Genomic DNA, 90,687 nt, shown 5'->3' with positions numbered 1-90,687 from the left:
CCTCCGGGCCCGAGCCGGGCTCTGGTCTCGCGCCCGTCTCTGGTCTCGCGGCTGCTTCCGGGCCGGGCTCCGCGCCCTCGCACGCGTCTGCTTCCCGGCCTACGCCCGCCTCTGGACCTGCGTCCGGCTCCGGGCTTGCGCCCGGCTCTGGGCCTGCGCCTGCCTCTGGGCCTGCGCCTGCCTCTGGGCCCGAGCCCGGCTCTGGACCTGCGCCCGGCTCTGGACCTGCGCCTGCCTCCCGGCCCGAGCCTGCCTCCGGGCCCGAGCCGGGCTCTGGTCTCGCGCCCGTCTCTGGTCTCGCGGCTGCTTCCGGGCCGGGCTCCGCGCCCTCGCACGCGTCTGCTTCCGGGCCTACGCCCGCCTCTGGACCTGCGTCCGGCTCCGGGCCCGCGCCCGGCTCTGGGCCTGCGCCTGCCTCCCGGCCCGAGCCTGCCTCCCGGCCCGAGCCTGCCTCTGGTCTCGCGCCTGCTTCCGGGCCGGCGTCCGCGCCCTCGCACGCGTCTGCTCCCGGGCTCGCGCCTGCCTCTGGTCTCGCGGCTGCTTCCGGGCCGGCGCCCGAGCCCGCCACTGGGCTCGCCCCAGTCTCCCGGCACGAGCCCGTCCACGAGGCCGCCCCCGGGCCGGCGGTCCCGGGCCCGACCGTCCCGGGCGCATCGGCCGCCGTTTCCTCCGAGCCGACCGCCGCGGACCCGGTCACCACAGGTCCGGCGGCCCCGGGCCCCGCCGTCTCGCCTCCCACCGTCCCCGTCCTGCGTTCCTCCGGTGCCGTCGCGCCCGGGCGGCGGCGTCTGCTGAAGGTGCTGGCCTCGGGAGCGGTGGCGGCCGGGGGCGTGGGCGCCGGTGGGTGGCTGTGGTTGCGGGTGAACCACAAGAACGACAACGACAAGAAGGCCATGGAGGGCAGGTTCCGCCCGTCCGTCACCTCCACCCCCGCGGCGGTCGCCGACGGCACCGGCCGTTCCGCGGTGCTGCGCTGGCAGTACGACGTCGGCGGACTGGGCGGTCTGGACGGTCCCTGCTGCGCGCTGTCCCCGGACGGCTCGGTCGTCTACGCCGGCACCTCCGACGGCGTCCTGCACGCGATCTCCCGGGACGGCTCCAAGCGCTGGAAGGTCCGGCTCGGCGACGACGTCTCCACCCCCGTGGCCACCCGCGACGGCGTGTACTGCGTGGTGGGCTTCCATGCCGACAAAGTGCGCAGGCTGACCGCCGTCGCCCCCTCGGGCAGCCCGAAGTGGACCCGCGAGCTCGGCGGCCAGGGATATGCCCTCCCCGTCCTGCTCGGCGAGGACGTTCTCGTCTCCTTCGGCGGCACGGACGCCGGCGGGCTGCGCCGCTACGCCGCCGACGGCAGCGTCCGGTGGACGGCCACGACGCCCGGCGGCCCGACCGGCGTGCCCCTGGTGTCGGGCGGCGTGGTCTACACGGGCAGCTACGGCGATGTCCTGCTGGCGCTGGACGCGCGGGACGGCTCCCGGAAGTGGTCGGTGCGCGCGGGCGCCGACGTGACGGCCACCGCCCTGGCCGGCACCACGCTCTTCACCGACTCCGCCGCCGCACGCCAGGGCTTCCGCATCAAGGACGGCCGACGGCTGTGGCGCACCGAGGACTCTTCCGGCGGGGCGATGACCGGGGGTGGCCGTTCGCTGGCCGTCGGCACGGAGCAGGGCACCGTCTACGCGATCGGGGCGGCCGACGGCTCCCGGGCCTGGGCCCATGACGTCGAGAGCGGCGAGGTCGACCCCCGCGCCGCGGTGGCCGGCGACACGGTGTACGTCCGCTCCGCCGACCGGGTGTGGGCCCTGGACCTGAACGGCCACGAACGCTGGAGCGCGGCCCTGGGCCACGCCGCGGGCGACGACCAGCACACCCCGGTCGTCCGCGGCGGCCGCCTCTACATCCCCTCGGGCACGGGTGTCGCGGCTGTGGACCTGAGCGCCTAGTTGTCCAGCCCGATCGCGAACGCCGCCTCCAGGTCGTGCTGGGAGTAGGTGCGGAACGCGACGTGCGTGTCGGTGCCCTCGACGCCGGGGATCCTGCTGATCCGGCCGGGGATGACCTCGGCGAGGTCCTCGTGCTGCCGTACCCGGACCATGGCGATCAGGTCGTAGGTGCCGGTGACCGAGAAGACCTCGCTGACGCTCTCCAGCGCGGCGATCTGCTCCGCGATCTCGGGGATCCGGTCCACACTGGTCTTGATCAGGACGATCGCGGTGATCACGACTGGTTCTCTCCCTCGGGTGCCGGAGCGGCTGCGGACTTCACTCTAGTCGCCCACCCGTCCGCCACCACCGCCCGTCCGGGGCCGCCCGTCGGGCCCTTCCTCCTGCGGTAACGCACCCATGCGTAGCCGAAGCCCACGCCGAAGCCGACCAGGTGGGCGAGGTAGGCCACCCCGGGTCCCTCCCCGGAGCGGCCGGCCGCCAGCCACTGCAGGGCGGCCCAGAACGGCAGCACGACCCAGGCCGGGAAGCGCATCGGCAGGAAGAACAGAAAGGGGAGGAGACTGGTCACACGGGCGCGGGGGAACAGGTAGAGGAACGCTCCGAGGACCGCCGAGATCGCCCCGGAGGCGCCCACCAGCGACTGCTCGGAGGCGGCGTTGGCGGCCGCGTAGCCCAGCAGGGCCAGGTAACCGCAGCCGACGTAGAACAGGGTGAACTCCACCCGGCCCATCCGTTCCTCGGTCATGATCCCGAAGACGAAGAGGAAGAGCATGTTGCCGAGCAGATGCACCCAGCTGCCGTGCACGAACAGGGCGGTGGCGGGGGAGAGCACCTCCCGGGCCGGCCCGTCGAACAGTTCGCCCGGGACCACACCCCAGCGCCGGAAGTACGCGCGCTGTGCGGCGAGCAGGGCGTCGCCGGAGCCGTAGGCCCCCGTGAGCCCGGAGGCCGGGCCCAGCACGAAGATCACCGAGCACAGGGCCATGAGGGCGTAGGTCATCGGCGCGGAGGCGCCCCGGACCGCCCTGAGCGTTCTGCCGGCCGCCGTGTTCCACGTGGTGATCATGACTACAGAGCATGACGTAACGGACGGAAGCTGACAGACCGCCTCGCCGCCGTGGACGGACGGGCGGCGAGTACCCGCCAGGCCGTAGGGTTACGAGCCACACGCGTCGAGTAGCGGCGCTGACCGATCCGAGAAGGAAGCGAACAGGCACGATGACGGTTCCCCTGCCGACCGCCACGACGCGATGGCGCTGCACCCTCTGCGGCAACCTCACCCGCTTCGACGTGACCCGCTCGTCGAAGGTCGTCGAGTACGTCCACCTCGACCTGGCGGGCGAGCCGACCGTGGAGGAGCGCGAGGTGGTCAGTGAGACCATCGAGTCGGTCCGCTGCCGCTGGTGCAACGCGGTGGACCAGGTGGAACTCGTGGACAGGCCGGGCGCCGGCTCCTGAGCGGAGCGGGCCCCGTACGGATATTGGGGTGTGACGGATGGTGGAGACCGCAGGCGGGGGGCCGGGCGACGGCACCGCTGAGGTGCTTGACCGTCCGCTGCCCGACGGCGTGCGCCGGCGGGTCGTGCAGATCGTCTCGGAGGGCTTCGGCGGCCTGACCGTGGTGGAACTGCCCGCCCAGCTGCGGCAGTACGCCCGATTCACCCCGAATCGACGGGCCAAGTTCGCGGGCAACGCGATGGCGGCCGCGCTGGAGACCGATCCGCTGTTCCGGCAGCGGATCGGGGAGAAGTTCAGAGAGGCGCAGCCGGAACTCTCCGGCGCCCTCGACTCCGGCTCGCCGCCCCCGGCCGCGGACCCGCTCGACGTGGCGGCCGCGGCCTACGTACTGCGCCCGGCGGGCTGGGTGAAGCTGGTCACCGCGGCCGGCGAGGAGGCCCAGCGCGCGGACGCCGAGCGGGCCGACGAGGAGAGCCGGGCCGAGCTGGAGCGGCTGCGCGAGGAGCTGGCCCAGGCCCGGGAGCAGATCCGGACCGAGACCGAACGGCTGCGCGGGGAGCTGGAGTCGGCGAAGAGGGAGACGGAGTCGCTGCACCGCAAGCTCCGTGCCGCCCTCAGCGACGTCAAGCGCGGGGAGGCCGCGCTGCGCAAGGCCCAGGGCGAGATGGAGACCGTGCGCGCCGAGGGGCAGGCGCACGTGTCGGCCGTGGAGAGCGAGTCCCGGCGGCTCAAGGCCCGCCTGGGCGAGGCCGAGGCCGCCGTGGAGGCCACCCGCCGGGCGGCCCGCGAGGGGCGCAGCGTCGAGGACATGCGCGTACGTCTGCTGCTGGACACCTTGCTGGACGCTACCCAGGGGCTGCGGCGCGAACTCGCCCTGCCGCCGGTCTCCGTGCGCCCGGCGGAGACCGTGGACGCGGTCGAACCGGGACGAATGACCCCGAAGGACATCGCGGCCCGCGCCCTGTCCGAGCACGACCCCGCCATCCTCGACCAGTTGCTCGCGCTGCCGCAGGCGCATCTGGTGGTCGACGGCTACAACGTCACCAAGACCGGCTATCCGCAGATGCCGCTGGAGAAGCAGCGGCTGCGGCTCCTCGGCCAGCTCTCGGCGCTCGCCGCGCAGACCGGGGCCGAGGTGACGTGCGTCTTCGACGGCGCCGAACTGGCCGCGCCGGTGCTGCTCGCGCCACCGCGCGGAGTGCGAGTGCTGTTCTCCAAGCCGGGGGTCACGGCCGACGAGCTGATCCGCCAACTCGTGCGCGCGGAGCCGCCCGGCCGTCCGGTGATCGTCGCCTCGACCGACCGGGAGGTGGCCGACGGGGTCGCCAGGGCGGGTGCCCGACCGGTCGCCTCTGCGGTACTTCTGAAGCGACTGTCCTGAAGGTGCAACGCGCATATGCAATGCCCGAATTGACCGAACCGTCACGCAACGTAGCGTCAATCGCGCATCACCGCACGTGAGTTATGTGCAAAGAATGCATTGCGTGACGAGGTTTTTTGGCGCGAGGATTTGATCTGATCACAACCGGGTCACTAGGGTCTGGGCTCGAACCTCCGAACGGGTGATCACTCACAAGAAGGAGTTCGTCCTCCGTGGCGTCCCATCGTCGACCCAAGCAGCCGAGCCGCACGCGTGTCACCGTGCTGACCACCGCAGCCGCCGCTGCCGTCGCGCTGAGCGCGAACGCCGCCAATGCCGCGCCGAGCGAGAAGCTCAGCAAGGACCAGGTGAAGGCGAAGGTCGACAAGCTCTACGAGCAGGCGGAGCAGGCCACCGAGAAGTACAACGGGGCCAAGGAGAAGCAGCAGAAGCTGCAGAAGGAAATCTCCACCATCCAGGACAACGTCGCCCGCGGGCAGCAGGAGCTCAACAAGCTCCGGGACGGCCTGGGTTCGCTGGCCACCGCCCAGTACCGCTCCGGCGGCATAGACCCCTCGGTCCAGCTCTTCCTGTCGTCCAACCCGGACGACTACCTCGACAAGGCGTCCACGCTCGACCAGTTGAGCAGCCAGCAGGTCGAGTCCCTGAAGAAGATTCAGGACAAACAGCGCGAACTCGCCCAGGAGCGGGCAGAGGCCACCGAGAAGCTCAAGGACCTCGCCGCCACCCGCACCGAGCTGGGCAACAAGAAGAAGGAAGTCCAGGGCAAGCTCGCCGAGGCGCAGAAGCTGCTCAACACCCTGACGGCCAAGGAGAAGGCGGCACTCGCGGCCGAGCAGGCGCGCGCCAACCGCTCCTCCACCGAGCGCGTGGACCTCGGCGACGCCCCGCCCGCCTCCGGCCGGGCCTCCGCGGCCTTCTCCGCCGCCCAGAGCAAGATCGGCTCGCCCTACGTCTACGGCGCCGCCGGCCCCTCCTCGTTCGACTGCTCGGGCCTGACCTCCTGGGCCTACGCCCAGGCCGGCGTCTCGATACCGCGCACCTCCGAGGCCCAGGCCAACGCCGGGACGCGGATCTACAACCAGTCCGACCTGAAGGTCGGGGACCTGGTCATCTTCTACGGCGACGCGCACCACGTCGGTCTCTACGCCGGCAACGGCCAGGTGCTGCACGCCCCGCACACCGGTGCCGTGGTCCGCTACGAGTCGATCGGCAACATGCCGTTCCAGTTCGGCGTCCGGATCTGACCCCCGCGACACCGACCCGGGGGCGCCCGAACGGGCGAATCCCGTGAACCCGAACTGACCGCGCGCCCCGCCGGTGACCTGCGTCACCGGCGGGGCGTCAGTGTGTGTTGACGCCCGGGTCTTTGGCCGCGGCCCGTTCGCACGGCTACTGTCTGGCGCGTTTCCCCGCCGCCGGGGTCTCCCCGTCCCCGGCGCCGGGGAAACGGTCTCTGTCCGCCAGCAGAAGGACTGCCGTGGGGTCCCATCGCCGTCTTGCACCGTCCGGGTTCGACCGGGGCGCCGGCGCCGCCCTGTCCGTGATGTCGGCGTTGTCGGCCGCGGCCGCCGCACTGGGCGCCGTACCGGCCGACGCGGCGCCGCACGGAGGCACCCGTGCCGAGGTGGACCGCCTCTACGAGGAGGCCGAGAAGGCGACCCAGGCGTACGACAGCGCCGCGGAGCGGGCCGGGGTGCTGCGCCGGGAGGTCAGGGACGCCCAGGACCACATCGCCCGGCAGCAGCAGCGCATCAACTCCATGCGCGAACGGCTCGGTTCGCTGGCCGGCGCCCAGTACCGCTCCGGCGGCATCGACCCGGCCGTCGCCCTGCTCTTCGCCGACGACCCCGACGACTATCTCGACAAGGCGACCACCCTGGACCGCATCGGTGCCCACCAGGCGGGAGAGCTGCGCGAACTGCGGTCCGCGATGCGCGAACTCGCCCAGGAACGCGCCGAGGCCGCGGGCAAGCTCGTCGCCCTGGAGCAGAGCCGCAAGGCGGTCGCCGCGCACAAGCGGACCGTGGAGAAGAAGCTCGCCAGGGCCCGGCGGCTGCTCAACTCCCTGTCCGCCGCGGAACGCGCCGCCTACGACCGGGCCTCCCGCGCCGGCCGCGGCGGCCTGCCCGGCCTCTACGACCTGTCCGGCGCCGTCGCCCCCGACGCCCGCACGGCGGCCGCCCTGGCCGCGGCCCGCTCCGCCCTTGGCCGCCCCTACGTGTGGGGCGCGAGCGGCCCCTCCGGCTTCGACTGCTCGGGCCTGATGCAGTGGTCGTACGCGCACGCCGGGATCCAGCTGCCGCGTACCTCGCAGGAGCAGCGGTACGCCGGCCGGCGGGTTCCGCTCTCCCAGGCGCGCCCCGGAGACCTGGTCGTCTACCGCTCCGACGCCAGCCATGTGGCGATGTACGTCGGCAACGGCCGGGTGATCCACGCGCCCTACCCGGGAGCGCCGGTGCGCTACGACCCGGTCGGCATGATGCCCGTCTCCTCGGTCACCCGTCCCTGACGGCCCTCTCGGCGCCGTACGATCGGGAAATGGCTGATGGCAGAGGGGCGCGGCGGGCCCGGCGGGTGTGGCGCACCGCCGCGGCGGCCCTCTGCCTGCTGTTCGTCCCGCCCCTTTCGGGATGCGGCGCGCGGACGGCGGCCGACCCGGCGAAGGCCGAGGTGCAGCGGGTGCTCGACCGGCGGTCGGCGGCCCTGCTCGGGCACGACGAGACGGCGTACGGCACGACCGGCACCCGGGCCGAGTACGTCCGCCTGCGCGCGCTGCCCCTGGCCTCCTGGGCCTACCGGGTGACCGCCCTGCGCAGGAGCGGCCCGGGCGCCACCGCCGACGCCGAACTGCGCTACCGGATCACCGGCTACGACAGGGCCCCGGTCAGCGTCCACCGCGTTATCGGCCTGCGCCGCACCGCCGACGGCAGGTGGTACGTCACCGCCGACGAACCCGCGCGCAGGACCGGGCAGCAGCTGTGGGACCAGGGCGCGGTGAGCGCCGTGAAGGGTGCGCACAGCCTGGTCCTCGGGACCGGCCGTAGCGACGGCGAGCTGCGGGAGTACGCCCGGCTGGCGGACCGCGCGGTCCCGGCCGTCTCCGCGGAGTGGGGCACGGGCTGGACGCGCCGGGTCGTCGTCCTCGTCCCGCGCACCCTGGACGGCATGGCGGCCCTGCTGGGCTCGCCCGCCTCCAGCTACCGGGGCATCGCCGCGGTGACCACCGGCGAGGCGGGCGGCGCGGGCAAGGCGCCGGCGGACCGGGTGGTCGTCAACCCGGAGGCGTACACCCTGCTCGGCAGCGTCGGCAAGCAGGTCGTGCTCACCCACGAGACCACGCACGTGGCCACCCGCGCGCACACCGACGCCGCCACCCCGCTGTGGCTCTCCGAGGGGTACGCCGACTGGATCGGCTACCTCGGCACCGGCCGCACGCCCGCAGAGGCCGCCCCGGAACTCGCCCGCGCGGTCCAGGACGGCCATGTCCCCTCGGCCCTTCCCGCCGACGAGGACTTCGGCTTCGACAGCGACCCCACCCACCTCGCGCAGGCCTACGAGGGCGGCTGGCTGGCCTGCCGGATGATCGCCGACCGCTGGGGCGAGGCGCGGCTCGGAGCCTTCTACCGGGCGGTCGGCGCTCATGAGAAGCGGGCGGGCGCGGTCGAGGAGGCGCTGAGGAAGGTGCTCGGCACCACGCCCGGAGCGTTCACCGCCGACTGGCGCGGGTATGTGCGCGGCCAGCTGACCTGAGCGCGCGGGCTCAGCCCGGCCGGCCGAGCAGCTCGACGGCCTCCCGCAGCCATGCCCGCTCGGCCTTGCCGGTGGCCCGGGCGACCCGCAGCATGCCCTGCCGGAACAGGTCGTCGGCCTCCTCCGCGCGCACCGGCTCACCGTCCCGGTAGAAGAAGCTGGCCGGGGTCTCCAGGAAGTCCAGGCGGCGGCGCAGTACGGCGGCCTGTTCGGCGGGCTCGGGCAGGTGGCGCAGGAAGGCCAGGACCGTGTTGAAGCGGACCTGGTCGGTGATCTCGGCCTGCTTGGGGTGGCGCAGCCGTTCCAGCAGATCCGCGCGGCCCTTCCCGGTCAGGGACAGCACCCGGCGCGGGGCCGCGCTCGCGCCCTCCTCGGTGTGCTGGTCGAGCAGCCCGGCGGCGACGAGCCGGTTGATGGCCGGGTAGAGGGCGCCGTCGCTGACCGGGCGGACATGGCCGCTCAGTGCCTTGATGCGCTCCTTCAGCTCGTAGCCGTGCAGGGCTTCCTCGGCGAGGAAGCCCAGGATCGAAAGCTCCAGCACGCGAACTCCTCCTTGCGACGGGCGTGCGGACCATGCTAGCTCTTATCGAGCTACCTCGAAACGAGATAGCTCGATAAGAGGGGGATCCCGTGAACGCTCACCGCAGGCAACTCGTCTCGCTCGCCCGCCCCGTCTACATCTCGCTCCTCGCCTCGGTCGCGTCCGGGATCATCAACACCGTCTGGGTCTCCCGGCTCGGCGGCGCGGCCGTCGCCGCCGTCGCCGCCGCGACCAACACCGAGAACGTGCTGCTCGGTGTCGCGCTGGTCTTCGCCTCCGGCACGACCGTGCTGGTCGCGCACGCCGGGGGAGCCCGCGATCCCGGAGCCCTGCGGGCCGCGGTGCGTGGCGGCTTGGCGCTCTGCGCGGTGGTCACACCGGTGGTCGTGACGGGCGGGTTCCTGCTGCGCGAGCCGCTGGCCCGGCTGATCCTGGGCGGCCACGACCCGGCGGCCCCGCGCCTCGCGGCCGCCTACTTCGCGATCTCCCTGCCCGGCACGGCCGTCTTCTTCGCCCAGCAACTCGTCGACGGCATCCTCAAGGGCACCGGCGACACCCGCACCCCGATGCGGCTCGCCCTGCTGGCCAACGGCCTGATCCTGCTCTGCGACCCGGTCCTGATCCACCTCTGCGGGGTCCCGGGCGCCGCCGCCTCGACCGTGCTGTGCCGCTGCGTGGCCCTGGCGGCGGGCCTGCGCGCCCTCGGCCGCAGCCGCCCGCTGCGGACGGCCGCGACGGCCCGTCCCGCCGCACCCGTCCCCGCCGCCCTGCGCCGCACCCTCACCACGGGGCTGCCCATGTCCGCCGACTTCACTGTGCGGCAGGGCGGGGCACTGGTGCTGATGGCGATCGTGGCGCGGCTCGGTGTCCCGGCGGTGGCCGCCTACGCGATCGCGTACAAGATCATGTACCTCGCCACCATGGCCTTCTACTCGGTACGGCAGGCCGCCGCGATCCACACCGCGCACACCCGGGGCGCCGGAGAGGACGCGCGCCGGGCCGTCGGCCGGCAGGCGACGCTCCTGTCCGGGGTGCTGGGCCTGACGGCGGCCGTCCTGTTCGCCGCCACCGCCCCCTGGCTCATGGCCGCCTTCGGCGCCGGACCCGAAGTCGCCCACCAGGGCGTGCTGTTCCTGCGCTGCGTCGGCCCCTATCTGCTGCTGATGGCCTGCTTCATCGCGGTCGGCGGGGTCTTCGAGGGCGGCGGGGGAGCCCCGGCGCTGCTCCGGGTCACGCTGCTCGGCACCACCGTCCAACTGCCCCTGGCGTACGCCCTCTGCGGCCTGGGCCTGCCCGGCGTCTGTCTGGCGCTGGGGCTCGCGATGGGCGTGCAGTGCGGGGCCGTCGCGGTGCTGCTGCGGCGGGCCCGGCGTCAGGAGGCCGAGGTCTCCTTCACCCGGGTCGCCTGAGGGGGCGGCGGGCTCACGGTGCCCGCCGGGACCGTGGACCGCCACAGCTCACGCGCCGCCATGAGCGCGGCGACGACCAGCAGGCCGTTGCGGAGCAGCAGCAGCGTGACGCCGTACGCGTCGCTCACCACCACGTGGGCGAAGCCGACCGGGAACTCCATGAGCGTCAGCAGGGCCGCCGCCAGGAGCAGCGCGACGGGCGCTCCCATGCGGCTCGCCCGGAAGCACAGGCACACCGCGGCCAGCCCGATCAGCCACACCAGGTACTGCGGGCTGATCACCCGGCTGGTGACCGTGAACAGCAGCACCGCCGTGAAGGCCGCGTCGGCGAGCGTGTGCGACGCGAACCGCGCGGCCCGCAGCCGCCACAGCACCAGCCAGCCGAAGGCGGCCCCGGTCAGCGCCATCGCGGCGCCGCTGACCAGCCCGACCCCGGGGCCGAGGAACTCGACCGACCCGTAGTTCAGCAGCACCCCGCCCGGCCAGCCGAAGTGCCGGGCCACATGGAAGACCAGGCCGCCCAGCGACTCCACCTCGGTGCCCCGGTCCCGCTGGAAGGCGAGGAAGTCGAAGGCGCCGGGCATGGTCGCCGCGAACAGCGCCGCGACCCCGCCCGCGGTCACCCCGGCCGACGCCCACGCCCGCGGCCGCCGGGCCCCCACCAGCAGCAGCGCCGGCCACACCTTGAGCAGCGCCCCGAGGCCCGCCAGCGCGCCCATCACCCGGGGGTGCCGCAGGCCCGCGAGGAGGGCCGCCACGGCCACCGCGGTCACCATCAGGTCGTAGCGGGCGTACACCGTCGGGCCGAGCAGTGGTACGCCCGCCACCCAGGTCCAGGCGCCGCGCGGCGACCGGCCGGGCCGCAGGCCCGTGTACAGCAGCAGGCAGAGCACGGCCAGGTCGGCGAGACACGCCAGGACGAAGAAGGCGTGCGCGTAGGACAGGAACGGCAGAGCGGCCGGGGAGAGGATCGGGAGGGCGGCGGCGGGCGGGTACTGCCAGGTCACGTCGCCCAGCGGGAAGGTGCCCCGGCGCAGCACCTCGTACCAGCCCTGGTAGATCACCGACACGTCGGTGGTGACGTCCACACCGGGCATGACGAGCGCCCCGAGGACGAAGAGCAGCAGCACCAGCCGGGTTGCACACCAGGCCGCGAGCGGTCCCGGCAGGGCCGCGCCCTTCCCGTTCACCGGCACCCCTCCTCCTCGGCCCGCCCGGTCCGGGCCCATGATTGCCCGCGGTCCTGTGCGAGGGCCATGAAGCGCGGCCGAGGACGCCACGGCGAACCGGACAACCCGGCCCGGTAGGGTCGGCGGCGATGCACAAGACCCTGATCGTCACCAACGACTTCCCGCCCCGGCCCGGCGGCATCCAGGCGTTCCTGCACAACATGGCCCTGCGCCTGGACCCGGACCGCCTGGTCGTCTACGCCTCCACCTGGAAGCGCGGCCGGGAGGGTGTGGAGGCCACGGCCGCCTTCGACGCGGAGCAGCCCTTCACCGTCGTGCGCGACCGTACGACCATGCTGCTGCCCACGCCCGGAGCGACCCGGCGAGCGGTCGGACTGCTGCGGGAGCACGGCTGCACCTCGGTGTGGTTCGGGGCGGCCGCGCCGCTCGGTCTGATGGCGCCCGCGCTCAGGAGGGCCGGCGCCGAGCGGCTGGTGGCCACCACCCACGGGCACGAGGCCGGCTGGGCGCAGCTGCCCGCCGCCCGGCAGCTGCTGGGCCGGATCGGGGAGTCCACGGACACGATCACCTATCTCGGCGAGTACACCCGCTCCCGGATAGCGGCCGCGCTCACCCCGGGGGCGGCCCGGCGGATGGTGCAGCTGCCGCCCGGGGTCGACGAGAAGACCTTCCACCCCGGCTCCGGCGGGGACGAGGTCCGGGCAGGGCTCGGCCTCACCGACCGGCCGGTCGTCGTCTGCGTCTCCCGGCTGGTGCCGCGCAAGGGGCAGGACACCCTCATCCGGGCCATGCCCCGCATCCTCGCCGCCGAGCCGGACGCCGTGCTGCTCGTCGTGGGCGGCGGACCCTACGAGCAGAACCTGCGCCGGCTGGCGCGCGAGACCGGTGTCGAGTCCTCGGTCCGCTTCACCGGTGCCGTGCCCTGGTCCGAGCTGCCCGCGCACTACGGCGCGGGGGACGTCTTCGCCATGCCGTGCCGCACCCGGCGCGGCGGCCTGGATGTCGAGGGCCTCGGGATCGTCTACCTGGAGGCATCCGCCACCGGTCTGCCGGTCGTCGCCGGCGACTCGGGCGGCGCGCCGGACGCCGTGCTCGACGGGGAGACCGGCTGGGTCGTGCGGGGCGACGAGCCGGCGGACGCCGCCGAGCGGATCGTCGCCCTCCTCGGGGACGCGGGGCTGCGCCGCCGCATGGGCGAGCGCGGACGGCGGTGGGTCGAGGAGAAGTGGCGCTGGGACCTGCTGGCGGAGAAGCTCAAGACCCTGCTGTGAAACCTTGCGGCGACTCTGGCCGGAACCGGAAAATCCGCACATGCTGCGCGCATGACAGCAAAACTGATGCAGCGTCAGCTGACCAGACGTCACATCCTCGGTATGGCCGCCCTGCAGACGGCGGCCCCCCTCGGCCTCACCCGCATCGGCCTCCAGTCCGCGCACGCGGCCGAGCCCGCGGCGGTCGAATCCGCCCCCGCCATCGTGGTCGGCTCGGGCTACGGCGGCGCCGTCGCCGCCCTGCGCCTCGGCCAGGCCGGCATTCGCACCCTCGTCCTGGAGATGGGCCGGCTCTGGAACACCGCGGGCGGCGACGGCAAGGTGTTCTGCTCCACCAGCGCCCCCGACCAGCGCTCGATGTGGTTCCGCACCCGCACGGAGGCCCCGCTGGCCACGTTCCTGTGGCTGGACCTCGTCAACAAGGACATCGCCGCCTACCCGGGCGTCCTGGACCGCGTCCACTACGACCACATGTCCGTCTACGTCGGCCGGGGCGTCGGCGGCGGCTCCCTGGTCAACGGCGGAATGGCGGTCACGCCCCTGCGGTCCTACTTCACCGAGCAGTTCCCGACCGTCGATGCCGACGACATGTACGGCACCCACTTCCCGCGCGCCCGCTCCATGCTCGGCGTCAACACCGTCGACCCGGCCTGGTTCGAGTCCACGGAGTGGTACAGATTCACCCGCACCTCCCGGAAGGCGGCCGCCAACGCGGGCCTGAGAACCACCTTCGTGCCGAACGTCTACGACTTCGGCTACATGCAGCGGGAAGCCGCCGGCACGGCCACCAGGTCGGCGCTCGCCGGAGAGGTCATCTACGGCAACAACTACGGCAAGCGCAGCCTGGACAGGACGTACCTGGCGGCGGCCCTCGGCACCGGCAACGTCACCATCCACACGCTGGAGAAGGTGAAGGCCATCAGCCGGGCGAGCGACGGTACGTACGTGCTGACCGCGGACCGGATCGACAACACGGGCGCGGTCGTCGAGACCAAGCAGTACGGCTGCACCTACCTCTTCCTCGGCGGCGGCAGCCTCGGCACCACCGAACTCCTCGTCCGCGCCCGGGACACCGGAACCCTGCCCGACCTGAACTCCGCGGTGGGCGCCGGCTGGGGCACCAACGGCAACACCATGCTCGGTCGCGCCAACCACGTCTGGGACACCGTCGGCGCCAACCAGGCGACCATGCCCGTCATGGGCATCGACGACTGGGCCAACGCCGACAACCCCGTCTTCGCCGAAATAGCCCCGCTGCCCATGGGGTTCGAGCACTGGATCAGCCTGTACCTGGCGATCACCAAGAACCCCGAGCGGGCGTCGTTCACGTACGACTCCTCGTCCGGCGCGGTGCGACTCGGCTGGACCCCCGCCCAGAGCGCCGTGTCGGTCGGCATGGCCAAGAGGCTCTTCGACCGGATCAACGCGGCCAACCTGACGATCTACCGGTACGACCTCTTCGGCTCGACCAGCAAGGTCTTCGCCGACGACTTCACCTACCATCCGCTCGGCGGCTGCGTGCTGGGCAGGGCCACCGACGACTACGGCCGGGTGAAGGGGTATTCACGGCTCTACGTCACCGACGGCTCGCTCGTGCCCGGCTCCATCGGCGTGAACCCCTTCGTCACCATCACCGCCCTCGCCGAACGCACGATGGCGCGGGTCCTCGCCGAGGACACCGCGCCATGACGCGCTTTCAGCGGGCGTGCTACTTCGCGTAGATCGCCTCGATCTCGTTCGCGTAGTCCTTCGCCACCACGTTCCGCTTGAGCTTCAGCGACGGGGTGAGGTGGCCCGACTCCTCCGTGAACTGGGAGGACAGAATGCGGAACTTCCGCACCGATTCCGCCTTCGACACCGCGGCGTTGCCGTCGTCGACCGCCGCCTGGATCGCCGCGTGCAGATCCGGGTCCTCGCGCAGCGACGCCGCGGTGGAGCCCGCCGGCTTGCCGTGGTCGGCGGCCCAATGGCCCAGGAACTCCTCGTCGACGGTGACCAGCGCGCCCACGAACGGCCGCCCGTCGCCCACCACCATGCACTCCGCGACCAGCGCGTGCGCCCGGATCCGGTCCTCGATCACGGCCGGGGCGACGTTCTTGCCGCCCGCGGTGACGATGATCTCCTTCTTCCGGCCGGTGATCCTCAGATAGCCGTCCTCGTCGAGGGTGCCGATGTCACCGGTGTGGAACCAGCCGTCGGCCAGCGCCTCGGCCGTCGCGCCCGGGTTGTTCCAGTACTCCTTGAACAGGTGCTCGCCGTGCAGCAGCACCTCGCCGTCGTCCGCTATCCGCACCACCGAGCCCGGCAGCGGCTGGCCGACCGTGCCGATCTTCTGCCGGTCCCAGGGATTGAACGCGGTCGCCGCGCAGGACTCGGTCAGGCCGTAGCCCTCCAGCACCGTGAAGCCGATGCCCCGGAAGAAGTGCCCGAGCCGCTCGCCCAGCGGGGCACCGCCGGAGATCGCGTACTCGCCCCGGCCGCCGAGGACCGCCCGCAGCTTGCTGTAGACCAGCCTGTCGAAGACCTTGTGCTTGATCTTCAGGCCGAGAGCCGGGCCCGAGGGGGTGCCCAGCGCCTTGCTGTAGGCGATCGCGGTGTCCGCGGCCTTGTCGAAGATCGCGCCCTTGCCGTCCGCCTGCGCCTTGGCGCGGGCCGAGTTGTACACCTTCTCGAAGACGCGCGGGACGCCGAGGACGAGCGTCGGCCGGAAGGCGGCCAGCTCGTCGGTGAGGTGCTTGATGTCCGGAACGCAGCCCAGCTTGATCGGCGCCATCATCGGCGCGATCTGCACGAGCCGCCCGAAGACGTGGGCGAGCGGGAGGAACAGCAGAACCGAACACTCACCGGTGCGGAACAGCGGGCGCAGCCGCTCCACGATGTTGCCGCACTCGGCGAAGAAGCTGCGGTGGGTGAGCACACAGCCCTTGGGCCGGCCGGTCGTACCGCTCGTGTAGACGATGGTCGCCGGGTCGTCGGCCTTGGCGAGCGAGCCGCGCTCCTCCACGGTCGCGTCCGCGACGTCCTGACCGAGCCGGCCGAGCTCCTCCACACCCCCGGCCTCGATCTGCCAGACGTGCTTCAGGGCGGGCAGCGAGTCGCGCACCGAGTCCACGGCGGCCGCGTGGCCGTCCAGCTCCACGATGCAGGCGGTCGCGCCCGAGTCGGACAGGATCCACTGCACCTGCTCCGGCGAGCTGGTCTCGTACACCGGCACGGTGACCGCGCCCGCGCTCCAGATCGCGAAGTCGAGCAGCGTCCACTCGTAGCGGGTCCGGGACATCAGGCCGACCCGGTCGCCCGGCTGCACACCGGCGGCGATGAGACCCTTGGCGGCGGCGTGCACCTCGGCCAGGAACTGCGTGGCCGTGACGTCCTGCCAGACGCCGCCCACCTTGCGGGCGATGACGGCGACATCGGGATGCTGCGCGGCGTTTCTGCGGACGATGTCGGTCAGATTGCCGTCCGCAGGGACCTCGTACAAAGCCGGAAGGCTGAACTCGCGCAAGACTGCTGCTCCTCATAGGGCGCCGGCGCCACGACACTGTGTGATGCGACGGTGCGGTCCAAGGCTCGGGCAGGTGCTCGGGAATTCAGATGTTGAAATCCAGAGCACGACTGGACTGCCCGGACGTTACCGGTCGGTATGGCTTCTACGACAGGGGGTTCCGGCGAGATGTTCGCTGCGTCACACGGGATGGCGTTCCTTCGCGCACAGTAGTCCACGGCTTCACCGACCGGCGAGTAACCGCAGGCCGGGCCGTCACTGTTCACGCACATCCCACACGCCTACGCTTGATCGCCATGGCACCCACACGCTCCGGCAACCGAAGGACACGCCTCCACGTGGTCAGTGACGTGCACGGCAACGTCCGTGACCTGGCGCGGGCCGGAGAAGGTGCGGACGCCCTGATCTGTCTCGGCGACCTCGTCCTCTTCCTCGACTACGCCGACCACTCGCGCGGGATCTTCCCGGACCTGTTCGGCAAGGAGAACGCCGACCGCATCGTCGAGCTGCGCACCGCCCGCCGCTTCGAGGAGGCGCGCGCCTTCGGCGCCCGGCTGTGGGCCGGGATCGGCTCCGACCGGGCCACCGCGATCGAGAAGGCCGTGCGCAAGCAGTACGCCGAGCTGTTCGCCGCGTTCCCGACCCCGACGTACGCAACCTACGGCAACGTCGACATGCCGCCGCTGTGGAGCGAGTACGCCGGACCCGGCACCACGGTGCTCGACGGCGAGCGGGTCGAGATCGGCGGCTGGACCTTCGGCTTCGTCGGCGGCGGCCTGCGCACCCCGATGCGCACGCCCTACGAGATCGGCGACGAGGAGTACGCGGCGAAGATCGAGGCGGTCGGCGAGGTGGACGTGCTGTGCACGCACATCCCGCCGGAGGTGCCCGAACTGGTCTACGACACCGTCGCGCGCCGCTTCGAGCGGGGCAGCCGCGCCCTGCTCGCCGCGATCCACCGCACCAGGCCGCGGTACGCCCTCTTCGGCCACGTCCACCAGCCGCTCGTCCGCCGGATGCGGATCGGCGCGACCGAGTGCGTGAACGTGGGGCACTTCGCCGGCACGGGCAGCCCCTGGGCGCTCGAATGGTGAGGACCGGCCGGACGAGGTGAAGGCGGTGGAGGTGCCAGGTCGGCGGCGCGGTAGCCTTCACGCTGCACAGACGTGCGCACCCCGCGCACGGAAGACTCTCTTCGGTCCGTATCTGGAGGAGCCACGGCGATGGCGGAACACACCAGTTCGAGCATCACGATCGAGGCGGCTCCGGCCGACGTCATGGCGGTGATCGCCGACTTCACCCGCTACCCGGACTGGACCGGCGAGGTCAAGGAGGCCGAGGTACTCAAGACCGACGAGCAGGGCCGTGCCGAGCAGGTCCGCCTAGTCATGGACGCCGGGGCCATCAAGGACGACCAGACCCTGGGCTACACCTGGACCGGGGAGAACGAGGTCTCCTGGACGCTGGTGAAGTCCCAGATGCTGCGCTCCCTGGACGGCTCCTACCTCCTCGAGCCGGCCGGCGCGGGCGCCACCGAGGTCACCTACCAGCTCACCGTCGACGTCAAGATCCCCATGCTCGGCATGATCAAGCGCAAGGCGGAGAAGGTCATCATCGACCGCGCCCTGGCGGGCCTGAAGAAGAGGGTGGAGTCCGGCGGGCAGTAGGCCCCCGGTACCGGGCGGCGCAGCGGCACCGCCGCACCCCCCGCTCCGTTACCGTTCACCCTCATGCGCACCATCCTGATCACGGGCCCGGGCGGCAGCGGTCGTACGACCGTCGCCGCCGCCACCGCACAGCGCGCCGCGGGCGACGGCACCCGCACGCTCCTGCTCAGCGCCGATCACACGGACACGCTGGGCGTGGCACTGGGCACCGGAACAGGACCGACCCCGACCGAGGCCGCCCCGCTCCTCACCGTGTGGAGGCCCGACGCGGTCGACCGCTTCCGGCAGGACCTCACCGCGTTCCAGACCCGCGCCGCCAACGTCCTCGACCTCCTCGGCGCGGCCCGCCTGGACGCCGAGGAGGTCACCCCGCTGCCCGGCGCCGAGGAGCTGTCCTTCCTGCGCGCCCTCAGGGACGCCGCCCTCTCCGAGCGCTACGACCTGCTCGTCGTGGACCTGCCGCCCCTCGCCCAGGCCCTCCCGCTGCTCGCCCTCCCCGAGGAGCTGCGCCGCTACCTGCGCCGGCTGCTCCCGCCCGAGCGGCAGGCGGCCCGCGCCCTGCGCCCGGTCCTCGGCCGGCTCGCCGGTGTGCCCATGCCCGCCGACTGGCTGTACGAGACGGCGGCCCGCTGGGACACGGAGCTGGCCGCCGTGGAGGCGGTGCTGTGCGACCGGCACACCGCGGTACGGCTGGTCGCCGAACCCGGCCCCGCCGGCACCGACGCCCTGCACACCGCCGTCCTCGGTCTCGCCCTGCGCGGCCTGCGCACCGAGGCCCTGATCGCCAACCGCGTGCTGCCCGAGACCGCCCCCGACGGCTGGCTCGCGGGCCTCCTCGCCCAGCAGCGCAAGGCCCTCGCCGACTGGCAGGACACGCCGCGCCGGTACGACGTCCACCCGGTCCCGCACCTCGGCCGCGACCCCCGCGGCGCCGACGACCTCGACGCCCTCGGCGTCCCCGGCGTCAACCCGGCACCCGCTCCCGTCGAGTGGCCCGTCTCCGACCGCCTGGCCGAGGACGGGGTGCTGGTCTGGCACATCCCGCTGCCCGGCGCGATACGGGACGACCTGGAGCTGATCCGGCGCGGCGACGAACTCCTGATCGGGGCGGGCCCCTTCCGGCGGATCGTTCCGCTCCCCTCCGCCCTGCGCCGCTGCACCGTCGCCGGCGCCGGGCTGCGCGACGGCGAGCTGCGCGTCCGCTTCGCGCCCGATCCCGACCTGTGGCCCGCCGCCGGACGGTGAACGGCCTGCGCCCGTTCGGGTAACGTCGGAAGGGCGAACCGTAGTCAGGAGTCCGCCATGAGCGAAGAGCGCCCCGCACCCGAACCCTCCGGGGAGGAGCAGCGGGCGAGCGACGCCGACGCCTGGGCCACGGCCTGCGCCGAGGACCTCGCCGCCGAGAAGGCCCGCCGCCGTGCCGAGCAGGGCCCGCCCCCGGGTTCCGCCGCCGAGGAACTGCGCAGGTTCGTGGACACGGTGGCCGACAAGCTGTCCGGCCTCCAGTCCCCCCTCCTCGGCAGCCTGGCCGGCCCCGCCGCGCAGCAGGTGGTGCGCCAGGTCGTCCAGCAGGCGAAGGCCGCCGTCGAGCCCGTCATCGAGCGCAACCCGGACGTCTTCGACCACCTTGCCGCGGCCGGCACCGAACTGCTGGCCGCCTACCGCTCCGCCGTCCAGGCCCAGGAGCACCGCTGGACCACCGGCGCGGCCGACCTGAAGGACGACCGGTCCGACCGTCCCGACCGGGGCGAGGGCACCGGTCCGGGGGAGCGCATCGACCTGGACTGAAGCCCTTGCACGGCAGGGCCTCGGGTACGGTTGGCCGTAGCGGGGCTCGACCGGAACTGAGGGATTCATGGGACTCACCATCGGCGTCGACATCGGCGGCACCAAGATCGCGGCCGGGGTGGTCGACGAGGAAGGCAACATCCTCTCGACCTTCAAGGTGCCGACCCCCACCACGCCCGAGGCCATCGTGGACGCCATCGCCTCGGCGGTGGAGGGTGCGCGCGCGGGTCACGAGATCGTCGGCGTGGGCATCGGTGCGGCCGGATACGTGAACCGGCAGCGCTCCACGGTGTACTTCGCCCCCAACATCGACTGGCGCCAGGAGCCGCTCAAGGAGAAGGTCGAGGCCCGCGTGGGCCTCCCGGTCGTGGTCGAGAACGACGCCAACGCCGCCGCGTGGGGCGAGTACAAGTTCGGCGCCGGCAAGGGCCACCGCAACGTCATCTGCATCACGCTCGGCACCGGCCTCGGCGGCGGCATCATCATCGGCAACAAGCTGCGCCGCGGCCACTTCGGCGTGGCCGCCGAGTTCGGCCACATCCGGATGGTCCCGGACGGCCTGCAGTGCGGCTGCGGCTCGCAGGGCTGCTGGGAGCAGTACGCCTCCGGCCGCGCCCTGGTCCGCTACGCCAAGCAGCGTGCCAACGCCACCCCCGAGCTTGCCGAGGTCCTGCTCGGCCTGGGCGACGGCACCCCGGACGGCATCGAGGGCAAGCACATCTCCATGGCCGCCCGTCAGGGCGACCCGGTCGCCGTCGACTCCTACCGCGAGCTGGCCCGCTGGGCCGGTGCCGGCCTCGCCGACCTGGCCTCGCTGTTCGACCCCTCGGCCTTCATCGTCGGCGGCGGCCTCTCGGACGAGGGCGAGCTGGTCCTCGACCCGATCCGCAAGTCGTACAAGCGCTGGCTGGTCGGCGGCAACTGGCGCCCGGTCGCCGACGTGATCGCCGCCCAGCTCGGCAACAAGGCGGGCCTGGTGGGCGCGGCCGACCTGGCCCGCGAGCCCGACCCGATCATGTAGCGAGCCCGGTACGACGATGCCCGCCGAGTCCGGTCCCGGAACGGCGGGCATCGTCGTATGTTGACCGTCATGGCGACCACCACGCTGCTCCCCAACTCCCGGACGGAGCCCGACGGTTCCGCCGTCATCCGCGTCCTGAGCTACAACATCCGCTCGATGCGCGACGACACCGAGGCCCTGGCGAGGGTGATCACCGCCTGTGCCCCCGACCTGGTCCTCGTCCAGGAAGCCCCCCGCTTCTTCCGCTGGCGCAAGAAACTCGCCCGACTCGCGGCCGCCTCCGGCACGGTCGTCCTCACCGGAGGAGCCACGGCGGCGGGACCGGCGATCCTGTGCACCCTGCGAGCCGGCGTCGAACGAGCGGAGGACGTGCTCCTCCCGCTCACCCCCGGACTGCACCGGCGCGGCCTCGCCACGGCGGTGGTCCGCTTCGGCGCGGCCCGCCTCGGGGTCGTCAGCTGCCACCTGAGCCTGCAGCGGGACGAGCGCTACGAACAGGGCGGCATGCTCCTGGACCGGCTCGCCGGCATGGGCGTGGAACACGCGGTGGTGGGCGGCGATCTCAACGAACGCCCCGACGGCCGCACCTTCCGCCTCCTCGCCGCCGGCCTTCAGGACTGCCGGACGGCCACCCCCTGGGGCGGCGAGTTCACCTCGACCCCCGCCGACCCCCACCAGCGCATCGACGCCGTCTTCGCGACCAAGGGCATCGACGTGCTCGGCTGCGGGGTGCCGGACGGGCACCCCGGCGTCACGCGGACAGACCTGAGGGCGGCCACGGACCACCTGCCGGTCCTCGCCGCCCTCAGGATCCCGGCCGGGTGAGGCGCGGTCAGACGACCGCCCCGCGCCCGGGGTCGTCGCCCTCGTCGTCGTCCGTGCGCATCCGCATCACCAGCGTGGCGAAGCCGCCCAGGAACCCGCCTATGCCGAGGGTCGTCAGCCACCAGGTCATGTCCCAGCCCAGCACCACGGCGAGCAGCAGCAGGACGGGTCCGCCGACCACCCCGAGCCAGGCGAACTTGGCGGTCGCGTCGGCGGTCGGCAGCGGTGGCGGTTCGGGCGGCACGAAGTGGCCCTCGTCGTCCTCGCCGAGGTCGTCCTCGGACGGCTCCGGGGTCGTGTAGTCGCGTGGGCCGACACCCGGGGCGAACGAGATCGAGCTGCCCAGCGGCCGGGCCGGCGCCGACTCCCCGGTGCCGTCCGTGCCGTCCGTGCCGTCCGTGCCGTCGGTGACGTCGGTGCCCTCGGTCTGCGGCTCCTTCTCGGGCAGCGCGAGATCCTCCACCGGCTTGAAGGGGCGCGTACCCGGCGGGTCCGCCGGTTCCTCGCCGTACCCCGCGACGATGGCGCGCCACACGGCGTCCTCGTCGAAGGGCACTCCCTTCTCGTCCGGCTCGCGGTCCTCGCGGTCGGAGTCGTGCTCAGCCAACTGCGGCCGTCCCTTCCTTGCCGACACTGGGTGCGAGCCGGCCCAGGAAGGCGAGGCTCTCCTCGAAGATCCGGTCCGCATCGTGGTCCAACGTCGCCACGTGCCAACTCTGTTCCAGCACGATCTCCGTTACGTCCAGGGAGGACACCCGGCTCAGCACCCGCGCCGAGTCGGCCGCCGGGACCACATGGTCCTGGGCGCTGCGCAGCAGCAGCAACGGCTGGGTGACCTGGGGCAGCTCGCCGTCCAGCCGGCGCAGAAAAATGCGCAGGGAGTGCGCCGCGTGCAGCGGCACCTTGTCGTATCCCAGCTCCGCCGCCCCGCCCTTGGCGATGTCGCTGGCGATGCCCTTCGTCGTCCGCACGAGGTGCCGGGCCACCGGAAGGGCGTAAGCCGACAGGCCGTGCACCCGGTTCGCCGGGTTGACGACGACCACCCCGGCGACCCGCTCGCCGTGCCCGGCCGCCAGCCGCAGCGCCAGCGCCCCGCCCATCGACAGGCCCCCGACGAACACCCGGGAACAGCGCTCGGTGAGCAGCCGCAGCTCGCGGTCCACCTCCGCGTACCAGTCCTGCCAGCCCGTCACCAGCAGGTCCTCCCAGCGTGTGCCGTGTCCGGGCAGCAGCGGCAGCGACACGGTCAGGCCGTGCGCGGCGTGGTGCTCCGCCCACGGGCGCAGCGACTGGGGCGAGCCGGTGAAGCCGTGACAGAGGAGGAGACCCACCTCCCCGCCCTCGTGGCGGTACGGCTCGGCTCCTGGAAGAACCGGCACCTTTCGGGCTCCTGTTCCTGAGAGAGGCGTGCAGAACGGGCGGATGTGCTTCACCGTACGCGACCGCACTGACACCGACCAGGGTCGTCGGTCCCATTGGCGGCGCTCCGGGTTAAGGTCTCATCGACGGAAACAGGAGGCACGCGGGTGTTGTACGGCACGATGAAGGTCGCCATCGGAGGGCCGCTGAAGGTCGCCTTCAGACCTTGGGTGGAGGGCCTGGAGAACATTCCGGCCGAGGGTCCCGCCATTCTGGCGAGCAATCACCTGTCCTTCTCGGACTCGTTCTTCCTGCCCGCGGTCCTGGACCGCAAGGTCACCTTCATCGCGAAGGCCGAGTACTTCACCACCCCCGGCGTCAAGGGCCGCCTCACGGCCGCCTTCTTCAAGGGCGTCGGACAGCTCCCGGTGGACCGCTCCGGGGCGCGCGGCGCCGGCGAGGCGGCCATCAGGAGCGGCATAGAGGTGCTGGAGCGAGGCGAGCTGTTCGGCATCTACCCGGAGGGCACGCGCTCGCCCGACGGCCGTCTCTACCGCGGCAAGCCCGGCGGCCTCGCGCGCGTGGCGCTCGCCACCGGCGCGCCGGTCATCCCGGTCGCGATGATCGACACCGAGAAGATCCAGCCGCCCGGCAAGGTGATGCCCAAGCTGATGCGCCCGGGCATCCGGATCGGCGAGCCGCTGGACTTCAGCCGCTACCTCGGCATGGAGCACGACCGGTTCGTGCTGCGCGCCGTGACCGACGAGGTCATGTACGAGATCATGAAGCTCTCCGGCCAGGAGTACGTCGACATCTACGCGACCGCCGCCAAGCGGCAGATCGCGGAGGCGGCGAAGGCGGCCAGGGAAGCGGAGAAGGCCGCCCGGGAGGCGGAGAAGAAGGCCGAGGCCTAGGCGCCGGAGCCGGGGGGATCGGGGGGAGGCGGCCATGCCCAGACGTGAGCGGGTCATGCGCATGTCGGTCGAGCTGCCGCTGTGGCGTGCGCTGGCCGGTTACCGAGTGCTGACGATGCTGTACGCCATCGGCCTCTGCGCCACCGCGTACGACCACTTCGTCCGCCCCTGGGTCGCCGTCGTCTACTACGCGGTCCTCGTCGTGTGGACCCTGGCCACCCTGCCCAAGGTGGCCAACGCGGCGAGCTGCACCAAGCGCTTCCTCGCCGTCGACCTGGCCATCGCCCTCAGCGGCATCCTGCTCACCCCGCTCGCCGACAGTCACGAGCGGATCGCGGGCGGCGGTCCGACGCTGCCGTCGATATGGACCGCCGGCTCGGTGCTGGCCTTCGCCATCAAGGGCGGCTGGCGCTGGGCCGCCATGGCCTCCACGGCCGTGGCCGCCGTCAACCTGGTCGAGCGCGGCAGCCCGGCCCGGGACACCGTGCACAACGTGATCCTGGTCTGGGTGGCCTCCATCGCCATCGGCTACGTCGTGGAGGTCGCCCGCGCCTCCGAACGCACCCTCGCCCGCGCCCTGGAGATCGAGGCCGCGACCCGGGAGCGGGAGCGGCTCGCCCGGGACATCCACGACGGCGTGCTCCAGGTGCTGGCCATGGTGCAGCGGCGCGGGGCGGTCATCGGCGGCGAGGCGGCCGAACTGGGGCGGCTCGCGGGGGAGCAGGAGGTGGCGCTGCGCACCCTGGTCTCCGGCGGGCTGCTGCCGGTCTCCCGGGTGTCGGAGGACACGGCCGCCGGAGCCGTCGTACGCGCCGTCGAGGAACCCGACGACGATGGCCCGGTCGATCTGCGCTCCCTGCTCGCCGCTTACGCGGGCGCCCGGGTCAGCCTCGCCGAACCCGGCGCCCCGGTGCCGCTGCCGCCGCGGGCGGCGCGGGAACTGGCCGCGGCGGTCGGGGCCGCCCTGGACAACGTGCGCGAGCACGCCGGCGGGGACGCCCGGGCCTGGATCCTGGTCGAGGACGAGCCCGACGAGATCGTCGTCACCGTCCGGGACGACGGCCCCGGCATCCCCGAGGGCCGGCTCGCCCAGGCCGAGGGCGAGGGCAGGCTCGGCGTGGCCCAGTCCATCCGCGGACGGCTGCGCGACCTCGGCGGCAGCGCCGAGCTGATCTCCGTCCCCGGGCAGGGCGCGGAAGTCGAGTTGAAGGTACCGAAGGGCGCCGGACGGGCGCGGGGGAAGGCGGAGAAGCGATGACACAGCAGGACCCGATCAAGGTCATGGTCGTCGACGACCACCCGATGTGGCGTGACGCGGTCGCCCGTGACCTGGCCGAGTCGGGCTTCGAGGTGGTCGCCACCGCCGGAGACGGCGAACAGGCGGTCCGCCGCGCCAAGGCGGCCGCCCCCGACGTCCTCGTGCTGGACCTCAACCTGCCGGCCAAGCCCGGCGTCCAGGTGTGCAAGGAGCTGGTCGCCCACAACCCGGCCCTGCGGGTCCTCGTCCTCTCGGCGAGCGGCGAGCACGCCGACGTACTGGAGGCCGTGAAGTCCGGCGCGACCGGCTACCTGCTGAAGTCCGCCTCGACCGAGGAGCTGCTGGACGCGGTGCGCCGTACCGCCGTCGGCGACCCGGTGTTCACGCCCGGCCTCGCCGGACTGGTCCTCGGCGAGTACCGGCGCCTGGCCTCCGAGCCCGCGCCCGCCCCGGACGCCGACGAGCCGGGTGCGCCCCGGCTGACCGAGCGGGAGACGGAGGTGCTGCGGCTGGTGGCCAAGGGCCTGAGCTACAAGCAGATCGCCGAACGCCTCGTCATCTCCCACCGCACGGTCCAGAACCACGTCCAGAACACCCTCGGCAAGCTGCAGCTGCACAACAGGGTGGAGCTGGTGCGGTACGCGATCGAGCGCGGCCTCGACGACGAGTGAAACCGCCTGGTCAAGCAGCCTCCTGACAATTCACCGGAATCACCCTCCCCGCCTCTCCCTGCGTGACGCGTATCACCATTACCGTGACTGAGCGTCAGGCAACCGCGGCGAAGGGACATTTCCATGCGGGTCGGAGTACTGACCGGAGGCGGTGACTGCCCCGGGCTCAACGCCGTCATCCGGGGCATCGTCCGCAAGGGCGTGCAGGAGTACGGATACGACTTCGTCGGCTTCCGGGACGGCTGGCGCGGGCCTCTCGAAGGCGACACCGTCCGCCTCGACATCCCCGCGGTGCGCGGGATCCTGCCCCGGGGCGGCACCATCCTCGGCTCCTCGCGGACCAACCCCCTCAAGGTGGAGGGCGGCATCCGCCGGATCAAGGAGAACCTGGCCAAGCAGGAGATCGAGGCGCTCATCGCGATCGGCGGCGAGGACACCCTCGGCGTCGCCGCGCGGCTGGCCGACGAGTACGGCGTGCCGTGCGTCGGCGTCCCCAAGACCATCGACAACGACCTGTCCGCCACCGACTACACCTTCGGCTTCGACACCGCGGTCGGCATCGCCACCGAGGCCATCGACCGCCTGCACACCACCGCCGAGTCCCACATGCGGGTCCTGGTGTGCGAGGTGATGGGCCGTCACGCCGGCTGGATCGCCCTGCACTCGGGCCTCGCCGGCGGCGCCAACGTGATCCTCATCCCCGAACAGCGCTTCGACCTCGACCAGGTGTGCGCCTGGATCACCTCCCGCTTCAAGGCCTCGTACGCCCCGATCGTCGTCGTCGCCGAGGGCGCCGTGCCGAAGGACGGCGACGTGGTCCTCAAGGACGGGTCGCTGGACTCCTTCGGGCACGTCCGGCTGTCCGGGGTCGGCGAGTGGCTGGCCAAGGAGATCGAGAAGCGCACCGGCAAGGAGGCCCGCACCACGGTCCTCGGGCACATCCAGCGCGGTGGCACCCCGAGCGCCTTCGACCGCTGGCTCGCCACCCGCTTCGGCCTGCACGCCATCGACTGCGTCCGCGAGGGCGACTTCGGCAAGATGGTCGCCCTGCGCGGCACCGACATCGTCCGCGTCCCGATCGCCGAGGCCACGGCCAAGCTGAAGACGGTCGATCCGAAGCTGTACGAGGAGGTCGGGGTCTTCTTCGGCTGACGGCGGTCATCGGGCGCCTACGACGCCTACGACGCCTACACGGTCGTGCGGCGCAGCCGGCCGACCAGTTCCCGCACGACCGCGGCTCCGTTCAGGGTCAGCACCGACTCCGGATGGAACTGCACGCCCGCGATACCGGGCCCGCGAACGGCGTGCACCTCGCCGTTCGCGGCCCGGCTCACCTCGATCCCGTGGGCGGCCAGTTCGTTCGCCGCCTCTTCGTCGCAGCGCGCCACGAAGCTGTTGTAGAAGCCGACGGTCTCGCTCCGTCCGAACAGATCGATCCGGGTCTGCGCACCCTGGTACGGCACTTCCTTCCGTACGATCTCCAGGCCCAGCTCCGCCGCGATCAGCTCGTGCCCGAGGCAGACGCCGAGCACTCCGTGCCGGTGCGCGCGGATCACCTCGGCGGTGAGTCCGCGCAGGAACCGCATCTTGGGATCTTCGAGGTCGGAGGGGTCGCCGGGGCCGGGCCCGAGGACGACCGGGCCCCGGTGCCCGAGCACGGCCTCCCGCAGCCCGGGCTCGTCGTACCGCCGGACGGTGACGTCCAGCCCGCCCGACCGCAGCACATGGGCGAGCATCGCCGTGAAGGTGTCCTCGCCGTCGACCATCAGGGCGTGCCCTTCCAGGGCCGCCGACCGCTCCTGCATCCGCAGCCAGAACGGCGCCAGCGACGAGCGGCGCCCGTCCAGCGCGGCCCGCACCCGGGGATCGTCGGCCAGCCGGGCCCGCTCCCGCTCCGCGCGCGGCCGGGACGGCCGTACCCCGAGGGCCGCCAGCACGCCGGCGGCCTTCGCGTGGGTCTCCGCCACCTCGCCCGCCGGGTCCGAGCCGCGCACCAGGGTCGCGCCGACCGGGACGCGCAGCCGGCCGCCCGCGGAGATGTCGGCGGTACGGATCAGAATGGGGGAGTCCAGGGTCTGCGCACCCCCGGAGTCCCGTCCCAGCAGCGCCAGCGCACCGGCGTAGTATCCGCGGCCCACACCGTCCCGCCCGACGGGCTCATGGCGCTCGATCACCCGGCACGCGTTCTGCACCGGCGACCCGGTGACCGTCGCCGCGAACATGGTCTCCCGCAGCACCTCCCGCGCATCCAGGGAGGACTTCCCGCGCAGCTCGTACTCGGTGTGCGCGAGGTGTGCCATCTCCTTCAGCCGCGGGCCGACGACCACCCCGCCCATGTCGCCGACGGTGCACATCATCTTCAGTTCCTCGTCGACGACCATGGACAGCTCCTCGATCTCCTTGCCGTCGGCGAGGAAGTCCAGCAGATGCTCGGGCGTCGGTCCCTCTGCGGGATAGCGGTACGTCCCGCTGATCGGGTTCATGACGACCGTGCCGCCGGACATCCGCACATGCACCTCGGGACTGGCGCCGACCAGCGTCCTCTCCCCGGTGTGCACGACGAACGTCCAGTACGCGCCCCGCTCGCCCTCCAGCAGCCGGCGGAACAGCGCCAGCGCGTCGGCCCGGCCGAAGCCCGGGATCGCGCCCTCGTACGTCCGCCGGATCACGAAGTTCGCGCCCTCGCCCCGGCCGATCTCCTCGCGCAGCACCCGCCCGACGATCTCGCCGTACTCCTCGTCGCCGACGTCGAAGCGGCCGCCCTCGACCCGCACCTCGTGACCGGGCAGCGACCGCAGGGCCGCCTCCAGCGGGATCTCGTACGACTCCTCGGGTGTGAGCACCAGCAGCGGGGTGCCGTCGTCGTGGACGTCGAAGCCGCGCTCGCGGATCTGCCGGAACGGCACGAGCGCGAGGCCCTCGTCGGGGAGGTCGGCAAGGCGCTCACGCGGGGAGACCGGACCGAGCAGCACCTCCACCGTGTCCTCGTCGCGGCCCGGCGTGCGACGGTGGAGCAGGGCGAAGGGGCGGGGGTCGTGCAAGAGGTCGTGGAGATCCATGGGTGATCCTTCTCAACGAGAGGAACGACCCCGGAAAACACCGAAGGCCGCCCCTCGGGCGGCCTTCGCGAAGTCTTGTGTACGCGCAGTCAGCGGGCCGCCGGATGAGCGGTCCACCACCAGTTCTGGGTCGAAAGCGCGAACATGCGACGAACCCTACCGCACGGCCGTGCCGTCCATGAGGCAATCACTCCGTCTCACCAGTCGAGCCGGAGGAAATTATGGAGACACGACCCCGTAATGTTTACGAGGTGACCGTGAACGCTAAGACCAGCCCGAGCGCTGGCAACACCTGGCGAAACCTGCCCGCGGCGCAGCAGCCCGAGTACCCCGACGCCGAGGCTCTGCGCGCAGCGATCGCGGACCTCGAGTCGTATCCGCCGCTCGTCTTCGCGGGCGAGTGCGACCAGCTGCGCGCCCGGTTGGCGGCCGTCGCCAAGGGAGAGGCGTTCCTCCTCCAGGGCGGCGACTGCGCCGAGGCCTTCGACGCGGTGTCCGCCGACCACATCCGCAACAAGCTCAAGACGCTGCTCCAGATGGGCGCCGTGCTGACCTACGCGGCCTCGGTGCCGGTGGTCAAGGTCGGCCGGATCGCGGGCCAGTACTCCAAGCCGCGCTCCAAGCCGACCGAGACCCGCGACGGCGTGACGCTGCCGACCTACCGCGGCGACTCCGTCAACGGCTTCGACTTCACCGAGGCCGCCCGGATCCCGGACCCGGAGCGGCTGAAGCGGATGTACCATGCGTCCGCCTCCACGCTGAACCTGGTGCGCGCCTTCACCACCGGCGGCTACGCCGACCTGCGCCAGGTGCACGCCTGGAACCAGGACTTCGTGAAGTCGTCCCCGTCCGGCCAGCGCTACGAGCAGCTCGCCCGCGAGATCGACAACGCGCTGAACTTCATGCACGCCTGCGGGGCCGACCCGGAGGAGTTCAAGACGGTCGAGTTCTTCTCCTCGCACGAGGCGCTGCTGCTCGACTACGAGTCGGCGCTGACCAGGGTCGACTCGCGGACCGGCCTGCTGTACGACGTCTCCGGGCACATGGTGTGGATCGGTGAGCGCACCCGCCAGCTGGACGGCGCGCACATCGAGTTCGCCTCGAAGATCCGCAACCCGATCGGCATCAAGCTCGGCCCGACCACCACGGCCGAGGAGGCGCTCACCTACATCGACCGCCTCGACCCCGACCGCGAGCCGGGCCGGCTGACCTTCATCGTCCGCATGGGCGCCGACAAGATCCGGGACAGGCTTCCGGAGCTGGTCGAGAAGGTCACCGCCTCCGGTGCCACGGTGGCCTGGGTGACGGACCCGATGCACGGCAACACCTTCGAGGCGGCCTCCGGGCACAAGACGCGTCGGTTCGACGACGTGCTGGACGAGGTCAAGGGCTTCTTCGAGGTCCACAAGGGCCTCGGCACCCACCCGGGCGGCATCCACGTCGAGCTGACCGGTGACGACGTCACCGAGTGCGTGGGCGGCGGCGACGAGATCTTCGTCGACGACCTGCACCAGCGTTACGAGACGGCCTGCGACCCCCGCCTTAACCGCAGCCAGTCCCTGGACCTGGCGTTCCTGGTCGCGGAGATGTACCGGGACCAGTGACCGCACTGGGGCGCGGATCACACAGGATCCGCGCCCCAGCCACTGTTGCGGTCCACGCGACATGGGTTAGGTTAGGTTTGCCTCACCGAGAAACGGGATGGCAGTAAGCGAGCGATCCCGCCGGGAGGTGAACCGCGTGTACGTCTGCAGTTGCTTCGGTGTCACCGAGGCGCAGGTCAAGCAGCACGCGGAGGACGGTGCCTGCACCCCCCGCCAGATAGCCTCCGCCTGCAAGGCGGGCACGGACTGCGGCTCGTGCGTCCGCCGGATCCAGGCCATCCTCGGCCGTGGCGCCTGCCCGCGCCGCGAGCTGGCCGACCAGGGCAAGCCGGTTCTGACCGAGCTCCCCGACGCCGCCTAGGCGAGGCCGTTCAGCTCTCCGGCTGTTCGATCACCTGCGCGAGGTACAGCGCCTCGCCGAGCTTGTCCACCAGCTCCAGCTGGGTGTCGAGGTAGTCGATGTGGTGCTCCTCGTCGGCGAGGATGTCCTCGAAGATGTTCGCGGACGTGATGTCGCCCTTCTCCCGCATCACCTTGATGCCCCGCTTGAGCCGGTCGATCGCCTCCACCTCGATCTGCCGGTCGGCCTCGAACATCTCCCTGACGGTCTGCCCCACCCGCACATGGAACAGCCGCTGGTAGTTGGGCAGCCCCTCCAGGAACAGGATCCGGTCGGTGAGCACCTCGGCGTGCTTCATCTCGTCGAACGACTCGTGCCGCGTGTACTTGGCGAGCTTCGTCCAGCCGAAGTTCTCCTGCATCTTCGCGTGCAGGAAGTACTGGTTGATCGCGGTCAGCTCGCCGGTGAGCTGCTCGTTGAGGAACTCGATGACCTCGGGGTCGCCCTGCATCGCAGAGGCTCCTTCCACACGGAGGGACGGGTGGGGCGTGCGGCCGCATGATTGCACCGGCGGAGAAGATCGTCCAGTAAGTGCGTACTTAGTAAGTAAGCACTGACTTGATGACAGTTGCCCGATTCGCTCTACGTGGTCAAGGGCACTGCCCAAGGTCTGTCAGGATGGTTACATGGGTCATCCGGTGGAGCGTGAATCTGGGGCAGCGGCAGGGTCCGAGCTTCCGCCGGGACAGCGACTCCAGCGTGGCTGGCCCGTCACGCACTACGGGCCCGTGCCGAAGTTCCGGCCCGAGCGCTGGGAGTTCCGGGTCTTCGGCGCGACCGCCGACGGCGACAAGCGCACCTGGAACCACGAGGAGTTCACGGCCCTCTCCTACACCACCGTGGTGGCCGATCTGCACTGCGTGACGAAGTTCAGCATGACCGGCGCGGAGTGGGGCGGCATCCCGGCCCGGACGATCCTCGACCTCGCCCCGCCGGCACCGGACGTCACCCATGTGATGGTGTGGGCGGAGTACGGCTTCAGCTCGAACCTGCGGCTGTCGGACTTCGCCTCCGACCGCACCGTCTTCGCCACCCACAAGGACGGCGAACTCCTCACCGCCGAGCACGGCTTCCCGGTCCGCCTGATCGTCCCCCACCTCTACGCCTGGAAGGGCCCCAAGTGGGTGCGCGGCGTGGAGTACATGACCGCCGACCGCCGGGGCTTCTGGGAGGAGCGCGGTTACCACAACATCGGCGACCCCTGGAAGGAACAGCGCTACTCCTACCAGGAGGAGCCCGGGGACGGCCCCGAACTCTGACCCGCGCCCCGAACCGGGGACCGGCCGCCCCGGCGGCTCAGCCGTCCCGCAGCTTCTTCAGGCGCTCCACGTCCGCCGCGTGCCCCTCCTTGCCGCCCGGGGTCTCGATGACGAGCGGCACGCCCGCCGTCGCGGGGTGGCTCATCAGGGCGCGGAAGGGGTCCTCGCCGATGTGACCGGCGCCGATGTTCTCGTGCCGGTCCTTGTGCGCGCCGACCACGTCCTTGGAGTCGTTGGCGTGGATCAGCTTCAGCCGGCCCTCGCCCACGGTGTCCACCAGCAGATCGAGGGTCTGGTGCATGCCGCTCGGACCGGTCAGGTCGTGCCCGGCGGCGAAGATGTGGCACGTGTCCAGGCAGACGCCCAGCTTGGGATGGGCGTCCAGCGCCTCGAAGTACGGCCCGAAGTCCCAGGTGCGCGAACACAGGGAGGCGCCCTGCCCGGCGGTCGACTCCAGCAGCAGGAACGGGTCGTCGTCGTGCGTCAGCTCGTCCAGCAGCGGCAGCATGTGCTCGCGGACCTGCTTCAGCGCCACGTCCCGCGCCCGCCCGCCGGTCGCGCTGCCGGTGTGCACGACGACGCCGAGCGCGCCGATCTCCCGTCCGCGCCGCAGCGAGTGCCGGAGGGACTCCACCGACCGCTCCACGGTGGCCTCGGTGTGCGAGCCGAAGTTGATCAGGTAGGGGGCGTGCACGTACGCCGGGATCGACTCCTCGGCACAGGCCTCGCGGAACGCCTCGTCCTGCCTCGGGTTCCCGGCCGGCGTGGCCCACCCGCGCGGGTTGGCCACGAAGACCTGCACGGTCTCCGCCTTCAGGTCACGGGCGTACGACAGCCCCACCGAGTGCAGGCCGCCGGCCACGGGGACGTGACCGCCGACGGGGTTGCGCGAGGCACCGGCGGGCGGGGAGGCGGAAGGAGACTGCTGACGTGTCACCCGTTCAGGGTGTCATGCCCACCCGGGCCGCCGGACCACGCATCCCGGTGACGGCGGTCACCGGATGGTGATCGTGATCGTCGACCCCTTGGGCGCCTTGTCGCCGCCCGCCACCGACTGCTTCTTCACCGTGTCGCCGAAGAGCCCGAGCAGGCCCCGGTCCTCATCGACCTGGAAGCCGGCGGCCTTCAGCTGCTGAGTGGCGTCGTCCACGCTCGACCCGACCACGTCCGGCACCTGGACCATCTCCGGGCCCTTGGACAGCGTCAGTGTCACCGTGTCGCCCTCGGCGGCCTGGCTGTCGCCCGCCGGGGTCTGCCGGGCCACCTGGCCCTTGTCGAACTCGGAGTTGACCTGCTGCGCGGAGACGGTCACCTTCAGACCGGCTCCCTCCAGGTCCTGCCTGGCGCTGTCCAGGTCCTCACCGGTGACGTCCGGGACGTGGATCGGATTGCCCTTGCTGACCATGAGCGCGATCGCCGAGCCCGCGTGCCGCTCGATGCCCGCCTCCGGGTCGGTGCTGATCACCGCGCCCCTGCCGACACTGTCGCTGAACGCCCGGTTGACCATGCCCGGCTCCAGCCCGGCCGCCTTCAGCCGTGCCTGCGCCTTGGCCAGCGGGACACCTCGCAGGTCCGGCACCTTCACGATCTCGGGGCCCCGGGAGATCACGAGCGTCACGGAGTCGTTGCTGCGGATGCGGGCCCCGGCCGCCGGGTCGGTGCCGATGACCGTGCCCCGCTGCACGGTGTCGCTGTACTCCTGCTTGACCTGCTTGACGTCGAGACCGGCCGCCTTCAGCCGCGCCTTCGCCTGCGCCTCCGTCTTGGCCAGCAGCGTCGGGACCTTGGTGAACTGCCCGGAGTTGATGTACCAGACCCCGGCGCCCACGCCGAAGACCACCAGGACGGCGGCGATCAGGGTGATGAGCCCGCGCCGGGACCGCCCCGGCCCCGCCCCGGGCGCGACGGGCGGGCTCTCCAGCCGGCTGGTGTGCCACACGGCCCCCGCGGCCTCGTCCTCCTCGTTGACGGGCAGCGGCCGGGGCACGGTCAGCGAGCGCGGGATCACGCTCGTACGGTCCTGGGCGTTGTCGTGGTCCGCGGAGAGCGCCTGCGGCGGCACGGCGTCCAGCTGCTCGGCGCCGAGAGCGGAACGTGCCCGCAGCACCTGGCCGAGCAGCGCCGCCGCGTCGGGCGGGCGGACGTCCGGGGTGCGCGCGGTCGCCGCGGCGACCAGCTCGTCCAGTTCGTACGGCAGCCCCGGCACGAGCGCCGAAGGCGGCGGCACGTCCTCGTGGATGTGCTTGTAGAGGATCTGCGCGGGGGAGTCCCCGGAGTGCGGCTTGCCGCCGGTCAGCATCTCGTAGAGCACGACACCGCACGCGTACACGTCGACGCGCGGGTCGGCGGTGCCCCGCTCGATCTGCTCGGGTGCGAGATACGACACGGTCCCGAGCACGGCACCCGTCGTGCTGGTCACGGTGTCCACGGACCGCACCAGCCCGAAGTCGGCGACCTTGACCCGCCCGTCGTCCCCTATCAGCACGTTCTCGGGCTTCATGTCCCGGTGCACGAACCCGGCCCGGTGCGCGGCGCCGAGCGCGGCCAGCACGGGCTCCAGGATGTCGAGCGCGGCCCGCGGCTGCAGCGCGCCCCGCTCGCGCAGCACGTCCCGCAGGGTGCACCCGGCGACGTACTCCATCGCCAGGTACACGTACGACCCGTCGGCGCCCTGGTCGAAGACCTGCACCACGTTCGGGTGGGCGAGCCGGGCGACCGACTTGGCCTCCCGGATGAACCGCTCCACGAACGACCCGTCGGCCGCCAGCGTCGGGTGCATCACCTTGAGCGCGAGCACCCGGTCCAGGCGGGTGTCCAGGGCCCGGTAGACCGTGGCCATCCCACCGACCGCGATCCGCGCGTCGACGCGATACCGGCCGTCGAGCACCTGCCCGACGAGAGGGTCCTGAAGGGTCGTATCCACGCAGGCGAGTGTACGAGGACGGACCGACACTCCCGCCCGCTCGGCCGTTCCGGTGACGTAATGCAGCAGAGCTGTGACTCTTCCGGGGCCGGCTGTGACAGGCGCGCACGATTAGAAGGCGGGGCGCTCGGGATCCAGGTGTGCGCGCCCCTCCGTGGGGGAGGAGGCCTCCGCGAAGTGCCTGCGCGGGATCCGTCCGGCCAGCCGGGCCAGCCGTCCCGCCTCCACCGCGTGCCTCATGGCGGTGGCCATCGTCTCGGGCTCCTGGGCCCGCGTGACGGCGGAGGCGAGCATCACCCCGGCACACCCCAGCTCCATGGCCAACGCCACGTCCGACGCCGTACCGGCCCCCGCGTCCAGGATCACCGGCACACGCGCGTGCTCCACGATCAGCTGGAAGTTGTGCGGGTTGCGGATCCCGAGCCCGGACCCGATCGGCGAGCCCAGCGGCATCACCGCCGCACAGCCCACGTCCTCGAGCTTCCGGGCGAGCACGGGATCGTCGTTGGTGTACGGCAGCACCGTGAACCCGTCGTCGACCAGCGTCTCCGCCGCGTCCAGCAGCTCCACCGGATCCGGCAGCAGCGTCCGCTCGTCGGCGATGACCTCCAGCTTGATCACATCGGTGCCCAGTGCCTCCCGGGCCAGCCGCGCGGTCAGCACGGCCTCCCCGGCGGTGAAGCAGCCGGCCGTGTTCGGCAGCACCCGGATGCCCAGCTTCTCCAGCACCGACAGCACCGAGCCGTGCACCCCGGGATCGACCCGCCGCATCGCCACGGTGGTCAGCTCGGTGCCGGAGGCGACCAGCGCCCGCTCCAGCACCTCCAGGCTCGGCGCGCCGCCGGTGCCCATGATCAGCCGGGAGCCCAACGGCACTCCACCGAGGACAAAGGGATCGTCGGCCATGGCTCAGCCTCCTTGGACGGCGGTGAGGACTTCGACACGGTCGCCCTCGGCGAGGGCCGTGCTCGCCCACTGCGCGCGCGGGACGACGGTCTCGTTGACGGCGGCGGCCACCCCGGAGGGCGCCGCGGTGAGGGTCCTGACGAGGGCGTCCAGCGCGGTGCCCGCGGCGACCTGCCGGCGCTGCCCGTTGACGGAGATGTTCATGCGGGCTGCTCCACGAGTACGGCGCGGAAGCGCTGCGGAGTGAACGGTCGGGCCTCGTCCGGCAGCTCTCCGCTGTCCAGCACCTCCGCCATCACGTCCCCGGTGACCGGTGTGAGAAGCACCCCGTTGCGGTAGTGCCCGGTGGCCAGCAGCAGCCCGTCGAGCCCGGACGGGCCGAGCAGCGGCGCGTTGTCGGGGGAGCCGGGGCGCAGACCCGCGCGGGTCTCGGTGAGGGGCAGCTCGGTGATGCCCGGCACCAGCTCATGGGCGTCGCGCAGCAGCTCGTACACGCCCCCGGCGGTCACCGTCGTGTCCCAGCCAAGCTCCTCGGTGGTCGCGCCGACGACCAGCTCGCCGTTCTCCCGGGGCACGAGATAGACCTGGCTGCCGCGTACCACGGCCCGCACGGTACGGCTCAGGAAGGGCGCGTACCGGGGCGGCACGGTCAGCCGCAGCACCTGCCCCTTCACCGGCCGCACGGGAGGCAGCACCTCGTCCGGGACGCCCGCGAGACGCCCGCTGAGGCTGCCGCCGGCGAGCACCACCTGTCCCGCGCCCAGCCCAGTGCCGTCCGTCGTGGTGATTCCGGCGGCCCGGTCCCGTACGAGGTCGAGCCGCTCGGCCCACGTCCGGTGGAACACCACCCCGGCCCGCTCGCACGCGGCCACCAGGGCCGACGCCAGCCGACGCGGGTCGATCTGGTGGTCGCCGTCGACCCGCAGCCCGCCGCGCACACCGGGTGCGAGCATGGGCTCCAGACGCCGGCAGTCCCGCCCCGACAGCCACTCCGCCTCGAGGCCCGAACGCTGCTGGAGCGCGTGCAGCTCGCGCAGGTGGGCGCGGTCGTCGGCGTCCAGCGCGACGGCCAGCGTGCCGCAGCGGCGGTATCCGAGGTCGTGGCCGGTCAGCTCGGTCAGCTCGGCCGCGAAGTCCGGGTAGCGGCGGGCGGACTCCAGATTCAGGGCGAGCAGCGTCTCCTCGCCGTAGTGCAGTTCGGTGACCGCGGCCAGCATCCCCGCCGCGACCCGCGCGGCTCCGCCGCCGGGCTCGGGGTCCACCACGGCCGTGGCGAGCCCGCGCTGCGCGGCGCGCCAGGCCGTGACCAGGCCGATGATTCCGCCCCCGATGACGAGGACGTCGGACGTACGTGACGACATGGGCGTCCAGCCCCTCCCTTCGCCGGCATGACCCGGATCAGGTTCGTACGGTCGGAGGCCGCCAGCCTCCCTCTCAGCCCGGTGCGTCCGGGCTCCCGCGAGTGCTTGTACGGTGGCCAGCCTAGCCCGCGTCGCTCGTCACTCGTAAGGGAGCCCCGGCCATGGCCCGCTCGCTCGACGGACTGATCCTGGCCCCGGTGACGGACCAGGCACCAGGTCAGGTGGGTACGCGCACCCGGTTCGCCTACCACGAGGAGGACGGCGCGATCTGGGCCGAGTACGCGGGCGGCGACGTCGTACGGGGCCGTCTGGTCGGCACCCGGGAAGGCGACCGGCTGGACTTCCGGTACGTGCAGCTCGGGCAGGACGGCACCACCGCCTCGGGGCACTGCGTGTCGACGGTCGCGGAGCTGCCGGACGGGCGGGTGCGCCTCGAGGAGACCTGGGAGTGGGAGTCGCGGCCGGGCGCCGGGACCAGCGTTGTGGAACAGGTCACCGAGCACGCCCCCTGACTGACCTTTCGTCAGTTGTCTATGGTGATCGGGTGAGCGAGCAGACACCGCAACAGGGCACGTCACAGGGACGGCGCGTGGTCGTCGTCGGCGCGGGCATGGCCGGGGTGCAGACCGCGGTCGCCCTGCGGGAGCAGGGCTACCCGGGCACCGTCACGCTGATCGGCGCCGAGCCCCACCAGCCGTACGACCGGCCACCGCTGTCCAAGGCCGTGCTGCTCGGCAAGGCCGAGGGCTCCGCCTTCGACGTCGACTTCGAGTCCCTCGCCGTCGAACTGCGGCTCGGCTGCGAGGTGCTGGGCGTGCGCCCCGGCGACCACGAGCTGGACACCGAGGCCGGACCCGTCCCGTACGACGTGCTGGTCCTCGCCACCGGCGCCGAGCCGATCACCCTGCCCGGCACCGAGGGCGTCCCCGGTGTGCACCTGCTGCGCACCCTGGACGACGCCGAACGGTTGCGGCCCGTGCTGGCCCGGCAGCACGACATCGTGGTGGTCGGCGCCGGCTGGATCGGCGCCGAGTTCGCCACGGCCGCCCGCGAGGCCGGCTGCGCCGTGACCGTCGTGGAGGCCGCCGACCGGCCGCTGGCCGGCGCCCTGCCCGCCGAGGTCGCCGCACCCATGACCGCCTGGTACGCCGACAGCGGCGCCGAACTGCGCACGCACGCGCGCGTGGAGCGCGTCGAGCCCGGCGCGGTGGTGCTCGCCGACGGCACGCGGCTGCCCGCCGGAGCCGTCGTGGTCGGCATCGGGGCCCGCCCGGCCACCGGCTGGCTGGCCGGCTCCGGCATCGAGCTGGGCGTGCACGGCGAGGTCGTGGCCGACGCCCACCTGCGGACCTCCGCCGAGGACGTGTACGCGGTCGGCGACTGCGCCTCCTTCCCCTCGGCCCGCTACGGCGCCCGGCTGCTGGTCCACCACTGGGACAACGCCCTGCAGGGCCCGCGCACGGTCGCCGCGAACATCCTGGGCGAGACCCCCGCGGCCTACGACCCGGTGCCGTACTTCTGGTCGGAGCAGTTCGGCCGGTTCGTCCAGTACGCCGGCCACCACCCCGCGGCCGACCGCATGGTGTGGCGCGGCGACCCGGCGAGCCCGGCGTGGACCGTCTGCTGGCTGCGCGAGAACCGCCTGGTGGCCCTGCTGGCCGTCGGCAGGCCCCGCGACCTGGCCCAGGGCCGCCGCCTGATCGAGTCGGGCAGCCGCCTCGACCCCGAGGCCCTACCCGACCCGACCCGCCCCCTGAAAACCGCCACAACCGACTGACCAGCACCCCAAAGGGAGGCGCGGCAAACGGCGCGACAGCGCCGTAAGGGGCGCGGGGAACTGCGCGACCGGCCACGACGTGTCCGCGGGCGATCCGCGTCCCATGGCGGCCGCCGGGAAGGGGCGCGGGAAGTGGCGCGCTCGCGCCGTAAGGGGTGCGGGGAACTGCGCGACCGGCCACGACGTGCCCGCGGACGATCCGCGTCCCATGGCGGCCGTCCCGAAGGGGGCGCGGGGAACGGCGCGACCGGCCACGACGTGCCCGCGGGCGATCCGCGTCCCATGGCGGCCGTCCCGAAGGGGGCGCGGGGAACGGCGCGACCAGCCACGACGACGCCCACAGACGCACCACGCCACATCGCGGCCAACCCAGCGGAGCGCCTACGCTGGGTTCCGTGACCGAGATTGACGCAAAGATCGATGCTCTCGTCCCCGCCTGGCTCACCCTCCCCGACATCGCCGAGATGCTCGACGTCGAGGTGACACGTGTGCGGCAGCTGGTCAAGGAGGGCCAGCTCATCGCCGTACGCCGAGGTGAGAACCGGGCGCTGCACGTTCCCGCCGCCTTCATCGACGGGGACAAGGTCGTCAAGGGCCTGTCCGGGACCCTGACGCTGCTGAGGGACGACGGCTTCACGGTCGACGAGATGATCGAGTGGCTCTTCACCCCCGACCCGACCCTGCCCGGCACCCCCGCGCAGGCCCTGAGCGAGAATCGCGGCACGGAGGTGAAGCGCCGCGCCCAGGCGCTCGCCGTCTGAACCGATCCGCACCACGGGTGGCGTACCGGCCGCGGCCCGTACGCCACCCACCCGCACGCCCATGGACACCGACCGGGGGGACCCACGCATGTCCGACACCGCCCGCGGCAGGCTCGCCGACGCCCGCCTGTACCTCTGCACGGACGCGCGCAAGCGGCAGGGCGACCTCGCCGAGTTCCTGGACGCGGTCCTGGCCGGTGGCGTCGACATCGTGCAACTGCGCGACAAGGGCATGGAGGCCGCCGAGGAGCTGGAGCACCTGGAGGTCTTCGCGGACGCCTGTGCCCGGCACGGCAAACTGCTCGCGGTCAACGACCGGGCCGACGTCGCCCACGCGGCCTCCGCGGGCGCACTCCACCTCGGCCAGGGCGACCTCCCGGTCCCCGCGGCCCGCGCGATCCTCGGCGCCGACGTCCTGATCGGCCGCTCCACGCACGCCGAGTCCGAGGCCGCCGCGGCCGCCGTCCAGGAGGGTGTGGACTACTTCTGCACCGGTCCCTGCTGGCCCACCCCCACCAAGCCCGGCCGCCACGCCCCGGGCCTCGACCTGGTCCGGTACACCGCCGCCCTGGACACCGACCGCCCCTGGTTCGCCATCGGCGGCATCGACCTCGGCAACCTGGACGAGGTGCTGGACGCGCGCGCCCGCCGCGTGGTCGTGGTCCGCGCGATCACCGAGGCCGACGACCCGGGAGCCGCGGCGGCGGAGTTCGCGAAGCGACTGCGGCAGTCCTAGGGACCCCTCAGGGACGGGCCGCTGTCCAGGTTTTTGTCCAATGGGTGGACAGGGAAGCGACAATTCGGGCAAATTTGCGGCATCCGGTTGGGGTGCCGCCCACCCCTGGCTAACCTGCGAGTATGGCCCTCGGAACCGCATCCACCAGGACTGATCGCGCACGCACCGTGCGTGACATCCTCGCCACCGGCAAGACGACGTACTCGTTCGAGTTCTACGCGCCGAAGACCCCCAAGGGCGAGAAGAGCCTGTGGAACGCGCTGCGGCGGGTCGAGGCCGTGGCGCCCGACTTCGTCTCGGTGACCTACGGCGCCGGCGGTTCCACGCGCGCGACCACGGTCAAGGAGACCCAGCAGATCGTCGTGGACACGACGCTCACGCCGGTCGCCCACCTCACCGCGGTCGATCACTCCATCGCCGAACTGCGCAACATCATCGGCCAGTACGCGGACGCGGGCATCCGCAACATGCTCGCCGTGCGCGGCGACCCGCCCGGCGATCCGATGGGCGAGTGGGTGCCGCACCCGACGGGCCTGACCTACGCGGCCGAACTCGTCCGGCTCATCAAGGAGTCGGGCGACTTCTGTGTCGGTGTCGCCGCCTTCCCCGAGATGCACCCCAGGTCCACGGAGTGGGACACCGACGTCACCCACTTCGTCGACAAGTGCCGTGCGGGTGCCGACTACGCCATCACTCAGATGTTCTTCCAACCGGAGTCGTATCTGCGCCTGCGCGACCGGGTGGCGGCCGCCGGCTGCGAAACCCCGGTCATCCCCGAGGTCCTGCCGGTCACCAGCGTGAAGATGCTGGAGCGGCTGCCCAAGCTCAGCAACGCGCATTTCCCGGACGCCCTGAAAGAGCGGATCCTCACAGCGAAGGACGATCCGGCGGCTGTACGCTCCATTGGCATCGAGTTCGCCACGGAGTTCTGCGCACGGCTGCTGGCCGAGGGAGTGCCCGGACTGCACTTCATCACGCTCAACAACTCCACGGCGACGCTGGAAATCTACGAGAACCTGGGCCTGCACCACCCCCCGCAGGCCTAGACCGGCCGCACCGCGATACGACACACTGCGTAGCGGTCACTGGGAGAGGGGCGTACATGGGCTGGACGGTCCTCTACATCGCGTTCGGCATCGTCGCACTGTGGTTGCTCGGCGAGGTGCTGCTGCAGTACAAGGCACGACTGCGCTGGCGGCTGCTCGCCTTCGTCGGCTTCCTCGGCGTCGTGCTCGGCGTCCTGATGCCGTCCGTTGTCGTCATCGGTCTGGGCGCGATCGCGTTCGCGATCGGCCAGACCTACGTCACGCTGTCCTTCCGCCGCGGCTTCGCCGCCGGCTGGGCGGTCAAGCGCCCCGACGTCGAGACCGAGGTCGAGGGAGGCGGCAGCAAGCGGCGCCGCGGCAGGGCGGACCGTCACGACCCGACCCTCGAGGTCTCCGATCTGGAGGCCGCCGAGGGCGGAGACGACCGCGACGGCGACGACGGGCGTGAGCGCCTGGCCTACGGCGACGACGACTACGACCGCGACGACCTCTTCACCCCGTCCCGCTCGGGCGAGCCCACCGCCGCCGAGGCCACCGCCGTCTACGAGCCCCAGCCCCTGCCCGACGACACCGGCTCCTACGGCGTCTACGGCGACACCGCCTACGCGGCCGCCGCCCAGCAGCAGGCCACCGACCAGAGCTACGCCTACGACTACTCGGGCTACGGCCAGCAGAGCTACGGCTACGAGGGCGGCCAGCAGGGTTACGCCAACTACTCCGACCCGTACATCGGCACCCAGTCCTACGGCGGGGCCTCGTACGGCACGGGCTACGAGCAGCAGTACGGCCAGCAGAGCTACGGCCAGGACGTGTACGCCACCGGCGGCTACGGCGAGACCCCGGCCGGCGGAGTCTGGGTCCCGCAGCAGCGCAGCGACGAGAACTACGGCGGCGAACTCCCGCAGGAGCAGCCGTACCCGTACCAGGGCAACGGGCAGCAGCCGCAGCCGGGCGCCGGGTACGACGAGCAGTACCGCTTCTGACCCCCGTTCCGGCTCACTGCGAGCCCCGGAACTCCGGCCCCTCCACGATCAGCCCTGCCACGAGCGCACCGGACATGCCGGCGTGCGGCAGTCCGCCGCCGGGGTGGGACCAGCCGCCCACCCGGTACAGACCGGGCAGCCGCGTCGTGTTGGCCGGGTGCAGGTAACGGCCCCGGCCGGCCGCGAGGGCGGGAGGGGGCACGGCCCCGGACCGGGCGCCCGTCTCGTCCTCGACGTGCTCGGGTGTGCGGACCTCGTGCCACATCAGGCGGTCGCGCAGCCCGGGTATCGCGGGCCGGGCTGCATCGAGGAGCAGATCCGTGCAGCGCCGGACCGTGCCCTCGTCCTCCCAGGCGGCCTCGGCCGGGACCACGGCGGACACCACCACGGACTCGTGCGCGCCGTCCGGCCTGAGCGCCGGGTCGTCGGGGCGCAGCACGGTCACCGTCGGACGCGGGGGTTCGTCCCCGCCGGACGCTGCCAGGAAGTCCAGCTCGGCCCCGCGGTCCGGCGCGTGGACGACCGTGCGGTGCGCGGCCCCGTCCTCCCGGCCCCCGCGCAGGGCCAGCAGCAGGGTGAACCGTCCGGCCCGGACCGCGTCCGGGGCGGCCCGCACATCACCGTCGTCGTCCAGCGGATGCCCCGTCAGCGCCCGCAGCCGGGCCGGGTCCACGTCCGCCAGCACATGGTCCGCCTCGACCACCGTCCCTCCCCGGGAGCCGAAAGCCTGGGTGGTGCCCCCAGCCAGCTCCACGCCCGCCGCCCGGCCGTCCTTCTCCACGATCCCCGTGACCTCGGCGCCGAAGACGAACTCGACCCGCCGCTGCACGCACCGCTCGTACACCGCGCGCGCGAGCTCCCGGATGCCCCCGCGCACGTACCAGGTGCCGAAGGCGTGCTCCATGTACGGCAGCACGGCCGCGCTCGCCGGTGCGGTCCGGGGATCGAGGCCATGGGCCAGCACATGGCTCTCCAGGAGGGCCGCCAGGCGCTCGTCGCGCAGCTCCCAGTCGCCGATCTCGGCCGGCGTGCCCGCCCGCCGCGTCCGCAGCAGCCGCTTGTGCGGCACGGACGGATACGGCTCCCGCTCCGCCAGCACCTGCCAGTTCGGCCACAGGGGCTCCTCCAGCAGCGGCCGCCGTGTGCGGTCCCAGGCCTCCCGGGCCCGCACCAGGAAGTCGCCCCAGCGCTGCCCGGCCCCCGCGCCCAGCGCCTCGTCGAGGGCCGCGACCACGCCCGCGCGGGAGGCGTTCGGCAGCGACACCTCCGTGCCGTCCGCGAAGACGTGCCGCGAGGCCGGATCGACCTGCACCAGCTCGACTCGCTCCTCCAGCGGCTCCTTGCCGGTCTTGACGAACAGATCGCGGTAGACCGCGGGCAGGGTCAGCAGCCCGGGGCCGGTGTCGAAGGCGAACCCGTCCCGCTCGAAGCGGCGCACCGCGCCGCCGTACGTCTCCGTACGCTCGTACACCGTCACCCGGTGGCCCGCGACGGCCAGCCGGGCGGCGGCCGCCATCGCGCCCATCCCGGCGCCGATCACCGCAATCCGTGCCATGCCTGCGACTTTATCGACCGCCACCGACAATCCGGTCCGCGGGCGGCCCGTACGCGATCAGACCGGAGGCCCGGGCACCCCCGCGGCCGACCGCCGCTGCTGCCGCCGCTCGGCGCGGCGTCGCAGGAAGCGCCGGATGCGGGAGACGAGGAACACCAGCACCACGAGTCCGGAGACCAGCAGCACGGCCGCGACGACCGCGGCCGCGACGGGATGGAAGATCGCGAACGAGACCACCCCGGCCACCCCGAGATCCTCGGCGAGGCTCAGCACGAAGTTGCTGAACGGCTCCGGCGAGGTGTTGACCGCCATCCGCGTCCCGGCCTTCACGCCGTGACTGGCCAGCGCGGCCGAGCCGCCGATCAGCCCGGCCGCCACGTCCGACAGCGAGCCGCTGTGCCCGGCCAGCAGCGCGCCCACCCAGGCGCCCGCGAGGGGCCGGACGACCGTGTGCACGGAGTCCCACACCGAGTCGACGTACGGGATCTTGTCGGCGACCGCCTCGCACAGGAACAGCACGGCCGCCACGACCAGCACCTCGGGCCGCTGCAACGTCTGCGGGACGTCGTCGCTGACCCCCGTCGCGCCGAAGAGGCCGAGCAGCAGCACCACCGCGTAGGCGTTGATGCCGCTGGCCCAGCCACTCGTGAAGACCAGGGGAAGTACCGACATGGAGGCGATCGTAGCCAGCCGGCGGGCCGGCGTCGTGGGCCCGCGCACGGACGCGTGAGTACCCGTACCTAGACCGCGAGATGAGTACGCGCGCGGATGGGACGCGCCCCGGGCGGACGGGAGAGTGGAGGCACGGCAAGGGGAGCGGCCCGGCACCGCCGACACGGGGCGGCGGAACGGTGCCCGCACCCCGGCCGCTCCTTCCGCCGATCCGTCGGCGGAAGCGAGGCACGGGGGACCCGGGGCAGACCACCACGGGGGACCGACGGGGGAAACCGTACGGGGGAGTACGGGAAGTACGGGGGAGCGGGAAGGCGCCGGGCCGACAGCGGACCGGCGCCTTCTTCGTGTGCCTCGCCTTCCTCGCCTTCGTCGTGTTCCTCGTACGCTCAGGCCCTCCCGCTCACGCGTCCCTGGAGCAGCCGGGACAGGGCCGCGTGGACGTCGTCAAGCGAGCGCTCCGGCTGGAAGGACTTCCAGTCCAGGGCGGCCACCAGCACCATGCCGACCAGCGCGGCCGCCGTCAGCTGGACGTCGATCTCCTCGCTGAACTCGCCGGCCGCCACCCCCTCGCGCAGCACCCCCTCCACGACGGCCACGGCCTGCTGCCGCACCACCATCAGGGTCGACTGCCAGGCGCGGTTGGTGCGCCACAGCTCGGCCACGTACAGCTGGGTGAAGGCCGGGTAGCGGTCGATGAAGACCAGGCCCGCGCGGACCATCGCGTCCAGCGCGTCCACCCTGCTGCCGCCCTCGGCCGCGGTCCGCTCGGCCGCCTCCCGCAGGGAGGCGGTGAGGAGACCCACGCCGTGCCGCAGCAGCTCCTCGAAGAGGACCGACTTGCTCGCGAAGTTGTAGTAGACCGTGCCCTTCGCGACCCCGGCCCGCTCGGCGATCTCGTCCACCGTGGTGGCGGAGAAACCCTGCTCGGCGATGAGCGTGACGGCCGCTTCGTAGAGCTTCTGCCGGGTGGCCTCGCGGCGCGTGCTGCCCGCGGAGGTGGCGCTGCTGCTTTCCATGGCCCCGATTGTCACAGGTACGCGCGCGTACAGGGACTTGTCGGGGATCACAGGCTCAGTTCCGGGTGCAGCCGGTCCAGCGTCCACACCTGGCGGCGCCGGGCCGCGAGCGCGGTCAGCGCGACGGCGCCCGCGGTGAACGCGGTCAGCACGCCGCAGGCCTGCCACACCGGGCCGAGTCCGCCGCCCGTGATCAGCCGGCGCAGGGCCTCCACGATGTAGCTCATCGGCAGGAACGGATGGATGGCGTTGAAGAAGCCCGGGCTGGTCTGCACGGGGTAGGTGCCGCCCGCCGAGGTCAGCTGGAGCATCAGCAGGGCCAGGACGAGGATCCGGCCCGCCGCGCCGAAGCGGGCGTTCAGCCACTGCACGATCGCCGCGAAGCACGCCGCCACGAGGAACAGGAAGCCGACGGTCCCGGCCGCCCGTGCCATCTGCAGGCCGATCGCCCAGTGCAGCACGGACATCAGCGCGGCCGTCTGCAGCACACCCACCGCGACCACCGGGAGCCAGCCGGCCAGCGCGATCCGCCAGGCCGGCGAACCGGCCGCCAGGGCGCGCCGGTTGAGCGGCGGGATCAGCATGTACGCCACCATCGCGCCCACCCACAGCGACAGCGGGATGAAGTACGGGGCGAACCCGGTGCCGTAGTTGGGCGCCTTGTGCAGGTCGTGGGAGGCGAGCTGGACCGGGTCGGCCATCACGCCGGTGCGCTTGTCGCGGTCCTGCTCGTCGTAGTCCGGGATCTTCTTAGCGCCGCTGTGCAGACCGCCGGAGAGCTTTCCGGAGCCGTCGACCAGCTTGTACATGCCGCCGTTCAGCGTCTCGGCGCCCGAGGCGGCCGTGCCGATGCCCTGGTCGAGCCTGGTCGCGCCGGTCCCGGCGGTGCCCAGTCCGGCATGGAGCTTCTTCGCTCCCGCGGCGACCCGGGCCGCGCCGTCGTTCAGCGTGTTGACCTGCTTGACGGCGTCGTTCACGTCCTCGTAGAGGTGCGGCGCCCGCTCGGCCAGGGCGTCGGCCTGCTTCTGGAGAGTGCCGAGGTTGGCCCGCATCGTCTTCAGGTCGCCGTCCTGGTCTGCGATCAGGGTGTTGAGGTCGTCGGCGACGGTGGCCACGTCGGCGGCCGCCTGCTTGGCCCGCTTCAGGTCGGGGCAGACCGGGTCGGGGATGACCGCGGTCTCGCAGTGCTCCTTGTAGACCTCGTCCAGGGCGGCCGAGGAGGCGTGGGCGGTCCGGGCGGCGCCGGGCGCGAGCTTCACCAGGACGTCGAGGTTGTGGCGCACCGCCTTGGCCGAGTCGGAGACCAGCCGAGCGGTGTCCCCGATGGTCTTCTCGTTGTCCTTCAGGAACGGTCCGGCCTTCGCGTAGACGCCGTTGACGTTGTCCGCGAGGGTCTGGGTGCCGTCCGCGACCCGCCGTGAGCCGTCCTCCAGGTCGCCCGCGCCCTTGGTGAGCTTCGTCAGGCCCCTGGAGAGCTTGCCGCTGCCGCTCTTGGCGTCCTTCAGGCCGTCCGCGAGGTCCTTGGAGCCCTTCTCCGCCTTTCCGAGGCCGCCCTTGAGCCGGTCGGCGCCCTTGGCCGCCGTCACGGTCTTGTCGTGGATGTCGGAGAACGAGATGAAGATCCGGTCGAGGAAGGTCCGCGACGCCTTGGTGGACGCGGCCGCGCGGACCTCGCCGAAGACCGTCTTGGAGATCTGGCCGACGATGTAGTTGTTCGCGTCGTTCGTCCGCACCCGCAGCGCGCCCGCCTCCGGGGAGTCGCCCGAACTCGAGGCGATCCGCCTGCTGAAGTCGGACGGCATCGTCAGCGACAGGTAGTAGGTGCCGTCCTCGACACCGCGGCGGGCCTCGGCGTCGCTCACCCGGTGCCACTCGAAGGTCCGGCTGTCGCGCAGCCCGTCCACGATGTCGTCGCCGGCGCTGATCCTCTTCCCGCCCGCGGTGGCACCCCTGTCGTCGTTCACCAGGGCCACCGGGATGCGGTCCAGGCGGCCGTAGGGGTCCCAGAAGGACCACAGGTACAGGGCGCCGTAGAGCAGGGGCAGCACGAGCAGCGCGACCAGGGCGGCGCGCGGCAGCTTCCCCCGCCCGAAGCGCCTCAGCTCAAGCGCGGCCAGCCTCGGCGAGCGCATCGGCCTCCTCCTTCGGGTCGGTCTTGTCGTCGCTCCGGTCGGCGGGAGCCGTCTCGTCGGTCGGCTGCGTCCGGCTTCCCTGCGTGTCGCTTCCCCGGGTGGAAACGGAGAGGCAGTCCTCGGGAGCGGTGCGGCACACGGCCACGACCGTCGTCCCCGCGCGCGTGAGGGACCGCAACAGGTCCCAGACCGCGGTGCGCTCGGGGCCCGAGAGCTTCATGTCGACGTCGTCCACGCCGAGCAGCCGGGGCCGGCCGAGGAGGGCCAGCGCGAGGGACAGGCGCAGTTCCTGCGGCCGCTCCAGGTCGCGTACGGCCGTCCGGGAGCCCTTGGGAAGCGTCTCCAGGTCGAGTCCGGCGGCGGCCAGGGCCTCGTCCACGCGCAGCCGTGCCCCGTGGACGCGGTCCGCCCGGGGCCGCAGCATCTCGCGCAGCGAGTCGCCGAACCGGCGCTGCAGCAGGGCCCGTTCCCGCAGGTGCTCCCCGACGGTCAGGGCCGGTTCCAGGTCGGTGACACCGGCCACGTTGGCCACGGCGCCGACCCGGCGCACCGCGGCCATGTGCCGGGGGAGTTTGAACCCGCCCACCGCGGCCACTCCCTCGGTGGGCTTCATCCGTCCCGTGAGCGCGAGCAGCAGACACGTACGGCCGGAGCCGGACGGTCCCTCGATCGCGATGAGCGAGCCGGGCTCAGCCTCGAAGGTGATGCCGCGAAAGGCCCATCCCCGCGGCCCCTTGAGCCCGAGGCCCTCGGCTGTGACGTCCACGCCGTCCACAAGCCCCCCTGCCTGCTTGCAATATTTGAACTGACTGGTCAGTGCAAAAATACGCCCGAACCTACGATCGAGGCAAAGGCCCAGGTCAGAACGGATTGTCAGTGCCATACCTCACGATGGGCACATACGGCACCCGTGCCGTCACCCAGACGACAGGAGGTTCGTCATGGCCAACTCGTCCGCAGCCGCCGCCCACCGGCGCCGCGCCACCGGCCCTGCCCCCTCACTGACCGGCCCGGCGAGCGACGTGCACCCCGTGCTCCGCCGGGCCACGGCCCCGCCCGCCGTACTCGACCTGCTCGCCCAGGCCCGCGCCGGACTCGAGGAGACCGACCGCCTGGAAACGCCCAACGAGCGCTACGCGACGGCCCATCTGGCCGCCCTGCGCACCGCCGCCGCCGTGCTCGCCGCCCGGGGCCGCCCCGAGACCTCCCCGCGCCGCCGGACCCGCATCCGCAGCGCCTGGGAGGTGCTCCCCGAGATCGCCCCCGAACTGACCGAGTGGAGCGCGCTCTTCGCCTCCGGCGCCGCCCGCCGTGCCCGTGCCGAGGCCGGCATCCAGGGGGCGGCCGGGCAGCGGGACGCCGACGACCTGATACGGGACGTGGCGATGTTCATCCGCATCGTCGAGCGGATGCTGGTGCTCCAGCCCGTCCTGCCCCAGCCTCGTCCGGACACCGACGAGCCACCGGGCCCGAGAGCCCGCGGTGACCTCCCGGACGCGGGCTGACCTCCGGTTGTCCGCCGTACGAGACGGACACGGCCGCACCCCACCGCGATGACGGGCAGGGCACCGGAGGCAATAGGGTGGAGGACGCCTGCAGCCTTCCTTCCTCCCGCACCCGGGCCGGGGAGGCACCCCGTTCGCGCCGCCGGGCAACAGGCGGTGCCGCGCCGAGGAGTCAACTGCCGTGTCGGACCCGATGCGACCCCGCGCCTCCCTCCGTACCGCCGTGGTCTGGGAGGTCCTCCAGGACGCCCTCGACCGCCGGGTCAAGGCCACCGGGCGGGACGCGCTGGACGTCCTCGACACCGGAGGCGGCAGCGGCAACTTCGCGGTGCCCCTCGCCCGCCTCGGCCACCGCGTCACCGTCGTCGACCCCAGCCCGAACGCGCTGTTCGCGCTGGAGCGCCGCGCCGCCGAGGCCGGCGTCGCCGACCGGGTCACCGGCGTCCAGGGCGACGCCCACGGCCTGTTCGACGTGGTCGAGCGCGGCGGCTACGACGTCGTGCTCTGCCACGGCGTCCTCGAGTACGTCGACGACCCGGCCGAGGGCGTCCGCAACGCGGTGGCGGCGCTGCGCTCCGAGGGCGTCCTCAGCCTGCTCGCCGCCGGTCTCGGCGGTGCCGTCCTCGCCCGGGCCCTCGCCGGTCACTTCAAGGAGGCCAAGCAGGCCCTGGAGGACCCGGAGGGCCGCTGGGGCGCCGGCGACCCGATGCCCCGTCGCTTCACCGCCGAGCAGCTCACCACGCTGGTCGAGGGAGCGGGGCTGAGGATCGGCGCCGTGCACGGCGTACGGGTCTTCGCCGACCTGGTGCCCGGCGTCCTGGTGGACACCGAGCCCGGAGCCCTCGACGCGCTGCTGCAACTGGAGGCCGCGGCGGCCGAACTGCCCTCCTTCCACTCGGTGGCCACCCAGCTCCATGTGCTCGGTGAGACGCGGGGGACCGCGGAGGGCTGAGCGACACGCGGGGCCGGTCGCTGATCAGGGGCTCGGCAGCGGATGGAGTACGCCACAAGCCCCCCGATCGAGCGGTTTGCGCCGTATGATCGAGGTATACCGTCCGGCATGACGGGTCGGCCGCCGGGGAATGGAAGCCTCAGCGAGCCGGGACTGCCATGACGGGGTTTCGGTTGGCCTATTGGCGTAGAGGGGCGGGTTTCACGGGGGCGATTCCCTGCCTATCCTGAAGGGACCCCCCGGGTCGCCCCGGCGACTGCACGATGAGGAGGACTCCGTGCCGCTCTCGGAGCACGAGCAGCGCATGCTCGAGCAAATGGAGCGAGCGCTGTACGCCGAAGATCCCAAGTTCGCGTCGGCGCTTGAGGGAAGTGGGCTGCGGACGTACACCCGGCGGCGGGTCTACCAGGCGGTCGCGGGCTTCCTCGTGGGTATCGCGCTCCTCATGGCCGGAATGGTCGCCCAGCAGATCTGGGTCAGCGTGGTGGGCTTCCTCGTCATGCTGGGTTGCGCCGTACTCGCCGTCACGGGCTGGCGCAAGGCCCCCAAGCCGGGTGAACAGCCCGCGGGCGCCCCACGCCGTCAGGTACGGCAGAAGCGCTCCATGATGGACCGGATCGAGCAGCGCTGGCAGCGCCGCCGGGACGGGCAGGGCCAGTAGCCGCCCGGCGTCCGCGCCGTCGACGGCCGCCGACAACAGCAGACGACGACACCAGACATCCGTGAGGGGTGACCACCGGCCGGTGGTCACCCCTCACGCGTGCTCGGGCGAGCGGAGCGACTGACGCCGTTCCGGCCATCAGGCCCCGCCCGCCCCGCCTCAGCCCTGCTGTCCCGAAGGCCTGCGCAGCGTCGGCCGGGCCGAGACCACGCGAGCCCTGAACGCCGCCCACCGGGCCGACACCTCCCACAGCACCCGCACCGCCGAGCGCGGAGCGAACAGCGCCCGCAGCCGCGTCCACCCGCTCACCGTGCCGTTCAGGGCGGCGATCACCCGGCGCACGTCCTGGGCCAGACCCGCCACCGGGCGTGGCCGGGGCGCGTACAGCACCTGCTCCAGCGCGTCCGCCACCCGGTGCACCGCGGCACCGGCCACCGGGTCGAGATGCCCCAGCCGGACGATCCGGGCGGCCGCCTTGCGCGGGGTCTGCGACTCGTCCGGCAGGATGCCGAGATCCCATGCGCTGTCGGTCAGCTCCTGCCAGGCCGCCAGCGTGTGCGCCGCCGCGCCCTCCTCGGTCCGGGCGTGCGCACCGAGCCGTACCCAGCGCAGCCGCGTCCGCCACAGCATCGGCGCCAGCGGGATCGCCAGGACGACCAGGACGGCGAGTCCGATCAGCCCGTAGCCGAGCAGGCGCAGCAGACCACCGCCACCGCTGTGCGGGGCCACTGCCGCCGACGGGCTGTCGCACGCGTCGAGCTTGTGCAGCTGCGCGGAGCAGCTCTGGCTCGCCGAGGGCGCCGCCGAGGGCGCCGAGGACGCGTTCTTGGACGGCAGCGCCTCGTCCGGCACGGAGCTGCCGGGCGTGTCCGACTGGGTGTACGACGGCACGGTGCCCCGGGTCGGGGTCGGCTCGAAACGGGTCCAGCCCACGCCCTCGAAGTACAGCTCGGGCCAGGCGTGCGCGTCCTTCAGGGTCACCGAGACCGAGCCGTTCGCCTGCGGGGTGCCGGGCGCGAAGCCCACCGCGACCCGGGCCGGAATGCCGAGCGTGCGGGCCATCGCCGCCATCGCGAAGGAGAAGTGGACACAGAAGCCCTGCTTCTTGTCCAGGAAGTTCGCGATCGCGTTCGGACCGCGGCCGACCTCCACCCGGGTGTCGTACTGGAAGCCGCCGTTGACCGCGAAGTAGTCCTGGAGCTTGACCGCCTCCTCGTAGTGGCTCGCCGAGCCCGCGGTGATCTCCCTGGCGGTCTGCGCGACCACCTTCGGCAGCTTGGACGGCACCTTGGTGTACTCGCGCTTCAGGGGCGCCGGCGGCTGTGGCGCTGCGGCCAGCTGGTCGGCGGTCGGCTGCACGTCCAGGCTGTTCACCTGGTAGGTCTCACCGCGTGTGTTCTGCCCGTGGTCACCGACGAGGGTCATGCCGACGGGCTCGTACCGCCAGTTGCCGCTGATCCGCACCCTGCTCGGCGGGTACGGCATCGGCAGCCAGTCCTGTGCGTACCAGTCCGCGGCCGTGACCGTGGTCTTCACGGTGGTGCGCTTGATGTCCGTGCCCAGGCCGACGGGTGTCGGGAGGACGTCCGGCAGACCGACGATGTGCCGTTGGGACGGCTTCCAGGTGGTGCCGTCGAAATCGTCCAGGGAGACGATCCGCAGATACATGTCCGACAGATCGTCGGAACTGGTCTTCAGCGACAGCACCTGGCGGTCGTTCTCCACGTTCAGGCTGTCGCGCAGCGACACCAGGGGGTTGACCGCGGAGATCGTGCCGCCGGTCCCGTTGCCCGGGCCGACACCTGCTCCGGCGGCGTCCAGCAGGCCGCCCTGGATCGAGAACAGGGGAAGGGCCGGCACCAGCACGGCGACACCGAGCGCGACCACGCCGATCCGGCGCCCGGTGCGCAGGGGGGCCACCGCTCCGCCCTCCGGGTCGTGCGGGTCGCGGGCCGCGCCACCGAAGACGCGGCCCCACTGGGCGAGCCGGTCCCGGCCCTCGGCGAGCAGCAGCATCAGATAGCCGGCCGCCGCGATCAGGAACGACAGCCAGTCGGCGCCGTCGGACAGACCCGCGGCCACCGAGTACAGCGCGAGCAGCGGCAGTCCGGCCGGGGCCGCGCTGCGGAAGGTCACCGCGAGCGTGTCCACCAGCAGGCCGATCAGCAGGACACCGCCGATCAGCATCAGCTTGATGCCGTCGCTGAGCGGTGCCGGTATCGCGTACCGGCTGACGTCGTCCGAGCCCTGCTGGAGCAGGTCGGCCAGGTGCCGGAAGGCGTCGGGGCCGGGGACGAACCCGATGATCGCCTGCGTCCGGGCGAAGACCAGGGTCAGCAGCATCAGGGTGACCAGGGCCTGCACCGCCACGGTCAGCGGCCGCGACAGCGGCACCCGCCGGGCCGCCGCCCCCACCCCGGTCTGCACGGCGACCAGCACGATCGCCTGGAACAGCCAGGTGGGCTGGTCGACCAGGGGCAGCAGTGCGCACGAGGCCATCAGCGTGGCCGCGGCGGCGCACAGCGCCAGTCGTGCCCGCCCGCTCATCCCAGTGCCTCCCCGCTCACGGCGGTCAGGCCCGAGCGTTCCCGGTCCGCCTGCCGCCACAGATCGTTCAGCGAGGCGCCGCGCGGCACGCTCAGCGCCGTCCAGCCCGCCTCGCGCAGCATGCGCAGCCGCTCCGCCTGCCGGTCGCCCGGGCGCGGCACGTCGGTCGCCTCCCGCACCCAGGTGTCGGGGTCCAGCACGAAGGCGACGGCGCCGCCGCTGCGCTGGCGCATCTTGGCGACCTCCGCGGCCTGCTCCTCGTCGAGATCGCCCAGGAAGGCGATCAGCAGCCCCTCGTTCCCGCCGCGCAGCACGTCGTACGCCCGGGAGAGGCCCGTGCCGTCGGAGTGGTCGACGACCGCCAGGGTGTCCATCATCAGTCCCGCCGCGTCCGCGGTCTCCTGACCGGCGCCCGCGACCCCCTCGGCACCCTCGCCGGGCACCGAACTGCCGTTGTCGGTCAGCAGACGCACCGAGAAGCCCCGCTCGAGCATGTGCACCAGGACCGACGCGGTGCCGGAGACGGCCCACTCGAAGGCCGAGTCGGGGCCCGCACCCTCGTAGCCGATGGCCCGGGTGTCCAGCAGCACCGTGCAGCGCGAGCGCCGCGGCTGTTCCTCGCGGCGCACCATCAGCTCGCCGTAGCGCGCGGTGGAGCGCCAGTGCACACGGCGCAGGTCGTCGCCGTAGCGGTACCCGCGCGGGATCACGTCGTCCTCGCCCGCCAGGGCCAGCGAGCGCTGCCGTCCGTCGCCGTACCCCTTGGCCTCGCCGCTGAGCCGGACCGGCGCCAGCGGGTCCACGCGCGGGATGACCGTCAGCATGTCGAACGTGGAGAAGGAGCGGGTGAGTTCGCACATTCCGAACGGGTCGGTCAGCCGCAGCTGCAGCGGGCCCAGCGGATAGCGGCCGCGCAGGTCCGAGCGGACCCGGTAGGACACCTCGCGGCGGCCGCCCGGCTCCACCCGGTCCAGCACGAAGCGTGGCCGGGGCCCGAGGACGTAGGGAACCCGGTCCTGGAGCATCAGCAGACCCGTGGGCAGCCGGGAGACGTTGTCCATCCGCAGATGAACCCGGGCCTCGCTGCCGGCGGGCACGCGTGCGGGGGAGAGCCGGCGGTTGCCGGCCACCCGGTAGCGGGTGCGGTAGAGCACGGCCGCGCAGAGCAGGGGCAGCACGGCCAGCAGCAGGCCGACCCGCAGCAGATCGCTCTGGCCCAGCACGTACGCGCAGATCGCGGCCGCGATCCCGGCGGCCAGGAAGGAACGTCCGCGGGTGGTGAGCCCCGCCAGGGCCGTACGGATCCCGCCCGCCTCCCCGCGGTCGGCCTCCGGCTGCCCCGTCCCCCCGGAGCTCATCACAGACTCCGCGGGGGCTGCTGGGGATAGGCCGGCATGCCCCGGCCGAGACCGCCGAAGCCGCTCTGCTGGTGCGGTGTCGCGGGCACCGGGGTGTGCTGCAGGATCTCCAGCACCACCTGTTCGGCCGTGCGGCGGTTGAGCTGGGCCTGGGCGGTGGGCAGCAGCCGGTGGGCGAGGACGGCGACGGCGAGCGCCTGTACGTCGTCCGGCAGCGCGTACTCCCGGCCGCTGAGGGCCGCGGAGGCCTTGGCCGCGCGCAGCAGGTGCAGCGTCGCGCGCGGGGAGGCGCCGAGTCTGAGGTCGGGGTGGGTGCGGGTGGCCGCGACCAGCTCGACCGCGTACCGCCGCACGGCCTCGGAGACGTGCACCCCGCGCACCGCCTCGATCAGCTTCACGATCTCGTGCGCGTGCGCCACCGGCTGCAGGTCCTCCAGCGGGGAGACCCCGCCGTGCACGTCCAGCATCTGCAGCTCGGCCTCGACGCTCGGATAGCCGACGGAGACCCGGGCCATGAAGCGGTCGCGCTGGGCCTCGGGCAGCGGATAGGTGCCCTCCATCTCCACGGGGTTCTGCGTGGCCACCACCATGAATGGGCTGGGCAGTTCATAGCTGTGCCCGTCGATGGTGACCTGCCGCTCCTCCATGGACTCCAGCAGCGCCGACTGGGTCTTGGGCGAGGCGCGGTTGATCTCGTCGCCGATCACGATCTGCGCGAAGATGGCGCCCGGCTTGAACTCGAAGTCCCGGCGCTGCTGGTCCCAGATGGACACACCCGTGATGTCCGAGGGCAGCAGGTCGGGGGTGAACTGGATGCGCCGCACCGAGCAGTCGATGGACCGCGCCAGCGCCTTTGCGAGCATCGTCTTGCCCACGCCGGGGACGTCCTCGATCAACAGGTGTCCCTCGGCGAGCAGTACGGTCAGCGAAAGCCGTACGACCTCGGGCTTGCCCTCGATCACACCCTCCACCGAACTGCGGACGCGCTCCACAGTGGCGGTCAGATCAGTGAGGCTCGCTCGATCGTCATAGGTCGTCACCCGGCCCTCCTCGGCCCGTTCTTACTACGGGCCGTCGCTCTGCGTGCGAAACCGGCCCACCCCGAAAACACGGACACCGCGCGGAAAAGGTTCCACGCGACGCCCACACCCCGCATTCTTGCTGCCGTTACCGATTCGTGTCACTCGCCTGTGGACAACTGCCCGCACTATGTCGGTCTTGCGGCCTTTTCGACCGGTGTTTTCGATGACGCGCGGCGAAACGTCTCCGCCGCAGCCGGGGTGTTGGGGCGGGCCGGCGGGCCCCCGCGAGCCGGATCAGGCCGGGTCGATCTCGCGCAGCAGACCGGTGCGCACGTCGAAGACGAAGCCGCGCACGTCGTCCGTGTGCAGCAGGAACGGCGAGGTGCGTACCCGCTGCATGGACTGGCGCACGTCCTGGTCGACGTCCCGGAAGGACTCCACCGCCCACGCCGGACGCTGGCCGACCTCCATCTCCAGTTCGGTGCGGAAGTCCTCGGTGAGAGCCTCCAGACCGCAGCCGGTGTGGTGGATCAGGACGATGCTGCGGGTGCCGAGCTTGCGCTGGCTGATGGTCAGGGAGCGGATCACGTCGTCGGTGACCACGCCGCCCGCGTTGCGGATCGTGTGGCAGTCGCCCAGCTCCAGGCCGAGCGCTGCGTGCAGGTCGAGCCGGGCGTCCATACAAGCCACCACGGCCACGTGCAGGACCGGACGGGCGTCCATTCCGGGGTCGGTGAAGGCGGACGCATAGCGCTCGTTGGACCCGACGAGGCGGTCCGTCACGGTGCCACCGCTGGTTATGGCGCCTTCGGATCCAGTGGGAACTGCTGCGGAAGTCGTCATAGCCACGACGTTACTGGTCACCAGCAGTCGCAGCCCGCTGTGAGAGCGGACAAAGAACGTCATCGTGGCTTGTTGTGAGCTAACCCACACGGAGGGCAAACAGACGCGGACGGGTGAATTCGCTCCGATTGCGGGCCGCGCCGTGATGCGGTACGCGACGCGCAGGCCGGTTGATTGACCGCGAGACACGGTGGACTAAAGTGACGCGAAGCGGGAGGCGCGGCTCTCCCTGCTGGTGAAACCCCTGGAGACCCAGGCACGACGCCCGGACCGTCTCCCCACGTGCGCGGCGCGTACGTACGGCTCGGCCTCCTCCCGCTCCCGGTCGGCTGACGCTTCCGGCGCCGGCAGGCCTCCCCTTCACAGAGCGGGCGGGGTCCCGGCGGTGCGTACGGCCCGCCGGACCTGAGAGGCCCCCTTGAGCCAGAGTCGACACGTCCCGGTGATGCTCCAGCGGTGCCTGGATCTGCTGGCACCCGCCCTGGAGCGGCCGGGAGCGGTGGTCGTCGACTGCACCCTCGGCCTAGGCGGCCACAGCGAGGCGCTGCTGACCCGGTTCCCTCAGGCGCGGCTGATCGCCCTCGACCGGGACAAGGAGGCGCTGCGGCTGTCCGGGGAGCGGCTCGCCCCCTTCGGCGAGCGCGCCACCCTCGTGCACGCCGTCTACGACGAGCTCCCCGACGTACTGCGCAGGCTCGGCGTCGCGCGCGTGCAGGGCGTGCTGTTCGACCTGGGCGTCTCCTCCATGCAGCTGGACGAGGCCGACCGGGGCTTCGCCTACGCCCAGGACGCACCCCTCGACATGCGCATGGACCAGACGACGGGTATCAGCGCCGCCGAGGTCCTCAACAGCTATCCGGCGGGCGAGCTGGTGCGGATCCTGCGCGCGTACGGCGAGGAGAAGCAGGCCAAGCGGATCGTCTCCGCGATCGTCCGCGAGCGTGAGAAGGAGCCGTTCAGCAACAGCGCGCGGCTCGTCGAGCTGATCCGGGACGCGCTGCCGCAGGCCGCCAAGCGCACCGGGGGCAACCCCGCCAAGCGCACCTTCCAGGCGCTGCGCATCGAGGTCAACGGCGAGCTGTCCGTCCTGGAGCGGGCGATCCCGGCCGCGGTGAAGGCCCTCGGTGTCGGCGGACGCATCGCCGTGCTGTCGTACCACTCGCTGGAGGACCGGCTGGTGAAGCACGTGCTCGCGGCCGGCGCCGCGTCCACCGCGCCGCCCGGGCTGCCGGTCGTGCCCGAGCGCTACCAGCCGCGGCTCAAGCTGCTCACGCGCGGTGCCGAACTTCCCACCGAGGAAGAGGTCGCCGAGAACCGCAGGGCCGCCCCGGCCAGGCTGCGGGGCGCCGAACGCATCAGGGAGGACGCCGAGTGAGCGAATCGGGTCGGTTGGGTTTCCGGACTCACCCGTCGGCGCGCCGGAGCCACCGGAGGGCCTGTGAGTAGGAAACCCGAACTGAGGGGGAGGGCTGCCCGGCTCGCCCGGCTCTTCCCGGTCGGCCGCGCTCGAGCGGCCCGTGCCCCGTTCGTCCTTCTCGTGGTCCTGCTGCTCGGCGGCGGCCTCATCGGACTGCTGGTACTGAACTCCGCCCTCAGCGAAGGCTCGTTCAAACTCGACGACCTGCAGAAGCGGACGAAGAACCTCACCGACGAGGAACAGTCCCTCCAGCGCGACATCGACGCCTACTCGGCCCCCGACGCCCTGCAGCGCCGCGCCCGCGAACTCGGCATGGTCCCCGGCGGCGACCCGGTCTTCCTCGGTCCCGACGGCACCGTCAAGGGCGTACCGAACGCGGCCAGTCCCGAACCCGCCTCCCTCACCGACCCGGTCGCCCCGGAGACCCTCGTCCCGGCCGCCGGTCCCTCCGCGGCCCCCTCGGCCACGCCGACGCAGCCCCCCGCCACCCCCGATCCCGCTCTCACTCCCACTGCCTCGGACCCGGCCCAGTTGACCGGCCCGCCGGCGGTCGTGGCGCCGCTCACCACCCTCCAGCCCGCCCCCACTCCGACCCCCGGCAGGTGACGGAAGTGTCCGACAGGGAACCGCCGCGCCGCCGCGTGCCCGGCCCCGCGAAGCCTCCCCGTCCGAGGGGCGCCGTCCGGCGCCAGCCCGGGCCCGGCGGCCGCCCGGCCCGCCGGCCCAGCGCGTACCGGCCGCCGCCCACGCCCGTCCTGCGGCTCGGCAGCCCACGCCCCCGGCTGCGCATGGTCGGCCTCGCGCTCACCCTGGTGCTGCTCGCCTTCGTCGTACGGCTGCTCCAGGTCCAGGCCGTCGACGCCAGCGCGTACGCCGCCAAGGCCCAGCTGAACCGCTATGTCGTGCACACCCTGGCCGCCGAGCGCGGCGGGATCACCGACCGCAACGGCGTGGCCCTCGCCATCAGCGAGGACGCGTACGACATCACGGCCGACCCGACGATGTTCACCGCCAAGCAGCTGAAGATCGCCGACGGACCGGAGCGGGCCGCCGCCCTGCTCGCGCCCATCCTCGGCCAGGACCAGGCCGCGATCGCCAAGAAGCTCAGGCCCGCGAACAGGCTGTCGCGCTACGCCCGGCTCGCCACCCGGCAGACCCCGCAGGTCTGGAAGCAGATCAAGGACCTGAAGGCAGCGCTCGGCAAGAAGTCGGAGACCGACAAGAACACGGTCAGCGTGCTCTCCGGCGTCTTCGCCGACCCCAGCAGCCAGCGCGTGTACCCGAACGGCGACCTCGCCGCCGGGATACTGGGCTGGGTCAACGCCGACGGCCAGGGCGGCGGCGGTGTCGAGCAGGAACTGAACAAGCGGCTGTCCGGCAAGGACGGCAAGCTCCGCTACGCCCAGTCCGGGGGCCGCGAGGTGCCCACGGCGGGATCGACGGAGACGCCCGCCGTGCCCGGCTCCGACGTCGAACTCACCATCGACCGTGACATCCAGTGGGCCGCCCAGAACGCCATCACCGAGCAGGTGAAGAAGTCCAGGGCGGACCGCGGCTACGTCATCGTCCAGGACGCCCGCACCGGCGAGATCCTGGCCATGGCCAACTCGCCCGGCTTCGACCCGAACGACCTGTCGAAGGCCGACGGAGAGGCCATGGGCAACGCGGCCGTCCAGGACGCCTACGAGCCCGGCTCCACCGCCAAGGTGATGTCGATGGCGGCCGTGCTGGAGCAGAACGCGGCCACACCGCTCACCCACGTCGTCGTACCGAACCGGCTGCACCGCGGCGACCGGCTATTCCAGGACGACGTGGACCACGCCACCTGGTACCTCACCCTCAACGGCGTGCTCGCCAAGTCCAGCAACATCGGCACCATCCTCGCCACGGGGCAGCTCGGCAAGACCCAGCCCGAGGCCAACAAGGTCCTCTACTCGTACCTGCGCAAGTTCGGCATCGGCAGCGCCACCGGACTCGGTTTCCCCGGTGAGACCAAGGGCATCCTCGCGCCCGCCGGCAAGTGGTCCACATCGCAGCAGTACACGATTCCTTTCGGCCAGGGCTTCTCCCTCAGCGCCATGCAGGCCGCCTCCGTGTACTCGACGATCGCCAATGGCGGAGTCCGCGTCGAGCCGACCCTGGTGCGCGGCACCAAGGGCGCCGACGGCCGCTTCGCACCCGCCGCGCAGCCCAGGAAGGCCCGTGTGGTCAGTGCGAAGACCGCGAAGACCCTCGCCCAGATGCTGGAGTCCGTCGTGGACGACGAGCAGGGCACCGGCATCAAGGCCCGCATCCCCGGGTACCGGGTGGCGGGCAAGACCGGCACGGCCAACCGCGTGGATCCGGCCACCGGCCGCTACCACGGCTACACCTCGTCCTTCGCCGGATTCGCACCCGCGGACAACCCGCGGATCACCGTCTACTGCGCGATCCAGAACGCCACGTCCGGCAGCTACTTCGGCGGCCAGATCTGCGGCCCGATCTACAAGCAGGTGATGGAGTTCGCCCTGAAGACCCTCCAGGTCCCGCCGACCGGGGCCAGGCCCGCGAACCTGCCCGTCGCCTACAAGCCCTGATCAGCACACCCGGACGACCACCCGGAACGACCACCAGGAACCAGCTCGTGACAACCATCACCCCGAAGCCCGGGAACCGGGGCACCTCGAGCCCCTCGCTTCGCTCCGGAGCGGGTACGCCCGGTACGCTCACCGCCGTGCCACACGCTGATCAGTCCCAAACCACCCAGAAGGGCGCTTCCGTGACATATCCGGGACCGCCGCGACCGGTTCAGGTCTCCGCCACACCCCTCGCGGAACTGGCCGATCAGCTGGGTGCCGCCGCTCCGGACCGCACCGCCGGGATCACGGGGATCACCCACGACTCGCGCGCCGTCCGCCCCGGCGACCTGTACGCCGCCCTCCCGGGCGCCCGCCTGCACGGCGCGGACTTCGTCACCCAGGCCGCCGGCCTCGGGGCGGTCGCCGTGCTGACCGACCCGACGGGCGCCGAACGCGCCGCCGCGACCGGACTGCCGGTCCTGGTCGCGGACGACCCGCGCGCGCGGATGGGCGAGCTGGCGGCGACGATCTACGGCCACCCCGGCCGCGACCTGCTGCAGATCGGCATCACCGGCACCTCCGGCAAGACCACCACCGCCTACCTGGTCGAGGGCGGTCTCAAGACCACCCGCAGCACCGGGCTCATCGGCACCGTCGAGATGCGCATCGGCGAGGAGCGCATCAAGTCCGAGCGCACCACCCCCGAAGCCACCGACCTGCAGGCCCTGTTCGCCGTCATGCGCGAACGCGGCGTCGAGGCGGTCGCCATGGAGGTCTCCAGCCACGCCCTGGTCCTCGGCCGGGTGGACGGCTGCGTCTTCGACATCGCCGTGTTCACCAATCTCAGCCCGGAACACATGGAGTTCCACTCCGACATGGAGGACTACTACCGGGCCAAGGCGCAGCTTTTCACGCCGAAACGCAGCAAACTCGGCGTGATCAACACCGACGACGAGTACGGCCGCCGGCTCGCCGCGGAGGCGACCGTCCCGGTCGTCACCTTCTCCGCCGAGGGGCACCCCGACGCCGACTGGCGCGCCGAGGACGTCCAGGTCGGCCCCATGGACTCGACGTTCACCGTCATCGGGCCCCAGGGTGAGCGCATCCACGCCAAGTCGCCGCTGCCGGGCCCCTTCAACGTGGCGAACACCCTCGCCGCCGTCGTCGCCCTAGCCGTGGCGGGTCTCGACCCGCAGACCGCCGCCGACGGCGTCGCCGCCGTGCCGGGCGTCCCCGGCCGCCTGGAGCGCGTGGACGCCGGGCAGGTCTACCTCGCGGTCGTCGACTACGCACACAAGACCGACGCGGTCGAGTCGGTGCTCAAGGCGCTGCGCAAGGTCACCAAGGGCCGTCTGCACGTGGTCCTCGGCTGCGGCGGCGACCGCGACCGGACCAAGCGCGCCCCGATGGGCGCCGCTGCGGCCCGGCTCGCCGACACGGCCGTACTGACATCGGACAACCCCCGCTCCGAGGACCCCCTCGCGATCCTCGCGACCATGCTCGAGGGCGCGGCGTCCGTGCCCGCGCACGAGCGCGGGGAGGTGCTCCTCTTCGAGGACCGGGCCGCAGCGATCGCCGCCGCCGTGGGCCGCGCCGCCCCCGGCGACACCGTGCTGGTCGCCGGCAAGGGCCACGAGCAGGGCCAGGACATCGCCGGCGTGATCCGTCCGTTCGACGACCGCCAGGTGCTTCGCGAAGCTATCCAGAAGACCCAGGGATGAACTTGTGATCGCCCTCTCCCTCGCCGAGATCGCAGCAGTCGTCGGCGGGCAGACGCACGACATACCGGATCCGTCCGTCCAGGTCACGGGACCGGTCGTCCGGGACTCCCGCGAGGTGGTGCCCGGCAGCCTGTTCGCCGCGTTCGTCGGCGAGCGCGTGGACGGCCACGACTACGCACCGCAGGTCGTCGAGGCAGGTGCGGTCGCCGTACTGGCGTCGCGGCCGGTCGGCGTCCCCGCGATCGTGGTCGAGGACGTCCAGGCCGCGCTCGGCGCCCTCGCCCGCCATGTCGTACGCCGGCTCGGGGCGACCCTCGTCGCCCTGACCGGCTCGGCCGGCAAGACCAGCACCAAGGACCTGATCGCCCAGGTGCTCCGGCGCAAGGCGCCGACCGTGTTCACGCCGGGCTCGCTCAACAACGAGATCGGGCTGCCCCTGACCGCCCTGTCCGCCACCGAGGAAACCCGCTTCCTCGTGCTGGAGATGGGCGCCCGCGGCATCGGCCACATCCGCTACCTCACCGATCTGACCCCGCCCAGGGTCGGCCTGGTCCTCAACGTCGGCACCGCCCACATCGGCGAGTTCGGCGGCCGTGAGCAGATCGCCCAGGCGAAGGGCGAACTCGTCGAGGCCCTGCCCGCCGCGGAGGACGGCGGCGCGGCGATCCTCAACGCCGACGACCCGCTGGTGCGCGCCATGGCCTCCCGTACCAAGGCGAAGGTGGTCCTTTTCGGAGAGTCGGCCGAAGCGGACGTACGGGCCGAGAACGTGCGACTCACGGACAGTGGACAGCCCTCCTTCAGGCTTCACACACCCTCCGGTGCAAGCGATGTGACCATGCGCCTGTACGGTGAGCACCACGTGTCGAACGCGCTCGCCGCGGCCGCCGTCGCCCATGAGCTGGGCATGTCCGCGGAAGAGATCGCCACCGCGCTCTCCGAGGCGGGCTCCCTCTCCCGCTGGCGCATGGAGGTCACCGAGCGCCCGGACGGCGTGACCATCGTCAACGACGCCTACAACGCCAACCCCGAGTCCATGCGGGCCGCCCTCCGGGCGCTCGCGGCCATGGGCAAGGGGCGCCGCACGTGGGCGGTGCTCGGCAAGATGGCCGAGCTGGGGGACGAGGCGCTCGCCGAGCACGACGCCGTCGGACGGCTCGCCGTCCGGCTCAACGTCAGCAAGCTCGTCGCGGTCGGGGGGATTGAGGCCTCCTGGTTGCAACTGGGCGCATATAACGAGGGTTCGTGGGGTGAGGAGTCGGTGCACGTGTCCGACGCACAGGCGGCGGTCGACCTGTTGCGCAGCGAGTTGCGCCCGGGGGACGTCGTACTCGTGAAGGCGTCCCGTTCGGTGGGTCTCGAGAGCGTTGCCCAGGCGCTCGTCGAGGGCGGGGTCGATGCCCGATGATGAAGCAGATCCTGTTCTCGGGCGTCATCGGTCTCTTCCTGACGCTGGTCGGCACCCCGCTGCTGATCAAGCTCCTCGCCCGCAAGGGCTACGGCCAGTACATCCGCGACGACGGCCCGCGCGAGCACGCCAGCAAGCGCGGTACGCCGACCATGGGCGGTATCGCCTTCATCCTGGCGACGATCGCCGCGTACTTCCTGAGCAAGCTCATCACCGGCTACGCCCCGACCTACTCCGGGCTGCTGGTCCTCGGCCTCATGTTCGGCATGGGGCTGGTCGGCTTCCTCGACGACTACATCAAGATCGTCAAGCGGCGGTCGCTGGGTCTGCGGGCCAAGGCGAAGATGGCCGGCCAGCTGATCGTCGGCATCGCCTTCGCCGTGCTGTCGCTGATGTTCTCCGACGCCCGCGGCAACACCCCGGCCTCCACGAAGCTGTCGTTCATCACCGACTTCGGCTGGTCGATCGGCCCGGTGCTGTTCGTGGTCTGGGCGCTGTTCATGATCCTCGCGATGTCGAACGGCGTGAACCTCACCGACGGTCTGGACGGTCTGGCCACCGGCGCCTCCGTCCTGGTCTTCGGCGCGTACACCTTCATCGGGGTCTGGCAGTTCCAGGAGTCCTGCGCCAACGCGCAGACCCTGACCAACCCGAACGCCTGTTACGAGGTGCGCGACCCGCTCGACCTCGCCGTCGTCGCCTCCGCGCTCATGGGCGCGTGCCTCGGCTTCCTGTGGTGGAACACCTCGCCCGCCAAGATCTTCATGGGCGACACCGGTTCGCTCGCCCTCGGCGGTGTTCTCACGGGCCTGGCCATCCTCTCCCGCACGGAGCTGCTGGTGGCCATCATGGGCGGACTGTTCGTCCTCATCACCATGTCGGTCGTCATCCAGGTCGGATCGTTCCGGCTCACCGGCAAGCGCGTCTTCCGGATGGCGCCACTCCAGCACCACTTCGAACTCAAGGGCTGGTCCGAAGTCCTGGTGGTGGTCCGTTTCTGGATCATTCAGGGCATCTGTGTGATTGTCGGACTGGGCCTCTTCTACGCGGGATGGGCAGCGGACAAGTGATCTCCTCGGTGCCCACTGGGCTTTCGGAGTTCCAGGGCAAGCACGTCACCGTCGCCGGGCTCGGCGTCTCCGGCGTCCCGGCGGCCAAGGTGCTGCACGCGCGCGGGGCGATCGTCACGGTCGTCAACGACGGTGACGACGCACGCGCGCGTGAGCAGGCCGCGGAGCTGGAGGCGCTCGGCGTCACCGTGCGCCTCGGCGACGGCGCGACCCTGCCCGAGGGCACCGAGCTGATCGTCACCGCGCCCGGCTGGAAGCCCGACAAGCCGCTGTTCCTGGCGGCCGGGAAGGCGGGCGTGCCCGTCTGGGGCGACGTGGAGCTGGCCTGGCGCCTGCGGGAACCCGACGCCGCCCCCTGGCTGGCCGTGACCGGCACGAACGGCAAGACCACCACCGTGCAGATGCTCGCCTCCATCCTGAAGGCCGCGGGCCTGCGCACGGCCGCCGTCGGCAACATCGGCGTCTCGCTGCTGGACGCGGTCCTCGGCGAGGAGCGGTATGACGTTCTCGCCGTGGAGCTGTCCAGCTACCAGCTCCACTGGGCGCCCTCCCTGCGCGCCCACTCCGCCGCCGTGCTGAACCTGGCCCCGGACCACCTCGACTGGCACGGCTCCATGGAGGCCTACGCCGCCGACAAGGGCCGTATCTACGAGGGCAATCGGGTCGCCTGCGTCTACAACGTGGCCGACAAGCTCACCGAGGACCTGGTGCGCGAGGCCGACGTCGAGGAGGGCTGCCGGGCCATCGGGTTCACCCTCGGCGCCCCGGGCCCGTCCCAACTCGGCGTCGTGGACGGCATCCTGGTCGACCGCGCCTTCGTGGAGAACCGGCACAAGAACGCGCAGGAGCTGGCCGAGGTCTCCGACGTCAATCCGCCGGCCCCGCACAACGTCGCCAACGCCCTTGCCGCAGCGGCCCTCGCGCGCGCCTTCGGGGTGCCCGCCACGGCCGTACGCGACGGGCTGAGGGCCTTCCGCCCGGACGCCCACCGCATCGCGCACGTCGCCGACATCGACTCGGTGGCCTACGTGGACGACTCCAAGGCGACCAACACGCACGCCGCGGAAGCCTCGTTGGCGTCATATGAGTCGATCGTATGGATTGCGGGTGGTCTGGCCAAGGGCGCGACCTTCGACGAGCTGGTCGCCAAGTCCGCGAAGCGGCTTCGCGGCGCCGTCCTGATCGGCGCCGATCGTGCCCTGATCCGCGAGGCCCTTGCGCGACACGCCCCGGAAGTACCCGTCGTCGACCTCGAACGGACCGACACTGGGGCGATGCTCCAGGCGGTGACGGAAGCGAAGCGGCTCGCGCAAACCGGCGACACGGTGCTGCTGGCCCCGGCCTGCGCCTCCATGGACATGTTCACCAACTACAACCAGCGCGGTGACGCGTTCGCGGAGGCGGTCCGCGAGCTCGGCGCCTGACCCGGCCGCCTGCCGGGCGGATCTTGGGAGGGACGCGTGGGACGGTCGACGTTCACTGGAGGCGTTGATGCCCGGTAGCCGTACCGGCCGGCCGCCCGTGCAGCGGGCGTCAGGCCGTCCCGCCGCCCCCCGGCCCGCGCGCGAGAACGCCGTACTGCGGCTCTACATGCGTGCGCGGAAGGCCTGGGACCGCCCGCTGACCGCCTACTACCTGATTCTCGGCGGCAGCCTGCTGATCACCGTGCTGGGCCTGGTGATGGTCTACTCGGCCTCGCAGATCACCGCGCTGCAGCTGTCGCTGCCGGGGACGTACTTCTTCCGCAAGCAGGCCCTCGCCGCCCTCATCGGCAGCGCGCTGCTGTTCGTCGCCTCCCGCATGCCGGTGAAGCTGCACCGGGCGCTGGCCTACCCGATCCTGGCCGGCGCCGTCTTCCTGATGGCCCTGGTGCAGGTGCCCGGGATAGGGATGTCGATCAACGGCAACCAGAACTGGATCTCCCTCGGCGGCTCCTTCCAGATCCAGCCCAGCGAGTTCGGCAAGCTCGCCCTGGTGCTGTGGGGCGCGGACCTGATCGCCCGCAAGCAGGAGAAGAAGCTGCTGACCCAGTGGAAGCACATGCTGGTGCCACTGGTGCCGGTCGCCTTCCTCCTGCTGGGCCTGATCATGCTCGGCGGCGACATGGGCACCGCGATCATCCTCACGGCGATCCTGTTCGGTCTGCTGTGGCTCGCGGGGGCGCCCACCCGGCTGTTCGCCGGGGTGCTGACGATCGCGAGCCTGATCGGCGGGGTCCTCATCAAGACCAGCCCCAACCGCATGGCCCGGCTCGCCTGCATCGGCGCCACCGAGCCCAAGGCCGGGGTCGCCGACTGCTGGCAGGCCGTGCACGGGATCTACGCCCTCGCCTCCGGCGGACTCTTCGGATCCGGCCTCGGTGCGAGTGTGGAGAAATGGGGCCAACTGCCCGAAGCCCACACCGACTTCATCTTCGCCGTCACCGGTGAGGAACTGGGCCTGGCGGGGACGCTGTCGGTGCTCGCCCTGTTCGCGGCTCTAGGCTATGCGGGTATCCGCGTGGCCGGACGCACGGAGGACCCCTTCGTGAGGTACGCCGCGGGAGGCGTGACGACCTGGATCATCGCGCAGGCGGTGATCAACATCGGTGCGGTGCTCGGCCTGCTGCCGATCGCCGGCGTCCCCCTCCCGTTGTTCTCCTACGGAGGGTCCGCCCTGCTGCCGACCATGTTCGCCATCGGGTTGCTGATCGCCTTCGCACGCGACGACCCCGCTGCGCGGGCGGCGCTTGCGATGCGGCAACCTCGCTTTGGTAGAAAGCGGGCGGGAGGCCCCGGTGCCGAGCGGGGGCCTCGGAGATGGAACACGATGCGACGGCGTGCCTCAGCGGCGCGTTCGTCCGGAGAGCGGTGAATTTCGGTGCATGTCGTACTCGCTGGTGGGGGGACCGCCGGCCACATCGAGCCCGCGCTCGCCCTCGCGGACGCCCTGCGCAGGCAGGACCCGACCATGGGCATCACGGCCCTGGGCACGGAGCGGGGTCTGGAGACCCGGCTCGTTCCGGAGCGCGGCTACGAGCTGGCGCTGATCCCCGCGGTGCCGCTGCCCCGCAAGCCCACGCCCGAGCTGATCACCGTCCCGGGCCGGCTGCGCGGCACGATCAAGGCCGCCGAGCAGATCCTGGAGCGCACCAAGGCGGACTGCGTGGTGGGCTTCGGCGGCTACGTCGCCCTGCCCGGCTACCTGGCCGCCAAGCGCCTCGGTGTGCCCATCGTGATCCACGAGGCCAACGCCCGCCCCGGCCTGGCCAACAAGATCGGCTCGCGGTACGCCGCCCGGGTCGCCGTCTCCACTCCGGACAGCAAGCTGCGCGACGCCCGCTACATCGGCATCCCGCTGCGCCGCTCCATCGCCATCCTGGACCGCGCCGCCGTCCGCCCCGAGGCACGCGCGCGCTTCGGCCTCGACCCGAACCTGCCCACGCTGCTCGTGTCCGGCGGCTCCCAGGGCGCCCGGCGCCTCAACGAGGTGGTCCAGCAGGTCGCCCCGTGGCTGCAGCAGGCCGGCATCCAGATCCTGCACGCGGTCGGACCCAAGAACGAACTGCCGCAGGTGCACCAGATGCCGGGAATGCCGCCCTACATCCCGGTAAGTTACCTGGACCGGATGGACCTCGCGTACGCCGCGGCCGACATGATGCTCTGCCGCGCCGGCGCGATGACCGTCGCCGAACTCTCCGCCGTCGGGCTCCCGGCCGCCTACGTCCCGCTGCCCATCGGCAACGGCGAACAGCGGCTGAACGCCCAGCCGGTGGTCAAGGCCGGCGGCGGCCTTCTGGTCGACGACGCGGAACTGACCCCGGAGTGGGTGCAGCAGAACGTCCTGCCCGTGCTCGCCGACCCGCACCGGCTGTACGAGATGTCCCGTGCCGCCGGTGAGTTCGGCCGCCGGGACGCCGACGACCTGCTCGTCGGCATGGTGTACGAGGCGATCGCCTCGCGCCGTTAGGACCGTATGACGAAAGGGCAGTGAGCGTGGCCGGACCGACGACCGCCGAGCGCGGTGAACGCCAGCAGGAGTCGTCCGGCCCGCCGCCCTCGCGGCGTTGGGGGAAGCCGCGCCTTCGTACGATCGTCATCCTGGTGTCCGTCCTGGTGCTCCTCGGGGGCGGTTCCAGCTGGGTGCTGTACGGCTCCTCGTGGCTGCGCCTGGAGCACGTCTCCGTCTCCGGCACGCGGGTGCTGACCCCCGCCGACGTACGCGAGGCCGCCTCGGTGCCGATCGGGGCGCCGCTGGTTTCTGTCGACACGGGTGCCATCGAAGTCCGACTTCGCCGGAAATTGCCCCGAATTGACACCGTTGACGTCGTCCGTGCCTGGCCCCATGGAATCGGCCTGAAAGTGACCGAGCGGACGCCGGTGCTGCTTGTCCGAAAAGCCGGGAACTTCGTCGAAGTCGACGACGAGGGCGTCCGTTTCGCCACGATTTCGCAGGCGCTGAAAGGCGTCCCGGCGCTGGAATTGACCGCGTCCAAGTCGGGTTCGGGTGCCGCGAGCTACCGGCGGTTCGGAATCGACCGGCTGGTGCGCGAGGCGGTCCAGGTCGCCGGAGACCTGCCGGCCGCGGTGGCGCGGGAGACCCGGACCGTCCAAGTCCGTTCCTATGACGACATCTCGCTGGAGTTGGGCGACGGCCGCACGGTCGCATGGGGTAGCGGTGAGAGCGGCCGCGTCAAGGCACGGGCCCTCACAGCTCTCATGAAAGCAGCTCCCGGCGCGCGGCACTTCGATGTCAGCGTCCCCACCGCCCCTGCGTCATCGGGGAGTTGACGCACATCAGCGCAGGCCAGCACCCTGGTTGGGCACTGCTACGGCTGATCACATAGGGTGAAAAGAAAAACGGGAGGTTCGGCGTGTTCGTTGAACGGGCGCCACTTGTCGACTTAGTGTCCTGTTCAGAAGACTCCAGGGAACAGACACACTGGTAACCCTAAACTTCAGGGTTAGGGTTCGGGTCGGCGTTCGGACCGTCCCATTCGGCATCCGTCGTCCCGGTACGGGGAACCGTCCGGCGGCGACAACGTAATTCGAGGCGAGAGGCCTTCGACGTGGCAGCACCGCAGAACTACCTCGCAGTCATCAAGGTCATCGGTGTCGGCGGCGGTGGTGTCAATGCCATCAACCGGATGATCGAGGTCGGTCTCAAGGGTGTCGAGTTCATCGCCATCAACACCGACGCACAGGCGCTGTTGATGAGCGATGCCGACGTGAAGCTCGACGTCGGCCGCGAACTCACCCGCGGACTCGGCGCCGGAGCCAACCCGGCCGTCGGCCGCAAGGCCGCCGAGGACCACCGCGAGGAGATCGAGGAGGTCCTCAAGGGGGCCGACATGGTCTTCGTGACGGCCGGTGAAGGCGGCGGCACCGGCACCGGCGGGGCGCCCGTCGTGGCCAACATCGCACGCTCGCTCGGCGCCCTCACCATCGGCGTGGTCACGCGCCCGTTCACCTTCGAGGGACGGCGCCGCGCGAACCAGGCCGAGGACGGCATCGCCGAGCTGCGCGAAGAGGTCGACACCCTCATCGTCATCCCGAACGACCGGCTGCTGTCCATCTCGGACCGCCAGGTCTCGGTCCTGGACGCCTTCAAGTCCGCCGACCAGGTCCTGCTCTCCGGTGTCCAGGGCATCACCGACCTCATCACCACCCCCGGTCTGATCAACCTCGACTTCGCCGACGTGAAGTCGGTCATGTCCGAGGCCGGTTCGGCCCTGATGGGCATCGGCTCGGCCCGTGGCGACGACCGCGCCGTGGCCGCCGCCGAGATGGCGATCTCCTCGCCGCTGCTGGAGGCGTCCATCGACGGCGCCCGGGGCGTGCTGCTCTCCATCTCCGGTGGTTCGGACCTCGGCCTGTTCGAGATCAACGAGGCCGCCCAGCTGGTCAGCGAGGCCGCGCACCCCGAGGCCAACATCATCTTCGGCGCGGTCATCGACGACGCGCTCGGCGACGAGGTCCGGGTCACCGTGATCGCGGCCGGCTTCGACGGCGGCCAGCCGCCGGCCCGCCGGGACAACGTCCTCGGCTCGGCGTCCTCCTCGGCCCCGGCCCGCCGTGAGGAGCCCGCTCCCGCACGGCAGCCGGAGAGCCGCCCGTCCTTCGGCTCGCTCGGCAGCGTGACCCCGAAGGAGGAGCCGGAGCCGGCGCCCGAGCCGGTGGCCGACATCCCGGTGACCCCGCCGGTCACCCCGTCGCCGCGGACCTACTCGGACAGTGCGGCCGAGGAGCTGGACGTGCCGGACTTCCTGAAGTGATAGGACAGCGCGAGAGCGTGAGCGGCGCGCACTTCGCCTTCACCGACCGGTGGGGCGGGGTGAGCGCCGCTCCGTATGAGGAGCTCAACCTCGGCGGAGCGGTCGGCGACGATCCCGGGTCGGTACGGACGAACCGGGAGCTGGCGGCGAAGTCGCTCGGCCTGGACCCCGGCCTGGTCGTCTGGATGAACCAGGTGCACGGCGCCGACGTGGCCGTCGTGGACGAGCCCTGGGGTGAACGGCCGGTTCCGGAGGTCGACGCGATCGTCACCACCCGCCGGGGGCTCGCCCTCGCCGTCCTCACCGCCGACTGCGTGCCGGTCCTGCTTGCCGATCCGGTCGCCGGGGTCGTGGCCGCCGCCCACGCCGGGCGGCCCGGCATGGTCGAGGGGGTCGTCCCCGCCGCCGTACGGGCCATGGCCGAACTCGGTGCCGAGCCGGGCCGGATCGTCGCCCGTACCGGACCGGCCGTCTGCGGCCGGTGCTACGAGGTGCCGGACGCGATGCGCGCCGAAGTGGCCGCCCTCGAGCCGGCGGCGCACGCTGTAACCAGCTGGGGCACACCGGCGGTCGACGTGAGCGCCGGAGTACACGCCCAGCTCGAGCGGCTCGGGGTGTGCGACCGGGCGCAGTCTCCGGCGTGCACGCTGGAGTCGGGCGACCACTTCTCGTACCGCCGCGACCGCTCCACCGGGCGGCTCGCGGGCTATGTCTGGCTGGACTGATGGGGCATGACGGACCGTAAGACCGAACTCGCCGGAAACCTGGCGAAAGTGGAGCAGCGCATCACCGCCGCCTGTGTGGCGGCCGGGCGCAAGCGGGAGGAGGTGACCCTGATCGTGGTCACCAAGACCTACCCGGCGAGCGATGTGCGGATTCTGTCGGGGCTCGGTGTGCGCCATGTCGCCGAGAACCGGGACCAGGACGCGGCCCCGAAGGCCGCCGCTTGTGCGGATCTGCCCCTGAAGTGGCACTTTGTCGGTCAGTTGCAGACCAACAAAGTCCGTTCCGTGGTGAGTTATGCCGATATGGTGCAGTCTGTCGATCGTGCCCGACTTGTCGCGGCGCTGTCGAAGGAGGCCGTGCGGGCCGAGCGCGAGGTGGGCTGTCTCGTCCAGGTCGCGCTCGACGCCGGCGAGAGCGAGCGGGGCGAGCGCGGAGGCGTCGCGCCCGGCGGAATCGAAGAGTTGGCCGACCTCCTGGCCGAGGCCCCCGGGCTGCGGCTCGACGGATTGATGACCGTCGCTCCGCTCGGCGGGGAGTACGCGGGACGCGAACAGGCGGCATTCGAGCGGCTCATGGATTTGTCGACCGACCTGCGCCGAGCCCATCCTGCTGCAACCATGGTGTCTGCAGGGATGAGTGCGGACCTCGAGCAGGCCGTGGCCGCCGGAGCGACACATGTGCGCGTCGGCACCGCGGTACTCGGAGTCCGCCCCAGGCTCGGGTAACGTCGCCAAGAAGTCGGACCACAGCAGAAAATATGGTCAATGCCCGCGATGGCTGGCACAACGACCACGTGGATCGCGGGCACTTGGCAGTCGTCAGCCGATCCACCACAGAGCGGAGGACTCAGAGCATGGCCGGCGCGATGCGCAAGATGGCGGTCTACCTCGGCCTCGTGGAGGACGATGGGTACGACGGCCGTGGATTCGACCCCGACGACGACTTCGAGCCCGAACTGGACCCGGAGCCCGAGCGTGACCACCGACGGCACGAGTCGTCACACCAGTCGCACGGCGCGCACCAGTCCCAAAGGGACGAAGAGGTGCGAATCGTGCAACCGCCCGCGCCGCGCGAACCGGTGGCTCGATCGACTTCGCTCGCCGCGGAATCCGGACGTCCGGCGCGCATCGCGCCCGTGGCATCCATCACACAAGAACGTCAGTCCCTGGAGAAGAACGCACCGGTGATCATGCCCAAGGTCGTGTCCGAACGAGAGCCGTACCGGATCACCACTCTTCACCCGCGGACCTACAACGAGGCCCGTACCATCGGGGAACACTTCCGTGAAGGCACCCCGGTGATCATGAATCTGACTGAGATGGATGACACAGACGCGAAGCGACTTGTCGACTTTGCGGCTGGTTTGGTGTTTGGTCTTCACGGCAGCATCGAGCGGGTGACGCAGAAGGTGTTCCTGTTGTCGCCTGCTAACGTCGATGTCACGGCGGAGGACAAGGCCCGCATCGCAGAGGGCGGGTTCTTCAACCAGAGCTGAGACGCACCACCGGAAAGAAGCACGGGACAGGGGAGAGGGAAAGTCAGGCCATGAGCGTGTTCGCGCAGGTGATCTACATCGCGCTGATGGTGTTCCTCGTCGTGCTCATCTTCCGGTTGGTCATGGACTACGTCTTCCAGTTCGCCCGCTCGTGGCAACCCGGCAAGGCGATGGTGGTCGTCCTGGAGGCCACCTACACTGTCACCGATCCACCGCTGAAGCTTCTGCGGCGGTTCATCCCGCCGCTGCGTCTCGGGGGCGTGGCGCTCGACCTGTCCTTCTTCGTACTGATGATCATCGTCTACATCCTCATCTCCGTTGCGCAGAGCTTCCTGTGATGAGGGTGGACGATACGGTCTTGCCGACTGCCGATGACTACGTTGAGGTGAAGAGATGCCGTTGACCCCCGAGGACGTGCGGAACAAGCAGTTCACGACCGTCCGCCTCCGAGAAGGCTATGACGAGGACGAGGTCGATGCCTTCCTCGACGAGGTCGAAGCCGAACTGACCCGTCTGCTCCGCGAGAACGAGGACCTGCGCGCCAAGCTGGCCGCGGCCACGCGCGCTGCTGCCCAGAACCAGCAGAACATGCGCAAACCTCCGGAGCAGGACCAGCAGCAGGGCATGCGAGGGCCCGGCGCGCCGGTGCCCGCCGGCATATCGGGCCCGCCGCAGCAGCAGATGGGTGGCCCCATGGGTGGTCCCCCGCAGCTGCCGAGCGGCGCCCCGCAGCTGCCCGCCGGTCCCGGCGGTCAGGGCGGCCCGCAGGGTCCCGGCCCGATGGGCCAGGGTCCGATGGGCCAGGGTCCGATGGGCCAGGGTCCGATGGGCCAGGGCCCGATGGGTCAGGGTCCGATGGGTCAGGGCCCCATGGGCGGTCAGCCGCCCATGCAGCAGCAGATGGGTGGCCCGATGGGCGGCCCCATGGGCGGTCCGATGGGCGGCCACGGTCAGGGCCCCGGTGGCGACAGCGCCGCCCGTGTCCTCTCGCTGGCCCAGCAGACCGCCGACCAGGCGATCGCCGAGGCCCGCTCCGAGGCCAACAAGATCGTCGGCGAGGCCCGCAGCCGCGCCGAGGGTCTGGAGCGTGACGCCCGTGCCAAGGCCGACGCGCTGGAGCGGGACGCGCAGGAGAAGCACCGCGTCGCCATGGGCTCCCTGGAGTCCGCGCGCGCCACGCTGGAGCGCAAGGTCGAGGACCTGCGCGGCTTCGAGCGCGAGTACCGCACGCGTCTGAAGTCGTACCTCGAGTCCCAGCTGCGCCAGCTGGAGACCCAGGCCGACGACTCCCTGGCCCCGCCGCGCACCCCGGCCACGGCGTCTCTGCCGCCGTCCCCGGCGCCCTCCATGGCCCCGGCCGGCGCGACCGCCCCGTCCTACGGTGGCAGCCAGACGATGGGCGGCCCGCCTGCGCCGTCCGCCCCGTCGTACGGCGGCCAGCAGCAGATGACCCCCGCGATGACCCAGCCCATGGCTCCGGTCCGTCCGCAGGGTCCGTCCCCGATGGGCCAGGCACCCTCGCCGATGCGCGGTTTCCTGATCGACGAGGACGACAACTGACGGGTCGCGGACACTAGTACGACAACGGCGTCGGCAGCGTTCAGGGCGGGACCCCGGACTTCGGTCCGGGGTCCCGCCCTTTTTACGCGTGTTGAGTTGCTCGTGGGCGCTCACGAAACAGGGCCCGGCCCCCGGTGATGAAACAGGGCCCGGCCCCCGGTGATGAAACAGGGCCCGGCCCCCGGTGAGGGGACCGGGCCCTGCCCGGAGGCCCGGAGGCCCGCTCGCCTACGCCTTGCGCAGCCGGAAGGTCAGGGACAGCCCCTCGTCCGTGAACGGCTCGCCGTACGTGTCGTCGGCCTCACCCTGGGCGAAGCCGGTCGCCAGGACCTCCTCGGCGATCAGGCCGGCGTGCTCGTTCAGGGCCGCGACCACCGCCGGGTCCGTGGAGGTCCAGCGCAGGGCGATCCGGTCGGCGACGTCCAGGCCGCTGTTCTTGCGGGCCTCCTGGATCAGCCGGATCGCGTCGCGGGCCAGGCCCGCCTGTCGCAGCTCCTCCGTGATCTCCAGGTCCAGCGCCACCGTGGCACCGGAGTCGGAGGCCACCGACCAGCCCTCACGCGGGGTCTCCGTGATGATCACCTCGTCGGGAGCCAGGGTGACCGTCTCGCCGTCGACCTCGACCGACGCCGTGCCCTCGCGCAGGGCCAGGGACAGCGCGGCCGCGTCGGCCGCGGCGACCGCCTTCGCCACGTCCTGCACCCGCTTGCCGAACCGCTTGCCGAGGGCGCGGAAGTTGGCCTTCGCCGTGGTGTCCACCAGCGAGCCGCCGACCTCGGACAGCGACGCCAGCGAGGAGACGTTCAGCTCCTCGGTGATCTGGACGTGCAGCTCGCGGTCCAGGGCCTCGAAGCCGGTCGCTGCGATCAGCGCCCGGGACAGCGGCTGACGTGTCTTGACGCCCGACTCCGCGCGCGTGGCACGGCCCAGCTCGACCAGCCGGCGGACCAGGACCATCTGCTTCGACAGCTCCGGGTCGATCGCGGACAGGTCCGCCTCCGGCCAGGAGGCCAGGTGCACGGATTCCGGGGCGCCCGGCGTGACCGGTACGACCAGGTCCTGCCACACCCGCTCGGAGATGAACGGGGTGATCGGCGCCATCAGCTTCGTGACCGTCTCCAGCACCTCGTGCAGCGTGCGCAGCGCGGCCTTGTCGCCCTGCCAGAAGCGGCGGCGCGAACGGCGGACGTACCAGTTGGACAGGTCGTCGACGAACGCGGACAGCAGCTTGCCGGCACGCTGGGTGTCGTACGCCACCAGCGCCTGGGTCACCTGGTCGGTGAGCGCGTGCAGCTCGGACAGCAGCCAGCGGTCCAGCAGCGGGCGCTCGGCCGGAGCAGGGTCCGCGGCACTGGGCGCCCAGTTCGACGTGCGGGCGTACAGGGCCTGGAAGGCCACCGTGTTCCAGTACGTCAGCAGCGTCTTGCGGACGACCTCCTGGATGGTGCCGTGCCCGACCCGGCGGGCCGCCCACGGGGAACCGCCGGCCGCCATGAACCAGCGCACCGCGTCCGCGCCGTGCCTGTCCATGAGCGGGATCGGGTCCAGGGTGTTGCCCAGGTGCTTGGACATCTTGCGGCCGTCCTCGGCGAGGATGTGGCCCAGGCACACGACGTTCTCGTACGACGACTTGTCGAAGACGAGCGTGCCGACGGCCATCAGCGTGTAGAACCAGCCGCGGGTCTGGTCGATCGCCTCGGAGATGAACTGGGCCGGGTACCGGCTCTCGAACAGCTCCTTGTTCTTGTGCGGGTAGCCCCACTGCGCGAACGGCATCGATCCCGAGTCGTACCAGGCGTCGATGACCTCCGGCACGCGCGTGGCCGTCTTCCCGCAGCCGTCGTGGCGGCAGGCGAAGGTGACCTCGTCGATGTACGGGCGGTGCGGGTCGAGGCCCGACTGGTCGGCGCCGGTCAGCTCGGTCAGCTCCGCGCGGGAGCCGACGCAGGTGAGGTGGTCGTCCTCGCAGCGCCAGATCGGCAGCGGGGTGCCCCAGTAGCGGTTGCGGGACAGGGCCCAGTCGATGTTGTTGTTCAGCCAGTCGCCGTACCGGCCGTGCTTGACCGTCTCCGGGAACCAGTTGGTCCGCTCGTTCTCCTGGATCAGGCGGTCCTTGATCGCAGTGGTGCGGATGTACCAGGAGGGCTGCGCGTAGTAGAGCAGCGCGGTGTGGCAGCGCCAGCAGTGCGGGTAGCTGTGCTCGTACGGCAGGTGCTTGAAGAGTCGGCCGCGCTGCTGGAGGTCCTCGGTGAGCTTTTCGTCGGCCTTCTTGAAGAAGACGCCGCCGACCAGTGGGACGTCCTCCTCGAAGGTGCCGTCGGGGCGGACCGGGTTGACCACGGGCAGGCCGTAGGAGCGGCAGACCCTGAGGTCGTCCTCACCGAAGGCGGGGGACTGGTGGACCAGACCCGTACCGTCCTCGGTGGTGACGTAGTCGGCGTTCACCACGTAGTGCGCCGGAGCCGGGAACTCCACGAGCTCGAACGGACGTTGGTAGGTCCAGCGCTCCATCTCGGCGCCGGTGAAGGTCTGGCCGGTGGTCTCCCAGCCCTCACCGAGCGCCTTGGCGACGAGCGGCTCGGCGACGACGAGCTTCTCCTCGCCGTTGGTCGCGACGACGTAGGTGACCTCCGGGTGCGCGGCGACCGCCGTGTTGGACACCAGGGTCCAGGGGGTCGTCGTCCACACCAGGAGCGCGGCCTCACCGGCGAGCGGACCGGAGGTGAGCGGGAAGCGGACGTACACGGAGGGGTCCACGACCGTCTCGTAGCCCTGCGCCAGCTCGTGGTCGGACAGGCCGGTGCCGCAGCGCGGGCACCAGGGAGCGACACGGTGGTCCTGGACCAGCAGGCCCTTGCCGAAGATCTCCTTCAGCGACCACCAGACCGACTCCACGTACTCGGGGTCCATGGTCCGGTAGGCGTCGTCCAGGTCGACCCAGTAGCCCATGCGGGTCGTCAGCTCGGCGAAGGCGTCGGTGTGCCGGGTCACGGACTCGCGGCACTTGGCGTTGAACTCGGCGATGCCGTACGCCTCGATGTCCTGCTTGCCGGAGAAGCCCAGCTCCTTCTCGACGGCCAGCTCGACCGGCAGGCCGTGGCAGTCCCAGCCGGCCTTGCGGGCCACGTGGAAGCCGCGCATGGTGCGGAAGCGCGGGAAGACGTCCTTGAAGACGCGCGCCTCGATGTGGTGGGCGCCGGGCATGCCGTTGGCGGTGGGCGGGCCCTCGTAGAACACCCACTCGGGCCGGCCCTCGGACTGCTCCAGGCTCTTTGCGAAGATCTTCTGGTCGCGCCAGAAGTCGAGCACGGCGTGCTCAAGCGCGGGCAGGTCGACCTGTGCGGGCACCTGGCGGTACGTCGGCGCTGTCATCTGCGAGCATCCTCCAACGGACTTGCTGCCTTCCGTCGGAGGGACGAGAGCCTTCGTTCCTGTCTACGCCGTGTGCGGCGCGCTCCCGCGGTACCACCCTCCTTGGCCCTCCGTCGCGCCGTACGCGCCGGTGAGCCCCCTCATTGGGGTCGCGAAGCCGGTTCTACTCGCCGCGGTGGGTGCTCCACGGCTTTCTTCCGGCGGCTCCGGGGTGATCTTCACGTCGCGCTCGCTCCCGGGCTCACACCGTCCCCGGGTCGCTCTGGGCTGCGTACGCCGCTACTCGTCCCCATCCACGCTTTCCGCTCCGCCCAGTGTACGGCGCCGCACGGACAGCGGCCGACCGCTTTTGCGGCCCGTACGGGCGGCCGGCCGGGGAAGGGACGGCATGACCCGAATGGCCTGCAGCGCGGGTGCCCGCGTCCCGGCACGTCGGGCTCGGCGGATTACCCGGCGGGGAGCGGGGCACAACGGATGCAGGTCCGTTGCGCGGGGGGCGCGGGCGGGCGAATCGGGCGGTGTGCCCCGTTGCCGCGGGACTCAAGTCGATTTATCGTCCCAGCACGATTCGCGAGCAAGATCACAATATGTGAAGGGGTCGCGGCCATGGTGGCGAAGAAGATCGCCGTACAGCAGCCGGCGACCGGCCGCTCCGGAGGCGCGGAAGCCTCCAGCGGTACGGCTGCCCCCGGTGGCGAGCCCAAGGCAGCCGGCGGCAAGAAGAGCATGCGCGCGCGTGAGGCGTCGGCGGGCCGGGCAGGGCCGCTGAAGACGGTCGGAGCGCCCGCAGGCCGGGCGGAGCGAGGAGAAGGACCGGCGGGCAGGACGACGGCCGACGGCGCGGCCGGAGAGCCGCTCGTCGAGGAGTCCCGCACTGCCTCGAAGAAGGCGCCCGCGGAAGAGGAGAGCGGGCGGAAGCGGGGTAGTACTGCGGGGGCCGGGAAGAAGACGGTGGCCGGGGAGGCCGGGAAGAGGACCGCGGCCGGGGAGGCCGGGAAGAGGACCGCGGCCGGGGAGGCCGGGAGGAAGGCGGTGGAGCGGGGGGCCGGTGCGGCGCCTGACACCGGGAAACCGGTGGCCAGGAGGACGGCTGCGGACAAGACGGCCGCCAAGGAGGCCGGGAAGAAGACGGTGGCAGGGGAGGCCGGGAAGAAGACGGCGGTCAAGGAGATCGGGGCGAAGGCGGCGGCCGGGCAGGCCCGGAGGAAGGCGGCGGTCAAGGAGGCCCGGAGGAAGGCGGCGGTCAAGGAGGCCGGCGCGGCGCCTGACACCGGGAAGGCGACGGCTGAGAAGACGCCTGCGGAGAAGACGACCGCAGCGAAGGCGGCGGCGACCGGGGAGGTCAGGAGGAGGGCGGCCGCAAAGGAGACCGGCGCGGCGGCTGCCGCCGGGAAGACGGGGGCGAGGAAGACGACCGCGGAGAAGACGGCCGCCAAGAGGGCGTCGGCCGAGAAGACGACGGTGAAGAAGGCGACGGCCGAGGACGCTGCGGCCCACAAGGCTGCGGCCGAGAAGAGCAAGGCCGAGAAGGCCACGGGCACGACGGAGGCGGCCGCCGCAGCGGTGGGCAGTAAGGCGGCGGCGAAGAAGGCCGCCGCCAAGGAGACGGCTGCTCCGAAGAAGGCGGCCGCCGAGAAGACGCGCTCCACGAAGACGGCCGCCCAGAAGGCTGCCGGGAAGGCGGGCGGGAAGAAGGCTGCCGGGAAGGCGGTCGCCAAGGACGTCTCCACGGGGGCGGCCGAGAAGAGCACGGCCAAGAAAGCGGGCGCGGCGCGGGCCGCGAAGCAGACGGGAGCCACGACAGTGGTTGCGAAGAAGACTCCTGGCACGGCCACGGCGGAGCAGACCGCCCTCCCCAAGGCACGGGTCGCCGCGGCGGAGCCCGGCGAGCTGGCGGTGCGCCCCGGGGAGGCCCCCTGGACCCCGGAAGAGGTCACCGAGGCCCGTGCCGAGCTGCTGTCCGAGGGGGAGCGGCTGCGCACCGAGATCAGCTCCTCCGAGGCCTCCCTCGCGGGCCTGATGCGGGACTCCGGGGACGGCGCGGGCGACGACCAGGCCGACACCGGCACCAAGAACATCACGCGTGAGCACGAGCTGGCGCTGGCCGCCAACGCGCGCGAGATGCTCATCCAGACCGAACGTGCCCTGGAACGGCTCGACGCGGGCACCTACGGTCTGTGCGAGAACTGCGGCAACCCCATCGGCAAGGCCCGTATGCAGGCGTTCCCGAGGGCCACTCTGTGCGTGGAGTGCAAGCAGAAGCAGGAACGCCGCTCCTGAGCACCGGGGTCAGCCGGAGCGTGCCGTAGTCTCGTCCTCAGTCAGGCACCTAGGTTGAGGGACTCACGTGGCAGAGGCGGAGCGCATCATCGGTACGCCGGGCACCCCGGACGACGGCGACGAGCGGACGACAGCCGCCGAAGCACCCGGCGGGCCGGGCCCGTCCGATGAGTCCGGCGCGGGCGAGCAGCAGACGCCGGCGCGGCAGCGGGCCGGGCGCGGGCGCCGGATCGCCGTGCTGTTCGCGGTGGCCGCGTTCGCGTACGCCCTCGACCTGGTCAGCAAGATGCTCGTGGTCGCGAAGCTGGAGCACCGCGAGCCGATCCAGGTGATCGGCGACCTGCTGGAGCTGCACGCCATCCGCAACCCCGGCGCGGCCTTCGGGTTCGGTGCGGCCTTCACGGTCATCTTCACGCTGATCGCGGCCGCCGTGATCGTGGTGATCTTCCGCCTGGCCCGCAAGCTCTACAGCTTCCCCTGGGCGATCGCCCTCGGCCTGCTGCTCGGCGGCGCGCTCGGCAACCTCACCGACCGGATCTTCCGGGCGCCCGGGATCTTCGAGGGCGAGGTCGTGGACTTCATCGCGCCCAAGGGGTTCGCGGTGTTCAACCTGGCCGATTCGGCGATCGTGTGCGGCGGCATCCTGATCGTGCTGCTGTCCTTCCGCGGCCTGGACCCGGACGGCACCGTCCACAAGGACTGAGGCCCGGGTCCCGGGGGCGTTGTCCACAGGCTCGTTCGGGGCGGTCGGAGCTGTCCGGCATACTCGTCGGGTGAGCACGATTCCCGAGATCCGTACCCTGCCCGTGCCCGACGGCCTGGAGGGCGAGCGCGTCGACGCCGCCATCTCCCGCATGTTCGGCTTCTCCCGTACGAAGGCGGCCGAGCTGGCCGCGGCAGGCAAGGTGCAGGTCGACGGCGCTGTGGTCGGCAAGTCGGAGCGGGTGCAAGGAGGCGCCTGGCTCGAAGTCGAGATGCCGCAGGCGCCCGCGCCCGTGCAGGTGGTCGCCGAGCCGGTCGAGGGCATGGAGATCGTGCACGACGACGATGACGTGGTCGTCATCGTCAAGCCGGTCGGCGTGGCCGCGCACCCCTCGCCGGGCTGGTCCGGCCCGACCGTCATCGGCGGTCTCGCCGCCGCCGGGTACCGGATCTCCACCTCCGGCGCCGCCGAGCGTCAGGGCATCGTGCACCGCCTGGACGTCGGCACCTCCGGCCTGATGGTGGTCGCGAAGTCGGAGTACGCGTACACGTCGCTCAAGCGCCAGTTCAAGGAGCGCACGGTCGACAAGCGCTACCACACCCTCGTCCAGGGCCACCCGGACCCGACGAGCGGCACGATCGACGCTCCGATCGGCCGGCATCCGAACCACGACTACAAGTGGGCGGTCACGGCGGACGGCAAGCCCTCCGTGACCCACTACGACCTCATCGAGGCCTTCCGCGCCGCCTCCCTGCTCGACGTGAAGCTGGAGACCGGCCGCACCCATCAGATCCGCGTCCACATGGCCGCGCACCGTCACCCCTGTGTCGGCGACCTCACCTACGGCGCCGACCCCACCCTCGCCAAGCGGCTGCGCCTGACCCGCCAGTGGCTGCACGCCGTACGGCTCGGCTTCGAGCACCCCGGCGACGGGCGGTGGGTGGAGTTCGAGTGCGACTACCCCGAGGACCTGCAGCAGGCCCTCGACCAGGTCCGCGAGGAGACGTACGCGTGAGCACGCCGTACACCGTCCGGGTCGCCGAGGATCCCGCCGACCGCGAGGCCTGCTTCGCGGTGCGCAAGGAGGTCTTCGTCGTCGAGCAGGGCGTTCCGCAGGACATCGAGTACGACGCGTACGACGCCGTCGCGGTGCATGTGCTGGCGGTCCGCGAGGACGGCGTGCCGCTCGGCACCGGGCGTCTGCTGTACGGCGAGGCGGCCGCCGCGAAGACCGGTGGGGACGCCTCGGTGGGCTCCCTCGGGCGGCTCGCCGTCGGCCGTGCGGCGCGCGGGCTGGGCGTCGGCGTGGCCCTGGTGCGGGCCATCGAGGAGGCGGCAGGCGCGCGCGGCCTGACGGCGGTGGACCTGCACGCGCAGACCCACGCCCTGGGTTTCTACGAGCGCCTTGGGTACGAGGCGTACGGCCCTGAGTTCCCGGACGCCGGGATCCCGCACCGGGCGATGCGGCGCGTCCTGCAGCCGTAGGCGCAGGGAACGGCCGGTGGGCGGGGCCCGTGGCAGGCTGGAGGTCTGCCGTGTGATCGTCGACTCCCGGAGCGCTGGCCGTGGATCAGTTGGCCCTGTTGTTCGTGCTGCTGCTCGGGGCCCTGGTGAGCGTCCCGGTGGGGGAGCGGTTCGGAGTGCCGGCACCGGTGCTGATGACCCTGTTCGGCGGGGCCCTGGCGGTGGCCGACTTCGTGCCCAACGTGAACATCCCGCCCGAGCTGATCCTGCCCGCGCTGCTGCCGCCCCTGCTCTACGCCGCCGTACGGCGGACCTCGTGGCGGCAGTTCGCCGCGAACAAACGGCCGATCTTCCTGCTGGCCGTCGCCCTGGTGTTCGTGACGACGCTGTGCGTGGCCGCCGTGGCCCACACGATCGTGCCCGGACTGCCGGTCGCCGCCGCCGTGGCGCTCGGCGCGCTGATCGCCCCGCCCGATCCGGTCGCCGCCACGGCCGTCGCCGGGCAGCTAGGGCTGCCCCGCCGGCTGGTGTCGATCCTGGAGGGCGAGGGGCTCTTCAACGACGTCACGGCCATCGTGCTGTACCACGTGGCGATCGCCGCCGCCGTGAGCGGGGAGTTCTCGCCGTGGCACGCCGGCCTCGACCTGGTGCTGTCCGCCGTCGTCGCGGTCGCGGTCGGGCTGGCGCTCGGCTGGGGCGCGAACAAGCTGATGGACCTGCTCGGCGACCCGACCCTGCAGATCGGGCTGACCCTGCTGGTGCCGTACGCCTCCTACGTGCTCGCGGAGGAGCTCGAGGGGTCCGGAGTGCTCGCCGTCCTCACCACGGCCCTCTTCCTCGCCGAGTACGCGACCGACGCCGACGACGTGATGACCCGGCTCGCCGGGCACACCTTCTGGGACATCATCGACACGCTCGTCACGGGTGTCGCCTTCGGGCTGATCGGGCTCGAACTGCACAACGCGATCAGGACGGCCTCCGGACGCTGGGGCGAACTGCTCGGCTGGGCGGCCGCGATCGTCGGTGTCGTCGTCCTCGTACGGCTGCTGTGGCTGATGCCCGCGACCTGGCTGACCAAGCGGCTGCACGCCAGGCGGGACTACGACGAGGACATCCCGATGAGCTGGCGGGAGACCGTGGTGATGTGGTGGTCCGGGATGCGCGGGGTGGCGTCGGTGGCACTGGCGCTGGCCATCCCGCTCCGGACCGACGACGGGTCCCCGTTTCCCGACCGGAACGAGATCATCTTCATCGCCTTCGGTGTGATCATCGCCACACTGGTCCTGCAGGGGCTGACCCTGCCCTGGCTGGTGAAGCGGCTCGGGGTCAGGGCCGACTCCGAGCGGGAGAAGGAGTTCGAGAAGGACCTGGCCCGGCGGGCCGCGAAGGCGGCGAAGCGCAGGCTGCGGGAGATCGAGCAGGTGGAGGACCTGCCCGAGGAGCTGTCCGAACAGATGCTGCGGCGGGCCTTCGACATCGGGATCCGGATCAGCCCGGACATGGGGGAGGAGGAGCGGCGGGAGGCGCATCAGCAGCGGGCCAGGCGCCTGCGGCGGGTGCGGCGGATCCAGGGGGAGATGCTCAGCGCCGCCCGGCACGAGGTGCTGGCGGCGCGCAGCGAGCCGGGGGCGGATCCGGAGATCGTGGACCGGGTGCTGCGGCACCTGGACGTGCGCAGCCTGCGCTGACGCCGCTGACGCCGCTGACGCCGCTGACGCCGCTGAGGCCCTGAGGCGACCTTCGTCATACAAGCAGATCGCCGCTGTGGACAACTCGAGGCGTGGTCCGTGGTCCGCCCGTACGCTCGCAGCATGACTCGCAACATCGTGATCAGTGGCGGCGGTACGGGGATCGGGCTCGCGACGGCGCGGGCGTTCGCGGCCGACGGGGACCGGGTCCTGCTGCTCGGGCGGCGCGCCGGGGTGCTGGAGAAGGCGGACGTACCGGGAGCGCTCACCTACGCGGCCGACCTGGCCGAACCCGGTGAGGTGCGCGGCGTCGCCCGGTTCGTCGCCGAGGAGTTGGGCGGCGTCGACGTGCTCGTGCACAGCGCCGGCGGCGCCGGGAACCTGGAGCCGCCGGCCGGCAGCGACGACCCCCTCGACCGGGTGGCCCACGACTGGACCGTCAACTTCCGGCAGAACATCCTGACCGCCGCGCTCCTCAGCGAGGCGCTGAAGGACCGGCTCGCCGAACCGGGCGGCCGGGTGCTCTTCGTCAGTTCCATCGCCGCCTACCGCGGCTCCGGCAGCGGTGCCTACGCGGCGGCCAAGGCCGGTCTGCACCCCTACGCCCACGACCTGGCCCGCGAGTTGGGCCCGCGCGGCATCACCGTGAACGTGGTCGCGCCCGGGTACATCGAGGACACCGAGTTCTTCGGCGACACCATGAACGAGGCGCGGCGGCAGCGGCTCGTCGCCGACACCACGACGGGCCGTGCCGGCATACCCGCCGACGTGGCCGCCACCCTGCACTGGCTGGCCTCCCCCGGAGCCGGGCACGTCACCTCGCAGATCATCCAGGTCAACGGCGGTGCCGAGCGCGGGCAGTGACGGGGAGGCCGGTCAACCCCGGCCCGTGCGCGGGAAGTCGTAGGCCCTGCGCAGCGTCGCGTGGTCGGGAGACGGGATGCGGTTCGGCGGGAGGACCGAGTCCGCGGTGTTGACGCGGGGCAGGGCGTAGGGGTGCTCCGCGGAAAGCCAGGTGATCATCTCCTCGCGGACGGTGACCCGGACCGTCCAGATGTCGTCCGCGTCCTTCGCGGTGACCAGGGCGCGCACCTGGATGGTGTTCGGGGTCGTGTCCGTCACCTGCAGTCCATAGGCGCGGCCGTCCCAGGCGGGGCACTGGCGCAGGATGTCGCGGAGCTTCTCGCGCATCGCCTCGATCGGCGCGCCGTGGTCGAGATGCCAGTAGACGATGCCCGTCATCTGCGGGGTGCCCCGCGACCAGTTCTCGAACGGTTTGGAGGTGAAGTACGACACCGGCATCGTGATCCGCCGCTCGTCCCAGGTCCGTACGGTCAGGAAGGTGAGGGTGATCTCCTCGACCGTGCCCCACTCGCCGTCCACCACCACCGTGTCGCCGATGCGCACCATGTCGCCGAAGGCGATCTGCAGTCCCGCGAACAGGTTCGACAGGGTCGACTGGGCGGCGACACCGGCGACGATGCCCAGGAGGCCGGCGGAGGCCAGCAGCGAGGCACCGGCCGCGCGCATCGCCGGGAAGGTCAGCAGCATCGAGGCCGCCGCCACGACGATCACGATCGCCGATACCACCCGCATGATCAGCTCCACCTGGGTGCGGACCCGGCGTACCCGGGCCGCGTCGCGGTGGGCGCGGGCATAGCGGCTGTAGGACGTCTCGACGATCGCCGCGGCGATCCGGATCACCAGCCAGGCGGCGGACCCGATCAGCACCAGGGTCAGCGCCCGGCCGATGCCGACCTGGTGTCGCTCGAGCAGTTTGGCCTGGTCGTACGACCCTCTGAGCAGTGCGGCGCACAGGACGAGCTGGTAGGGGACGCGGCCGCGCCGCAGCAGCCCCCACAGCGGCGTCTCGGGGTTCCGGTCGTCGGCCTTGTGCAACAGTCGGTCGGTGGCCCAGCCGATGAGCACGGTGAGCAGCACCGAACTGCCGAGCACGATCACTGGGCGGATGACGTTCTCCATGCCTCCGCGCCTAACCGGGCTCGCGGGGTCATGAACATGTGAGTTCTCGGCGCGAGTGGGTACGGCCGCGGTTCGGCGGTGCCGGAGCGGGCTGGCACCATGGGCCTCATGAACATCATGCTCTTTCACTCGACCTACGGGCTCAGGCCCGCGGTGCGCGAGGCCGCGGACCGGCTGCGCGCGGCGGGCCACGAGGTGTGGACGCCGGACCTCTTCGAGGGGCGCACGTTCGACACGGTCGAGGAGGGCATGGAGTTCAGGGAGCGGATCGGCAAGGAGGAGCTGCTGAAGCGGGCCGTGCTGGCGGCGGCGCCGTACTCGGAGCGCGGGCTGGTGTACGCGGGGTTCTCGCTCGGCGCCTCCATCGCCCAGACGCTGGCGCTCGGCGACGAGAAGGCCCGTGGCCTGCTGCTTCTGCACGGCACGTCGGACATCGCGCCGAACGCGCAGGTGGACGAGTTGCCGGTGCAGCTGCACGTGGCCGAGCCGGACCCGTTCGAGACGGACGACTGGCTGAGCGCCTGGTACCTGCAGATGGGCAGGGCGGGGGCGGACGTGGAGATCTACCGGTACACCGGGGCCGGGCACGTGTACACCGACCCCGGGCTGCCTGACTACGACGAGGAGGCGGCCGAGGCCACCTGGCGGGTGGCACTCGGCTTCCTCGACAGCCTGTAGCGGTTACACCGGGTCGTAGGTGCGCTCGACCTTCTGGGTGCCGCTGCGGGTGCGGTACGAGCGGACCCACGTGGAGCTCGCGTGGGCGTCCGTGCGGTCGGACAGGACGTAGTAGTCCATCTGCGCGCGGTCGGTGGTGATGTCCAGGACGCCGTAGCCGTGGCGGTCGGTGTCCACCCAGTGGACGTGCCGGTTGGCCGCCCTGATGACCGGCGAGGCGATCGCGGAGACGGTGCCCTCGGGGACCTTCACGATGTCGTCGAGGTTGTCGGAGGTCACCGAGGTGACCACGAACTCGGCGGCCGCCGACGCCGACAGCGGGTAGGTGCCCGCGTCCACCGGCACGTCGTTGGCCCACGCCATGTGGATGTCACCGGTCAGGAAGACGGTGTTGCCGATGGCGTTGGAGCGCAGGTGGTCCAGCAGCTCGCGGCGGTCGTCGGTGTAGCCGTCCCACTGGTCGGTGTTGGCGGCGATGCCCTCCTGCGGCAGCCCGAGCAGCTTGGCGAGCGGCTTGAGCAGGTCGGCGGAGAGGGAGCCGAAGGAGAACGGCGAGATCATCACCGAGTTGCCGACCAGCCGCCACCTGGTGTCGGAGGCCTTCAGGCCCGCCTTCAGCCAGTCGAGCTGTGCCCGGCCGGTGATCGTGCGGTTCGGGTCGTCGACGGAGCCGCTGGCCGTCGAGGCCTGCTGGGAGCGGAAGGAGCGCAGGTCCAGCAGGGAGAGGTCGGCGAGCTTGCCGAAGCGCAGCCGGCGGTAGGTGGTGCCGGCGATCGCGGGACGGACCGGCATCCACTCGAAGTAGGCCTGCTTGGCGGCGGCCTGACGGGACGTCCAGGTGCCCTCGGCGCCCTCGGTGTGGTTGACCGCGCCGCCCGACCAGGCGTTGTCCGCGAACTCGTGGTCGTCCCAGATCGCGATGACCGGCGCCTTCAGGTGCAGGGCCTGCAGGTCGGGGTCCGTCTTGTACTTGGCGTGCCGGATCCGGTAGTCGGCGAGGGTGAGGATCTCGTTCGCGGGGGCGTGCGGGCGCACGACCGTGCCCCGGGCCGCGTACTCGCCGGACTTGTACTCGTAGATGTAGTCGCCCAGGTGGAGCCACGCGTCCAGGTCGCTGCGGGCCGCGAGGTGTCGGTAGGCGGAGAAGTAGCCGGCCTCCCAGTTGGCGCAGGAGACCACGCCGAAGCGCAGACCGGAGACTGCGGCGTCCGCCGCCGGCGCGGTGCGGGTGCGCGCCGCCGGGGAGTCGGTGCCACCGGCCGAGAAGCGGAACCAGTAGTCGGTGGCCGGTTCCAGGCCGCGGATGTCGGCCTTGACGGTGTGGTCGGAGGCGGCCGTCGCGGTGGTGGAGCCCTTGGCGACGACGCTGGTGAGCGCCTTGTCCTTGGCGACGACCCAGCTCACCTCCGTGTCCGGGCCGAGCCCGGAGCCGGGTATCGCCTCCGACGTCGGGGTCACCCGGGTCCACAGCAGGACGCCGTCGGGCAGCGGGTCGCCGGAGGCGACGCCGTGCAGGAAGGCGGGGGCGTCCGTGGCGGCACGGGCCGGCAGGGCGGCGGCGAGCGGGCCGGCCAGGACAGCAGTCGCCGCCGCGGCCTTGACGACCGTACGGCGGCGGGGCGAGAGGGAGTTGAGGCCCTGGGATGCCTCGGATGATCGGTATCGACTGGTCACGACCGATCAGGTTACTGATCGGTATGCGCCAGAGCGGGCGAACTCCGAAAGTTCGCCCGCTCTTCACTCGGTGATCGGTTTTCCGACCCTGCGTCAGCCCTTGAGGGCCGCGTCCATCACCTTGTTGAAGTCGGCCACCGTCATGGGCGGGTTGCCCTGGCTGTCGGCGGTGAGCTTCTTGCCGTCCATGACGAAGCTCGGGGTGCCGGTCACGCCGTCCTTGTTGTCGTCGAAGGTCTTCGACATGGCCATCGCCCAGGCGTCGTAGGTGCCCTTCCCGACCGCGGCCTTGAACTTCGCGTTGTTCTTCAGCGCGGGCACGGTGTCGGCGACCTTGAGGAGGTAGCTGTCGTCCTTGAACTTGTCGGTCTGCTCGTCCGGGTGCCACTTCGTGGAGTACAGCGCGGACTTGTACTCCAGGAACGCCTCGGGGCTGACGTCGAGCGCCGCGCCGAGGGCGCTGAGCGCGTTCTTGGAGCCCACGCCGTTGTCGTGGCCGTCGATGAACGTGGCACCGATGTACTGGATCTTGAACTTGCCGTCGTCGATGTCCTTCTTCACGGTCGAGCCGACGGTCTGCTCGAACTGGGCGCAGACCGGGCAGCGCGCGTCCTCGTAGACCTTGAGGGTCTTCTTGGCCGTGTCCTTGCCGATGACGACGGTGGTGCCCTTCGTGCCCGTGGTGTTGGCCGGGGCGGTGACCTCGGCGTCCTTGAGGCCCTCCCAGTAGCTGGGCTTGTTGGCCTGGACGACCGCGTAGCCGATGCCGCCGGCCGCGGCCAACACGGCCACGACCGAGCCGGCCACGATCAGCTGCCGCTTGGCCTTGTCGCGCTTGGCCTGGCGCTCGCGCTCCTGGCGCAGCCGCTCCCGGGCCGCCGTCTTCGCCGCCTGGGTGTTCCGCTTGCTCATATCGGTGATCTCCATGTGGGACGCGCACGTGCCGTACGCGGGATACGTGTGGGGGACTGATCGTGCTCAGACGAGTGCCGGAGAGCACGGCGGTCCACGCCGTCCCAGAGAGTGAACTAGGAGCAGGTCGCGGGCGGCCGACGGCCGCGGGGCCGGGCGCGGCAGCCGACGGACCGGAGAGAGCCGTACGGCCCGGGCGGCCGCCGCGAGCAGCAGCGGCCGGAAGGTGGTCGCGGTGACCGCGCGAAGCAGCTGGGCCAGGGCCCGCTCGCCCCGGCGCAGCCAGGCGGCGGCCAGCAGGCCCACGCACACGTGCGCGGCGAGCAGCAGCCAAGCCGCGGCCGGGTCGGCGTGCGCGAGCAACCCGTCCGTGTGGCCGCGGCCGCCGGTGACCTGGGCCAGCGGGGTGCCCACGGCGCCGCCCCGGCACAGCACGTCGAAACCGAAGGCGCGCAACGGTCCGGCGACCGGGCCGCCCGCCCTGCCGTAGCAGGCGTGCTGGCCTGTGGTGAACACCGTGTCCGCGGCCAGCTCCAGGGGGATCAGCAGGGCCGCGATCCGGCCGAAGCCGCGCTCCCGGCCCGCCAGCGCGTAAGCGGTGAGGAACACGCCGGCGGGGGGGGGGGGGGGGGGGGGGGGGGGGGGGGGGGGGGTGTGGGGGGGGGGGGGGGGGGTGGGGGGGAGCGG

The 90,687-nt window shown here is 71.9% G+C and carries 83 protein-coding genes and 1 riboswitch; of the genes, 54 read left to right on the top strand and 29 right to left on the bottom strand.

Annotated features, from left to right (window positions below; genetic code table 11):
• Positions 1-797 precede the first annotated feature (797 nt).
• Positions 798-1,943 carry an outer membrane protein assembly factor BamB family protein gene (locus tag AC07CM_RS30525; protein WP_478879681.1) on the top strand — a complete coding sequence of 382 codons (1,146 nt, stop codon included), beginning with the start codon at positions 798-800 and terminating at the stop codon, positions 1,941-1,943.
• On the opposite strand, the gene AC07CM_RS30520 is transcribed toward AC07CM_RS30525, so the two are convergent.
• Positions 1,940-2,221 (bottom strand): Lrp/AsnC family transcriptional regulator, encoded by a 282-nt coding sequence (locus tag AC07CM_RS30520; RefSeq protein WP_020939542.1) that lies wholly within the window; start codon positions 2,219-2,221, stop codon positions 1,940-1,942. The two genes, AC07CM_RS30525 and AC07CM_RS30520, sit on opposite strands and share 4 nt — an antisense overlap.
• Complete coding sequence (locus AC07CM_RS30515; RefSeq protein WP_478879680.1) at positions 2,218-3,012, bottom strand: rhomboid family intramembrane serine protease; 795 nt, start codon at positions 3,010-3,012, stop codon at positions 2,218-2,220. Before AC07CM_RS30515 ends, AC07CM_RS30520 begins: the two co-directional genes overlap by 4 nt.
• A 152-nt stretch (positions 3,013-3,164) precedes the next feature.
• Between AC07CM_RS30515 and AC07CM_RS30510 the strand changes: the two genes are divergently transcribed.
• The 5 genes from AC07CM_RS30510 to AC07CM_RS30490 all read left to right on the top strand — a co-directional run bounded on the left by AC07CM_RS30510 (position 3,165) and on the right by AC07CM_RS30490 (position 8,538).
• Complete coding sequence (locus AC07CM_RS30510; RefSeq protein ID WP_014672226.1) at positions 3,165-3,404, top strand: hypothetical protein; 240 nt, start codon at positions 3,165-3,167, stop codon at positions 3,402-3,404.
• 37 nt (positions 3,405-3,441) lie between these two features.
• Positions 3,442-4,785, top strand: a complete 1,344-nt coding sequence (locus tag AC07CM_RS30505) for an NYN domain-containing protein (protein ID WP_478879679.1) — start codon at positions 3,442-3,444, stop codon at positions 4,783-4,785.
• 212 nt (positions 4,786-4,997) lie between these two features.
• Positions 4,998-6,032 (top strand): C40 family peptidase, encoded by a 1,035-nt coding sequence (locus AC07CM_RS30500; protein WP_478879678.1) that lies wholly within the window; start codon positions 4,998-5,000, stop codon positions 6,030-6,032.
• A gap of 233 nt (positions 6,033-6,265) precedes the next feature.
• Positions 6,266-7,297: a C40 family peptidase gene (locus AC07CM_RS30495; protein ID WP_478879677.1), complete on the top strand. Its 1,032-nt coding sequence runs from the start codon at positions 6,266-6,268 to the stop codon at positions 7,295-7,297.
• Positions 7,298-7,326: 29 nt separating this feature from the next.
• Positions 7,327-8,538 carry a hypothetical protein gene (locus AC07CM_RS30490; RefSeq protein ID WP_478879676.1) on the top strand — a complete coding sequence of 404 codons (1,212 nt, stop codon included), beginning with the start codon at positions 7,327-7,329 and terminating at the stop codon, positions 8,536-8,538.
• Positions 8,539-8,548: 10 nt separating this feature from the next.
• Here AC07CM_RS30490 and AC07CM_RS30485 read toward each other — a convergent pair whose 3' ends face one another.
• Positions 8,549-9,079 carry a PadR family transcriptional regulator gene (locus tag AC07CM_RS30485; RefSeq protein WP_478879675.1) on the bottom strand — a complete coding sequence of 177 codons (531 nt, stop codon included), beginning with the start codon at positions 9,077-9,079 and terminating at the stop codon, positions 8,549-8,551.
• Between the two features lie 89 nt (positions 9,080-9,168).
• On the opposite strand from AC07CM_RS30485, the gene AC07CM_RS30480 reads away from it, so the two are divergent.
• Positions 9,169-10,488, top strand: a complete 1,320-nt coding sequence (locus AC07CM_RS30480) for an MATE family efflux transporter (protein WP_478879674.1) — start codon at positions 9,169-9,171, stop codon at positions 10,486-10,488.
• Here AC07CM_RS30480 and AC07CM_RS30475 read toward each other — a convergent pair.
• Positions 10,452-11,717 (bottom strand): glycosyltransferase 87 family protein, encoded by a 1,266-nt coding sequence (locus AC07CM_RS30475; RefSeq protein ID WP_478879673.1) that lies wholly within the window; start codon positions 11,715-11,717, stop codon positions 10,452-10,454. The genes AC07CM_RS30480 and AC07CM_RS30475 overlap by 37 nt on opposite strands.
• An 89-nt stretch (positions 11,718-11,806) precedes the next feature.
• Here AC07CM_RS30475 and AC07CM_RS30470 point away from each other — a divergent pair, with 89 nt between their 5' ends.
• Positions 11,807-12,949, top strand: a complete 1,143-nt coding sequence (locus AC07CM_RS30470) for a glycosyltransferase family 4 protein (RefSeq protein WP_478879672.1) — start codon at positions 11,807-11,809, stop codon at positions 12,947-12,949.
• A gap of 51 nt (positions 12,950-13,000) precedes the next feature.
• The gene (locus tag AC07CM_RS30465) at positions 13,001-14,638 is read left to right on the top strand and encodes a GMC oxidoreductase (RefSeq protein WP_478879671.1); all 1,638 of its coding nucleotides are present in this window, start codon (positions 13,001-13,003) and stop codon (positions 14,636-14,638) included.
• Positions 14,639-14,657: 19 nt separating this feature from the next.
• Here AC07CM_RS30465 and AC07CM_RS30460 read toward each other — a convergent pair whose 3' ends face one another.
• Entirely contained in the window at positions 14,658-16,454 is a 1,797-nt protein-coding gene (locus AC07CM_RS30460) for an AMP-dependent synthetase/ligase (protein ID WP_478879670.1), read from the bottom strand.
• Positions 16,455-16,750: 296 nt separating this feature from the next.
• Between AC07CM_RS30460 and AC07CM_RS30455 the strand changes: the two genes are divergently transcribed.
• The 6 genes from AC07CM_RS30455 to AC07CM_RS30430 all read left to right on the top strand — a co-directional run bounded on the left by AC07CM_RS30455 (position 16,751) and on the right by AC07CM_RS30430 (position 21,755).
• Positions 16,751-17,548: a metallophosphoesterase family protein gene (locus tag AC07CM_RS30455; protein ID WP_478879669.1), complete on the top strand. Its 798-nt coding sequence runs from the start codon at positions 16,751-16,753 to the stop codon at positions 17,546-17,548.
• A 129-nt stretch (positions 17,549-17,677) separates the two neighbouring features.
• Positions 17,678-18,121, top strand: a complete 444-nt coding sequence (locus tag AC07CM_RS30450) for an SRPBCC family protein (RefSeq protein ID WP_478879668.1) — start codon at positions 17,678-17,680, stop codon at positions 18,119-18,121.
• Positions 18,122-18,184: 63 nt separating this feature from the next.
• The gene (locus tag AC07CM_RS30445; RefSeq protein WP_478879667.1) at positions 18,185-19,366 is read left to right on the top strand and encodes an ArsA family ATPase; all 1,182 of its coding nucleotides are present in this window, start codon (positions 18,185-18,187) and stop codon (positions 19,364-19,366) included.
• 57 nt (positions 19,367-19,423) lie between these two features.
• Entirely contained in the window at positions 19,424-19,909 is a 486-nt protein-coding gene (locus tag AC07CM_RS30440; protein WP_478879666.1) for a DUF5304 domain-containing protein, read from the top strand.
• Between the two features lie 67 nt (positions 19,910-19,976).
• Positions 19,977-20,930: an ROK family glucokinase gene (locus tag AC07CM_RS30435; RefSeq protein ID WP_478879665.1), complete on the top strand. Its 954-nt coding sequence runs from the start codon at positions 19,977-19,979 to the stop codon at positions 20,928-20,930.
• Positions 20,931-20,999: 69 nt separating this feature from the next.
• Positions 21,000-21,755, top strand: coding sequence for an endonuclease/exonuclease/phosphatase family protein (locus AC07CM_RS30430; protein WP_478879664.1), 756 nt, complete (start codon positions 21,000-21,002; stop codon positions 21,753-21,755).
• Positions 21,756-21,762: 7 nt separating this feature from the next.
• On the opposite strand, the gene AC07CM_RS30425 is transcribed toward AC07CM_RS30430, so the two are convergent.
• Positions 21,763-22,362 carry a hypothetical protein gene (locus AC07CM_RS30425; RefSeq protein ID WP_478879663.1) on the bottom strand — a complete coding sequence of 200 codons (600 nt, stop codon included), beginning with the start codon at positions 22,360-22,362 and terminating at the stop codon, positions 21,763-21,765.
• Positions 22,355-23,134, bottom strand: a complete 780-nt coding sequence (locus AC07CM_RS30420) for an alpha/beta hydrolase (protein WP_478879662.1) — start codon at positions 23,132-23,134, stop codon at positions 22,355-22,357. The genes AC07CM_RS30425 and AC07CM_RS30420 overlap by 8 nt, the downstream gene beginning before the upstream one ends.
• A 162-nt stretch (positions 23,135-23,296) precedes the next feature.
• Between AC07CM_RS30420 and AC07CM_RS30415 the strand changes: the two genes are divergently transcribed.
• The 4 genes from AC07CM_RS30415 to AC07CM_RS30400 all read left to right on the top strand — a co-directional run bounded on the left by AC07CM_RS30415 (position 23,297) and on the right by AC07CM_RS30400 (position 27,109).
• The gene (locus AC07CM_RS30415; protein WP_478879696.1) at positions 23,297-24,028 is read left to right on the top strand and encodes a lysophospholipid acyltransferase family protein; all 732 of its coding nucleotides are present in this window, start codon (positions 23,297-23,299) and stop codon (positions 24,026-24,028) included.
• A 34-nt stretch (positions 24,029-24,062) separates the two neighbouring features.
• Positions 24,063-25,286, top strand: a complete 1,224-nt coding sequence (gene macS / locus AC07CM_RS30410; RefSeq protein ID WP_478879661.1) for a MacS family sensor histidine kinase — start codon at positions 24,063-24,065, stop codon at positions 25,284-25,286.
• Complete coding sequence (locus tag AC07CM_RS30405; protein WP_478879660.1) at positions 25,283-25,957, top strand: response regulator; 675 nt, start codon at positions 25,283-25,285, stop codon at positions 25,955-25,957. The genes macS and AC07CM_RS30405 overlap by 4 nt, the downstream gene beginning before the upstream one ends.
• Positions 25,958-26,080: 123 nt before the next feature.
• The gene (locus AC07CM_RS30400; RefSeq protein WP_478879659.1) at positions 26,081-27,109 is read left to right on the top strand and encodes a 6-phosphofructokinase; all 1,029 of its coding nucleotides are present in this window, start codon (positions 26,081-26,083) and stop codon (positions 27,107-27,109) included.
• A 35-nt stretch (positions 27,110-27,144) separates the two neighbouring features.
• Here the strand turns inward: AC07CM_RS30400 and AC07CM_RS30395 are convergent, their stop codons facing one another.
• Together AC07CM_RS30395 and AC07CM_RS30390 are read right to left on the bottom strand one after the other, a co-directional pair.
• A complete protein-coding gene (locus tag AC07CM_RS30395) occupies positions 27,145-29,016 on the bottom strand; it encodes an anthranilate synthase family protein (RefSeq protein WP_478879658.1) in 1,872 nt (623 codons plus the stop codon).
• A gap of 89 nt (positions 29,017-29,105) precedes the next feature.
• Positions 29,106-29,162: a trp operon leader peptide gene (locus tag AC07CM_RS30390; protein WP_350818382.1), complete on the bottom strand. Its 57-nt coding sequence runs from the start codon at positions 29,160-29,162 to the stop codon at positions 29,106-29,108.
• Positions 29,163-29,267: 105 nt separating this feature from the next.
• On the opposite strand from AC07CM_RS30390, the gene AC07CM_RS30385 reads away from it, so the two are divergent.
• Positions 29,268-30,620 (top strand): class II 3-deoxy-7-phosphoheptulonate synthase, encoded by a 1,353-nt coding sequence (locus AC07CM_RS30385; RefSeq protein WP_478879657.1) that lies wholly within the window; start codon positions 29,268-29,270, stop codon positions 30,618-30,620.
• 136 nt (positions 30,621-30,756) lie between these two features.
• A complete protein-coding gene (locus tag AC07CM_RS30380) occupies positions 30,757-30,981 on the top strand; it encodes a (2Fe-2S)-binding protein (RefSeq protein ID WP_478879656.1) in 225 nt (74 codons plus the stop codon).
• Positions 30,982-30,991: 10 nt separating this feature from the next.
• Here the strand turns inward: AC07CM_RS30380 and bfr are convergent, their stop codons facing one another.
• Positions 30,992-31,471 carry a bacterioferritin gene (gene bfr, locus AC07CM_RS30375; RefSeq protein WP_189303691.1) on the bottom strand — a complete coding sequence of 160 codons (480 nt, stop codon included), beginning with the start codon at positions 31,469-31,471 and terminating at the stop codon, positions 30,992-30,994.
• Between the two features lie 175 nt (positions 31,472-31,646).
• Here bfr and AC07CM_RS30370 point away from each other — a divergent pair, with 175 nt between their 5' ends.
• Positions 31,647-32,279: a sulfite oxidase-like oxidoreductase gene (locus tag AC07CM_RS30370; RefSeq protein ID WP_478879655.1), complete on the top strand. Its 633-nt coding sequence runs from the start codon at positions 31,647-31,649 to the stop codon at positions 32,277-32,279.
• 37 nt (positions 32,280-32,316) lie between these two features.
• Here the strand turns inward: AC07CM_RS30370 and AC07CM_RS30365 are convergent, their stop codons facing one another.
• From AC07CM_RS30365 to thiO, 5 genes are all read right to left on the bottom strand, one after another.
• The gene (locus AC07CM_RS30365) at positions 32,317-33,216 is read right to left on the bottom strand and encodes a deoxyribonuclease IV (protein ID WP_478879654.1); all 900 of its coding nucleotides are present in this window, start codon (positions 33,214-33,216) and stop codon (positions 32,317-32,319) included.
• A 57-nt stretch (positions 33,217-33,273) separates the two neighbouring features.
• On the bottom strand, positions 33,274-35,202 hold the full coding sequence (pknB, locus tag AC07CM_RS30360) for a Stk1 family PASTA domain-containing Ser/Thr kinase (protein ID WP_478879653.1): 1,929 nt from the start codon (positions 35,200-35,202) through the stop codon (positions 33,274-33,276).
• Between the two features lie 111 nt (positions 35,203-35,313).
• Positions 35,314-36,108, bottom strand: coding sequence for a thiazole synthase (locus AC07CM_RS30355; protein ID WP_478879652.1), 795 nt, complete (start codon positions 36,106-36,108; stop codon positions 35,314-35,316).
• A gap of 3 nt (positions 36,109-36,111) precedes the next feature.
• Entirely contained in the window at positions 36,112-36,312 is a 201-nt protein-coding gene (gene thiS / locus AC07CM_RS30350; RefSeq protein WP_478879651.1) for a sulfur carrier protein ThiS, read from the bottom strand.
• Positions 36,309-37,469, bottom strand: coding sequence for a glycine oxidase ThiO (gene thiO / locus AC07CM_RS30345; protein ID WP_478879650.1), 1,161 nt, complete (start codon positions 37,467-37,469; stop codon positions 36,309-36,311). The genes thiS and thiO overlap by 4 nt, the downstream gene beginning before the upstream one ends.
• Positions 37,467-37,578, bottom strand: a riboswitch (TPP riboswitch). (Overlaps the previous gene by 3 nt.)
• Positions 37,579-37,630: 52 nt before the next feature.
• On the opposite strand from thiO, the gene AC07CM_RS30340 reads away from it, so the two are divergent.
• The 6 genes from AC07CM_RS30340 to AC07CM_RS30315 all read left to right on the top strand — a co-directional run bounded on the left by AC07CM_RS30340 (position 37,631) and on the right by AC07CM_RS30315 (position 42,772).
• Positions 37,631-37,981, top strand: a complete 351-nt coding sequence (locus tag AC07CM_RS30340) for an avidin-fold protein (protein WP_478879649.1) — start codon at positions 37,631-37,633, stop codon at positions 37,979-37,981.
• 32 nt (positions 37,982-38,013) lie between these two features.
• The gene (locus AC07CM_RS30335; RefSeq protein WP_478879648.1) at positions 38,014-39,246 is read left to right on the top strand and encodes an NAD(P)/FAD-dependent oxidoreductase; all 1,233 of its coding nucleotides are present in this window, start codon (positions 38,014-38,016) and stop codon (positions 39,244-39,246) included.
• Between the two features lie 395 nt (positions 39,247-39,641).
• Positions 39,642-40,007 carry an Rv2175c family DNA-binding protein gene (locus AC07CM_RS30330; protein ID WP_478879647.1) on the top strand — a complete coding sequence of 122 codons (366 nt, stop codon included), beginning with the start codon at positions 39,642-39,644 and terminating at the stop codon, positions 40,005-40,007.
• 88 nt (positions 40,008-40,095) lie between these two features.
• The gene (gene thiE, locus AC07CM_RS30325) at positions 40,096-40,743 is read left to right on the top strand and encodes a thiamine phosphate synthase (RefSeq protein ID WP_478879646.1); all 648 of its coding nucleotides are present in this window, start codon (positions 40,096-40,098) and stop codon (positions 40,741-40,743) included.
• A 122-nt stretch (positions 40,744-40,865) separates the two neighbouring features.
• Positions 40,866-41,789, top strand: a complete 924-nt coding sequence (gene metF, locus AC07CM_RS30320) for a methylenetetrahydrofolate reductase [NAD(P)H] (RefSeq protein ID WP_478879645.1) — start codon at positions 40,866-40,868, stop codon at positions 41,787-41,789.
• 56 nt (positions 41,790-41,845) lie between these two features.
• Positions 41,846-42,772: an SCO2102 family sporulation regulator gene (locus AC07CM_RS30315; RefSeq protein ID WP_478879644.1), complete on the top strand. Its 927-nt coding sequence runs from the start codon at positions 41,846-41,848 to the stop codon at positions 42,770-42,772.
• A gap of 13 nt (positions 42,773-42,785) precedes the next feature.
• On the opposite strand, the gene AC07CM_RS30310 is transcribed toward AC07CM_RS30315, so the two are convergent.
• From AC07CM_RS30310 to AC07CM_RS30290, 5 genes are all read right to left on the bottom strand, one after another.
• Entirely contained in the window at positions 42,786-44,327 is a 1,542-nt protein-coding gene (locus AC07CM_RS30310; protein ID WP_478879643.1) for a phytoene desaturase family protein, read from the bottom strand.
• Between the two features lie 57 nt (positions 44,328-44,384).
• Complete coding sequence (locus AC07CM_RS30305; RefSeq protein WP_478879642.1) at positions 44,385-44,999, bottom strand: DUF4126 domain-containing protein; 615 nt, start codon at positions 44,997-44,999, stop codon at positions 44,385-44,387.
• Positions 45,000-45,388: 389 nt separating this feature from the next.
• Positions 45,389-46,018 (bottom strand): TetR/AcrR family transcriptional regulator, encoded by a 630-nt coding sequence (locus tag AC07CM_RS30300; RefSeq protein ID WP_478879641.1) that lies wholly within the window; start codon positions 46,016-46,018, stop codon positions 45,389-45,391.
• Positions 46,019-46,065: 47 nt separating this feature from the next.
• Positions 46,066-48,150 carry a YhgE/Pip family protein gene (locus AC07CM_RS30295; RefSeq protein WP_478879640.1) on the bottom strand — a complete coding sequence of 695 codons (2,085 nt, stop codon included), beginning with the start codon at positions 48,148-48,150 and terminating at the stop codon, positions 46,066-46,068.
• Positions 48,122-48,925: an ATP-binding cassette domain-containing protein gene (locus AC07CM_RS30290; RefSeq protein WP_478879639.1), complete on the bottom strand. Its 804-nt coding sequence runs from the start codon at positions 48,923-48,925 to the stop codon at positions 48,122-48,124. The genes AC07CM_RS30295 and AC07CM_RS30290 overlap by 29 nt, the downstream gene beginning before the upstream one ends.
• Positions 48,926-49,091: 166 nt before the next feature.
• On the opposite strand from AC07CM_RS30290, the gene AC07CM_RS30285 reads away from it, so the two are divergent.
• From AC07CM_RS30285 to AC07CM_RS30275, 3 genes are all read left to right on the top strand, one after another.
• On the top strand, positions 49,092-49,655 hold the full coding sequence (locus tag AC07CM_RS30285; RefSeq protein ID WP_478879638.1) for an SAV_6107 family HEPN domain-containing protein: 564 nt from the start codon (positions 49,092-49,094) through the stop codon (positions 49,653-49,655).
• 181 nt (positions 49,656-49,836) lie between these two features.
• On the top strand, positions 49,837-50,607 hold the full coding sequence (locus AC07CM_RS30280) for a methyltransferase (protein WP_478879637.1): 771 nt from the start codon (positions 49,837-49,839) through the stop codon (positions 50,605-50,607).
• Positions 50,608-50,884: 277 nt separating this feature from the next.
• A complete protein-coding gene (locus tag AC07CM_RS30275) occupies positions 50,885-51,268 on the top strand; it encodes a DUF3040 domain-containing protein (RefSeq protein WP_478879636.1) in 384 nt (127 codons plus the stop codon).
• Between the two features lie 159 nt (positions 51,269-51,427).
• On the opposite strand, the gene AC07CM_RS30270 is transcribed toward AC07CM_RS30275, so the two are convergent.
• The 4 genes from AC07CM_RS30270 to AC07CM_RS30255 all read right to left on the bottom strand — a co-directional run bounded on the left by AC07CM_RS30270 (position 51,428) and on the right by AC07CM_RS30255 (position 57,101).
• A complete protein-coding gene (locus AC07CM_RS30270; protein WP_478879635.1) occupies positions 51,428-53,815 on the bottom strand; it encodes a transglutaminase TgpA family protein in 2,388 nt (795 codons plus the stop codon).
• Positions 53,812-55,173 (bottom strand): DUF58 domain-containing protein, encoded by a 1,362-nt coding sequence (locus AC07CM_RS30265; protein WP_478879634.1) that lies wholly within the window; start codon positions 55,171-55,173, stop codon positions 53,812-53,814. Before AC07CM_RS30265 ends, AC07CM_RS30270 begins: the two co-directional genes overlap by 4 nt.
• On the bottom strand, positions 55,173-56,213 hold the full coding sequence (locus AC07CM_RS30260; RefSeq protein ID WP_478879633.1) for an AAA family ATPase: 1,041 nt from the start codon (positions 56,211-56,213) through the stop codon (positions 55,173-55,175). Before AC07CM_RS30260 ends, AC07CM_RS30265 begins: the two co-directional genes overlap by 1 nt.
• 276 nt (positions 56,214-56,489) lie before the next feature.
• Complete coding sequence (locus AC07CM_RS30255) at positions 56,490-57,101, bottom strand: beta-class carbonic anhydrase (RefSeq protein WP_478879632.1); 612 nt, start codon at positions 57,099-57,101, stop codon at positions 56,490-56,492.
• Between the two features lie 355 nt (positions 57,102-57,456).
• On the opposite strand from AC07CM_RS30255, the gene rsmH reads away from it, so the two are divergent.
• The 16 genes from rsmH to AC07CM_RS30175 all read left to right on the top strand — a co-directional run bounded on the left by rsmH (position 57,457) and on the right by AC07CM_RS30175 (position 75,246).
• The gene (gene rsmH, locus AC07CM_RS30250; protein ID WP_478879631.1) at positions 57,457-58,413 is read left to right on the top strand and encodes a 16S rRNA (cytosine(1402)-N(4))-methyltransferase RsmH; all 957 of its coding nucleotides are present in this window, start codon (positions 57,457-57,459) and stop codon (positions 58,411-58,413) included.
• Between the two features lie 63 nt (positions 58,414-58,476).
• Positions 58,477-59,061 (top strand): cell division protein FtsL, encoded by a 585-nt coding sequence (gene ftsL / locus AC07CM_RS30245; RefSeq protein WP_478879630.1) that lies wholly within the window; start codon positions 58,477-58,479, stop codon positions 59,059-59,061.
• A 5-nt stretch (positions 59,062-59,066) separates the two neighbouring features.
• Positions 59,067-61,031 carry a peptidoglycan D,D-transpeptidase FtsI family protein gene (locus tag AC07CM_RS30240; protein ID WP_478879629.1) on the top strand — a complete coding sequence of 655 codons (1,965 nt, stop codon included), beginning with the start codon at positions 59,067-59,069 and terminating at the stop codon, positions 61,029-61,031.
• Positions 61,032-61,078: 47 nt separating this feature from the next.
• Positions 61,079-62,734: a UDP-N-acetylmuramoyl-L-alanyl-D-glutamate--2,6-diaminopimelate ligase gene (locus tag AC07CM_RS30235; protein ID WP_478879628.1), complete on the top strand. Its 1,656-nt coding sequence runs from the start codon at positions 61,079-61,081 to the stop codon at positions 62,732-62,734.
• Positions 62,735-62,738: 4 nt separating this feature from the next.
• Positions 62,739-64,142: a UDP-N-acetylmuramoyl-tripeptide--D-alanyl-D-alanine ligase gene (locus AC07CM_RS30230; RefSeq protein ID WP_478879627.1), complete on the top strand. Its 1,404-nt coding sequence runs from the start codon at positions 62,739-62,741 to the stop codon at positions 64,140-64,142.
• Positions 64,142-65,212, top strand: a complete 1,071-nt coding sequence (gene mraY, locus AC07CM_RS30225) for a phospho-N-acetylmuramoyl-pentapeptide-transferase (RefSeq protein ID WP_391329135.1) — start codon at positions 64,142-64,144, stop codon at positions 65,210-65,212. Before AC07CM_RS30230 ends, mraY begins: the two co-directional genes overlap by 1 nt.
• Positions 65,194-66,636, top strand: a complete 1,443-nt coding sequence (gene murD, locus AC07CM_RS30220; RefSeq protein ID WP_478879626.1) for a UDP-N-acetylmuramoyl-L-alanine--D-glutamate ligase — start codon at positions 65,194-65,196, stop codon at positions 66,634-66,636. Before mraY ends, murD begins: the two co-directional genes overlap by 19 nt.
• A gap of 67 nt (positions 66,637-66,703) precedes the next feature.
• On the top strand, positions 66,704-68,065 hold the full coding sequence (gene ftsW, locus AC07CM_RS30215) for a putative lipid II flippase FtsW (protein WP_478879625.1): 1,362 nt from the start codon (positions 66,704-66,706) through the stop codon (positions 68,063-68,065).
• A 6-nt stretch (positions 68,066-68,071) separates the two neighbouring features.
• Positions 68,072-69,160 carry an undecaprenyldiphospho-muramoylpentapeptide beta-N-acetylglucosaminyltransferase gene (murG, locus tag AC07CM_RS30210; protein ID WP_478879624.1) on the top strand — a complete coding sequence of 363 codons (1,089 nt, stop codon included), beginning with the start codon at positions 68,072-68,074 and terminating at the stop codon, positions 69,158-69,160.
• A gap of 26 nt (positions 69,161-69,186) precedes the next feature.
• Positions 69,187-69,981, top strand: coding sequence for a cell division protein FtsQ/DivIB (locus tag AC07CM_RS30205; protein WP_478879623.1), 795 nt, complete (start codon positions 69,187-69,189; stop codon positions 69,979-69,981).
• Positions 69,982-70,259: 278 nt separating this feature from the next.
• Positions 70,260-71,465, top strand: coding sequence for a cell division protein FtsZ (gene ftsZ, locus AC07CM_RS30200; protein WP_478879622.1), 1,206 nt, complete (start codon positions 70,260-70,262; stop codon positions 71,463-71,465).
• Positions 71,462-72,190 (top strand): peptidoglycan editing factor PgeF, encoded by a 729-nt coding sequence (gene pgeF / locus AC07CM_RS30195; RefSeq protein WP_478879621.1) that lies wholly within the window; start codon positions 71,462-71,464, stop codon positions 72,188-72,190. The genes ftsZ and pgeF overlap by 4 nt, the downstream gene beginning before the upstream one ends.
• Before the next feature lie 6 nt (positions 72,191-72,196).
• Positions 72,197-72,916 (top strand): YggS family pyridoxal phosphate-dependent enzyme, encoded by a 720-nt coding sequence (locus AC07CM_RS30190; protein ID WP_478879620.1) that lies wholly within the window; start codon positions 72,197-72,199, stop codon positions 72,914-72,916.
• Positions 72,917-73,044: 128 nt separating this feature from the next.
• A complete protein-coding gene (locus AC07CM_RS30185; RefSeq protein ID WP_066992671.1) occupies positions 73,045-73,686 on the top strand; it encodes a cell division protein SepF in 642 nt (213 codons plus the stop codon).
• 50 nt (positions 73,687-73,736) lie between these two features.
• The gene (locus tag AC07CM_RS30180) at positions 73,737-74,024 is read left to right on the top strand and encodes a YggT family protein (RefSeq protein ID WP_391329097.1); all 288 of its coding nucleotides are present in this window, start codon (positions 73,737-73,739) and stop codon (positions 74,022-74,024) included.
• A 55-nt stretch (positions 74,025-74,079) separates the two neighbouring features.
• The gene (locus tag AC07CM_RS30175; RefSeq protein ID WP_478879619.1) at positions 74,080-75,246 is read left to right on the top strand and encodes a DivIVA domain-containing protein; all 1,167 of its coding nucleotides are present in this window, start codon (positions 74,080-74,082) and stop codon (positions 75,244-75,246) included.
• Positions 75,247-75,474: 228 nt separating this feature from the next.
• Here the strand turns inward: AC07CM_RS30175 and ileS are convergent, their stop codons facing one another.
• Positions 75,475-78,618: an isoleucine--tRNA ligase gene (gene ileS, locus AC07CM_RS30170; RefSeq protein WP_478879618.1), complete on the bottom strand. Its 3,144-nt coding sequence runs from the start codon at positions 78,616-78,618 to the stop codon at positions 75,475-75,477.
• Between the two features lie 606 nt (positions 78,619-79,224).
• Between ileS and AC07CM_RS30165 the strand changes: the two genes are divergently transcribed.
• The 6 genes from AC07CM_RS30165 (at position 79,225) to AC07CM_RS30140 (ending at position 85,617) form a co-directional block, all read left to right on the top strand.
• On the top strand, positions 79,225-80,898 hold the full coding sequence (locus tag AC07CM_RS30165) for a TraR/DksA family transcriptional regulator (protein WP_478879617.1): 1,674 nt from the start codon (positions 79,225-79,227) through the stop codon (positions 80,896-80,898).
• Positions 80,899-80,965: 67 nt separating this feature from the next.
• Positions 80,966-81,601, top strand: coding sequence for a signal peptidase II (lspA, locus tag AC07CM_RS30160; protein ID WP_478879616.1), 636 nt, complete (start codon positions 80,966-80,968; stop codon positions 81,599-81,601).
• A 70-nt stretch (positions 81,602-81,671) separates the two neighbouring features.
• Complete coding sequence (locus AC07CM_RS30155; protein WP_478879615.1) at positions 81,672-82,616, top strand: RluA family pseudouridine synthase; 945 nt, start codon at positions 81,672-81,674, stop codon at positions 82,614-82,616.
• Positions 82,613-83,086, top strand: a complete 474-nt coding sequence (locus AC07CM_RS30150) for a GNAT family N-acetyltransferase (RefSeq protein ID WP_478879614.1) — start codon at positions 82,613-82,615, stop codon at positions 83,084-83,086. The genes AC07CM_RS30155 and AC07CM_RS30150 overlap by 4 nt, the downstream gene beginning before the upstream one ends.
• An 80-nt stretch (positions 83,087-83,166) precedes the next feature.
• Positions 83,167-84,753, top strand: coding sequence for a Na+/H+ antiporter (locus AC07CM_RS30145; RefSeq protein WP_478879613.1), 1,587 nt, complete (start codon positions 83,167-83,169; stop codon positions 84,751-84,753).
• Between the two features lie 123 nt (positions 84,754-84,876).
• A complete protein-coding gene (locus AC07CM_RS30140) occupies positions 84,877-85,617 on the top strand; it encodes an SDR family NAD(P)-dependent oxidoreductase (protein ID WP_478879612.1) in 741 nt (246 codons plus the stop codon).
• A gap of 12 nt (positions 85,618-85,629) precedes the next feature.
• Here AC07CM_RS30140 and AC07CM_RS30135 read toward each other — a convergent pair whose 3' ends face one another.
• The gene (locus AC07CM_RS30135; protein WP_478879611.1) at positions 85,630-86,736 is read right to left on the bottom strand and encodes a mechanosensitive ion channel family protein; all 1,107 of its coding nucleotides are present in this window, start codon (positions 86,734-86,736) and stop codon (positions 85,630-85,632) included.
• A 108-nt stretch (positions 86,737-86,844) separates the two neighbouring features.
• Here AC07CM_RS30135 and AC07CM_RS30130 point away from each other — a divergent pair, with 108 nt between their 5' ends.
• Positions 86,845-87,414 (top strand): dienelactone hydrolase family protein, encoded by a 570-nt coding sequence (locus AC07CM_RS30130; protein ID WP_478879610.1) that lies wholly within the window; start codon positions 86,845-86,847, stop codon positions 87,412-87,414.
• A 3-nt stretch (positions 87,415-87,417) separates the two neighbouring features.
• On the opposite strand, the gene AC07CM_RS30125 is transcribed toward AC07CM_RS30130, so the two are convergent.
• The 3 genes from AC07CM_RS30125 to AC07CM_RS30115 all read right to left on the bottom strand — a co-directional run.
• Positions 87,418-89,088, bottom strand: coding sequence for an alkaline phosphatase D family protein (locus AC07CM_RS30125; RefSeq protein WP_478879609.1), 1,671 nt, complete (start codon positions 89,086-89,088; stop codon positions 87,418-87,420).
• Positions 89,089-89,181: 93 nt separating this feature from the next.
• Positions 89,182-90,000: a thioredoxin domain-containing protein gene (locus tag AC07CM_RS30120; protein ID WP_478879608.1), complete on the bottom strand. Its 819-nt coding sequence runs from the start codon at positions 89,998-90,000 to the stop codon at positions 89,182-89,184.
• 66 nt (positions 90,001-90,066) lie between these two features.
• The coding region (locus tag AC07CM_RS30115) for a hypothetical protein (RefSeq protein WP_478879607.1) at positions 90,067-90,687 on the bottom strand (621 nt) is incomplete at its 5' end.

Source organism: Streptomyces sp. NPDC044061, from assembly GCF_056434305.1.
Note: the sequence above shows the minus strand (reverse complement) of the source record. Positions and strands in the feature narration are given on the sequence as shown.

What these genes read in the sequence shown, in the direction of transcription:
- AC07CM_RS30515 (WP_478879680.1), bottom strand. Translation starts at nt 3,012, where the DNA reads ATGATCACCACGTGGAACACGGCGGCCGGCAGAACGCTCAGGGCGGTC.
- AC07CM_RS30510 (WP_014672226.1), top strand. Translation starts at nt 3,165, where the DNA reads ATGACGGTTCCCCTGCCGACCGCCACGACGCGATGGCGCTGCACCCTC.
- AC07CM_RS30505 (WP_478879679.1), top strand. Translation starts at nt 3,442, where the DNA reads ATGGTGGAGACCGCAGGCGGGGGGCCGGGCGACGGCACCGCTGAGGTG.
- AC07CM_RS30490 (WP_478879676.1), top strand. Translation starts at nt 7,327, where the DNA reads ATGGCTGATGGCAGAGGGGCGCGGCGGGCCCGGCGGGTGTGGCGCACC.
- AC07CM_RS30475 (WP_478879673.1), bottom strand. Translation starts at nt 11,717, where the DNA reads ATGGGCCCGGACCGGGCGGGCCGAGGAGGAGGGGTGCCGGTGAACGGG.
- AC07CM_RS30470 (WP_478879672.1), top strand. Translation starts at nt 11,807, where the DNA reads ATGCACAAGACCCTGATCGTCACCAACGACTTCCCGCCCCGGCCCGGC.
- AC07CM_RS30465 (WP_478879671.1), top strand. Translation starts at nt 13,001, where the DNA reads ATGACAGCAAAACTGATGCAGCGTCAGCTGACCAGACGTCACATCCTC.
- AC07CM_RS30455 (WP_478879669.1), top strand. Translation starts at nt 16,751, where the DNA reads ATGGCACCCACACGCTCCGGCAACCGAAGGACACGCCTCCACGTGGTC.
- AC07CM_RS30450 (WP_478879668.1), top strand. Translation starts at nt 17,678, where the DNA reads ATGGCGGAACACACCAGTTCGAGCATCACGATCGAGGCGGCTCCGGCC.
- AC07CM_RS30445 (WP_478879667.1), top strand. Translation starts at nt 18,185, where the DNA reads ATGCGCACCATCCTGATCACGGGCCCGGGCGGCAGCGGTCGTACGACC.
- AC07CM_RS30440 (WP_478879666.1), top strand. Translation starts at nt 19,424, where the DNA reads ATGAGCGAAGAGCGCCCCGCACCCGAACCCTCCGGGGAGGAGCAGCGG.
- AC07CM_RS30435 (WP_478879665.1), top strand. Translation starts at nt 19,977, where the DNA reads ATGGGACTCACCATCGGCGTCGACATCGGCGGCACCAAGATCGCGGCC.
- AC07CM_RS30430 (WP_478879664.1), top strand. Translation starts at nt 21,000, where the DNA reads ATGGCGACCACCACGCTGCTCCCCAACTCCCGGACGGAGCCCGACGGT.
- AC07CM_RS30415 (WP_478879696.1), top strand. Translation starts at nt 23,297, where the DNA reads ATGAAGGTCGCCATCGGAGGGCCGCTGAAGGTCGCCTTCAGACCTTGG.
- macS (WP_478879661.1), top strand. Translation starts at nt 24,063, where the DNA reads ATGCCCAGACGTGAGCGGGTCATGCGCATGTCGGTCGAGCTGCCGCTG.
- AC07CM_RS30405 (WP_478879660.1), top strand. Translation starts at nt 25,283, where the DNA reads ATGACACAGCAGGACCCGATCAAGGTCATGGTCGTCGACGACCACCCG.
- AC07CM_RS30400 (WP_478879659.1), top strand. Translation starts at nt 26,081, where the DNA reads ATGCGGGTCGGAGTACTGACCGGAGGCGGTGACTGCCCCGGGCTCAAC.
- AC07CM_RS30395 (WP_478879658.1), bottom strand. Translation starts at nt 29,016, where the DNA reads ATGGATCTCCACGACCTCTTGCACGACCCCCGCCCCTTCGCCCTGCTC.
- bfr (WP_189303691.1), bottom strand. Translation starts at nt 31,471, where the DNA reads ATGCAGGGCGACCCCGAGGTCATCGAGTTCCTCAACGAGCAGCTCACC.
- AC07CM_RS30370 (WP_478879655.1), top strand. Translation starts at nt 31,647, where the DNA reads ATGGGTCATCCGGTGGAGCGTGAATCTGGGGCAGCGGCAGGGTCCGAG.
- AC07CM_RS30355 (WP_478879652.1), bottom strand. Translation starts at nt 36,108, where the DNA reads ATGGCCGACGATCCCTTTGTCCTCGGTGGAGTGCCGTTGGGCTCCCGG.
- thiS (WP_478879651.1), bottom strand. Translation starts at nt 36,312, where the DNA reads ATGAACATCTCCGTCAACGGGCAGCGCCGGCAGGTCGCCGCGGGCACC.
- thiO (WP_478879650.1), bottom strand. Translation starts at nt 37,469, where the DNA reads ATGTCGTCACGTACGTCCGACGTCCTCGTCATCGGGGGCGGAATCATC.
- AC07CM_RS30340 (WP_478879649.1), top strand. Translation starts at nt 37,631, where the DNA reads ATGGCCCGCTCGCTCGACGGACTGATCCTGGCCCCGGTGACGGACCAG.
- thiE (WP_478879646.1), top strand. Translation starts at nt 40,096, where the DNA reads ATGTCCGACACCGCCCGCGGCAGGCTCGCCGACGCCCGCCTGTACCTC.
- metF (WP_478879645.1), top strand. Translation starts at nt 40,866, where the DNA reads ATGGCCCTCGGAACCGCATCCACCAGGACTGATCGCGCACGCACCGTG.
- AC07CM_RS30315 (WP_478879644.1), top strand. Translation starts at nt 41,846, where the DNA reads ATGGGCTGGACGGTCCTCTACATCGCGTTCGGCATCGTCGCACTGTGG.
- AC07CM_RS30310 (WP_478879643.1), bottom strand. Translation starts at nt 44,327, where the DNA reads ATGGCACGGATTGCGGTGATCGGCGCCGGGATGGGCGCGATGGCGGCC.
- AC07CM_RS30305 (WP_478879642.1), bottom strand. Translation starts at nt 44,999, where the DNA reads ATGTCGGTACTTCCCCTGGTCTTCACGAGTGGCTGGGCCAGCGGCATC.
- AC07CM_RS30300 (WP_478879641.1), bottom strand. Translation starts at nt 46,018, where the DNA reads ATGGAAAGCAGCAGCGCCACCTCCGCGGGCAGCACGCGCCGCGAGGCC.
- AC07CM_RS30295 (WP_478879640.1), bottom strand. Translation starts at nt 48,150, where the DNA reads ATGCGCTCGCCGAGGCTGGCCGCGCTTGAGCTGAGGCGCTTCGGGCGG.
- AC07CM_RS30285 (WP_478879638.1), top strand. Translation starts at nt 49,092, where the DNA reads ATGGCCAACTCGTCCGCAGCCGCCGCCCACCGGCGCCGCGCCACCGGC.
- AC07CM_RS30270 (WP_478879635.1), bottom strand. Translation starts at nt 53,815, where the DNA reads ATGAGCGGGCGGGCACGACTGGCGCTGTGCGCCGCCGCGGCCACGCTG.
- AC07CM_RS30265 (WP_478879634.1), bottom strand. Translation starts at nt 55,173, where the DNA reads ATGAGCTCCGGGGGGACGGGGCAGCCGGAGGCCGACCGCGGGGAGGCG.
- AC07CM_RS30255 (WP_478879632.1), bottom strand. Translation starts at nt 57,101, where the DNA reads ATGACGTTCTTTGTCCGCTCTCACAGCGGGCTGCGACTGCTGGTGACC.
- mraY (WP_391329135.1), top strand. Translation starts at nt 64,142, where the DNA reads ATGAAGCAGATCCTGTTCTCGGGCGTCATCGGTCTCTTCCTGACGCTG.
- murD (WP_478879626.1), top strand. Translation starts at nt 65,194, where the DNA reads ATGGGCAGCGGACAAGTGATCTCCTCGGTGCCCACTGGGCTTTCGGAG.
- ftsW (WP_478879625.1), top strand. Translation starts at nt 66,704, where the DNA reads ATGCCCGGTAGCCGTACCGGCCGGCCGCCCGTGCAGCGGGCGTCAGGC.
- AC07CM_RS30190 (WP_478879620.1), top strand. Translation starts at nt 72,197, where the DNA reads ATGACGGACCGTAAGACCGAACTCGCCGGAAACCTGGCGAAAGTGGAG.
- AC07CM_RS30185 (WP_066992671.1), top strand. Translation starts at nt 73,045, where the DNA reads ATGGCCGGCGCGATGCGCAAGATGGCGGTCTACCTCGGCCTCGTGGAG.
- AC07CM_RS30180 (WP_391329097.1), top strand. Translation starts at nt 73,737, where the DNA reads ATGAGCGTGTTCGCGCAGGTGATCTACATCGCGCTGATGGTGTTCCTC.
- AC07CM_RS30175 (WP_478879619.1), top strand. Translation starts at nt 74,080, where the DNA reads ATGCCGTTGACCCCCGAGGACGTGCGGAACAAGCAGTTCACGACCGTC.
- ileS (WP_478879618.1), bottom strand. Translation starts at nt 78,618, where the DNA reads ATGACAGCGCCGACGTACCGCCAGGTGCCCGCACAGGTCGACCTGCCC.
- AC07CM_RS30165 (WP_478879617.1), top strand. Translation starts at nt 79,225, where the DNA reads ATGGTGGCGAAGAAGATCGCCGTACAGCAGCCGGCGACCGGCCGCTCC.
- AC07CM_RS30140 (WP_478879612.1), top strand. Translation starts at nt 84,877, where the DNA reads ATGACTCGCAACATCGTGATCAGTGGCGGCGGTACGGGGATCGGGCTC.
- AC07CM_RS30135 (WP_478879611.1), bottom strand. Translation starts at nt 86,736, where the DNA reads ATGGAGAACGTCATCCGCCCAGTGATCGTGCTCGGCAGTTCGGTGCTG.
- AC07CM_RS30130 (WP_478879610.1), top strand. Translation starts at nt 86,845, where the DNA reads ATGAACATCATGCTCTTTCACTCGACCTACGGGCTCAGGCCCGCGGTG.
- AC07CM_RS30120 (WP_478879608.1), bottom strand. Translation starts at nt 90,000, where the DNA reads ATGAGCAAGCGGAACACCCAGGCGGCGAAGACGGCGGCCCGGGAGCGG.